Source organism: Erwinia sp. JUb26, assembly GCF_003751505.1.
Taxonomy (GTDB): Bacteria; Pseudomonadota; Gammaproteobacteria; order Enterobacterales; family Enterobacteriaceae; genus Erwinia.
Genome location: NZ_RJVB01000006.1, coordinates 230,687 through 346,029, shown reverse-complemented (window position 1 = coordinate 346,029; position 115,343 = coordinate 230,687). Strand labels below are relative to the sequence as shown.

Sequence of the window (115,343 nt, the reverse complement as noted above, 5' to 3'; positions counted from 1 at the left end):
AACTGCCGCCGGGCTTCCAGCGCAGTGAGTTCCTGATCGAAAAAGGCGCGATCGATATGATCGTTCGCCGTCCGGTTATGCGCTTCAAACTGGCCAGCCTGCTGGCTAAGATGATGAATCTGCCTGCCCCGCAGGAAGAAGAAGTCAAAGAGGCCGAAGCGACCGGCCCACAGAGCCAAGAGGCCTGACCGATGATGAGAAAGAGGTCTTCGGGCCTCTTTCACCAATGAACCGTAACTTTGTGAACGGGACACATGGATAATCTTCCTCAAGCCACGTCGCCTCTTGCCACGTGGCTTTATTATCTTGAGCATTTACACTCTCAGGCTATTGAACTCGGGCTGGATCGTATCCGCCGGGTGGCCACCTCACTCGATCTGTTAACACCCGCCCCGAAGGTCTTCACCGTTGCCGGTACGAACGGCAAAGGCACCACCTGCCGCACGCTGGAAACCGTGCTGATGGCCGCCGGTTATCGCGTTGGCGTGTACAGTTCACCCCATTTAATCCGCTACACTGAACGTGTACGCATTCAGGGCGAAGAGCTGGCCGAATCCGCGCATACCGCGTCGTTTGCCGCTATAGAAGCCGGGCGCGGCGAGACCTCGCTGACCTATTTCGAATACGGCACGCTGTCGGCGCTGTGGCTGTTTAAACAGGCGCAGCTTGACGTGGTGATCCTCGAAGTGGGGCTGGGTGGACGGCTGGATGCGACCAATATCGTTGATGCGGACGTTGCGGCGATCACTAGCATTGCGCTGGACCACGTTGACTGGCTGGGGCCGGACCGCGAAAGCATCGGCCGCGAAAAAGCCGGGGTGTTCCGCCAGGGTAAACCGGCGGTTGTCGGCGAGCCGGATATGCCGTCGACCATTGCTGACGTAGCGCGGGAGGTTGGCGCACAGCTGCACCAGCGCGATCGCGACTGGTCCTATCGCCTGACCGACGGCGGCTGGTCGTTCCGTGATGCCAGCGGCAGTATTGAAAATCTGCCGCTGCCGCAGGTGCCGCTGCCGAACGCGGCTACCGCGCTGGCGGCGCTGCGGGCGTCGGGGCTGCCGGTTGATGAGGCGACCATTCGTGCCAGTCTGCATCAGGCGATCCTCCCCGGTCGTTTCCAGACCGTGGCGCATTCGCCGCAGGTGATTCTGGATGTGGCACACAACCCGCACGCGGCCGCGTATCTTGCCGGTCGCCTGGCGGAACTTCCGCAGCGCGGTAAGGTTCATGCCGTAGTGGGAATGCTGCACGATAAAGATATCGCCGGAACGCTGGCCTGCCTCAGTCCGCAGGTAGATTACTGGTACTGCGCACCGCTGGAAGGCCCGCGCGGCGCTTCCGCCGAGCAGCTGGTCGCCCATCTTCATGGGGCGCAGGCGTTTGCTTCCGTGGCGGATGCCTGGCATCAGGCGATGCAGCAGGCGGCAGAACAGGACATTGTGCTGGTGTGTGGATCGTTCCACACCGTCGCACACGTAATGGAAACGATGGCAACGGAGAACGGCAGTGGCAAGTAAGTTTCAAAACCGTTTAGTCGGCACCGTTATTATTGTAGCGCTGGGCGTGATCGTGCTGCCCGGCCTGTTGGATGGTAAAAAGAAACACTATAAGGAAGAGTTCGCCGCCATTCCGCTGGTGCCGAAACCGGGCGACCAGCAGGAAACCGATCTGGTGCCGCCGGTCACGCAGTCGCTGCCGGCGCAGCCGCCGGAAGGGGCGGGCGAAGCGATAGGTCGCGCCGGTGGCGAGAACTCCTCGCAGGCCGACAGCGGTTCGACCGCACCGCAGTCGAACAATCAGCCCACGCTGGTTTCGCCGCCGCCGGTGCAGCAGCAGGTTCAGCAACCGGTGCAGCAGCCGCCAAAAGTGGTTGAGAAGCCGAAGCCGGTTGAGAAACCCAAACCGGTTGAAAAACCGAAACCGGTCGAGAAGCCTCCTGTTCAGCAGCAGCAGCAGCAGCAGCAGCAGCAGCAGCAGCAGCAGCAGCCTCAAACTCAGCCTAAGGTGGAAACACCGGCAGAGAAACCGGCACCGGCTGAAACGGCACCGACCGGCCAGGCCTGGGTGGTCCAGCTGGGTGCGCTGAAAAATGCGGCCAAGGTGAACGAAATCGTCGCGCAGCTGCGGCTTTCGGGCTATCGTGCTTTCACCGTGCCAGCCACGCCGGTTGCCGGGCAGATCACCCGCATCTACGTTGGGCCGGATGCGTCCAAAGCCAAAATGCAGGCGGCGGTCGGTGAGCTGCAGGGGATTTCCGGACTTGGCGGCGTTGTTAAAGCATGGGGTGCACGCTAGCCGTCTCCCGGCGGATTGAGCGGAAAGAGCGATTATTGTAACAGGTGCCACCCGATGAATAGCGGTGTGGCACCGGCCTGCGCCTGGCCGAAAGCAGCGTGATATAAAGCAAATCAACGAATTGCATTCTGGCGTCGTGAGCGGCAGGAATGTCGCCCTCCGCCGGTTTTTTCAGCGTTTTCGTTTATTTAAAACGACGCAGGAAAACCCTACGCAAACGTTTTCTTTTTCTGTTAGAATTCGCCCCGAACTGGATGCAGGGGCGTTTTCGCGATTACTGTCACTGGAAGAGTTCATGGTCTGGATAGATAACGTCATTATTGCGGTTATAGCTTTTTCGGCTCTGGTTAGCCTGATCCGTGGGTTTATACGAGAAGCACTTTCTCTCGTCACCTGGGGATGCGCATTCTTTGTCGCCAGTCATTACTTCTCCTACCTTGCCGTCTGGTTCACAGGATTTGAAGACGAGCTGATTCGGAATGGAATCGCCATTGCAGTGTTATTTGTTGCCACGCTTATCGTTGGCGCAATCGTTAACTATGTAATTGGTTCGCTGGTTGAGAAAACCGGCCTGTCGGGTACCGACAGAGTACTGGGCGTCTGTTTTGGGGCACTGCGTGGCGTACTGATTGTGGCCGCTATGCTGTTTTTCCTCGATACATTCACCGGCTTTTCCAAAAGCCTCGACTGGCAGCAGTCGAAGTTAATCCCTCAGTTCAGTTACATCATCGGGTGGTTTTTTGACTACCTGAAGAGCACGTCGAGTTTTTTGCCCCGGTAATTGCACCGGGGTTGCGGCTATGAGGAAATGTCAATATGTGCGGTATTGTCGGGATCGCCGGTTTTATGCCGGTCAACCAGTCGATTTATGACGCGTTAACGGTGCTTCAGCACCGTGGGCAGGATGCCGCAGGCATCGTGACCATCGATGCATTAAATTGCTTCCGCCTGCGTAAAGCAAACGGTCTGGTCAGCGATGTATTTGAAGCCCGCCACATGCAACGTATGCAGGGTAATATGGGTATCGGCCACGTGCGCTATCCAACGGCAGGAAGCTCCAGCGCTTCTGAAGCCCAGCCCTTCTATGTGAACTCTCCTTACGGGATTACACTGGCCCATAACGGCAACCTGACCAATGCGCACGAGCTGCGTAAAGAGCTGTTTGAAACCGGTCGCCGTCATGTTAACACCACGTCGGATTCTGAAATCCTGCTCAACATCTTTGCGCAGGAAGTGGATCGTTTCCAACAGGATCCGCTGGAAGCCGAAAATATCTTCTCCGCCGTTGCCGCTGTGCATCAGCGCGTACGCGGTGCTTATGCCTGTGTAGCGATGATCATCGGCCACGGTCTGGTTGCCTTCCGCGATCCCAACGGCATTCGTCCGCTGGTGATCGGCAAGCGCGCGCTGGTTGATGGCCGTACCGAGTATATGGTGGCCTCTGAAAGCGTGGCGCTGGATACGCTGGGCTTTGAATTCCTGCGCGATGTCGCCCCGGGCGAAGCGGTTTACGTGACTGAAAAAGGTCAGCTGTTTACCCGCCAGTGCGCTGAGAATCCAAAGGTTAACCCGTGCCTGTTCGAGTACGTGTACTTCGCGCGTCCGGACTCCTTCCTCGATAAAATTTCGGTGTACAGCGCTCGCGTGCGCATGGGCACCAAGCTGGGTGAGAAAATTGCCCGCGAGTGGGAAGATCTGGACATCGACGTGGTGATCCCCATCCCTGAAACCTCCTGCGATATCGCACTGGAGATGGCGCGTATTCTTGATAAGCCATACCGTCAGGGCTTCGTGAAAAACCGCTACGTTGGCCGTACCTTCATCATGCCGGGACAGCAGCTGCGCCGCAATGCGGTTCGGCGCAAGCTGAACGCTAACCGCGCTGAGTTCCGCGGCAAGAACGTGCTGCTGGTGGATGATTCCATCGTGCGCGGTACCACCTCCGAGCAGATTATCGAAATGGCCCGTGAAGCCGGTGCGAAAAAAGTGTACCTGGCATCGGCGGCCCCGGAAATTCGCTTCCCGAACGTGTATGGCATCGATATGCCAAGCGCGACTGAGCTGATCGCGCACGGCCGTGAAGTCGAAGAGATCCGCCAGCTGATCGGTGCGGATGCGCTGATTTTCCAGGACCTTGACGATCTGATTGCCGCGGTGAAGGAAGAGAACCCGGATATCGCTCAGTTTGAGTGTTCGGTATTCAACGGTATCTACGTGACCAAAGACGTCGATCTGCAATATCTTGAGTATCTACAGTCGCTGCGTAACGACGATGCCAAAGCGCTGGCCCGTCAGAACGAAGTTGAAAACCTGGAAATTCACAACGAAGGCTAAGCGTCTCGTGTGGTTAGCAGGTAAGATGGGCCGGAAGCAATTCCGGCCCGTTTTTTTTTAAGGATTTGGTATGAAAAGACTGATTATCGGCATCTCTGGTGCCAGTGGTGTGATCTATGGCATTCGCACGCTGCAGGTTTTACAGCAGGTCAGCGACGTGGAAACACATCTGATAATGAGTCAGGCCGCGCGGCAAACCCTGGCGCTGGAAAGTGACTACACGCTGCGTGAGGTGCAGGCGCTGGCCGATGTGGTTCATGACGTGCGCGACATTGCCGCCAGCATCTCCTCCGGTTCGTTCAAAACCGCCGGCATGGCAATCCTGCCGTGCTCGATGAAAACCCTGTCCGGGATCGTTCACAGCTACAGCGACGGGCTGCTGACCCGAGCTGCGGACGTGGTGCTGAAAGAGCGTCGGCGACTGGTGCTCTGCGTGCGTGAAACGCCGCTGCACCTGGGCCATCTGCGGATGATGACTTCTGCGGCAGAGCTGGGTGCCATTATTATGCCGCCGGTGCCTGCGTTTTATCACCGCCCGGAAAATGTGATGCAGATTGTTGACCAGACGGTGAACCGCGTGCTCGACCAGTTTGACATCACCCTCGATCAGGATCTGTTTACGCGCTGGCAGGGTGCATAGCGGATGGTGCACTGCACCAGCATGGTTCAAATGTTGGTGCTGAATCGCATTTCGTGCAGATGTTGCACCATTGTGAAACATTGTTGCCGCTAAGTCCCTTCAAACCTGCTATATATTCCCCAGCAAACCGGGCATTTACGCTGCCCTGCTTAACACGCTGAAAAAAGCGGAGATTGCCACAAAATGTGGCATGAAATCTGCAAAACAAACTGCGTGGACAAACATCACGAATCCTATAATAAGACGACTCGAGGGTAATCTATGAAAAAGCAGGTCCTGGCTCTTTCCCTGTTGCTGGCTATCACCTCAGCAGGCAGCGCATTCGCTGCCGGTCCAAAAACGCTGCGCATCGGCACCGATCCAACCTATGCACCGTTTGAAATGAAAAATGCCCAGGGGCAGCTGATTGGCTTTGATATCGATCTGGCCACCGAAATTTGTAAGCGTATGGAAACCAAATGTACCTTCGTTGAAAGCGACTTTGATGCGCTGATCCCGTCGCTGAAAGCGAAGAAAATTGACGCGATCATCTCTTCCCTGTCGATCACCGAAAAACGCCAGCAGGAGATCGCCTTCTCCGAAAAACTGTACGCGGCGGACTCCCGTCTGATCGCGCCAAAAGGCTCTAAAATCGAGCCAACGCTGGAATCGCTGAAAGGCAAAAACATCGGCCTGCTGCAGGGCACCACCCAGGAAACCTACGCCAACGATAACTGGCGTCCGAAGGGTGTGACCGTTACGCCATACGCTAACCAGGATCTGGTGTATCAGGATCTGACCGCGGGCCGTATCGATGCCGCATTCCAGGATGAAGTGGCCGCCAGCGAAGGCTTCCTCAAACAGCCGGCCGGTAAGGACTACGCGTTTGCCGGTCCGTCTGTGAAAGACGAAAAAATCTTCGGTATTGGTACCGGTATGGGCATGCGCAAAGACGATCCGGCGTTAAAAGCAGCGATCGATAAAGCTTTTGATGAAATTCGCAAAGATGGTACCTACGATAAGTTGGCAAAAAAATATTTCGACTTTAATGTATACGGCGATTAAGTAGTCCCTGTCTGCCAGCCTCACTGTGCTTGCGGTGAGGCTGCACTTTTGACCTTAACGACAGGATAATATTTATGCTGTATGGCTATTCTGAAGTCATTTTTAAAGGCGCCATCGTTACGCTGGAACTGGCGCTCAGCTCGGTGGTACTCGCCGTGGTGCTCGGATTAATCGGTGCCGGGGCAAAACTCTCCAATAACCGTCCGCTGGCAATGATCTTTGAAGGCTACACCACGCTGATCCGTGGCGTGCCCGACCTCGTTCTGATGCTGTTAATCTTCTACGGTCTGCAAATCATCCTGAACCACGTGACCGATTTTATCGGCGTCGGGCAGTTTGATATCGACCCGATGGTGGCAGGTATTATTACGCTCGGCTTTATCTACGGGGCCTACTTTACTGAAACCTTCCGTGGGGCCTATATGGCGGTGCCGAAGGGGCAGATCGAAGCCGCAACCGCTTACGGCTTTACGTCTTCACAAATCTTCCGCCGCGTGCTGTTCCCGGGCATGATGCGCTTTGCGCTGCCGGGCATCGGCAATAACTGGCAGGTGATTCTGAAAGCCACCGCGCTGGTTTCCCTCCTCGGGCTGGAAGACGTGGTCAAAGCGACGCAGCTGGCGGGTAAAACCACCTGGCAGCCGTTCTACTTTGCCATTGTGGCCGGGGTGATTTATCTGATCTTTACCACGCTGTCTAACGGCGTGCTGTGGTGGCTGGAACGTCGTTATACCGTGGGTGTGAAAAGGGCTGATTTATGATTGAGATTGTTCAGGAATACTGGAAAGCCCTGCTGTGGACCGACGGCTATCGCTTTACCGGCGTGGCGATGACCCTGTGGCTGCTGATTATTTCAGTGGTGATCGGCGGCTGTATGGCGGTGTTTTTATCCATTGCCCGCGTCTCGCAGCACAAAGCCGTGTGGTTCCCGGTGTGGCTGTTTACCTATGTGTTTCGCGGCACGCCGCTTTACGTGCAGCTGCTGGTGTTCTATTCGGGCATGTACACGCTGGAGATCGTCAAAGGCACCGAGATGCTGAATGCGTTCTTCCGTAGCGGGCTGAACTGTACGCTGCTGGCCTTTACGCTGAACACCTGTGCCTATACCACGGAGATTTTTGCCGGGGCGATCCGCTCGGTGCCGCACGGTGAGATTGAAGCCGCGCGCGCCTACGGTTTCTCCACCTTCAAACTTTACCGCTGCATTATCATGCCTTCGGCGCTGCGCACCGCGCTGCCCGCCTACAGTAATGAAGTGATCCTGATGCTGCACTCTACGGCGCTGGCGTTTACCGCGACCGTGCCGGACCTGCTGAAAGTGGCGCGCGATATTAACTCGGCAACCTATCAGCCGTTTATCGCCTTCGGACTGGCGGCGGCGCTGTATCTGATTATTTCCTATGTGCTGATTAGCCTGTTCCGCAAAGCGGAAAAACGCTGGCTGGCACACGTTAAACCTTCTTCGTCACACTGAGTAAAACTATGGCTGAAAATAAATTAAGCGTTACCGAACTGCACAAACGCTATGGTGAACATGAGGTGCTGAAGGGCGTATCGCTACAGGCGAATGCCGGCGATGTCATCAGTATTATCGGCTCTTCGGGTTCGGGTAAAAGTACCTTCCTGCGCTGCATTAACTTCCTGGAGAAGCCAAGCGAAGGCACCATCTCGGTGAATAATGAAAATATTCACCTGGTGCGTGATAAAGACGGCCAGCTGAAAGTCTCCAACAAAGAGCAGCTGCGCACCCTGCGTACCCGGCTGACCATGGTGTTCCAGCACTTCAACCTGTGGAGCCACATGACGGTGCTGGAGAACGTGATGGAAGCGCCGATTCAGGTGCTGGGGCTGGGCAAAAGCGAAGCGCGCGAGCGGGCCATCCGCTATCTGGACAAAGTGGGTATCGACGAGCGGGCGCGGGCTAAATATCCTGTGCACCTTTCCGGCGGCCAGCAGCAGCGCGTGTCGATTGCACGCGCGCTGGCGATGGAGCCGGAAGTGCTGCTGTTTGATGAGCCGACTTCGGCGCTGGATCCTGAACTGGTGGGCGAAGTGCTGCGCATTATGCAAAAGCTGGCGGAAGAGGGCAAAACCATGGTGGTTGTGACCCATGAGATGGAGTTTGCCCGCCATGTCTCCAGCCACGTGATTTTCCTGCATCAGGGGAAAATTGAAGAGGAAGGCGCGCCGAACGAGCTGTTTAACAACCCGAAAAGCGCCCGTCTGCAGCAGTTTTTATCCGGTGCACTGAAGTAACGGCCCGTAAGGGGAAAGCCACGTGCGCTTTCCCCTGCTAATGCTTACCCATCACGTCGGCTAACGCGTCATCTAACTCATACCAGCGGAAACGAAAACCGGACGCCTCCAGGCGCTGCGGTAATACGTGCTGCCCGCCGAGCACCAGCACCGCGGATTCGCCCATCAGCAGGCGGATTGCGCTGGCCGGGGTGCGGACGATAGCAGGGCGGTGCATCGCTTCGCCCAGCGCGGCGGCAAACTGCTGATTGCGCACCGCATAGGGTGCGACCAGATTAAACGGCCCGTGCAGCGTCGGATGCTCCAGCAGCCAGAGAATGCCGTTCAGCATGTCATCGATATGGATCCACGGCAAAAACTGTTTGCCGCTGCCGAGCGGCCCACCGACGCCCAGTTTAAACGGCAGCTTCATCTTTTCCAGCGCGCCGCCGGAACGGCTCAGCACCACGCCGGTCCGCAGCAGGCAGACGCGGGTGTGCTCGCCTGCCGCCAGCATCGCCAGCTTCTCCCAGGTATCACACAGGCGATGCGTAAACTCATCGTGGCCGGGATCGTCCTCGGTCACCACCAGCTCGCCGGTATTGCCATAAAAGCCGGTGGCGGAACCCGATATCAGCACCGCAGGCGGCGTGCTACTGGCGGCAATCAGTGCGGCCAGCCGCTCGGTGATCTGCCAGCGGCTGCTGCACAGCAACTGTTTCTGCGTCTCGCTCCAGCGCTTCGCGGCGATCGGCTCTCCGGCCAGATTAATCACCGCATCAATGCCGTTGAGATCGCGCTGCTTCTCCAGCCCGGACCACAGCCGGACTTTCTCGCCAAGTTTTTCTCTGGCGCCAGCCACATTGCGGGTCACCACGCTGACCTCGTGACCCTTCTCAAGCAGACGGGCAACGAGCGGCTGGCCGATCAGCCCGGTACCGCCGGTGAGCAGAATATGCATGCTGTTGATCCTTTTCGCTGAGTCGCTGTTACGGTCACTTTCAGCATAGGTGAAGATAGCAGCTCTACCTGTGACAATGCGCACGGTGGCTGATAACAATGGATTTTTAGTGCGTTACGGGCAGATAAACCGTAGCGAAAATTGCTGCCATTCTGATTTGCCATCCGGCTTACACGAGATGTTTGCCTTCGGCCGAAAAACCAGCTAAACAGGTGTTTCAATCCGTAACCGTCGAAGGACGCCCGATGAGTCACCCGAATATCATTCTGTGGTCAGATGCTAACTTTTTCAGTCCGTATGTGATGTCAGTTTATGTTGCGCTCAGTGAGAAAGGGCTGCCTTTTACGCTAAAACGCATTGATCTTGCCCGTGACGAACATCACGAACGGGCCTACGGGGAGATATCGCTGACGCGCCGCGTTCCGACGCTGCAGGTTGATGATTTCCTGCTCTCGGAATCGTCGGCGATTGCCGAGTATCTGGAAGACAGCTTCCCGGCACCGGAGTATGAGCGCCTTTATCCCCGCGATCGTCAAAAACGCGCCAGAGCGCGCGAACTGCAGGCCTGGCTGCGCAGCGATTTTATGCCCCTTCGCCAACAGCGTCCGACGGACGTGCTGTTCGCCGGCGCTCGCCTGGCTCCGCTGGATGACGCCGGAAAGGCCTCGGCCCAGGCGCTGATTGCCGCCGCCGAGCGGCTGCTGCCCGCAGGCCAGCAGAATCTCTTTGGTGAATGGACGATTGCCGATACTGACTTTGCCGTGATGCTGAATCGCCTGGTGCTGCACGGCGATGCCGTACCGCAGCGGATTGCCGATTACGCGCACTTCCAGTGGCAGCGCGCGTCCGTTCAGCTGTGGCTGGCGGAATCGGCCAGGCTGGCCTGAACCGAATGCGCACAAATTGATGATTGCGTCGCGGGGCGTTAATCATTAATTTAGGCGGATCGCGCTGCGCCGCGAATCATAATGACCACACGGCGCACAGCGCCAGAACAAAAAGGGATACGGATGGTGGAGCAAGAGCCAGGCACTGAGTGGGTCGATATCGTTAACGAAGAGAACGAGGTCATCGCCCAATCCAGCCGAGCACAGATGCGAGCTCAGTGTTTACGACACCGGGCGACCTATATCGTGGTTCACGATGGTATGGGGAAAATTCTGGTTCAGCGTCGTACCGAGATCAAAGATTTCATGCCGGGCATGCTGGACGCAACGGCGGGCGGCGTGGTGCAGAGCGGTGAAGAGATGCTGGAATCCGCACGTCGCGAAGCGGAAGAGGAGCTGGGCATTGCGGCCGTCCCGTTTGCTGAGCACGGTCTGTTTTATTACGAAGATGAGCACTGCCGCGTGTGGGGTGGATTGTTCAGCTGCGTTTCTCACGGCCCGTTCGCCATGCAAGAAGAGGAAGTGGATGAAATCATCTGGATGACGCCGGAAGAGATCACCGCCCGTTGCGATGAATTTACCGACGACTCGCTGAAGGCCCTGTCGCTGTGGCTGACCCGCAACGGCGAAGGTGAGTAAAGCAACGGTGAATCATCTCCGCTAAATAAACCGGGGCTCAGCGCCCCGTTTTTACCTCCGTGCTCGACGCAATGTCACCGGCTAGTGAGCCGGGCTGTGGCGCATTTTCTCCCCGCGACGTCGCAGCACCTCCATCACGATCAGCAGAATAAGCGATGCCCCGATCATCAGCGTGGCGGCGGCAGCAATTGTTGGGTCGAGATTTTCGCGAATACCGGCAAACATCTGGATCGGCAGCGTACGCTGGCGCGGGCTGGCAAGGAACAACGTCACCACCACTTCATCAAACGAAGTGGCAAAGGCGAACAGCGCACCCGAAAAAACGCCGGGCGCAATCAGCGGCAGCGTGACCTTACGAAAGGTGAGCAGCGGCGATGCGCCAAGGCTGGCCGCCGCCCGCGACAGTGAGGTGTCATAGTTTTTTAATACCGCCATCACCGTGATCACCACAAACGGCACGCCCAGCAGCGCATGAGCCAGCACCAGCCCGATGTAGCTGTTCAGCAGCGACAGTTTGGCGAAGAAGAAGAACATCCCCACGGCAATAATCACCACCGGTGCCACCATCGGTGAGATCAGAATGGCCATCACCAGCCCCTTACCCCGGAACTCGCCGCGCACCAGGCCCATCGCGGCCAGAACGCCCAGAACCGTGGCCAGCAGCGTTGCCAGCGGAGCAATCAGCAGGCTGTTGCCCAGCGCGCCAATCCACTCCTGCGAATTGAAAAAGGTCTGATACCAGCGCAGTGAAAAGCCGCTGAGCGGATAGCTGAGAAATGAGCTGCTGTTAAACGACAGCGGCACGATCACCAGAATCGGCACGATAAGAAACAGCAGTACGGCGGCGCTGTAGAAATTGAATGCGCTGTTCCACAGGCGCAGGATCAGGGTTCCCTGTTGTCTCATGGCGGTCTCCTTAATGGGCTGCCGCTTCGGCAGCGGTGCGGGTTACGCGAACATAAACGATGTACAGCAGCAGAACGATCACCAGCAGCTGGCTGCCCAGTGCGGCCGCCATCCCCCAGTTCATGGTGCTGTTGGTGAAGAAAGCCACAAAATAGCTGACCATCTGGTCGTCAGGGCCGCCGAGCAGGGCAGGCGTCACGTAGTAGCCAATCGCCATCATAAACACCAGCAGCGCACCGGCGGCGATACCGGCCCAGGTCTGCGGAACGTAAACGCGCCAGAAGGCGAGAAACGGATGGGCGCCGAGCGAAATGGCTGCGCGCACATAGGCCGGAGAGATACCCTTCATCACCGCGTACAGCGGCAGCACGATAAACGGTAGCAGGATATGCGTCATGGCGATAAACACCCCGATGCGGTTAAACACCAGCGTCAGCGGGTGATCGATGATGCCGGTGGCCATCAGCGCGCGGTTGATTAGGCCACCGGACTGCAGCAGCACGATCCAGCTGGCGGTGCGCACGATCAGCGAGGTCCAGAACGGCAGCAGCACCAGAATCATCAGCAGGTTGGCGCGGTTGGTCGGCTGTTTCGCCAGCCAGTAGGCCAGCGGATAGCCAATCCCGACGCAGAGCAGGGTGACCACCAGCGCCATCCACAGCGTGCGCAGCAAAACGTTGACGTACAGCGCTTTGTCGGCGGGGATCGCCTGTACCTTGCCGCTTTTCACATCCACCTGACGATCGAACACCGACAGCAGATAGTAGCCGGTCAGCGGTGCCGAGACGCGCTTCAGCGTCTGCCAGGTGCTGAGTTCGCCCCACAGCGGCTGGCCGGCAATCAGCGCGGCTTTAACCTGCTGGCCGTCTGCCGGAACCAGTCGTGGCGCGGTGACGATCATCCTGCGAAAGGCGCTGTCTTCATAGCTCATGCGCTTGGCAACGGCGGCGATCTGCCCACCGTCGCGGGCGGCAACCAGTTCCTTGCCCAGCGTGGCGAACAGCGCCTCGTCGGGCAGGCTGTTACCGGACCAGCGGCTCAGAGCGGCGCTGGTCTGCGGCAGGCCGTCATGGACTTCCGGGTTCTCCACGCTTTTGCTGAGAATGGAGAGAATAGGGAACAGAAAGCAGACCACGATAAAGATCAGCAATGGCGCAATCAGCAGCAGCGACCGACGGGTTTTGCCGCCGTCCGTCTTGCGCAGGCCCTGGCTGAAAGAGGCCGCAGGCTGCGCGGGTGGGCGGGGGGATTCCATTACCGGGTTTTGACTCATTGCTGGCTCCTTTATAACCTGCCGGGCCGGACGGGCTGTAGCGGCGGAACGAGCCACCGGCTACAGCATTAAACGGGGGAAGCGAACTATTTAGCAGCCCAGGCGTTGAAGCGCTGTTCCAGATCTTCGCCGTGCTCCAGCCAGAAATCGCTGTCGACCTGAACGGACACCGCCAGGTTATCCGGCGCGGTAGGCAGCTTCGCCAGGCGGGCTGGGTCCAGCAGCGGGCTGGTTTTGATATTGACCGGGCCGTAAGGGATATTTTCGGCGTAGACCTTCTGGTTTTCCGGCTGGTTGGCGAAGGCAATAAACTGTTCGGCCAGCGCTTTATGTTTGGAGCCTTTGACGATGGCCCAGTTGTCCAGATCGTACAGGGCGTTATCCCAGACGATTTTGAAATCATGCCCTTCGTCCTGTGCGGCACCGATGCGGCCGTTATAGGCCGAGCTCATCACCACGTCGCCGGAAACCAGCCACTGCAGCGGCTGTGCGCCGGATTCCCACCACTGTACGTAAGGTTTCAGCTGGTCGAGCTTTTTAAAGGCACGATCGACACCCTGCGGCGTGGCCAGCACGTTATACACGTCCTCACGCTTCACGCCGTCTGCCATCAGGGCGATTTCAAGGGTGTATTTGGCGCTCTTACGCAGCGCGCGCTTTCCGGGGAAGGTTTTCACATCCCAGAAATCCGCCCAGCTGGTGGGGCCCTTCTTCAGCTTCTGCGCGTCATAGGTCAGCACCGTGGACCAGACGAAAATCCCGGCACCGCACTCGCTGACCGCCGCCGGGATCAGATCGGTTTTCCCGCCCAGTTTGCTCCAGTCGAGGGTTTCAAACAGGCCTTCTTCACAGCCGCGCTTCAGCTCCGGCGTTTCCAGTTCGACTACATCCCAGCCGATCTGGCCGGTTTCGACCATTGCACGAATTCGTGCCATTTCACCATTGTATTCACCGGCCTCAATGTTGCCTTTACCTGCGGCGATAAACGGTTTGTAAAAGGCTTTGTCCTGCGCATCCTTGTTGGTTCCGCCAAATGAAATGACCGTCAGGCTTTCCGCCTGAGCCTGCATTGCCACGGCGGCAATAATCAGTACCGCTAACTTCTTCACCATGCCAGTATCCTCTGAGGGGCTGTTAATTGTTGATTGGCTTATTGTTGTGTTGCGACTTACCTGCACTATCTGTGCCACTTCCCTGTGGCCGGGCCGGTCAGGCCCGTAATAAAGAGGTCAGCAGCGTCAGCGCCTGGCGGAACTGGGCATCCGGAATGGTGAGCGGATAGAGGAAGCGGATGACGTTGCCGTGCACGCCGCAGGTCAGCAGGATCAGTCCCTGCGCCAGGGCTCGCTGCTGGATGTCGCGGGCGATTTCCGGCGACGGTTTTCCGCTGGTGGGATCGTTGAATTCGGCCGCCACCATGGAGCCGCGGGCGCGTACTTCAACCAGTGCCGGATTGCCGCTGGCGTTCAGCGTTTCCACCAGCTCCGCACCGAGCTTCAGCGCACGGGCGCACAGCTGTTCTTCATCAATCACCTTCAGCACCGCCAGCGACGCGGCGATGGCCAGCGGGTTACCGGCATAGGTGCCGCCCAGCCCGCCCGGCAGCGGTGCGTCCATCAGTTCGGCTTTCCCGCCCACCGCCGAAATCGGCAGGCCGCCGCCCAGGCTTTTGGCCATGGTGATCAGGTCCGGTTTCGCCTCCGGGTAATATTCGCTGGCGAACAGCCTGCCGGTGCGGGCGAAGCCGGTCTGAATTTCATCGGCAATCATCACAATGCCGTGGCGATCGCAGAGGGCGCGCAGAGCCTGAACGAACTCCGGTGGCGCGATATTAAAACCGCCTTCGCCCTGGATAGGTTCATAGATGATTGCCGCCACCTGCTGCGGGCTGATATCGCAGCGGAACAGCATTTCCAGGCTTTCCAACGCGTCGTCAACGCTGAAGCCGTGCAGGGCGTTGGGATAGCGAGCGTGGAACACCGAACCGGGGAATGGGCCGAAGGCGGTTTTATACGGGGTGACTTTTCCGGTCAGGGTCATGGTCATCAGCGTGCGGCCGTGGAAGGCCCCGCTGAAGGCGATGACGCCGGGGCGTCCGGTGGCCGCGCGGGCAATTTTCACCGCATTTTCCACTGCCTCTGCGCCGCTGGAGAAGAAGGTCGTTTTGCTCTGTCCCTCAATGGGAACGCGCTGGTTAAGCTGCTCGGCCAGCTCGATGTAGTTTTCATACGGGATAACCTGGAACGCAGTGTGGGTGAAGCTGCCGAGCTGCTCGCTGACCGCGGCCATCACTTTCGGGTGGCGATGCCCGGTATTCAGCACCGCGATCCCGGCGGTAAAGTCGATATATTCGCGTCCCTCGTGGTCCCACAGCGTGGCGTTTTCAGCTTTGACCGCATAAAAATCACACATCACACCCACGCCGCGCGGTGTGGCATTCAGGCGACGCTGCTGTATTTCACTGTTGCTCATGGTATTCCCTCGTGTTTGGCGAATCGTGGCCGCTGCCACGTAGTTTCAGGCTCTCCTTGCTTTTTAACGTTTTCGGGGTTTTATAATCCAGAGCCAGTTTTTTTTATTTCAAGGAACCAATTTTGCGAACACTGCTCGGTGACCTGCTTGCCTCCCGTCTGAGCCAGACCCCGTCGGGGACGCTGAACAAGCGTCTGTATGATGTTTTGCAGTGTGCCATTCAGGATGGATCCATTGCCCCCGGCAGCCGACTGCCTGCCAGCCGCGATCTGGCGAAAGATTTATCCGTCTCCCGCAATACCGTGCTGGCGGCCTATGAGCAGCTGCAGTCCGAGGGCTATCTGCAAACCCGTGCCGGAAGCGGAACGTTCGTCTGTGAGGTGCTTCCTGAGAGCGTGCCGGATGCGGAAGTGGCTCCGGCTACCGCCCTGCGACCGTTTAACTTCGTTCGGCTGTCCACCCGCGGCTCGCGCCTTCTGATGCGCAGCGGGGCAGGACCGCACCAGTGGGGCGCGTTTATGCCCGGCGTGCCGGATGTCAGCCATATGCCGCATGATATCTGGCGAAAAATTCACTTGAAGCTCAGCCGCCGTATGCCGGTCGAGGCATTAAGCTACTCCAGCCACGGCGGCTGCCTCCAGCTGCAGCAGGCGCTGGCGGAGTATCTGCGGGTGATCCGATCGGTCAACTGTACCCCGGAACAAATCCTGGTTACCGCAGGGACCCATCAGGCGCTGGATCTGCTGGCGAAAATGCTCTGCGATCCCGGCGATCGGGCGTGGATTGAGGAGCCGGGTTACTGGGGGATCCGCAACGTGCTGGCGGTGAACGGTATCGAGCTGCAGCCCCTACCGGTGGACGACGAAGGTCTGATGCTGGCGGATTTTAACGCTGATGCACGGCCACCACGGCTTATTTGCGTTACGCCTTCGCACCAGTACCCACTGGGTTCGGTGATGAGCCTGCAGCGGCGGCATCAGCTGCTGGACCTGGCCCGCCAGGCGGGAAGCTGGGTGATTGAGGATGATTACGACGGCGAGTTCCGCTTTGCCGATTCGCCGATCCCGGCGCTGCAGGGACTGGCCCCGGATGCCCCGGTGATCTATCTCGGCACCTTCAGCAAAACTCTCTATCCGGGGCTGCGGCTGAGCTACATGGTGGTGCCGAAGCCGCTGGCGGCGCGGATGAAAATGGCCCACTCCGAACTGTATCGCGGCGGCAACGGTCTGGTGCAGCTGACGCTGGCGGAGTTTATCCGTGAGGGGCACTACGCCGCCCACGTGCGTAAAATGCGCCAGCTGTACAGCCGACGCCGCGCCGAACTGGTGCGGGTGATCCGCGACACGTTGGGGGAGGGATTTATTGCCCAGCAGAGCAATGCGGGCCTGCATCTGGTGCTTTCGCTGCCGGCTGACATTGACGATGTGGCGCTCAGCGCCGAGCTGGAGCAGAACGGCGTGCTGACCCGCCCGCTGTCGGCCTACTACCTGCTGGGCAATGCCAGGCGCGGTCTGCTGCTAGGCTATGCCTGTGTTGAAGAGCACGAGATGGCGGAGAAGTTTGCACCGGTTCTGGCCTGTCTGAGGCGACGCCTGCCGGGATGAGCGGCAAAGGGCAGGGGCTGTGCACCTGCGTGGTGCGGGCCGATCGTTAGCCTGTTTCTGCGGGAAGAGAACGGGGCTGAGTCTGGTTTAATTTAAAAAATACAATAGAAAACAATAGCCTGAAGAATTATCTCTCAGGCTTGTTTTTTTCGTTTTTTGTCAAATTCTGCTTGTCGAAGCGAAATTTGTTGTGGTAGAGCTAAAAAAGAGCCACCCAGAGGATGCGCCCGGTGTGAGTAATGCATAAAGCGTGCCTGGGATAAATTTCCCGCTTCGACGAGACAAAAATGATGAGATCGCTGGTGAGTTTTAAGAACATCAAAAAGAGCTACGATGGCGAAAAGCTGGTCGTTCGCAACCTGAATCTGGACGTGCATGAGGGGGAATTTCTCACCCTCCTTGGGCCTTCCGGTTCGGGGAAAACCACCAGTCTGATGATGCTGGCCGGATTTGAAACCCCGAGCGACGGGGAGATTTATCTGCGTGAAAAACCGCTGCATACGCTGCCGCCGCACCAGCGTGATATCGGTATGGTTTTTCAGAATTATGCGCTGTTTCCGCATATGACCGTGGCGGAAAACCTGGCTTTCCCGCTGTCGATTCGCCGGCTCAGCAAGGCGGATATTAAAGAGCGGGTTAGTCGCATTCTGGATATGATTAAGCTCACTTCGCTGGCGGATCGCTATCCGGCACAGATGTCGGGCGGGCAGCAGCAGCGCGTGGCGCTGGCCAGGGCGCTGGTATTTGAGCCGAAGCTGGTGCTGATGGATGAACCGCTGGGTGCGCTGGATAAGCAGCTGCGCGAACATATGCAGCTGGAAATTAAGCAGCTGCATCAGATGCTTGGCCTGACTATCGTTTACGTAACCCACGATCAGAGCGAGGCGATGACCATGTCGGATCGGGTGGCGGTGTTTAACGACGGTATGATCCAGCAGATGGACAGCCCGGGTAAGCTTTATGAGCAGCCCGATAACGCCTTCGTGGCCGGATTTATCGGCGAAAACAACAGCCTGCTGGCTACCCAGCTGCGCGCTGAAGGGGAGTATTATCGCGTTCAGCTCGATGACGGCTGTCAGCTCAGCGCGCTGAAAGTGCGGCCCAGTTCGCCGGGTAAAAAAATCCAGCTCAGCATCCGGCCGGAACGCATTAACGTTAACGCCCCGGCGGCGGGCGATCAGCAGGTTAAGGCGAAAATTCAGCAGTTTATCTACCTTGGCGACCATGTGCGTATGCTGACCGAGGTGGCCGGTCAGGGGGGCTTTATGGTGAAGCTGTCGCCGGCAAAAATGGACAGCCGCTGGCAGCCGGGCAGCGAGGTGATGCTTTCCTGGCAGCCTGAGCACCTGCGGGCGCTGGACGTGATGTTACAGTAGCGGGTTAGCTGCTGCCGTGGTGCCTGCGCTGACGGGTGGTTGCCCCGTCTGGCGGTCCTCGCGCCACGCGTTGCGTGGTGCCCTCACTACGTTCGTCAGCGCCGCGAGTGTCGAGCGGTCATCAGGTAAAAAGATATCCCTGATATTTCCTGGCGATAGCAGATGCCAGCCGATGATGTGCGGCGTGGTGCGGTGCCGACCGAGTTTCTCTTTTTTATTCAGAACTCGGATTTTCAGACATGAAGGCTGGCCTGTTCGGTGATCTTTAAAAGCGACGAAGAAAGACTGAAGGTGGCACAGCCCTGGCGGCGGCTGAAGGACAATCCGCAGCGCTGAGGTGGAAGCTGATGGCCAGGAGATGCCAGCAGGGAGGCTGGCGTCAGGCGGGGTCGATACATGGATGTATCGTCTCCGCCGGTCCGGGCGGCCAGCAGCTGTAACCGAAGGCACCACGCAGCGCGTGGCGCGAGGACCGCCCGGCAGCCGCCGCCAGGGCTGGGCACCTATCCCCAGAAACCGCAGCAAAAACATCCAAACCGCAGCGACAATATCCAAACCGCAGCGAAAACATCCAGATAATAAGCCCTGTCATCCAAACACCAGCCATAAAAAAAGCCGCTATCCCAAAGGATAACGGCTTTAATCGAACTGCATCACGCCCTAAGACCCGCTACAGCATCACGCCCTGAATCAGCCTTCAGCCTGCTTTGACTGAATCGCCGTCAGTGCGATGGTGTAGACAATATCATCCACCAGCGCACCGCGAGACAGGTCGTTCACCGGCTTACGCATACCCTGCAGCATTGGACCGATGGAAATCAGGTCCGCAGAACGCTGTACCGCTTTGTACGTGGTGTTACCGGTGTTCAGATCCGGGAAGATAAACACGGTAGCACGGCCGGCAACCGGGGAGTTTGGTGCCTTAGACTTGGCAACATCGTCCATGATCGCGGCGTCATACTGCAGCGGGCCATCGATTACCAGATCCGGGCGTTTTTCCTGTGCGATACGAGTCGCTTCGCGCACTTTCTCAACGTCGCTACCGGCACCGGAGTTCCCGGTGGAGTAGGAGATCATTGCAACGCGCGGCTCTATGCCGAAGGCCATCGCAGAATCCGCTGACTGAATGGCGATCTCGGCCAGCTGCTCCGGGTTTGGATCCGGGTTGATGGCGCAGTCGCCGTAAACCAGCACCTGCTCAGGCAGCAGCATGAAGAATACGGACGAAACCAGCGAACTGTTTGGTGCCGTTTTGATCAGCTGCAGCGGTGGACGAATGGTGTTCGCCGTGGTGTGAACCGCACCGGAAACCAGACCGTCAACTTCACTCGCTTCCAGCATCATGGTGCCGAGCATCACGTTGTCTTCCAGCTGCTCCTGCGCAACCACTTCGGTCATGCCCTTGCTCTTACGCAGCTCAACCAGACGAGCAACGTAGTTTTCACGCACCACTTCCGGGTCAACAATCTCAATACCTTTGCCCAGCTCAACGCCCTGCGCTGCCGCTACACGCTGGATCTCTTCCGGGTTACCCAGAAGAATACAGGTGGCGATGCCGCGCTCGGCACAGATAGCTGCCGCTTTCACGGTACGCGGCTCGTCGCCTTCCGGCAGAACGATACGCTTACCGGCTTTACGCGCCAGCTCGGTCAGCTGGTAACGGAAGGCTGGCGGAGACAGGCGACGGCTGCGCTCGGACGCGGCAGTCAGCGACTCGACCCACTCGGCGTCGATGTGGCTGGCAACGTATTCCTGCACGCGCTCAATACGCTGGGTATCGTCAGTTGGCACTTCCAGGTTGAAGCTCTGCAGGCTCAGAGAGGTCTGCCAGGTGTTGGTATCGACCATAAATACCGGCAGGCCGGTCTGGAAGGCGCGCTCGCACAGCTTCTGGATTGGCGCGTCAATGGCATAGCCACCGGTAAGCAGAATCGCACCGATATCAATACCGTTCATTGCGGCCAGACAGGCGGCAACCAGCACGTCCGGACGGTCTGCGGAGGTCACCAGCAGCGAGCCAGGGCGGAAATGCTCCAGCATATGCGGCAGGCTGCGCGCGCAGAAGGTCACCGACTTGATGCGGCGGGTCTGGATATCGCCTTCGTTAACGATACGCGCGTTCAGGTGACGGCACATATCGATAGCGCGAGTGGCGATCAGCTCGAAGCTCCACGGCACGCAGCCCAGAACCGGCAGCGGGCTGTTGGCAAACAGCTGCTTTGGATCGATGTTGGCGACGCTGGCTTTGTTCGAGTCATCGAAGATTTCGGACAGATCCGGGCGAGTACGGCCCTGTTCGTCCACCGGGGCGTTCAGCTTGTTGATGATCACGCCGGTAATGTTTTTATTCTTGCTGCCGCCGAAGCTGCTTTGGGTCAGCTCGATGCGCTCTTTCAGCTGCGCCGGGGAGTCGTTGCCCAGCGACATCACGAAGACGATTTCAGCGTTCAACGTTTTCGCGATTTCATAGTTCAGCGACTGCGCGAACTGATGCTTGCGCGTTGGCACCAGACCTTCCACCAGCACCACTTCCGCATCGCGGGTGTTTTCGTGGTAGCGGGCGATGATCTCTTCCATCAGCACGTCCTGCTGGTTGGAGCCCAGCAGAGATTCCACGCGGCTCATTGCCAGCGGCTCGGCGGCCGGGATGCTGGAGTTTTTGCGGATGATGGTGGTGGTTTGATCGGGGGCATTGCCGCCGGTACGCGGCTGGGCGATCGGTTTGAACACGCTCAGGCGAACGCCTTTACGTTCCATAGCACGGATAACGCCCAGGCTGACGCTGGTCAGGCCGACGCTGGTGCCGGTAGGGATCAACATAATAGTACGAGACACGATAACCTCTCTTATAGCCTGCGTTTATCTGTCTGCATCTTTGCTGAAGGCATGTTTGCAGCGTAAAGCAGGGCTATAGCGTAACTTCTGCTGTCTGAAAACAACTCCGTCAGCCTGAGCTGACGGAGATTGGTAAATTAAGCGGTCAGGCGGGCTGCGTCCTGCGCGATAACCAACTCTTCATTGGTTGGGATCACGATGGCCGGACGGGTACCTTCTTTGTTGATGAAGCCCGATTTGCCGAAGCGGGCGGCCAGGTTGCGTTCGTGGTCAACCTCGAAGCCCAGCAGCGCCAGTTTACCCAGCGACAGCTCGCGCACCATTGCGGCGTTTTCACCGATACCGCCGGTGAAGATAACCGCATCCAGGCGGCCATCCATCAGTGCGGTGTAGGCACCGATATATTTGGCCAGACGGTGGCAGTAAACGTCCATCGCACGTTTGGCATCGGCTTTGGTTTCGTAGTTATCTTCCACGTAGCGGCAGTCGCTGGTGACTTCGGTCAGACCCAGCAGGCCAGACTCTTTGGTCAGCAGCTTGTTAATGGCGTCAACGTTCATGCCCATAGTGTCGTGCAGGAAGAACACCACGGCCGGATCGATATCGCCGCTGCGGGTGCCCATGACCAGGCCTTCCAGCGGGGTCAGACCCATTGAGGTGTCAACGCACACGCCGTTGCGGATAGCGGAAACGGAACCGCCGTTGCCCAGGTGGCAGGTGATGATGTTAACATCTTCAACCGGCTTGTTCAGAACCTTCGCCGCTTCCTGAGTCACATAGTAGTGGCTGGTGCCGTGCGCGCCGTAGCGACGTACGCCGTGTTCTTTATACAGTTTGTACGGCAGGGCGTAGAGGTAAGACTCTTCCGGCATGGTCTGATGGAATGCGGTGTCAAAAACGGCCACGTTTTTATCAGCCAGGTGCGGGAAGTTTTTCAGCGCTTCATCAATCCCGATCAGGTGTGCCGGGTTGTGCAGCGGTGCGAAATCAGAGGCGTCTTTGATGCCCTGGATAACGGAATCGTCGATCAGCACGGACTGGGTCAGCTTCTCACCGCCGTGAACGATACGGTGGCCGATTGCCGCGATTTGTGCTGACAGTTCTGGTTTTTGTGCCAGAATAGTTTTAACCATGAAGTTTAGTGCTTCACTGTGCGCCGCGCCGGCACCCAGAGCCGCTTCCTGTTTAGCGCCGTCCAGTTTCCATTTGATACGGGCTTCCGGCAGGTGGAAGCATTCAGCTAAACCTGACAGGAATTCGTCACCGTTTGCCGGATCGATGATGGCAAACTTAAGGGAAGAACTACCGCAGTTCAGAACCAGTACTAACTTACTCGACATGGAAGGTCCTATTTATTTAAAAGTGGCGAAATAAAACTCAAACAGACTATCAGCGTAGCGCATGAAAGCTGGTACATTAATGACACATGTCATACTGAAGATAACTTTACAGTGACCGGCAGTAAAAAAATTTTGGGTATTTTACGGGATTTTTTGAAATCCTGTTCGATCTTTCTGGGACCGACCCTTCTTGATTGCAGTTGCCTGCTGTTCAGAGTCGAAAACGCGCTCAGGATAACCAGAGTGGCCCACAAAGACAAAATATTTTGAATAATGTCATGTAAAGTTGGTGTATTGCGGTTTTTTTTTAATTTTTATCTCTGAAGTTGAGGTCCGCTATGGCGAATGAATCTGGCTCCGTTGGTTGGTTCAAGCTGTTCCAAAATGGGCAGCACTATATGAAAACCTGGCCCGTCGATAAACGTCTTGCGCCCGTGTTTCCTGAAAACCGGGTGGCGCGCGCCACCCGCTTCTCGATTGCCTTTATGCCGCCGCTGGCGGTGTTCACCCTGACCTGGCAAATCGCGCTGGGCGGCCAGCTGGGTCCGGCAGTGGCCACGGCGCTGTTTGCCTGTAGCCTGCCGATGCAGGGGCTGTGGTGGCTGGGCAAGCGTTCGGTGACCCCGCTGCCGCCGACCTTATTATCCTGGTTCCACGACGTGCGTGAAAAATTGCAGGCGGCGGGTCAGGCGATTGCGCCCGTAGAGGGTAAGCCGACCTATCAGTCGCTGGCAGACGTGCTGAAGCGCGCGTTTAAGCAGCTGGATAAAACCTTCCTCGACGATCTTTGATCCTCAAGATTGATCATCGATTAACGTGTTAAGTTATCCCTTTACGGGTTTTCATCTGGAAACCCGTTTTGCATCAAAGAAGCTCCCCGCGCGGCTGTGAGATCCTTATCCACAATATAATTTCCGCAACCAGGGAGCCTCCCGATGGATATGACCTCAGCCCAACGTTTAATTCTTTCCAATCAATACCAGATCATGGCCATGCTTGATGCCGAAAATGCCGCGCACTATCAGCGCTGCCAGACCATTATCAAGCGCGGCTATGGTTTGCAGATGCGCGAACTGGACAGCGAACTGAGCCAGCTACCCGAGGCGGAATGCCGCACGCTGCTGGCGATGATGGAGATGCATCACGCGCTGCATATATCCTGGAGTAATCTGAAAGATTCGCAGGATATCGATCCGCGCAGGCTGCAGTTTCTCGGTTTCGATGGCAGCACGGAAGGGCGCTACCTTGGCTATACGCGCTTTATGGTCGAGCATGAAGGGCGCTACACGCACTTCCCGGCCGGCAGCCACCGCTTTGATGCACAGGTTCCGATGTGGGAAAAGTATCAACGGATGCTTACGGTATGGCACAATTGTCCGCGACAGTATCATTTGAGTGCGAATGAAATCGCACAAGTCATTAACGCCTGATGAGGAAGTCGCAGTGAAGTGTAAAGGTTTTCTGTTCGATCTGGATGGCACGCTGGTAGATTCCCTTGCGGTTGTTGAACGCGCCTGGAGTAACTGGGGCCGTCGTCGGGGGATTGAGACCGAAGAGATCCTGGCTTTTATCCACGGCAAGCAGGCTATCACCTCACTGCGTCACTTTATGCAGGGTGCCTCGGCTGAAGAGGTTCAGCAGGAGTTTCTGGCCCTTGAGCGGCTGGAAGCTGAGGACACGGACGGTATCGTGGCGTTACCGGGGGCGCTTTCCCTGCTGGCAACGCTCGATGAGCTGCAAATTCCCTGGGCTATCGTAACCTCCGGCTCTGTGCCAGTTGCCAGCGCCCGTCATGGCGCTACCGGGCTGCCGGAACCGCAGGCTTTCGTTACCGCCGAGCGCGTTGAACGCGGAAAGCCGGAGCCCGATGCCTATCTGCTGGGGGCGCATCTGCTGGGCCTGGAGCCGGAAGAGTGCGTGGTGGTGGAAGATGCCGCTGCGGGCATTCTTTCCGGCCTTGCCGCAGGCTGCCACGTGGTGGCCGTCAACGCGCCTGCCGATTCGCCACGCCTGAACGAGGTGGATATGGCTCTGACCTCGCTGGAAGAGCTAATCGTTCACCGCGATCCTGACGGGACGGTGAATGTCCATCGTAAGCACTAATCCCTTGATTTAACCCCGCTATTGCGGGGTTTTTTTATGTCATGCTGTTGGCAATTGTGGCCGTATGACGGGAATCCGCCGTGAACAATCAACTGCTCTGGGTACTTTGCCTGCTGGCAATGGTGGTGATGCTTTTTATTACCGGCAGGCTGCGCATGGAAGTTGTTGCGCTGCTGGTGATTATTGCCTTTGTGTTGAGCGGCACGCTGACGCTGCAGGAGGCGACGCTCGGCTTCAGCGATCCGAACGTGATCCTGATCGCCGCGCTGTTTGTCGTTGGTGAAGGGCTGGTGCGCACCGGCGTGGCGCTTCAGCTAGGGGAGTGGCTGATTAAAGTCGCGGGCAACAGTGAAAGCCGCGTGGTGGTGCTGCTGATGCTGACCGTCGCCGGGCTGGGGGCGATCATGAGTTCGACCGGCGTGGTAGCGATTTTTATTCCGGTGGTGCTGAGCGTGGCCGCCAAAATAAACAGTTCCCCCGGCCGCCTGATGATGCCGCTGAGCTTCGCCGGGTTGATCAGCGGGATGATGACGCTGGTTGCCACGCCGCCTAACCTGGTGGTTAACAGCGAGCTGGTGCGTGAGGGGCTGAACGGTTTCGGCTTTTTCGCGGTCACGCCGATTGGGCTGGTGGTTCTGCTGCTGGGCATTGGCTATATGCTGCTGGCGCGTTTCTGGCTGGTGACGCCGGCCGCCGCCGAGCGTCCCGGGCAGGCCCGGCGCACCTTCCGCGAACTCATCCATCAGTACCGGTTAAGCGGCCGCGCTCGTCGACTGGCGATCCGCCCGGACTCGCCGCTGATTGGGCATCGACTGGATGATTTACAGCTGCGCGAGCGCTTCGGTGCCAGCGTGGTGGGTCTTGAGCGCTGGCGAAAGTTTCGTCGGGTGATGGTGCCGGTGACCGGAACCACCGAGTTTCGTAGCGGCGACGTGCTGCTGATCGATATGTCCGCCGCCGAGATCGATCTGCGGGAGTTTTGCGCCAGCCAGCAGCTGGAACCGATGGTACTGCGTGGTGAGTATTTTTCCGATCGCGCCCGCGACGTCGGCATGGCCGAAGTATCACTGCTGGCCGACTCACCGCTGCAGGGAAAAAGCCTGCGCGAAATCGCGTTTCGCTCGCGATACGGCATCAGCGTGGTGGGAATGCGGCGCGGCAGTGAGGTGCTGGAGAACGCCTTCACCGATGAGCCGCTGGCACTGGGCGATATTCTGCTGGTAATGGGCGACTGGAAAAAGATTGCCCAGATCCAGCAGCAGACCCAGCGTGATTTTATGGTGCTGAATCTGCCTGCCGAGGTCGATGAGGTTGCTCCTGCCAGCAGTCAGGCACCGCATGCGCTGTTCTGCCTGGCGCTGATGGTGGCGATGATGCTGACCGAGGAGATTCCCAATCCGATTGCCGCTATTATTGCCTGTCTGTTAATGGGCAAGTTCCGCTGTATTGATGCGGAAAGCGCGTGGCGGTCAATCCACTGGCCGGGGCTGATTCTGATTATCGGGATGATGCCTTTCGCGCTGGCGCTACAGAAGACCGGCGGCGTGACGCTGATCGTTGACGGGCTGATGCAGCTGGCGGGAGGCCACAGTCCGCAGGTGATGCTGGTGTGTTTGTTTGTGCTTTGTGCGACGATCGGGCTTTTTATTTCCAATACCGCTACGGCGGTGCTGATGGCACCGATTGGCGTGGCGGCTGCACATCAGATGGGCGTATCGCCTTATCCCTTTACGATGGTGGTGGCCGTGGCGGCATCGGCAGCGTTTATGACGCCGGTGTCATCGCCGGTGAATACGCTGGTTTGTGCGCCGGGCGGATATCGGTTCTTTGATTTTGTGAAGGTGGGTGTGCCGTTTACGCTGATTGTGATGGTGGTCAGCGTGCTGTTGATTCCGCGTTTGTTTCCGTTTTGAAGATTCGTCGCTGCAAGGTTCCTTCTGCTCCAGCATCGGGACTGTGTGCTCTTCGCTGCTGGCTATGTGCTTTGGGGCCAGTCTCTGCGGCTGTCGGGCGGTCCTCGCGCCGCTATGTGGTCTCTTCAGCTCCAGCATCGGGACTGTGGGCTCTTCGCTGTTGGTATGATGCTTTGGGGCCAGTCTCTGCGGCTGTCGGGCGGTCCTCGCGCCGCTATGCGGTCTCTTCAGCTCCAGCATCCGGCCTTTCGGATCGGCGCAGAGCGGGCGTCCTGCCCGCGCCGCGCCTGATCCAGGCATCCATGCCTGGCTCTCCGGCCCCGCTGCTTACGCTTCAGCGCTGCGGATTGCCCAACAGCCGCAGAGACTGGCCCCTTTTCCACATAGTGCTCGCTGGTTGTGACGTTAAGTTTTAATGGCTTCAAAGTCCGATCGTGTTTTCTTAAAAGTCGACACCAGAATTCAACATCAGACGTGTGGCCTGTCCGCCATGGGAATCTGTAATTCAGAACTCAATATGAAAGCCCCAATTCGGCTGCAGGGACGCGGACGAACGCAGTGAAAGCATCGCAAATGGGGCTAGGATCTGCCTGAGCAGGGGCATGGACAGCTTAAGCCAACTCCCAGGTTTGCAATCAATCTGGATTCAGATTGTGAAGAAGAAACTCACCGTTAAATCCTTAGATTTTTCAGGCAACACGAAAGTCAAAAGCAGGCTGGCAGTGCCTCCGTTCGGGCAATCCGCAGCGCTGAACGTAGAGAGGAAGCCAGGATTCGGCCGCATGGACGCGGACGAAAGTCACAGTCGGGCCAGGACGACCCGTCTGTGGCGGTCCGATCGGCTGACGAGCGAAGTGAAGGGACCGCAACGCGGCGCGAGGACGCCCGACCGGGGGCACTGCCAGCCAGCGCAACCACTTATCTCTGTATTACCCCTGAAATCAGTACGTAAATAACTGAGACCTGTACAGAATTTATAAAATAAAAACGCATTTATTTTCATAAACACAAAAAAAATCCCGTTCTCATTCGTTGTAGTAACCAGACAGACATCGATGGACTAAAAATCGATGCATAACATCGTGCTTACTATCAGGGGACTGGGATCTAATGAGTTCGTCAGTGAAAATGAATGTGGGGCGCCGTGTCGGAACACGACTGTTTAGCGTCACGCTGCTCGGCAGTATCACGCTGCCGCTGGCTGCGCTGCCGTTTTCCGTGCAGGCGGAAGAGGCAAAACAGGTTAACTTCCGTATTCCCGGCGGTTCGCTCTCGTCGGCGCTGGCCGACTTCGGCCGCCAGTCCGGCATGCAGGTCAGCTATCTACCGGAATATGCAGCAGGGCAGCGTTCTGCCGGCGTTACGGCGACCACCACACCGGCTGACGCGCTCTCCCGACTGTTACAGGGAACCGGGCTCAGCTACAGCTTTACCGGCAGCAACACGGTCACGCTGAGCCAGTCGGCAACCACCGCTGCGGCAGGCGATGATTCACTGATGCTCGGCACCATTACCGTTAATGCTAAAGCGGGCGGTACCCCCGCCGATGCGCCTTATGAATCCGCAGGATCCAGCGCTTACCTGTCAGGTGAGCAGGTGGATCGCTTCCGTGGTACTTCGGTGGGTGACTTCCTTTCCGGCGTGCCGGGCGTACTGAACGGCGATGGCCGCAACTCCGGTGCGCTGGACGTGAATATTCGCGGCATGCAGGGCCAGGGTCGCGTACCGGTGATCGTCGATGGATCCAGTCAGGAAACGACCATCTATCAGGGCTATAACGGTTCTAACTCGCGCAGCTATATTGACCCGGACTTTATCGGCTCAGTTTCGATTGAGAAGGGCGCGAGTATGGGTGCAGATGCCGTCGGTGCTACCGGTGGCGTGGTTCGTGTTAACACCATCAGTGCGAAAGATATTTTGCTGCCGGGCGAGAGCATCGGCGTGCGGCTGAAGGGCGGATTCAACGGCAACAGCGGCAGCGTGCCGCGTGAGGGCACCCGAGCGGGGATGAAGAAAACGCTGGGCTACGTCTGGGATGGTCCGCCGACCGATATGTATTATGAAAACGATACTAACCGCCCCGGGCTGTTTGAGGCCACCGGGGGATCCGGCAGTATCGCCATCGCCGGAACCAGTGAATATTTTGAAGGCGTAGCGGCCTACGCCCAACGCTACAACGGTAACTATTACGCCGGTAAGCACGGCGGCAACCAGCCTCATCCCGCTTTTGATGTTGATAATTATGGTAATGAACGCTGGATAAACGGTGGCGTCAGCCCCTATCGCGCTGGCGAACAGGTACTTAACACCTCGCTGAACAATGAGTCATGGCTGCTGAAAGGCAAGCTGAAGATGGTGGATAATCAGACGCTGGAAGTGGGATACAGTAAGTACATCAGCGACTATGGTTACCAGCTGGGATCGACCTACTATATCACTCAGGGGCTTTATCAGGGGCGGCTCAGCAATATCACTCTGGATACCTGGACCGCACGCTATAACTGGCAGCCTGAAGAAACCGACCTCATCAACCTGAAGATCAACACCTTCTACAATAAGGTGGATAACCGGGCGAACGCTACTAACTATAGCAACACGCAGTACGTGTTGAACGATGCGGGAATGCTGGTGGGGTCAGAGCGCTGGGGCGGTACGCTGTCGAATACCTCATTGCTGAACACCCCGGCAGGCGACGTCAGCGTGGAATACGGCGGTGGCTACACGCGTGAAGATGTAGGCAGCCCGGATGGCATCGTTTATACCCCGAGCACATTCCTTTCCATTCCGCAGCCGCGCGAAGGCAATCGCCGCGAGAGTAACGCGTTTACCACCGTAGAGTGGAAACCACAGGACTGGCTGACGCTGAACGGGAACCTGCGCTATCAGCATTACAAAACACTGGATAATGCCCCCACGTTGGCGGAGCCGTACGAGCGCACGGACAAAGGCTGGTCGCGGATCGCCAGTGTGACCGTGGAACCCTGGGAAGGCGTTAAGCCGTATGTGAAATACAGCAACGTGATGCGCAACCCAAGCATCTTTGAATCCTTGACCAGCCCGTCCTTCGGCATGCCGGTTTCTGATAACCCGGTGAAGCCGGAGCAGGCACGCAGCTACGAGCTGGGGATTAACTTCCTGCGCGACGGCGTGTTCCTGCCTGAAGATAAACTTCGCCTGCACGCGGCGTACTTTGATAACAACGTTGATAACTACATTACCCGTTCCAATATTCCGATGGAAACCCCATGGTTTACCTGGTACGCACTGGGTCGTGTGAATCTTAAGTCGGCTGAGATGCGCGGTTATGAAGTGACCGCCGAGTACGATACGGGGAAAGTGTTCGGTAGCATCGGCTGGAACCATTACACCCACGTGATGTTCTGCGCCGTCCCGGGCAGCATTAACCCGGAATACACCGAATGCGCGGCGGGCGGGATCTACAACAGCTTCGCCCTGCAGCAGGTGCCGCCGAAGGATACCGTAACGGTGAACCTCGGCAGCCGCTTCCTTGACGACAAGCTGACCGTGGGCACGCGGTTTAACTGGATCGGTAGCCGCTATACTGAAGGGATTGGTGACGGCAGCGAAAAAACGATTCAGTCACTGGGGGTAGGTTCAATCCAGGCCTCTAAATGGAATCCGTACGCGCTTATCGACCTGTATGCCAGCTATCAGCTGAACAAAAATGCCAGCTTCGATCTGAATATCGATAACCTCACGGATCGCTACTATGTTGAAGCGATGAGCATCATGCCGCAGCCGGGCCCTGGCCGGACGCTGCGCGGAAGCGTCACGCTGAAGTTCTGATAATCCAGGGCGGGGCATCCGCCTTGCCCTGAATCCGCCATTCGCCTCTTCTGCCCGTACTGATTTCTTGCCAATTCCGCCCCGACGTAAAAAAACTGCCGATTTAACAGAAAATTTATCCTCCGTATTCGTTTTATTAACCAGAGACCCGAATTCCCGGGGATGCCGTAGGGATTTATGCAATGAGGTTGGTTAGACATGGCAACGCCAGTGACGTTTGATGATGTGCAGCGCGCCGGTAAAACGAGCTGGCTGACGGGCAGCCTGCTGGCGTTAGGCCTGCATATTGGTGCCGCGGTGTGGCTAATGTGGATGCCGCCAATTACCGCCGCCGATAATACCCCGCCTGCGGCGATTATGATCGAGATGGCGGATACCGCCCAGGCGGTGCTGACCGAACGTAATGACATCTCACCGGAAAGCCAGAATTCGCAGGCAAGCGAAGAGAAAGTGAAGGAAGAGACGCAGAGCGATGCCGCCGCTGCACCGGCCGTCGATCCTCAGAAGCAGCCGGAAAAAGAGCCGGAGAAAGCGGCACCGAAGGCGGAAAACCCGGATGTCGTCCAGCGCACCGCTGCGGGGGCGAAAACGAAAAAAGACCAGAAGGGCAAATCACAGCAGGAAAAACAGAAAAAACAGAAGCAGCAGCAGGCGCAGCATCAGGAGCAGGTGTCGGCAAAGCAGGCGGTTCAGGCTCAGGTGCAGACGCAGCAGGCCGAGCGCACCGCCGCGCAGAAAACCAACGCCAGCAGTTCGGTTTCCACTCCTCAAGAGGCAAGCTGGGCAGGACGAGTGATGGCACACCTGGAGAAGCGTAAGCGCTATCCGGAAGCGGCGCAGGAGCGTGGCGACACCGGCACCGTGCTGGTGCGTTTCACCATTGATGATGACGGTAATGTGCTGAGCGTTTCGCTGGCGAGAAGTTCGGGCGTCGCCGAGCTGGATCGTGAGGCGCTGTCGCTGGTTAAACGCGCCTCGCCAGTGCCCGCTCCGCCACCCGGCGCGCAGAAAACCCTGACCGCGCCGGTGGCGTTTTTCCCTAAGCGCGGTTGAGATAGCTGAAAGGTAGCCCCGAAATGGCAGCGATGCTGCCTCGCCGGGCGCTGCTGCACCCGCTACAGGGATTCCTGGCTTATCTCATCCAGCGATAGACTGAAGCTGGGGATAAAGACCTCAACGAAATAGTCCATCTCCGGGCTGTGACGCTGGGCGAGGGTTTTCTCCAGTCGGGCTTTCGCCAGCAGGAATTCGTTATTGCCCGCCGACAATTCCTCCAGGCATTTCAGGTAGGCACAAAGCGCATCTGCCTGCTTAACGATCGCCGTTTCCGCTTCGCTGTGCTGATGTTCGTCGATCAGCGGTGCCCAGGCCGAGCGCAGCTCTTCCGGCAGCATTTCAATCAGCTTCTTCTGCGCAATCTTCTCGATTTTTTTGTACTCATGGGCAATCTGCGCATTGTAGTACTTCACCGGGGTCGGAAGATCCCCGGTCAGCACCTCACTGGCATCATGATACATCGCCATCAGGGCGATGCGACCCGGGTCGAGATTGCCGTTAAATTTTTTGTTTTTAATCACCGCCAGCGCATGAGCAACCATCGCCACCTGCAGGCTGTGCTCCGACACGTTTTCAGTGCGCACATTGCGCATTAACGGCCAGCGGTTGATCAGTTTCAGACGGGAGAGGTGGGCAAAAAAGTGGCTTTGATTCATCAGGTGTTTCCGCTTGCCCGGATAGCCGCGCTGCCGCTATCCGGGACTGATATCTGAAGAGAGGAGACTTACTGGTGGTAGCCGCCGAGGAAACGGCCAAACTTGGTGATGGCCATTTCCAGATCGTCTACGCGCGGCAGCGTAACGATGCGCACATGGTCCGGCCACGGCCAGTTAAAGGCGCTACCCTGCACCAGCAGGACTTTTTCCTGCAGCAGGAAGTCGAGAACCATTTTCTGGTCATCGTGGATGTTGAATTTTTTCGCGTCGATTTTCGGGAACATATACAGCGCGCCGTCCGGCTTCACGCAGCTGACACCCGGAATATCGTTGATCAGCTCCCAGGCACGGTTACGTTGCTCGTACAGTCGTCCACCCGGCTGGATGAATTCGCTGATGCTCTGATAGCCGCCCAGCGCGGTCTGAATTGCGTGCTGCGCCGGAACGTTCGCGCACAGGCGCATCGACGCCAGCATTTCCAGCCCTTCAATATAGCCTTTCGCGTGCTTCTTCGGCCCGTTCAGCACCATCCAGCCCTGACGGAAACCGGCAACGCGGTAGGTTTTTGACAGACCGTTAAAGGTAATGGTCAGCAGATCCGGTGCCAGCGCGGCGATCGAATGATGGCGGGCGGCATCGTAAAGAATTTTGTCGTAGATTTCGTCAGCAAAAATAATCAGATTATGCTGGCGGGCGATCTCGACCACTTCAAGCAGCAGCTCTTTGCTGTATACCGCACCCGTTGGGTTGTTCGGGTTGATGATCACAATGCCGCGAGTGCGTGGGGTGATTTTGCTGCGAATATCGTCAAGGTCCGGGAACCAGCCTGCTGACTCGTCGCAGAGATAATGCACGGCCTTGCCGCTGGAGAGGGACACGGCAGCGGTCCACAGAGGGTAATCCGGTGCCGGAACCAGCATTTCGTCGCCGCTGTTCAACAACGCCTGCATCGACTGAACGATCAGCTCGGATACGCCGTTACCGATATAGATGTCTTCAACGGTGGTATCGCGAACACCCAGCGCCTGATAGTGCTGCATGATGGCTTTACGCGCGGAGTACAGGCCTTTTGAGTCGCAGTAGCCCTGAGCGCTGGGCAGATTACGAATCACATCGACCAGAATTTCGTCCGGGGCTTCAAAACCGAAAGGGGCAGGGTTACCGATATTGAGTTTAAGAACCTTGTTACCTTCTTCTTCGAGGCGCTTCGCTTCTTTCAGCACCGGGCCGCGAATGTCATAACACACATTATCCAGTTTGCTGGACTTATCAATTTGGGTCATCTCGGTCACCTTGACTTGCAGGAGGGTTTTCCTGCCGTGGAAAACTAAACGTTACACAATGTACTCCTCTCCTTAATGCTTTTGAAGGGTGGCCACGGGGTTTGGCGCGTTAAACGCGCTTTTTTCATGCGGCTCACACGACTGCACGGAGTCGGTACGCTTTGTGGAATTAAATACTGAAAAACGATGAACATTCACCACTAAAAACAGGTCTGAAACGAGCTAAGTTGAGTGCAAATTTCTCTTATGCGGACAAAAGGTTGGGAGATATTGCACAATTCATTAACGAAAAGTGGATTGATGATTGCTGAAACAGTCAAAATAAACTTATTATTTGGTCGCTTTTTGCACCCGTAAGGTTGCCCTGGAGCGCTCAATCGTTTGCCAGTGCGCTGTACCAGTCAGAAGATTGAATGCGTCCAATTCTTATACGGAATTTCGATTTTAGTACATGCTGGTCTCACAGGAGTGCCGCTGCTGATAAAATCTTACTTTAGAGATAAGAATAATCGTATTTAGGCTTAAAAAGTAGGCGGCAGTATGTCAGGATAACTTTCAGGAGTCTTTCCGCCAGTTTGCAGGGCGCTTCTGGTAATAAAAAAATGGTTTTTATACCCTAAAAAGGTAAGGAGATCTTACTATTCCTTCTGCTTTTAGGGCGTGTAGCGATTGCAGATTCTCCCGCGTGATTCTGTACTGCTGATCCGAATTTGAGCGCTTTTACCGATGAGGTTTGCCGGATTCCGCGGTCATCTGTGAGCCAGCTGTCGCTTATGGGTTAGTACAGTTTGTAATCGTGATTAATCAGAGTAAGACACCTTTCTCACTTTCCGTGCTGGTCGTACTGTTTACCTGGCCGGAAGTCGTGCAGGGCCTTACATTGAGAGTTCAAGTAATGCATCAGGTGAGCGTAGTGCATTCATACTGATGAAATTACGTATTGATTATCGACTTATCTTTTTGATAAGAAAGTAATAACACCAGGGTAGCTGTTCGTAAAAAACTTATAAAGTGAATAAAAACATGACTAGTGCAAATCGTCCGATACTTAATCTCGACCTCGATCTGCTGAGAACTTTTGTGGCCGTCGCCGATCTGAACACGTTTGCTGCCGCTGCGGCGGCCGTATGCAGAACCCAGTCAGCCGTCAGCCAGCAGATGCAGCGTCTTGAGCAACTGGTTGGCAAAGAGCTGTTTGCCAGACATGGACGCAACAAATTATTGACGGAACATGGTATTCAGCTGCTGGGCTATGCGCGAAAAATTCTGCGCTTCAACGATGAAGCCTGCACCTCTCTGATGTACAGCAACGTTCAGGGTGTGCTGACGATCGGCGCATCGGATGACACTTCCGATACCATTTTACCGTTCCTGCTGAACCGTGTGACCTCTGTTTATCCGAAGCTGGCCATCGACGTGCGGGTGAAGCGTAACCCGTTCATGATGGAGATGCTGAATCAGGGCGAAGTTGACCTGGTTGTGACAACCTCCAGCCCGATGAACTTCGCCTGGCAGGTACTGCGTACGTCGCCAACGCTGTGGTACTGCGCGGCGGATTATATCTTTCAGCGCGGAGAGGCGATTCCTCTGGTGCTGTTGGATGAGCCAAGCCCTTACCGTGATATGGCCATCGACCATCTCAACGAAGCCAGTATCCCGTGGCGCATCTCCTATGTTGCCTCTACTTTGGCTGCGGTACGCGCAGCGGTGAAGGCCGGTCTTGGCGTTACCGCGCGTCCGGTTGAGATGATGAGCCCCGAACTGCGCGTGATGGGCGCGGCGGAAGGCTTACCGGTTCTGCCGGATACCGAATATCTGCTGTGCCGTAATCCGGATAGTGACAACGAACTGGCGCTGGCTATCTTTAACGCAATGGAGTCCAGCAACGATCCTTATGCGCTGGTCAATGCGAGCCCTGATAGTGCCGCGCTGCTCGATGAGGATGAGTGATCTGCAATGCTAAATGCGGATGACTCTCATTCGTAAAGGTAATTTGCATTAAATATCAAAATAAGAGCCTTTCAGTGTTTATTTAACCTGAAAGGCTTTTTTTTGCCATTTTTTTGTCATCTAAATACGGTTTCTTCATCAATAAAAAGTGTTCCTGCCTCCCTTGTCCATAACGTCATAGAAACGCCAGCTGCGCTGCTGTAGACGCCAGTATCAATCTTGCGATGAATTGATTTTGCACAATCTCTGCCGGCCAAATTTTGGCCATAAAACACAGAAGTGTGTCCTCGATCAAAAAAATAACCCTATTAAGGGGCAGGAAAATATGATTATTCCTGCCAAAATAGAGATTGTTAAATACGCGATCCGAACAGGGTTTTAGCTGCTACATTATTATCAGGTCCTACCACTGACTCGATTTAGCTTAGTTTTTGAGCATTAATTGTTAATATAATGTTGCGTCTGTAAATTAGTGTGCGGATACTTTTGTCAAAGTTGACAAAAGGTTATTGAAAGGAGTAAAAAACCCCATAAAATAGCTGCCTAATTAAAAAAGGCAGTAAAATTTATAAGGTTTTTTATTTTTCCCTTGAATCGATGTGGTGTGTTAACTGCCAGAGATTAGAGCAGGACGCGAAACACCACTTTTGGTGAGTAAGCAAGAGTATGTCAACAACCACAGAAGTCGTCGCCCATCACTGGGCATTCGCTGTTTTCCTGATCGTCTCAGTCGGTTTGTGTTGCCTGATGTTGGCCGGAGCGTGGTTCCTGGGCGGAAAAGGCCGGGGAAGGTATAAAAACACGCCTTTTGAGTCGGGAGCTCCTTCCGTTGGAAGCGCAAAACTGCGCCTGTCTGCCAAATTCTATCTGGTAGCCATGTTCTTCGTTATCTTCGACGTTGAAGCCCTCTATCTCTACGCATGGTCGACAGCGATTCGCGAAAGCGGATGGGTCGGTTTTGTGGAAGCCGCCATTTTCATCTTGGTATTGCTTGCTGGTCTGGTTTATCTGGTTCGCATTGGCGCACTGGACTGGGCGCCTGCCCGCCGTCGCTTTGACGTGAAACCAACCACCATCTCGCACTCCAACCGTAATACGCAGTAACAGCGAGGCAAAAAGATATGGACTATACGCTCACCCGCATAGACCCCAACGGTGAGAATGACCGTTACCCCCTGCAAAAACAGGAGATCGTTGCCGATCCCCTGGAAAAGCACGTTCATCAAAACGTCTACATGGGCAAGCTGGAACACGCCATGCACGACCTGGTGAACTGGGGACGCAAGAACTCCCTCTGGCCGTTTAACTTCGGTCTTTCCTGTTGTTATGTCGAAATGACCACGTCGTTTACTTCGGTACACGACGTTGCGCGTTTTGGCTCGGAAGTTATTCGTGCTTCGCCTCGCCAGGCCGACTTCATGGTGGTTGCAGGAACCTGCTTTACCAAAATGGCACCCGTCATCCAGCGCCTGTACGACCAGATGCTGGAGCCTAAGTGGGTGATTTGTATGGGCGCCTGCGCTAACTCGGGCGGTATGTACGACATCTACTCCGTGGTTCAGGGCGTTGATAAGTTCCTGCCGGTTGATGTGTATATTCCAGGCTGCCCGCCGCGTCCTGAAGCCTATATGCAGGCGCTGTTATTGCTGCAGGAATCGATTGGTAAAGAGCGTCGCCCGCTGTCGTGGGTGGTCGGCGATCAGGGTGTCTATCGCGCCAATATGCAATCCGAGCGCGAGCGTAAACATGCGGAGCGCATCGCGGTGACTAACCTGCGCAGCCCTGACGAGATTTAAGCCAGGCAGTTTATGGATGAGGTCAGCAACAGCACAACAAGACGACAAAACAACGTGCGCCGACCCGCCTTACGCCAACACTGAGTGCCTGTTTGACAGGCCAGAATGGTGAACAACTTATGACAGATTTAACCACGCAAGATCTCGCACAGCCTCTATGGCAAACCCGCGACCACCAGGATGACCCGGTGATCGGCGAGCTGCGTAACCGCTTTGGGCCTGATGCCTTTACCGTACAACCCACACGTACCGGGATCCCGGTTGTCTGGGTGAAGCGTGAGCAATTGTTGGAAGTTATTGAGTACCTGCGCAAGCTGCCAAAACCCTACGTCATGCTGTATGACCTGCATGGCATGGATGAACGCCTGCGTACCCACCGTGCCGGTTTACCGGCGGCGGATTTTTCCGTTTTCTATCACTTCATCTCCATTGAACGTAATCGCGACATTATGCTCAAGGTGGCGTTGTCTGAAAACGATCTGAATGTGCCGACCATCACCAAAATTTTTGCCAATGCCAACTGGTATGAGCGCGAAACCTGGGAGATGTTTGGGATTAATATCGTGGGCCACCCGCACCTGACGCGCATCATGATGCCGCAGAGTTGGGAAGGACACCCGCTGCGTAAAGACTATCCGGCACGTGCGACCGAATTCGATCCCTTTGAGCTGACCAAGCAAAAAGAAGATCTGGAAATGGAAAACATGACCTTCAAGCCGGAAGACTGGGGCATGAAGCGTGGGACCAACAATGAGGACTACATGTTCCTCAACCTCGGTCCTAACCACCCGTCAGCGCACGGTGCGTTCCGTATTATCCTGCAGCTGGACGGCGAAGAGATCGTCGACTGCGTGCCGGATATCGGCTATCACCACCGCGGTGCGGAAAAGATGGGCGAGCGTCAGTCATGGCACAGCTACATTCCCTATACCGACCGTATCGAATACCTCGGCGGCTGCGTTAACGAAATGCCGTACGTGCTGGCAGTAGAAAAACTGGCCGGAATAAAAGTGCCAGAGCGCGTGGAAGTGATTCGCGTCATGCTGTCAGAACTGTTCCGTATCAACAGTCACCTACTGTACATCTCTACTTTTATTCAGGACGTCGGCGCTATGTCTCCGGTGTTCTTTGCCTTTACCGACCGCCAGAAAATTTATGACGTAGTGGAAGCGATTACCGGCTTCCGTATGCACCCGGCCTGGTTCCGCATCGGCGGCGTGGCGCATGACCTGCCTAACGGCTGGGAACGCCTGCTGCGTGAGTTCCTCGACTGGATGCCAAAACGTCTGAAGGCCTACGAACAGACCGCGCTGAAAAATAGTGTTCTGATTGCCCGTGCCAAAGGTGTTTCTGCCTACAACATGGAAGAAGCACTGACCTGGGGCACCACCGGTGCCGGCCTGCGCGGAACCGGTCTGGACTTTGACGTGCGTAAATGGCGCCCGTACTCCGGTTACGAAAACTTCGATTTCGAAGTGCCAATCGGGGGAGGGGTGAGCTGTGCTTACACCCGCGTGATGCTCAAAATGGAAGAGATGCGCCAGAGTATGCGTATCCTGGAACAGTGCCTGAAAAACATGCCTGCCGGTCCATTTAAAGCCGATCATCCGCTGACGACGCCACCGCCTAAAGAGCGCACGCTGCAGCATATCGAAACCCTGATCACGCACTTCCTGCAGGTTTCATGGGGGCCAATTATGCCTGCCAACGAATCCTTCCAGATGATTGAGGCGACGAAGGGGATTAACAGTTACTACCTGACCAGCGACGGCAGCACGATGAGCTACCGCACACGCGTGCGCACGCCGAGCTTCCCGCACCTGCAGCAGATCCCTTCGGTGATCAACGGCAGCCTGGTATCCGACCTGATCGTATACCTCGGTAGTATCGATTTTGTTATGTCAGACGTGGACCGCTAATTATGCACGATCAAAGAATTGCGATCGAAACGATCGATGAATCCGGGGCTTTCATGCTGAGTGCGGCAGAGCGCGATGCCATCGAGCACGAAAAGCACCACTACGAAGATGCCCGCGCAGCGTCAATTGAAGCGTTGAAAATCGTTCAGAAACAGCGCGGCTGGGTGCCGGACGGCGCAATCCATGCGATTGCCGACGTACTGGGCATTCCTGCCAGCGATGTGGAAGGCGTGGCAACGTTCTACAGCCAGATTTACCGCACGCCGGTGGGACGCCATGTGATCCGCTACTGCGACAGCGTGGTGTGCCATATCACCGGTTTCCAGGGCATTCAGGCCGAGCTGGAAAACAAGCTCAATATCAAGCCTGGCCAGACGACTGCGGACGGACGCTTTACGCTGCTGCCAACCTGCTGCCTCGGCAACTGCGACAAGGGACCGGTAATGATGGTGGATGAAGATACCCACGTTCATTTGACGCCGGAAGGTCTCGCCAACTTACTGGAGCAGTATCAATGAAAACGATTATTCGTACTGCCGAAACGCATCCGCTGACGTGGCGCATGCGTGACGATAAGCAGCCGGTATTCTTCGACGAATACCGCAGTAAGAATGGCTATGCCGGTGCTGAAAAAGCGCTGAAATCCATGTCGCCGGAAGAGATCGTAGGTCAGGTAAAAGACTCCGGTTTGAAAGGCCGCGGCGGTGCGGGCTTCTCCACCGGTCTCAAGTGGAGCCTGATGCCGAAAGATGAATCCATGAACATCCGTTACCTTCTGTGTAACGCCGATGAAATGGAACCGGGCACCTATAAAGACCGCCTGCTGATGGAGCAGATGCCGCACCAACTGGTGGAAGGCATGCTGATCGGTGCTTTTGCGCTTAAAGCCTACCGTGGCTACATCTTCCTGCGCGGTGAATACATTGAGGCGGCGGCGAACCTGCGCCGCGCGATTGCCGAAGCGACCGAAGCGGGCCTGTTGGGTAAAAACATTCTTGGTACCGGTTTTGACTTCGAACTGATCGTTCATACCGGTGCGGGCCGCTACATCTGCGGTGAAGAAACGGCGCTGATCAACTCGCTGGAAGGCCGCCGCGCTAACCCGCGCTCCAAGCCGCCGTTCCCGGCCTCTGCCGGTGCATGGGGCAAGCCGACCTGCGTTAACAACGTGGAAACCATCTCGAACGTCCCGGCGATTATTGCCAACGGCGTTGACTGGTACAAAAACATCTCCACCAGTGAAGATGCCGGTACCAAGATGATGGGCTTCTCCGGCCGCGTTAAGAATCCGGGCGTGTGGGAGCTGCCGTTTGGTACGACCGCGCGTGAGATCCTGGAAGAATATGCCGGTGGCATGCGTGACGGCCTGAAATTCAAAGCCTGGCAGCCGGGTGGGGCAGGGACGGACTTCCTGACCGATCAGCACCTCGACCTGCCGATGGAGTTTGCCAGCATTGGTAAAGCCGGCAGCCGTCTGGGCACTGCGCTGGCTATGGCCGTCGACCATGAGATCAATATGGTGTCGCTGGTACGCAATCTGGAAGAGTTCTTTGCCCGCGAATCCTGCGGCTGGTGTACGCCGTGCCGCGATGGCCTGCCGTGGAGTGTGAAAATTCTGCGTGCGCTGGAACGTAAACAGGGGCAGCCGGGGGATATCGAAACCCTGCTGCAGCTCTGCCGCCAGCTTGGCCCGGGTAAAACCTTCTGTGCGCATGCGCCTGGTGCAGTAGAGCCACTGCAAAGTGCCATCAAATATTTCCGCGAAGAGTTCGAAGCGGGTATGGCGCCTCAGGTATACAGCAACGCGCACGCGATCAGCGGCATCCAGCCGAACCTGTTAAAGGCTCGCTGGTAAGCAAAGTTTAACGCCCGTTTTTTATCGGGCCTTATGGAAGCATGTTCACTATGGCTACTATTCATGTAGACGGTAAAGAATATGATGTTGATGGCGCAAACAACCTGCTGCAGGCCTGTTTGTCCCTCGGCTTAGATATTCCTTATTTCTGCTGGCACCCTGCGCTCGGTAGCGTCGGTGCCTGCCGCCAGTGTGCGGTGAAGCAGTTCCAAAATGCCGAAGATACCCGTGGTCGTCTGGTGATGTCCTGTATGACGCCAGCCTCCGACGGTACCTTCATCTCAATTGATGACGGTGAAGCAAAAGAATTCCGCGAAAGCGTGGTGGAGTGGCTGATGACCAACCACCCGCACGATTGTCCGGTCTGTGAAGAGGGCGGTAACTGCCATCTTCAGGACATGACGGTGATGACCGGCCACAGCTTCCGCCGCTACCGTTTCACCAAGCGTACCCACCGCAATCAGGACCTCGGCCCGTTCATCTCCCATGAAATGAACCGCTGTATCGCCTGCTATCGCTGCGTGCGTTACTACAAAGATTACGCGGACGGCACCGACCTCGGCGTTTACGGTGCGCACGACAACGTTTACTTCGGTCGCCCGGAAGACGGCGTGCTGGAAAGTGAATTCTCCGGCAACCTGGTTGAAATCTGCCCGACCGGCGTGTTCACCGATAAAACCCACTCCGAGCGTTACAACCGTAAGTGGGATATGCAGTACGCGCCAAGCATCTGCCAGCAGTGCAGTATCGGCTGTAACACCAGCCCGGGTGAGCGCTATGGCGAACTGCGCCGTATCGAAAACCGCTATAACGGCACCGTTAACAGCTACTTCCTCTGTGACCGTGGCCGCTTTGGTTATGGCTACGTGAATCTGAAAGATCGTCCGCGCCAGCCTGTGCAGCGTCGTGGCGATGACTGGATCACCCTGAACGCCGAGCAGGCAATGCAGGGGGCGGCCGACGTGCTGCGCCAGGCGAACAAAGTGATCGGTATCGGCTCTCCGCGTGCCAGCGTAGAAAGCAACTTTGCGCTGCGCGAACTGGTTGGTGCGCAAAACTTCTCTACCGGCATCCCTGCAGGGGAGCAGGCGCGTCTGGATCTGATGCTGGAAATTCTGCGCGACGGCGGCATTCATACCCCATCCCTGCACGACATCGAAAGCTACGATGCGGTGCTGGTGCTCGGTGAAGATCTGACTCAGACCGGTGCGCGCGTTGCGCTGGCCGTCCGTCAGGCGGTGAAAGGCAAATCTCGTGATATGGCAGCGGCGCAGAAAGTGGCCGACTGGCAGATAGCGGCGATCCTGAATATCGGTCAGAACGCCAAACACCCGCTGTTTGTGACCAACGTTGACCAGACCCGTCTCGATGATATCGCCGCGTGGAGCTATCGTGCACCGGTGGAAGATCAGGCGCGTTTGGGCTTCGCAATTGCCCATGAGCTGGACGCCAGCGCACCGGCGGTCAGCGATCTGGATAAATCCCTGAACGGTAAAATCGACGTCATCGTGCAGGCGCTGGCCGGTGCGAAGAAGCCGTTAATTATTTCCGGCACCAATGCCGGCAGTGAAGCGGTGATTCAGGCGGCAGCCAACGTGGCGAAAGCGCTGAAAGGCCGCGGGCAGGATGTCGGTATCACCCTGCTGGCCACCGCCAGTAACAGCATTGGCCTCGGCATGATCGGCGGTAACACACTGGATGCCGCGCTGCTGGAGCTGGAAAGCGGTTCTGCGGATGCGGTCATCGTGCTGGAAAACGATCTCTATCGTCAGCTGCCGAAAGCCCGGGTCGATGCCGCGCTGAAAAATACGCCAAACGTGATTGTTATCGATCACCAGCGTACGGCAACCACGGAAAAAGCCGGCCTGGTTCTCTCCACCGCCAGCTTCGCGGAAAGTGACGGTACGGTCGTTAACCAGGAAGGCCGCGCTCAGCGCTTCTTCCAGGTTTATGACCCGGCCTATTACGACAACAAGGTTGAGATGCTGGAAAGCTGGCGCTGGCTGCATGCGCTGCAAAGCACCATTAACAGCCGCGAGCCGGACTGGACGCAGCTGGACCACGTGATTGATTCCTGCATCGTTGCGCTGCCGCAGCTGGCCGCGATCAAAGATGCGGCACCGGATGCCAGCTTCCGTATTCGCGGCCAAAAACTGTCGCGTTCACCGATTCGCTCCAGTGGCCGTACCGCGATGCGTGCCAACATCAGCGTGCATGAACCGCGTCAGCCGCAGGATAAAGACACGATGTTTGCCTTCTCTATGGAAGGGAACAACCAGCCGGGCGCAGCCCGCTCGCAGATCCCATTCGCATGGGCTCCGGGCTGGAACTCACCGCAGGCGTGGAACAAATTCCAGGCCGAAGTGGGTGGTCATTTGCGTAACGGCGATCCGGGCGTGCGCCTGTTCGAAGCCGGTCCGTCGCAGCTGGGATGGTTTGAAAAAATCCCTGCCGCCTTTGTGGGCAGCGATAACCGCTGGCGCGTTGCACCTTACTTCCATCTCTTTGGCAGTGAAGAAATGACCCAGCGTTCGCCGGTGATGCAGAAGCGTATGCCGGAAGTGTATGTGATGGTTAACCCGGACGATGCGGCGAAACTTGGCGTTAACGCCAACAGCGCCGTTCAGTTCAATTGCCAGGGTGAAACCCTGCGCCTGCCGGTGCGCTTCTCCAGCACGCTGCAGGCAGGGCAGGTCGGTCTGCCGCTGGGCTTACCGGGTATCCCTCCGTTCCTGTCGGGTGCTGAAATCGACAATCTGCAGGAGGCGGCACAATGAGCTGGTTGACACCGGAAGTTATCGACATTTTGATTGCCGTCGGCAAAGCGCTGGTCATCCTGATGGTGGTGGTGGCCTGCGGCGCGCTGATGAGCTTCGGCGAACGCCGAATTCTCGGCCTGTTCCAGAACCGCTATGGTCCTAACCGCGTTGGCTGGGGCGGATCGCTGCAGCTGGTGGCGGATATGATCAAAATGTTCTTCAAAGAGGACTGGATCCCACCGTTTACCGACCGGGTGATCTTCACCCTTGCGCCAATGATTGCTTTTACCTCGCTGCTGCTGGCGATGGCGATTGTGCCGGTGACCTCCACCTGGATGGGGGCGGACCTGAACATCGGTCTGCTGTTCTTCCTGATGATGGCGGGTCTGGCGGTGTATGCCGTGCTGTTCGCGGGCTGGTCGAGTAATAACAAATACTCGCTGCTGGGTGCTATGCGTGCCTCGGCCCAGACCCTGAGCTACGAAGTGTTCCTCGGCCTGTCGCTGATGGGCGTCGTGGCGCAGGCGGGCTCGTTCAACATGCTGGATATCGTCAACAGCCAGGAACATATGTGGAACGTGATTCCGCAGTTCTTCGGCTTCCTGACCTTCTGCATCGGCGGCGTGGCGGTGTGTCACCGTCACCCGTTTGACCAGCCGGAAGCGGAGCAGGAACTGTCGGACGGCTATCACATTGAATACGCCGGTATGAAATTCGGCCTGTTCTTCGTCGGTGAGTACATCGGTATCGTTACCGTGTCTTCACTGATCGTGACGCTGTTCTTCGGTGGATGGAACGGTCCGTGGCTGCCGCCAATCTTCTGGTTTGCCATCAAAACGGCCTTCTTCATGATGATGTTCATTTTGATCCGTGCTGCGTTACCGCGTCCGCGCTATGACCAGATGATGTCGTTCGGCTGGAAAGTTTGTCTGCCGTTGACGCTGTTGAACCTGCTGGCGACTGCCGCAGTGATTCTGTACACGGCGCAGTAAGGGGTTAAGAACATGACATTAAAAGACATTGCCGTTGGTTTCGGTACGACAGTACGCAGTATCTGGCTGATTGGTCTGAACGCCTTCGCCAAGCGCGAAACCATGATGTACCCGGAAGAGCCGGTGTATCTGCCGCCGCGCTTCCGTGGGCGCATTGTGCTGACACGTGACCCGGACGGGCAGGAGCGCTGCGTTGCCTGTAACCTGTGTGCGGTTGCCTGTCCGGTTGGCTGTATCTCGCTGCAAAAGGCCGAGATGCAGGATGGCCGCTGGTACCCGGAATTCTTCCGTATTAACTTCTCGCGCTGCATTTTCTGTGGCCTGTGTGAAGAGGCTTGCCCGACCACTGCGATTCAGCTTACCCCGGACTTCGAACTGGGCGAGTTTAAGCGTCAGGATCTGGTGTATGAAAAAGACGACCTGCTGATTTCCGGTCCGGGTAAATATCCGGAATATAACTTCTACCGGATGGCGGGTATGGCGATTGATGGTAAAGACAAGGGCTTTGCTGAAAACGAAGCTAAACCTATCGACGTCAAGGGCTTGTTACCTTAAGGAGCCAGGCATGGAATTTGCGTTTTATCTTTGCGGACTGGTGGCGGTGCTGGCGACGTTGCGCGTTATCACCCATACCAACCCGGTACATGCGTTGCTGTACCTGATCGTCTCATTACTGGCGGTGTCCGGTGTATTTTTCTCGCTCGGGGCTTATTTTGCCGGTGCGCTGGAGATCATCGTTTATGCCGGCGCGATCATGGTGCTGTTTGTCTTCGTGGTCATGATGCTGAACCTCGGCGGTGCGGAAGTGCAGCAGGAGCGTGAATGGCTGAAACCGGGTGCCTGGGTGGGGCCGGGCCTGCTGTCGCTGGTGCTGCTGGTGGTATTGGTTTACGCCATCCGCACCGTGAATGACCAGGGAATTGACGGCACGATGATTGATGCCAAGCAGGTCGGTATCAGCCTGTTCGGGCCTTACGTACTGGCGGTTGAGCTGGCCTCAATGCTGCTGCTGGCCGGTCTGGTCGTGGCGTTCCATATCGGTCGCGAGCAGCGTGCAGGTGAACTGCTGAGCAACCGTCCGGACGACGCGTTAAAAAGTAAGAAGGAGGAGAGAGTATGATCCCTCTGCAACATGGACTGATTCTGGCGGCCGTGCTGTTTGTACTTGGGCTGACCGCTGTAACCATCCGTCGCAATATGCTGTTTATGTTGATCGGCCTCGAAATCATGATTAACGCCGCGGCACTGGCGTTTGTGGTTGCGGGGAGCTACTGGGGTCAGGCCGATGGTCAGGTGATGTTTATCCTGGCGATCAGCCTGGCGGCTGCCGAGGCCAGTATTGGCCTGGCGCTGCTGCTGCAGTTACATCGCCGCAGCCAGAACCTCAACATTGACAAAGTGAGCGAGATGCGCGGATGAACCTTCTCTATTTAACAATCCTGTTTCCGCTGATCGGCTTCCTTCTGCTGGCGTTCTCTCGTGGCCGCTGGTCGGAAAACCTGTCGGCTACCGTGGGAATGGGTTCCGTCGGACTGGCGGCGCTGGTCACGGCCTATGCCGGGATCGACTTTTTCAATAATGGACAGCAGGTGTTTAACCAGGCGCTGTGGACCTGGATGCACGTTGGCAACTTCAAAATCGACGTAAACCTGACGCTGGACGGCCTGTCGCTGACCATGCTGTCGGTGGTGACCGGCGTTGGCTTCTTCATCCACATGTTTGCCTCCTGGTACATGCGTGGGGAAGAGGGCTACTCGCGCTTCTTCGCCTACACCAACCTGTTTATCGCCAGCATGGTGGTTCTGGTGCTGGCCGACAACCTGATGCTGATGTATCTGGGTTGGGAAGGCGTGGGCCTGTGCTCCTACCTGCTGATCGGCTTCTACTACACCGAGTCGAAAAACGGCGCCGCGGCAATGAAGGCGTTCATCATTACCCGCGTCGGTGACGTGTTCCTGGCATTCGCGTTGTTTATTCTCTACAACGAGCTGGGTACGCTGAACTTCCGTGAAATGGTCGAGCTGGCACCGGCACACTTTGCGGCTGACAACCATATGCTGCAGTGGGCCACGCTGATGCTGTTAGGCGGTGCGGTCGGTAAATCCGCGCAGCTGCCGTTGCAGACCTGGCTGGCCGATGCGATGGCGGGTCCAACCCCGGTATCCGCACTGATCCACGCCGCGACAATGGTGACCGCCGGTGTTTACCTGATTGCGCGTACCCACGGCCTGTTCCTGCTGACGCCTGAAGTGCTGCATCTGGTGGGCATTATCGGGGCGATTACGCTGGTTCTGGCGGGCTTCGCCGCGCTGGTGCAGACCGATATCAAACGCGTGCTGGCTTATTCAACGATGAGTCAGATTGGCTATATGTTCCTGGCGCTGGGCGTTCAGGCGTGGGATGCGGCTATTTTCCACCTGATGACCCACGCGTTCTTTAAAGCGCTGCTGTTCCTCTCGTCCGGCTCGGTGATCCTTGCCTGCCACCACGAGCAGAACATCTTCAAAATGGGTGGCCTGCGTAAGAGCATTCCGCTGGTATACGTCTGCTTCCTGGTGGGCGGTGCGGCGCTGTCGGCGCTGCCGCTGATTACCGCAGGCTTCTTCAGTAAGGATGAAATCCTTGCGGGTGCGCTGGCGAACGGCCATATCAATCTGATGGTTGCGGGTCTGGCGGGCGCCTTTATGACGTCTCTCTATACCTTCCGCATGATCTTTATCACCTTCCACGGTAAAGAGAAGATTCATGCGCACGCCGGGAAAGGGATTACTCACCATCTGCCGCTGATCGTGCTGTTAGTTCTCTCAACCTTTATTGGCGCAATGATCGTACCACCGCTGAAAGGCGTACTGCCGGAGACCACCGAGCTGGCTCACGGCAGCGTGATGATGCTGGAAATTGCCTCCGGCGTGGTGGCGATTGTCGGTATTCTGCTGGCCGCCGCACTGTGGCTGGGCAAACGCACGCTGGTGACTGCGATTGCCAACAGCGCACCGGGCCGTTTCTTCTCCACCTGGTGGTTTGCCGCCTGGGGCTTCGACTGGCTGTATGACAAAGTCTTCGTTAAGCCTTATCTCGGCATTGCCCGCCTGCTGCAGCGCGACCCGCTTAATTCAGTGATGAATTTACCGGCAATCCTTGCGCGTGTGGGTAACAAAGGCCTGGTGATTAGCGAAAACGGCTATCTGCGTTGGTATCTTGCCGCGACGAGCATCGGTGCCGTTGTGGTCCTGTATCTGCTGATGGTGCTGTAAAGGTTAGTGAGTTGGGGTGGAGCTGAGCTTCACCCCAGTAGAAAAATTCGAAATAAAGGGAACAAACCGCCATGTTATTACCTTGGCTTATACTCCTCCCCTTCGTCGGTGGTCTGTTGTGCTGGCAGCTCGAACGCTTTGGTCCCAAAGTGCCGCGCTGGATTGCATTGATCGCGATGGGGCTGACGCTGGTGCTGTCACTGCAGCTGTGGCTGCAGGGTGGCTACTCACTGACCCAGGCTTCCGGGCTGCCGCAGTGGCAATCTGAATTCAACGTGCCATGGATCCCGCGCTTTGGTATCAACTTCCACCTGGCGCTGGACGGTCTGTCGCTGCTGATGGTGGTGCTGACCGGTCTGCTCGGTCTGATGGCCATTCTCTGTTCATGGAATGAAATCGAGAAGTGGCAGGGCTTCTTCCACCTGAATCTGCTGTGGATCCTGGGTGGCGTTATCGGCGTGTTCCTTGCCGTCGACCTGTTCCTGTTCTTCTTCTTCTGGGAAATGATGCTGGTGCCGATGTACTTCCTGATCGCGCTCTGGGGCCATAAAGCCTCCGACGGGAAGACGCGTATCACCGCAGCAACCAAGTTCTTCATTTATACCCAGGCAAGCGGTTTGATCATGCTGATCGCCATTCTGGCGCTGGTATTTGTTCACTACAACGCTACCGGCGTGTGGACCTTCAACTACGAAGATCTGCTGAAAACGCCAATGTCGCATACGGTAGAATATGTCCTGATGCTTGGCTTCTTTATTGCCTTCGCGGTAAAAATGCCGGTGGTACCGCTGCACGGCTGGCTGCCGGATGCGCACAGTCAGGCACCGACTGCGGGTTCTGTTGACCTGGCGGGTATCCTGCTGAAAACCGCAGCCTACGGCCTGCTGCGTTTTGCTCTGCCGCTGTTCCCGAATGCGTCAGCGGAGTTTGCGCCAATTGCCATGTGGCTGGGGATTATCGGCATCTTCTATGGCGCATGGATGGCGTTCTCTCAGTACGATATCAAACGTCTGATTGCTTACACCTCGATCTCTCATATGGGCTTTGTCCTGATTGCCATCTACACCGGCAGCCAGCTGGCTTACCAGGGCGCGGTGATCCAGATGATTGCACACGGTCTGTCTGCTGCGGCGCTGTTTATCCTCTGTGGTCAACTGTATGAGCGCCTGCACACGCGTGATATGCGTCAGATGGGTGGTCTGTGGTCGCGTATCAAATGGCTGCCGGGCCTGTCGCTGTTCTTCGCGGTGGCAAACCTGGGGATGCCGGGTACCGGTAACTTCGTCGGCGAGTTTATGATCCTGACCGGCAGCTTCCAGAGCGTGCCGACGATCATTCTGATCGCAACGTTTGGACTGGTGTTTGCGTCGGTTTACTCACTGATCATGATGCAGCGCGCTTACTATGGTGCGCCGAAGTCAGATACGCCACTGCGCGGCATGTCAGCGCGTGAGTTCCTGATGATCATGGTGCTGGTTGTCCTGCTGGTGCTGCTGGGCGTTTATCCGCAGCCGATTCTGGATACCTCCCACGCTGCGATGAGTAACATCCAGCAGTGGTTTACCGCTTCAATTTCAACTACAAGGCCGTAATTCGCCATGACAATAACTCCTCAACAACTGATCGCACTTCTGCCGCTGCTGATCGTCGGATTGACGGTGGTAGTTGTGATGCTGTCCATTGCGTGGCGACGCAACCATTTCGTCAATGCAACACTGGCGGTGATTGGCCTGAACCTGGCGCTGGTTTCTCTTTACTTTGTCGGCCAGGCAGGGCCAATGGATGTCACCCCGCTACTGCGGGTGGACGGCTATGCCATTCTCTATACCGGTCTGGTGATCCTGGCCAGCCTTGCTACCTGTACCTTTGCCTATCCGTGGCTGGCTACCTACCCGGATAACCGTGAAGAGTTCTATCTGCTGGTGCTGATTGCCGCACTGGGCGGCATCGTGCTGGCCAGTGCCAACCACCTGGCGTCGCTGTTTATTGGTATTGAGCTGATCTCCCTGCCGCTGTTTGGCCTGGTGGGCTACGCCTTCCAGCAGAAACGTTCGCTGGAAGCGGCCATCAAGTACACCATCCTCTCTGCCGCAGCGTCGTCATTCCTGCTGTTCGGTATGGCGCTGGTGTATGCCGATTCCGGTAACCTTGGCTTTGTGGCACTGGGCAAGAGCCTGACCGATGGTCTGATCCACCAGCCGCTGCTGCTGGCCGGTCTTGGCATGATGATCGTAGGCTTTGGCTTCAAGCTGTCGCTGGTTCCGTTCCACCTGTGGACGCCGGACGTTTATCAGGGCGCACCGGCTCCGGTAACCACGTTCCTTGCTACCGCCAGTAAAATCGCTATCTTCGCCGTGCTGATGCGCCTGTTTATGTATGCGCCGATGACCGACAGCGAAGGCGTGCGCACGGTACTGGGCATTATCGCCGTGGCCTCGATGCTGTTCGGTAACCTGATGGCGATTTCGCAGAGCAACATCAAGCGTATGCTGGGTTACTCCTCCATCGCGCATATGGGGTATCTGCTGGTGGCGCTGGTTGCCGTGCAGACCCATCAGCTGTCGCTGGAAGTGGTGGGCGTTTACCTGGCGGGCTATCTGTTCAGCAGCCTGGGCGCTTTCGGTGTGGTCAGCATGATGTCCAGCCCTTACAGCGGGCCGGATGCGGATTCACTTTACTCATACCGTGGTCTGTTCTGGCATCGTCCGGTGCTGTCTGCGGTGATGACGGTGGTGATGCTGTCGCTGGCAGGTATTCCGATGACGCTGGGCTTTATCGGTAAATTCTATGTGCTGGCAGTCGGCGTGAGCGCCGACCTGTGGTGGCTGACCGGTGCGGTGGTGCTCGGTAGCGCCATCGGTCTGTACTACTATCTGCGCGTCACCGTCAGTCTGTATCTGACGCCGCCGGAACTGGCCATGCGTGATGCGCCGTCTAACTGGGCGTTTACCGCTGGCGGTATTGTGGTGTTGATCTCTGCGATTCTGGTGCTGCTGCTGGGTATCTATCCACAGCCGCTGATTTCACTGGTCAATCTGGCACAGCCGCTAATGTAAGTTACGGCAATCCAGGTAATAATCGGGCCCTTGTGGCCCGATTTTTTTTGCTCAGAGGAATGATATGGATCTGAACTGGCATGATTTACACCACAGTGAACTCACTACCGGCCAGCTTTACCAGCTGCTGGCACTGCGTAACGCGGTCTTTATTGTTGAACAGCAGTGCCCGTATCTGGATATCGACGGCAGCGATCTGACCGGGGACAATCGCCATCTTCTCGGACTTATTGACGATCGCCTGGTGGCCTACGCGAGAATTCTGGTGCCACAGGAAGCCGACCAGCCGGTGAAGATCGGGCGGGTGATTATTTCCGGTGAAGCGCGGGGTCTGAACCTGGGCAGCCGGTTAATGGAGCAGGCTATCGACAGCAGCGAACGCCACTGGCCGCAGCGGGCGCTTTTCCTGTCTGCGCAGGCGCATCTGCAACGATTCTACGGCCGTCTGGGATTTGTGGCGGTTAGCGATGAATATCTTGAGGATGATATTCCGCATGTCGATATGCTGCGCGCAGGCTAATCCGCGCAACTTCATTGCAAGGCGGCCCGTGAAAGGCCGCCTTTTAACATCTCCCTGGTTGCCGGGAAACGCCAGCGAAGTTAACCGGCGGTCATAATCCGGTCGTCGACGTATTTTCGCTTATCCGGCGGCGGCGGGAAGTACTGATACAGCCAGGTTTCACTCAGCGTGTCGTCTTTGGTACGCAGGAACATACGCATATTCACCGGCGCGGTAGAGTCGCTGTTCGGGTACCAGTCAAACAGAATACGATAGCCGTTGATCGGTTCAACGAAGAGGATCTCGACCTGTTTGAGCGTGCCGGAGCTGACTTCGATCACCGGCTCAATGCCCTTCGGTGCGGCGGCTTTCAGATCGCCACCGACAAAGTCCACGGCGAAACGGCGTGACCAGACGTCCGGATAATGCTCACCCGGTGCCCAACCTTCAGGGAAACCGCCCATACCGGTGCGGGTGGCGTTAACCCGCGCCAGACCACTGCGAACCGGCGGCAGGCCGCTCCAGTAAAGTTTGTACTGGAAGCTGTGCTCGCTCCCGGCCTTGATCGGTTCGGCAGGCTGCCAGAAGCAGACGATATTATCCAGCGTCTCGCCGGTGGTCGGGATCTCCATCAGATTCACCGCACCTTTGCCCCATTTCCCGACCGGCTCCACCCACAGACTTGGGCGCTTGTTGTACCAGCCGATCACGTCCTGATAGTCCTGGAAATCATGATTGAGCTGTAACATGCCGAAGCCGCGCGGGTTTTCATCCTGGTAGGCGTTAAAGGTCAGACGCTGCGGGTTGTTCAGCGGGCGACAAATCCACTCTCCGGCTCCGGTCCACATAGCCAGACGATCGGAGTCGTGGATCTGCGGATGGATGGTGTCGCACATGCGGCGTTCGTTGTTGCCGCAGCTGAACATGGTGGTCATCGGAGCGATACCTAACTGCCAGATATCCTTGCGCGCATAGATGTGGTTTTCCACTTCCATCACTACGCGTTTATCCTCGCAGTGGATGATGAACTTAAACGCGCCGGTGCAGCTTGCACCATCCATCAGGGTATAGACGGTGAAAGTGGTATCATCGGCCTTTGGCGTTTCAAACCAGAAGGCGGTGAAGTCCGGGAACTCTTCTTTCCCGTTGCTGAATGTATCAATCGCTACGCCGCGTGCAGACAGCCCGTACTGGAAAGTTTCATCGACCGCGCGGAAGTAGCTGGCCCCCAGGAAGGAGACGATGTCGCGGCGTGCCAGTTCGGGTTTCTTAAAGGCGCGGAAACCGGCGAAGCCGAGGTCGGTTTTACCTTCCAGCTGTGCGGTATCAACGTGCGCATTGTTGTAGTTGAACAGCTCGGGGCGGAAATGGATCTCGCGCGCTTCGCGGCTGCCGCTGTCTACGGAGAACATGCGGATGCGGCGTTTGAATCCCATCCCCACGTGGAAGAACTGAACGTCAAGCTGACGGTTGTCGATGCCGTTCCACAGCGAGTGGTTGGCGTCATACTGGATTTCGTTATAGGCCTGTGGCGTTAAGGTGGCCAGGGTTTGCGGCAGCGGTGCAGGAGCGCCACCGTAGGGTTTTTTCGCCAGATCGGCGGCTAATTTTTTGAGCACGTCAAAATCAAATCGCACGGCGGTGCCGTCGGCAATCTCGCTGTCTGCCCAGGCGGCCTGAGAGAACAGGGTGGAGATACCAGACATTCCACTTAAGGTGGCGAATGCCATTGACGCTTTCATAAACATTCTTCGATTCATGCCAGAAATCATATCCTTTGCTGAACGGAGCTTGTGTTGACTGTCGCGCGTACTTCACGCATTCGCGTCGCCGGATTTGGCCCGACTACAGGGAGTTACGACAGCTTGCCTGGTGAGTAATTCAGTTCAGGCAAAATTTATCAGATAATTCCAAAAACCGCAGTGATTTCCACTGCGGAGATGCGCGGAAGGCGCAATAAACAGCCTCTTTGCCAACGGGTGGCAGAGCCCGGCATCCGGGTTGTGGAAGTGTACGGGCCCTTTTTGCCATGCAGCGCGAAAAATAGGGTCTATAGTTACTCAGCAAGCAATATGTAATTCGCCCACGGAGGATGACAATGGCTACACAGACTGAACCGCATGAGACTCGACTGGATGACGATCTGGCTTTGCTGACCAAAACGCTGGAAGAAGTGTTGAAGTCATCGGGCGATCCGGCTGACCAGAAGTATGTTGAACTGAAGGCGAGAGCGGAAAACTCACTTCATGAAGTGAAATCGCGCATCAGCAATGCGTCTGATACCTATTACTACCGTGCTCGTCAGGCCGTTTCCCGCGCCGATGACTACGTGCACGATAAGCCGTGGCAGGGTATTGGTGTGGGTGCCACGCTGGGTCTGGTGATCGGACTGCTGCTGGCCCGCCGCTAACCCCATTCACCCGGGTGCCCGCCCAAGGGCACCTGATTTCTCCGCATTATCCCTCTCGAAAATCTCCTGCTTTTACTCCGACTAAAACCGGCGAAATACGGGTTCAAATCAAGAAGATCGCAAAAGTGCCTGCTTATAATGACTTCAGTCAATTTGATCTGGAGTGGCAATGTCGCACGCAACGTTCAATCGCCGCTGGGCAACGGTTCTGACAGAAGCACTAACGCGGCACGATATCCGGCACATTTGTATTGCCCCCGGATCGCGCTCCGCGCCGCTGGCGCTGGCCGCCGCCGCCAATGAAAAGCTGGTCTGCCATACCCACTTCGACGAGCGCGGCCTCGGCTTTTTAGCGCTGGGGCTGGCAAAAAGCAGCGGGCAGCGGGTCGCTATTGTGGTGACTTCTGGAACGGCCGTTGCGAATCTCCATCCGGCGCTGGTGGAAGCCGGTCAGGGTGGCGAAAAGCTGGTGGCGATTACCGCCGATCGGCCGACTGAACTGATTGGCTGCGGTGCTAATCAGGCCATCAAACAGCCGGGCATTTTTGCCAGCCACGTTACTGCCACTCTGAATCTTCCCCGACCGACTCCCGAAATTCCTGCGCGCTGGCTGGTGTCTGCGCTGGATACGCTGCTGGCAGGGCAGAAAAACGGTGCCGTGCATATCAACTGCCCGTTTGCCGAGCCGCTGTATGGTGATGATGAAGGGGAATATCTGGCGTGGGCTAATGAGCTGGGCGAGTGGTGGCACAGCCCGGATCCCTGGCTCCGCTATCCTGCTGTGCCGGGCGTTCCGCTGATGCCGGACTGGTTCTTTGCCCGTCAGTTACGGGGCGTGGCGATCGTAGGCAGAGTCAGTGCCGCCGAGGGGCAGAAGATTGCCGAATGGGCTGAACAGCTTGGCTGGCCGCTTCTTGGCGACGTTCTGTCACAGAGCGGCCAGCCGCTGCCGTTTTCTGCACTCTGGCTGGGGCATCCTGAGGCCCGTAAAGCCCTGAATGAAGCACAGCTGGTGATACAGTTCGGCAGCAGCCTGACCGGCCGTAACCTCTTACAGTTCCAGCAGCAGTGCAGGTCGGCGAAATGGTGGTTGATCGATCCGTTACCCGGCCCGCGCGATCCCGCTTTTCATCAGGGCATTCGGGTTCAGGCCCGTGCGGGGGAATGGCTGGACAGCCATCCGGCGATGCCGCGACAGCCCTGGTGCCCGCAGCTTCAGGTACTGGCAGATCGGACCGGCCGCTACCTTACACAGCATCTGACCGCTTTTGGCGAGGCGCAGCTGGCGCAGCGGCTGCCAGAACTGCTGACGGAGAAGGGCGTACTGTTTCTCGGCAACAGCCTGGCTATCCGGCTGGTGGATGCGCTGGCCCGCCTGCCTGCAGGCTACCCGGTTTACAGCAACCGCGGTGCCAGCGGTATCGACGGGCTGATTGCTTCGGCCGCAGGCGTTCAGCGTGGACTCGGGCAGCCGCTATTGCTGCTGCTGGGGGATCTCTCCGCGCTGTATGATTTAAACAGTCTGGCACTCCTTCAGCAGGCTTCCGCCCCGGTTGTGGTGCTGGTGATTAACAACCAGGGCGGGCAGATTTTCTCACTGCTGCCGACGCCACAGCGCGAACGCGAGCGCTTCTTCGCTATGCCGCCACGGATTGATTTCAGCCACGCAGCGGCGGCGTTTGGCCTGAACTACCGGCGCGCGGAAAACTGGCAGGTGCTCGAAGAGGCGGTCGCTGAGGGATTCACGCGCGGCGTCACGCTGGTGGAAGTGGTTTGCGACGGCGATGCGGGGGCGCAGACCCTGGCAAGCCTGCTCAGAGAGGTGATGACGCTGTGATTTTACATGCGCGCTGGCAGGGGCATCATCATAGCATCAGGCCGGTACTGGTCTGGCTGCATGGTTTCCTGGGCAGCGCAGATGACTGGCTGCCGGTGCAGCACTATTTCAGGCACTGGCCGCTGCTCAGCATTGACCTGCCGGGCCACGGCGGTTCACAGGGGCAAACCGTCAGCGGCTTCGACGAACTCTCGCAGCGGCTGACCGCGACGCTCAACCACCATCAGGTCGACAGTTACTGGCTGATTGGTTACTCCCTTGGCGCACGTCTGGCGTTTTATCACGCCTGCCGCCACGATGACGGCAGGCTGTGCGGGCTGCTGGCCGAAGCCGGTCATTTTGGCCTCGCTCGTCAAAGCGAGCGTGAAACACGCCGCGAGCACGATTTTGGCTGGGCGCAGCGCTTCCGCCAGCAGCCCTTGCCGCTGGTGCTCAGCCAGTGGTATCAACAGCCGGTGTTTGCCGAATTCACCAATCCGCAGCGGCAGGCAATGATTGCCCGTCGGCTGAACAATCGCGCGGAGGGGCTGGCGAGCATGCTGGAAGCCACCTCGCTCTCTGTTCAGCCCGATCTTCTGCCTGAACTGCGGAAAAAAACGATGCCCTTCCATTACCTGTGCGGTGAATGGGACCTCAAATTCTTACAGCTGGCGCGGCAGTCGGGCCTGGCTCCGGTGGTCATCCGCGATGCCGGACACAACACTCACCTGGCAAATCCGATGGTGTTTGCCCACCAGCTTTCGCTGTTGCTGAATCACAATTAACAGGAGCTCCTATGATTTATCCCGACGAATCCATGCTGACTGCCCCGGCGCAGTGGCTGCCGGCACCGCTGGAGTTCAGCGACATCCGCTATCACAAAACGGCGGATGGCATCGCTAAAATCACCATTAATCGTCCGCAGGTGCGGAATGCCTTTCGCCCGCTGACGATAACGGAAATACAGCAGGCGCTGGACGATGCCCGCCGCGATCCGGCGGTTGGCGTGATTATCTTGACCGGGGAAGGCGATCTGGCTTTTTGCTCCGGGGGCGATCAGAAAGTTCGCGGCGATTACGGCGGCTATCAGGACGACGCCGGGGTACATCACCTTAACGTGCTGGATCTCCAGCGCCAGATCCGCACCTGTCCCAAACCCGTTGTGGCGATGGTAGCGGGCTATGCGGTCGGCGGTGGCCACGTGCTGCATATGATGTGCGATCTGACCATCGCGGCGGATAACGCGCAGTTTGGTCAGACCGGGCCGAAGGTTGGTTCGTTTGACGGCGGCTGGGGTGCGGCCTACATGGCGCGTATTGTCGGGCAGAAAAAGGCGCGTGAGATCTGGTTCCTCTGCCGGATGTACAGCGCGCAGCAGGCACTGGATATGGGGTTGGTCAACACGGTGGTACCCCTGGCGCAGCTTGAGCCGGAAACGGTGCGCTGGTGCCGCGAGATGCTGCAAAACAGCCCGATGGCGCTGCGCTGCCTGAAGGCAGCACTGAACGCCGACTGTGACGGACAGGCCGGATTGCAGGAGCTGGCCGGTAACGCCACCATGCTGTTTTACATGACTGAAGAGGGGCAGGAGGGGCGCAACGCTTTTAACCAGAAGCGCCAGCCAGATTTCTCTTCTTTCAGGCGTAATCCATGATGCGCAGCGCAACGCTGTTTGGCTATCAGATCGCGCTGGACGCGGGCGTCATCCTGCGCGACAGGCGGGTGAAAAGCCGCGAGGGAATGCTGGTGAGGCTGGTCAGTGAACGGGGTGAAGGATGGGGGGAGATCGCCCCTCTGCCGCATTTCAGCACGGAGACGAACGGGCAGTCGCAGCAGCAGGCCGTAAAGTGGCTGGATCGCTGGTGTGCCGGGGAACAGCCGCCCGAAAGCCCGCTGCCTTCAGTGGCTTTCGGTATCAGCTGTGCGCTGGCCGAGCTGGAAGGGCAACTGCCCGCTGAAGGGAACTGGCAGAGCGCGCTGCTGTGCAGCGGCGATCCGGATGAGTTGTTTAACCGCTTACAGAGTCAGCCTGCCCCGCTGGCAAAAATAAAAGTGGGGCTGTATGAGGCGGTGCGTGACGGAATGCAGGTGAATCTGCTGCTGGAGGCGTTGCCGAATCTGACCCTGCGCCTGGATGCAAACCGCAGCTGGACGCTGGAAAAAGCCTTACAGTTTGCCCGCTATGTATCCACCGAGCTGCGCGGGCGCATCGCTTTCCTGGAAGAGCCGTGCCGCACGGTAGTGGAGAGCAAGGCCTTTGCGCGGCAGACCGGTATTGCGATTGCCTGGGATGAAAGCCTGCGTGAGGATGCCTCGCTGCTGAGCGCGCAGCCGGGCGTCAGGGCGGTGGTGATCAAGCCCACGCTGACCGGCAGCATTCACAAGGTGCAGCAGAAGGTCGCAGCGGCGCAGCGGCTGGGGTTAATCCCGGTAATCAGCTCCGCGCTGGAGTCCAGCCTTGGCCTGACGCAGATGGCGCGGCTGGCGCAGTGGCTGACGCCGGGAACCGTACCCGGGCTGGATACGCTGTCGTTGATGCAGCAACAGCTGCTGCGTCAGTGGCCGGGCTGCACATTACCGCTTTCAGGGATGGAGGAACTGCAATGTCTGTGGCAGCAATAAACGACTGGCCCTGGATGCACTGGCAGCAGCGTTACCCGCAGGCGACGGCCATTGACAGCGGTGATGAAACGCTCAACTGGCACCAACTGGTCGAGCGCATTGCCGGGTACGCTAATGGCTTCCATCTGCAGGGCGTGAAGCCCGAAATGGTGGTGGCTCTGCGCAGCCGCAACGGCCTGCAGGCACTACTGGCGTGGCTGAGCCTGCTGGCGTGCGGCGCAAGAGTGCTGGTGCTCAATCCGCAATTGCCCGATTTGCAGCTGAATCAGCTGTTACCGGGGCTGGGCGTATCGTTTGCCCTCAGCATCGATGCACCTGCGGTTCCTCAGACGGCACCGCTGTACCTGGAAACGTCCTGCGGGCGTGTTCATCACCCCTGGCAGCGGGATGCGCTGGCGACGCTGACGCTGACCTCAGGAACGACCGGACGGGCGAAAGCGGCGGTACACACTTTTGACGCTCACCTGCACAGCGCGGCGGCGGTTATCGGCCTGATGGATTTCACCCCACGGGATCGCTGGCTGCTGTCGTTGCCTCTGTTTCACGTTTCCGGGATGGGCATCGTCTGGCGGTGGCTGTCCGCCGGGGCAACGCTGGTCGTTGAGGAGTCACGTGATATGACGGCGGGGCTGGCGCGCAGCAGCTTTGCCTCGCTGGTGCCAACTCAGCTGTGGCGTTTACTCAATCAGCCTACGCTGCCCTCCGGTCTGCGTGCCGTGCTGCTCGGCGGGGCGGCCATTCCAGCAGAGCTGACCCGTCGGGCGGAGGCCGCCGGGATCCGCTGCTGGTGCGGCTATGGCCTGACGGAAAGCGCGTCGACGGTGTGTGCCGGTCGCGCGGACGGCTCCGGCAGTACCGGTGCGCCGCTGCCGGGGCAGGAACTGCATCTGGTGGCGGATGAAATCTGGCTGCGCTCACCGACGCTGGCGCAGGGCTACTGGCTTGATGGCGTGTTGCAGCCGTTAACCGACGACGATGGCTGGCTGCACACGGGCGATCTGGGCCACTGGCATCAGGGCAAACTGTGGATTGACGGGCGACGCGATAACCTGTTTTTTTGCGGCGGCGAGGCGGTGCAGCCCGAGGTGATTGAGCGGGTGCTGCTGGCGCACCCGGCCGTTACGCAGGCCGTCGTCGTGCCGCAGACGGATAGCGAATACGGCCAGCGCCCGGTCGCGCTGGTGGCGGGCGACATCGCTTTAAATCAGCTTGCGGGCTGGGCGGCCCCTCAACTGGCGAACTATCAGCATCCGGTCGCCTGGTATCCACTGCCAGAGCTGGCAGGAGAGGGCATTAAGCCGTCGCGTCACCGGCTGCAGGCCTGGCTCCGCGATCGGAAATAGAGGGGAAAATCGCATTGTTTTTATCGGGCGGGCTTCTTACAGTGTAAAGACCTGAGAAACCCGGAGATAAAAATGATAAGAGTGGAAATGCTTGCCACTGGTGATGAAGTGCTGCACGGTCAGATCGTGGATACCAACGCCGCATGGCTGGCGGGGGTGCTGTTCGAAAACGGTTTACCGATGACCAGCCGCCAGACGGTGGGTGACAGCCTCCCGGAGCTGGTCAGCGTGCTGACCGAGCGCAGTAAAATCGCCGATGTGCTGATTGTTAACGGTGGCCTTGGCCCGACCAGCGACGATCTCAGCTCGCTGGCTGCGGCAACGGCGGCCGGCGTCGGCCTTCAGATCCACCCGGAGTGGCTGGCCAAAATGGAAGCGTTCTTCGCCAGCCGCGGCAAACCGATGGCCCCCAGCAACCGCAAGCAGGCCGAAATCCCGGTCGGCGCTGAAATGCTGGATAACCCGGTGGGCACCGCCTGTGGTTTTGCGATTCAGCTGAACCGTTGCTGGATTTTCTTCACGCCCGGCGTGCCGTCAGAGTTTAAAACGATGGTTACCGGCGAAATCCTGCCACGCCTCAAATCCCGTTATCAGTTACCCGAACCGCCGCTGTGCCTGCGAATGACCACTTTTGGCCGTGGTGAAAGCGATCTGGCTTCGGCTATAGAACCGCTGCCGCTGCCGGAAGGCGTGGTGGTGGGCTATCGCGCTTCGATGCCGATTATTGAACTGAAGCTGAACGGTCCGGCGGACAAGCTGGCCGAGATGGAGCAGTTCTGGCAGCAGGTGCGTGAAATCGCCGGTGACAGCGTGATTTTCGAAGGTCTGGAGGGGCTGCCGGAGCAGCTGGCGCGTCGGCTGGGCGAACGCGAGCTGTCGCTCTGCGTTAGCGAACAGTTCACCGCAGGGCTGCTGCAGTGGCAGCTGGTTTCAGCCGGGGCCGCACTCAACGCGGGTAACGTGCTGCCCAATCGTCCGGAGTCCCTGAAGCAGCTGGCGGATCGCAGCCGCGTGCTGGCACAGGAAAACGATGCGCAGGTGGTGCTGATTGTTGGCGGGATCGAAGACGATAAGCTGGGTTTTGCGCTGAATACGCCGGACGGCGTTTTTGCTCAGCGCGTGAAATTTAACGTCAGCCGCCACGGTCTGAAAGCCCGGCAGGATATGGTCGCCATGCTGGCGCTGAACATGCTCCGCCGCTGGCTGAATGGTCAGACGGTCACCACCGGCCACGGCTGGATTGACGTGGTGGAAACACTGTAACGGCAGGCAGACAGGACGGGCAGCGACGCGGCGGTTGCCAGGATAGGAACGGGATTTTTTCTCCGGTGGGAAACCGCCGAATTACAGTTCGATCTCGATATCGCCCTTTGCCTGGCAGCAGCAGGGCAGGATCTCGCCCTGCTGAATAAACGCCAGCGGCTTGCTGGCGTAGCTGACTTCGCCTTTCAGCAGGCGGGTACGGCACGAACCGCAGTAGCCTTCCCGGCACTGATACTCTATGCAGACTTTATTCGCCTCAAGCGCGGCGAGCAGGGAGGGATGATGCTCCCTGCACTCCAGCTGCGTGCCGGAAGCACGCAGGGTAATAATCGAACGCGTCATTTACAGTTCGAAGTCGCTGAGATCGTCGGTATTCACTTCCGCATCAATCTGGCCGACCAGGTAGGAGCTGACCTCAACTTCCTGCGGTGCCACCTGCACGTTGTCCGACACCAGCCAGGAGTTAATCCATGGGATTGGGTTGGAGCGGGTTTTAAACGGCAAATCCAGACCCACGGCGTTCATACGAATATTAGTAATATATTCAATGTACTGCCACAGGATATCCTTGTTCATACCGATCATTGAGCCGCCGCTGAACAGGTATTCCGCCCACTCTTTTTCCTGCTCGGCTGCCAGCACGAACAGATCGTAGCACTCCTGGCGGCACTCTTCGGCAATCTCGGCCATTTCCGGATCGTCTTCACCGCTGCGCAGCAGGTTCAGCATGTGCTGGGTGCCTGTCAGGTGCAGGGCTTCATCACGAGCGATCAGCTTGATGATTTTGGCGTTGCCTTCCATCAGTTCGCGTTCTGCAAAGGCAAATGAACAGGCGAAGCTGACGTAGAAACGAATGGCTTCCAGCGCGTTGACGCTCATCAGGCAGATATACAGCTGCTTTTTCAGCGAACGCAGATTGACGGTGACGGTTTTGCCGGCCACCTCGTGGGTACCTTCACCCAGCAGATGCCAGTAGCTGGTCATCTCGATCAGATCGTCGTAGTAACCGGAGATATCCTTCGCGCGGGAGAGGATCTGCTCGTTAGCCACGATGTCGTCAAAGACCACGGCCGGATCGTTAACGATATTGCGGATGATATGGGTGTAAGAACGCGAGTGGATCGTTTCTGAGAACGCCCAGGTTTCTATCCAGGTTTCCAGCTCTGGGATCGAAATCAGCGGCAGCAGCGCCACGTTAGGGCTGCGCCCCTGAATCGAGTCCAGCAGCGTCTGGTACTTCAGGTTACTGATGAAAATGTGCTTTTCGTGATCCGGCAGCGCCTGATAGTCGATACGATCGCGTGAAACATCCACCTCTTCCGGACGCCAGAAGAAGGAGAGCTGCTTTTCAATCAGCTTTTCAAAGATATCGTATTTTTGCTGATCGTAGCGGGCAACGTTGACCGACTGACCAAAAAACATCGGCTCCAGCAGCTGGTCATTTTTGTTCTGTGAAAACGTGGTGTAAGCCATAAACAATTATCCGTCGTGGTAGCTGAATCGTGCTACAGGAAATCAGGGAGGGGGCCAGCGATGGCCCCCTGAAGATTAGATTTTGCAGGCGCCGCTTTCGCAGCCGTCATCCTGAACTGAAGGCACCAGATCATCCTGTGCATCTTCCGCACCATCACGGGTGTTCTGGTAGTACAGCGTTTTCACGCCGAACTTATAGGCGGTCAGCAGATCTTTCAGCAGCTGTTTCATCGGCACTTTACCGTTGGCGAAGCGCGTTGGGTCGTAGTTGGTGTTAGATGAAATTGCCTGATCGATAAACTTCTGCATCAGACCCACCAGCTGCAGATAGCCGTCGTTGTTCGGCATTTCCCACAGCAGTTCGTAGTTGTCCTTCAGACGCTCATACTCCGGCACCACCTGGCGCAGAATACCGTCTTTAGACGCTTTGATGCTGATATGGCCGCGCGGCGGTTCGATGCCGTTGGTGGCGTTAGAAATCTGCGAAGAGGTTTCCGACGGCATCAGGGCTGAAAGCGTGGAGTTACGCAGGCCGTGAGTTTTGATCGACTCGCGCAGCGCTTCCCAGTCCAGATGCAGCGGCTCGTTGCTGATCGCATCCAGATCTTTCTTGTAGGTATCAATCGGCAGAATACCCTGCGCATAGGTGGTTTCGTTAAACCACGGACACGCACCCTGTTCGATAGCCAGGTCGTTAGAGGCCTTCAGCAGCCAGTACTGAATCGCTTCGAAGGTTTTGTGCGTCAGGTTGTTGGCGCTGCCGTCGGAATAGCGCACGCCGTTTTTCGCCAGGTAGTAGGCGAAGTTGATCACGCCAATACCGAGGGTACGACGACCCATAGCACCGCGTTTAGCGGCTGGGATTGGATAATCCTGATAATCCAGCAGGGCATCCAGTGCGCGGACCGCCAGCGTGGCCAGCTCGCGCAGATCGTCAAGGCTTTCAATCGCACCCAGGTTAAACGCGGAAAGCGTACACAGGGCGATCTCACCGTTTTCGTCATTCACGTCCAGCAGCGGCTTGGTCGGCAGCGCGATTTCCAGGCACAGGTTAGACTGGCGAACGGGCGCGATAGCCGGATCGAACGGGCTGTGGGTGTTGCAGTGGTCCACGTTCTGAATGTAGATACGGCCGGTAGAGGCGCGTTCCTGCATCATCAGCGAGAACAAATCGACCGCTTTCACGCGCTGCTTACGGATGCTGTCGTCTTTCTCATATTTGGTGTACAGACGCTCAAATTCTGGCTGATCCGCGAAGAAGGCATCGTACAGACCCGGGACGTCGGACGGGCTGAACAGGGTGATCTCTTCCCCCTTCAGCAGGCGCTGATACATCAGCTTGTTCAGCTGCACGCCGTAGTCCATATGACGCACGCGGTTACCTTCGACGCCGCGGTTGTTTTTCAACACCAGCAGGCTTTCCACTTCCAGGTGCCACATCGGGTAGAACAGCGTTGCCGCACCGCCGCGTACGCCGCCCTGGGAACAGGATTTCACGGCGGTCTGGAAGTGCTTGTAGAACGGAATACAGCCGGTGTGGAACGCTTCACCGCCGCGAATCGGGCTGCCCAGCGCGCGGATGCGACCCGCGTTGATGCCGATACCGGCACGCTGTGAAACGTATTTCACGATTGCGCTGGAGGTGGCGTTAATCGAATCCAGGCTGTCGCCGCACTCGATCAGCACGCAGGAGCTGAACTGGCGGGTTGGGGTACGTACGCCGGACATAATTGGCGTCGGCAGAGAGATCTTAAACGTGGAGATCGCATCGTAGAAACGCTTAACGAAGTCCAGGCGCGTTTCGCGCGGGTAGCCGGAGAACAGGCAGGCGGCGACCAGAATGTAGAGGAACTGGGCGCTTTCATAAATTTCGCCGCTTACGCGGTTCTGCACCAGATACTTCCCTTCCAGCTGCTTAACCGCCGCGTAGGAGAAGTTCATATCACGCCAGTGGTCGATGAAACCGTCCATCTGCTCGAACTCTTCGCGGCTGTAGTCTTCCAGCAGGTGACGGTCATACTTGCCCATCTCCACCATGCGCGAAACCTGGTCGAACAGCTTCGGCGGCTCGAACTGGCCGTAGGCTTTTTTACGCAGGTGGAAAATCGCCAGGCGGGCGGCCATATACTGGTAATCAGGCGCATCGCGTGAGATCAGGTCGGCCGCAGACTTGATAATCGTCTCATGGATATCAGAAGTACGGATACCTTCGTAGAACTGGATATGCGAACGCAGTTCAACCTGAGAGACGGAGACATTTTGCAGCCCTTCGGCAGCCCAATCGAGCACACGGTGGATTTTATCTAGATCGATGCGTTCGGTACGGCCATCGCGCTTAGTGACAAGCAGACTCTGATTCATGTCGCGTTTTACCTGTTTTAAACAAATAATCCCCACGTTTATGCACAGCTTGCTCGTTGTGAGTAACTCTGTGGATAAACACTATATATAGGGGCTGAGAGAAGAATGGATAACAATATGGTGAGTATTCTAGTAACTTTCGTGGGGTTAACAAGCCTTGATTTTCACTGAAAATTGCTGTCGGCGCAGGGGCATTTTGGCTAAGTCCGCGTTTCTCAAGGCCCAAGGTCGATGTCAATGGGAAAAGATTTTTTTTCTAAATATGATCGAGCGCGGAAATATTGCGCAGCGTTGAAATTTACAGATTTTTCTGGCTCTAATGCGATTGCGATCGGGCGGAATTTTGTAGCAAAGGGCAGGCTGCGAAAAAAAGCCCCGGCCGGGTGACCGGGGCTGAAATTTTACTCAACGCGGTGCGTATGCACCATATAGTTGACGTCGACACCGGGTGCCAGCTTGAAGTGGTTGGTCAGCGGGTTGTAGTGCAGGCCAATCATATGGCGTTCGCGCAGCGTGGTTTCATCCACCCAGTTCAGCAGCTCGGCCGGGCGAATAAACTTCTTAATGTCGTGCGTACCGCGCGGCACCATGCGCAGAACGTATTCCGCACCGACGATCGCCATCAGCCAGGCCTTGCTGTTGCGGTTAATCGTGGAGAAGAACACCTCGCCGCCGGGCTTCACCAGCTTAGCGCAGGCGTGAACCACCGAGCACGGGTCCGGGACGTGTTCCAGCATTTCCATGCAGGTCACCACGTCGTACTGGCCGGCAAACTGCTCGGCGTGCTCTTCAACCAGCTGCTGGACGTAATCAATTTTGACACCGCTTTCCAGCGCGTGCAGGCGGGCAACCTGCAGCGGCTCCGCGCCCATATCAAGCCCGGTCACGATCGCACCTTCACGCGCCATGCTTTCCGCCAGGATCCCGCCGCCGCAGCCAACGTCGAGGATTTTCTTACCGAACAGCCCACCGGCATGCTGCGCAATATAGCCAAGGCGCAGCGGGTTAATGCGATGCAGCGGTTTGAACTCGCCTTCCAGATCCCACCAGCGCGAAGCAACGGCTTCAAATTTAGCAATTTCACCGCTATCAACGTTCTGTGCGGCCCCGTTTTGTTCTTTATTCATTGGGTTATTACTCCAGCCAAAGTTTGCTGCAGTATACATGTTTCGCGATGCCTGTGGGCAACGCTGCGGGCCACCGCAGCGTCAGAATGCAATAAAGCGGCCAAACTAACGCTTTCCATTCACCACCTGGGCGCAGTGTGATATACTTTCGCACCTTTGAATCCGGGAATAATCTAGAGGGATAGCGGCTCCATGAGCGACCTAGCCAGAGAAATCACACCGGTTAATATCGAGGAAGAGTTAAAGAACTCTTACCTGGATTATGCCATGTCGGTCATCGTTGGCCGCGCATTACCAGACGTTCGTGATGGTCTAAAGCCGGTTCACCGCCGTGTGCTTTACGCCATGAACGTTCTCGGTAACGACTGGAACAAACCGTATAAAAAATCCGCCCGTGTTGTCGGCGACGTTATCGGTAAATATCACCCGCATGGCGATACTGCCGTGTATGACACCATTGTGCGTATGGCACAGCCGTTCTCCCTGCGTTACATGCTGGTGGATGGCCAGGGTAACTTCGGTTCCGTCGACGGCGACTCCGCTGCAGCGATGCGTTACACCGAAGTGCGCATGTCTAAAATCGCCCACGAACTGCTGGCGGATCTGGAAAAAGAGACCGTCGATTTTGTGCCAAACTATGATGGCACCGAGCAGATCCCGGAAGTGATGCCAACGCGGGTGCCTAACCTGCTGGTGAACGGCTCTTCCGGTATTGCCGTGGGGATGGCGACCAACATTCCTCCGCATAACCTGACCGAAGTGATCAACGCCTGTCTGGCCTTTATCGAAGATGAGAACATCACCGTTGAAGGACTGATGGAGCACATCCCGGGGCCGGACTTCCCGACGGCGGCAATCATCAATGGCCGTCGTGGCATTGAAGAGGCCTACCGCACCGGCCGTGGCAAGATCTACATTCGCGCGCGCGCTGAAGTTGAAGCCGATGCTAAAACCGGTCGCGAAACCATTATCGTGCACGAAATTCCATATCAGGTGAACAAAGCGCGCCTGATTGAGAAAATGGCCGAACTGGTTAAAGAAAAACGTCTTGAAGGCATCAGCGCACTGCGCGATGAGTCCGATAAAGACGGCATGCGCATCGTGATTGAAGTGAAGCGCGATGCGGTCGGTGAAGTGGTTCTTAACAACCTCTACTCGCTGACGCAGCTGCAAACCTCCTTCGGTATTAACATGGTGGCGCTGCATCAGGGCCAGCCTAAAATTATGCCGCTGAAGGATATTCTTGAAGCCTTCGTGCGTCACCGCCGTGAAGTGATTACCCGCCGTACCATCTTCGAGCTGCGCAAGGCACGCGATCGTGCGCACATCCTTGAAGCGCTGGCCGTGGCGCTGGCCAACATCGACCCGATCATTGAGCTGATCCGTCGTGCGGCATCGCCTGCTGAAGCAAAAGCGGGGCTGATTGCGCGTTCGTGGGAGCTGGGCAACGTTTCTGCGATGCTGGAACGTGCCGGTGACAACGCCGCGCGTCCGGAATGGCTGGAAGAGCAGTACGGTATTCGCGACGGTCAGTACTACCTCACCGAGCAGCAGGCTCAGGCGATTCTGGATCTGCGCCTGCAGAAACTGACCGGCCTTGAGCATGAGAAGCTGCTGGACGAGTACAAAGAACTGCTGATGCAGATCGCTGAACTGCTGCGCATTCTGGAAAGCGCCGACCGCCTGATGGAAGTGATCCGCGAAGAGCTGGAGCTGATCCGCGATCAGTTCGGCGATAAGCGCCGCACCGAAATCACCGCGAACAGCGCCGACATCAACATCGAAGACCTGATCACTCAGGAAGATGTTGTGGTTACGCTTTCGCATCAGGGTTATGTTAAGTACCAGCCGCTGAGCGACTACGAAGCTCAGCGCCGTGGTGGTAAAGGTAAATCGGCAGCGCGCATCAAAGAAGAAGACTTCATTGACCGCCTGCTGGTTGCCAACACGCACGATACTATTCTGTGCTTCTCAAGCCGTGGCCGTCTCTACTGGATGAAGGTTTATCAGCTGCCGGAAGCCAGCCGTGGTGCGCGTGGACGTCCAATCGTCAACCTGCTGCCGCTTGAGGCCAACGAGCGTATCACCGCGATTCTGCCGGTGCGTGAATACGCCGAGGGCTGGAACATCTTTATGGCGACCGCCAGCGGTACCGTGAAGAAAACCGCTCTGACCGAGTTCAGCCGTCCGCGCAGCGCCGGTATCATTGCCGTCAACCTGCGTGACGACGACGAACTGATCGGCGTGTCGCTGACCAACGGCAGCGATGAGGCGATGCTGTTCTCCGCCGCGGGTAAAGTGGTGCGCTTTGCGGAAAGCGCCGTACGTGCCATGGGCCGTACCGCTTCCGGCGTGCGCGGCATCAAGCTGGCCGAAGGCGATCGCGTGGTGTCACTGATTGTGCCACGTGATGACGGCGCGATCCTGACGGTGACCCAGAACGGTTACGGTAAGCGTACGGCTAATACGGAATACCCAACCAAATCGCGTGCAACGCAGGGCGTTATCTCGATCAAGGTCACCGATCGCAACGGACCGGTTATCGGTGCGGTACAGGTGGTCGACAGCGATCAGATCATGATGATTACCGATGCCGGTACGCTGGTGCGTACGCGCGTTTCGGAAGTCAGCGTGGTTGGCCGTAACACCCAGGGCGTTATTCTGATCCGTACTGCGGAAGAAGAAAACGTGGTGGGCCTGCAGCGCGTAGCCGAACCGGTTGCGGAAGAAGAGCTGGATGCCATCGACGGTAGCGTCGCGGAAGGGGATGACGAGATCGCCCCGGAAGTGGACACCGATGATGATGCCCCCGAGGCAGATGACGAGTAATCGTTGATGCTTGCCAGTGAGAAAAGCCGGTTCAGATGAACCGGCTTTTTTATTGCCAAAAATTGAAGACTGGAAGAGGTTACGCAGAAATATCCCCTCTGTCTGACGGCGGTGACCAAAGCTGATAAAGATGCACAGCACACAAAAGGAAAGGTGGCTATGCATATTACCGTCAGAAAGTTTTCAACTCCCATGCTGAGTGATGCGGTGAGTTATCTGGTGAGCGTGGATAAGCGTGATGGAAAGAATAATGAATACGTTGTGGAAATCGCCCGACTGAATGAGTCGATGTATTGTGTATTTGATGAAGTCTGGTCAGAAGAGTATTTACGAAATTGCTGCTGGATGGTTAGTTTTTATACTCTTGATGCGTTATTCTCTCTTGAGTTGTGTGGCCGGTTTGAGCCGGATAAACGGATGGCGTTTACTCGCCGTGAGCTGGAACATTTACGATAACCTTTTACAGCGCTATGCGGTGAAAAAAGGTTTTTATTACCATCGGACATGGGTGCAGGAGGCTGTTTATGTCATCGAAAAAAAAGGGAAGAAATCAGGCGAAAAGCCAGATAACAGGTCGCCCCAGCCGGGACGACATTGTGAACAAAGCGAAAGCGATTATGCAATCGAATGCGAGCAGGATGCATGACATTCTGATGAAGCATGGCTCGCTGGGAGAGCTGGGGCCTGAACTCTCAGCCGAACCTCCCTCTGCGTTTAGCGGCTAAGGATTTTTTGCGGTACTTTCAATTCCCAGGTGCTGGAGAAACACTGTAATTGCGGTGATCGTCTGCTGGTGAATCAACTCCCGCTGCGACGCGGGAGTATCGCAGATAAATGCTTCCCCTTCTTCAGCCAGAATCTTCTCTGCCGTCGGCTGACAGACCGGCAGGAAATCAAAGTGCCCGGCCTGCTGAATGACGATCCTCGGAGTGGGTATTTTCTCCGTTCCCAGCGTCATTTTTCCCGTTGGCCGGCTGTAATAGCCTGCGGCAATCGTCAACACCGGAATGGAAATGGCCTTCAGGCTTTCCGGCGTCAGGACATAGCTCATCCCCGGATCGAGCGCGATGGCAAATTTAATGCGCGGATCGCGATAGTTAGCCGCGAGGCGGGCATCATCGGTTTTCTCCAACTGTACGCCGTTCTGCTTGTAGAAGCGGCAGTCCGGCATCTGCGGCATAGCCTCACAGTAATGATCTAAGCGCTGGCGGTTAATCAATCCGCCCGCCAGCGCCAGCACGCTGTAACCGCCTTTGGAGTGGCCTGCCGCGCCGATTTTCGTTGCATCAATGGCGTTCTTCCATGCGGAGTCAGTAAGATAGTGATCCAGTATCAGCGACAGGTCACGGGTTTGCAGCGTAAGATCCGTTTCGGGCCGTGAATCCCCGGTGGTACTTCCGGGATGGCTGGCCGCCACCACGATAGCGCCGCGTTCTGCCAGTGCCGTCGCCAGCCAGGCAAGATTCGTATTATTCCCTCCGCTACCGTGGCTTAATAAAATCAGCGGGAAGTGGCCGCTGGCGAGCGGGGCATCGGGGATCGCTCTGTATCCGGTAAATACACTATTGTTGCCCATCAGCTGCGGTTCGCCTCTGCCAGAGGTGGGATAAAACAGCCGCACCTTGAGATCTCGTCCCGAGGAGATGTTTTCCAGCGTTTCCAGTCGGCTTCCCACGCTATAGCTCCAGCCGCTGACGGGAATGAGTAAAAGGACCAGGTAAATAAACAGGCGCATTAATTTCTCTCCTTGTGTATAAAGAGCCCATTATCAGTTTGTTAGCGCCGCCTGGCGTCCTCGATCGCGATAGAGTCCTATGTTGATACCGATTAATTTTTTGCTGAGCCTGATTTGCCTGCTGCTGCTGATTAAACGCTGGCAGGCGGGATGGGTGTGGCGCATTCTGCTGCTGCTCTGCCTGGTCCACAGCCTGAATGCAGGAATCAGTACGCTGTTGAACAGCGGCGTCTGGCATAAGCTGCAGCCGATCACCGGTGCCATGCTGCCGATCGCCTGCCTGCTGGCGCTGATGGAGCAGCAGGGAAAGCCGCTGCGCTACGGTGTTAGCGCACTGCCGGTATTGCTGATGGTGGCGGTCGTCATCGGGCTGCCACAGGCTATAGATGTGCTGATGCCGGTTATCTGGTTGACCTGCGCGGGTCTGATGCTGTTTTCGCTCAAGGCAGGCAGCGATGCGCTGCCAATGGTGATGCTGGAGCGCAGCACGCTCACCGTTAAAACCTGGCGTTGGCTGGCGATCGTGCTGATTTCGGTGGCGCTACTGGATGTGATCGTGTCGCTGCTGGTTAACGTTGCCGGTGGGGCAGGTGTTGAGCTGCTGCTGTTTTGTGGGAATCTGCTGGTCTGTGCGGTTTTATCGCTGCCGCTGGTGCTGGCACCATCGCATCACGCCGTGCCGGAATGTGAGTCTGAGTCTAAACCCGTTGTGCCAGGACAGCCCGAAACCGGGGATCTCGATATTCTGCTGTGCATCGAGCGTCTGATGCAGGATGGCCTGTACCGGCGGGCAGACTTAAATCTGGCGCTACTGGCGCGTAAAGCCGGGATCCCGGCGCGGCGTGTTTCAGCGGCGATTAATGCGCTGCGGCAGCAAAGTGTGTCGCAATATGTTAACGGCTGGCGGATTACAGAGGCCTGCGAGCGCCTGCGGGGAGAAGACAGTACCATTATTGAGATTATGGAGGAGGTCGGATTCCAGACGAAATCCAACTTCAATCGCGAATTTCGCCGGGTTTGCGGTACAACTCCGACGGAGTGGCGGAAATCCCCTTCAGAACAGACTGAATTAACGCGCTGAGTCTGTGGTGCAAACTGGCTTTTTTAGCAAGCTGGCGCTACTGTATCGGCACGTTTTCTACCATCAGCCTGTTTCGGACGCCAGTGGGTTCCATTTGAAATATCTCGTCTCTTTCCGCACCACGTTAAGAATTTCCCGCTATCTGTTCCGCGCGCTGGCGTTGATGTTGTGGACGCTGGGTGCGCTGCTGACCGCGTTTTACATTATCAATGTATTGCATGAAAGAGAATCGCAGGTCCGTCAGGAGTTTAACACCAGCTACGACCAAACGCAGTGGTATGTCCGGCACTCGGCGGATGTCACCCGCGAGCTGAAGTTTATTGCCGAGAACCGGCTGAATGCCGCCAGCAACGGGCTCGATCTGTTAAGCGGCGTCTTCCCGGGTAAAACCGCCACGCCGCAGTTTTATCCGCTGTATGCCGATTCCGACTGTAGCGCGATGAGCAATACGTGGCGCAGCTCTCTCGAATCCCTCAGCTACTTCCTGCACTACTGGAAGGATAACTTTGCCACGGCCTACGATCTGAACCGGGTCTTCTTTGTGGGCGGCGAAAGCCAGTGCCTGGCCGACTTTGGCGTCGGCAACGCCTCGGTGGACCGTGAAAGGGCATTAAAACTGTTGAATGAGCGTATCCTCAAGTACCGCAACGGCAATGAGGATGAGCGTAAAAGTAGTCTCTTCTGGGTGGCTCCGGCGGCGCAGCCCGGCGTCGGCTACTACTACATGATTACCCCGGTTTACATCGCGAATAAAGTGGCGGCGCTGCTTGGCATCGAGCAGACCATTCGCATGGAAGATTTTATTACTCCGGGAAGCCTGCCGGTAACGGTGACGCTGGTCGATGAAGATAATCAGCGAGTGCTGTCCTCAGCGCGCGGCGGTCCGGCGTTTTCATCCGATGATTTACCGGATGACGACGGCTGGTTTGGCTATGTGCAGGGCTATAAACAGTTGATTATGAAGAAGAGCCTGCCGCCTTCTTCCCTTAGCGTGGTGTATTCCGTGCCGACCGATGTGATGGTGGAACAGCTGAAGATCCTCATCGTCAATGCGGTGCTGCTGAACCTGATAAGCGCACTGCTGCTGTTTACCCTGGCATGGCTGCTGGAGCGGCGGATGTTTTTACCGGCGGAGGATAACGCGCACCGCCTGGAAGAACACGAGCAGTTTAACCGTAAAATCGTCGCTTCCGCCCCGGTGGGGATCTGTATCCTGCGAACCAGCGACGGCACGAATATCCTCAGTAACGAGCTGGCGCACAACTATCTCACTATCCTGACGCAGGAAGATCGCCAGCGGTTGACCGAAATTATCTGTGGCCAGCAGGCTAATCTGGTGGATGTACTGACCGGCAGTAATACCAACCTGCAAATCAGCTTTGTTCACTCCCGCTATCGCAACGAAAACGTCGCTATCTGCGTGCTGGTGGACGTTAGTGCGCGCGTGAAGATGGAAGAGTCGCTGCAGGAGATGGCGCAGGCGGCGGAGCAGGCCAGTCAGTCCAAGTCGATGTTCCTGGCCACCGTGAGCCACGAACTGCGTACGCCGCTGTACGGCATTATCGGTAACCTCGATCTGCTGCAAACCAAAAGCCTGCCCCAGGGCGTTGAGTCGCTGGTCACCGCGATGAACAACTCCTCCAGCCTGCTGTTGAAGATCATCAGCGATATCCTCGACTTCTCCAAAATCGAATCGGAGCAGCTGAAAATCGAACCGCGCGAGTTCTCCCCGCGCGAAGTGGTCACACATATCACCTCGAACTATCTGGCGATGGTGATTAAGAAACGCCTGACGCTGTGGTGCTTTATCGACAGCGAGGTGCCGGTGACGCTGAACGGCGACCCGATGCGCCTGCAGCAGGTGCTTTCTAACCTGCTGAATAACGCCATTAAATTCACCCATACCGGCGGCATTATCCTGCATGTCTACGTGCGCGATGGCTATCTGGCGTTTCGCGTGCGCGACACGGGCGTGGGGATCCCGGCCAAAGAGGTGATCAAGCTGTTCGATCCGTTCTTCCAGGTCGGCAGCGGCGTACAACGCAATTTCCAGGGAACCGGGCTGGGGCTGGCAATCTGTGAAAAGCTGATCAACATGATGGACGGCGATATTGAAGTGGACTCCGAGCCGGGAATGGGCAGCCAGTTTATTATCCGCATTCCCCTTTATAACAGCCAGGTCGTGGCGCCGGTGCTGAATGCAGGGCTACAGGACAAACACTGCTGGCTGGCGCTTCGTAACGATACACTGGCGGATTTCCTCTGCCGCTCGCTGCCGCAGCAGGGCATTCAGGTTCATCGCTATGAGGGGGAATATGGCGCGGATGATGTAGTGATCACCGACCATGATTTCCAGCCGGACAGCGACGTACGTGCGGTGATCCGCTTCGACGGCAGCCATAACGGCGCGCCGCAGGAGCTGATTGCCGGGCGCTGGATCTACAGCACGATTGCGCCTCACGAACTGGTGGCGCTGCTGGGGCGGATCTACCGCGTTGAAGTCGAACTACCGGACGGGCTGCCGCAGGCGGTTGCCGCCGAACCGCGAGCGGTCAGCAACGACGATATTCTGATTCTGGTGGTGGACGATCATCCGATAAACCGTATGCTGCTGTCCGATCAGCTGGGTTCGCTGGGTTACAGGGTGAAAACCGCGCAGGATGGCGTTGACGCACTGAACGTCATCAGCCGCAGTGAGATCGATATTGTGCTGACCGACGTGAATATGCCGAATATGGACGGCTATCGCCTGACTCAGCGTCTGCGCCAGCTGGGGCAAACCTTCCCGGTGGTCGGCGTTACTGCCAACGCGCTGGCAGAAGAGAAGCAGCGTTGCATGGAGGCGGGGATGGATAACTGTCTGTCGAAGCCGGTGACGATGGATGTTCTGCAGCAGGCGCTGGCGTTTTATGCAGAGCGGGTAAGAAAGGGCAGGGCGGATTAATACGCACGGGGCGGCCCGAAAGCGCCGCCCCGTTGCGGATCAGTCTTTATCGACCGATGACATGCTGACGGATGAAAGGTAGTTCAGCAGGGCAATGTCGTTTTCCACGCCCAGCTTCATCATCGCCGACTTCTTCTGGCTACTGATGGTTTTGATGCTGCGGTTCAGTTTCTTGGCAATTTCAGTCACCAGGAAGCCTTCCGCAAACAGGCGCAGTACTTCGCTCTCTTTCGGTGACAGGCGTTTGTCGCCGTAACCGCCCGCGCTGATTTTCTCCAGCAGTTTCGCCACGCTCTCTGGCGTATATTTTTTGCCTTTCTGCAGTGCAGCCAGCGCCTTCGGCAGGTCGGTTGGCGCACCTTGTTTTAGCACGATGCCTTCGATATCCAGATCCAGCACGGCGCTGAGAATTGCCGGGTTATTGTTCATGGTCAGAACGATAATGGACAGGTCAGGATAGTGGCGCTTGATGTATTTGATCAGTGTAATGCCATCACCGTATTTATCGCCTGGCATAGACAGGTCGGTGATCAGCACGTTGGCCTCAAGTTTTGACAGGCTGTTGATCAGGCTCGTTGAGTCTTCAAATTCCCCAACGACGTTGACCCATTCAATTTGCTCGAGGGATTTACGAATACCAAACAGGACAATAGGATGGTCGTCGGCAATGATTACATTCAGGTTATTCATATTATGGGTTACCTTGCTGCAGCAGGTCGTTGACGTAGTGGTCAATTTCACTGGTGGTATTTTTAATGTTTGAATCGTTACATTCGCGGATGTGCTGCTCTAGCATTTCGCAGAGCTGCTTGCCGGGGAGCAAGTTGAGCATGGCAAACACACCTTTCAGCCGGTGTGCTGTCTGAGCAAGCGCACTGTATTCCCTGTTTGCTGCCTCATTATACAACCTCCTGACATCATCCGGAACTGTGTCCACAAATAGCTGGAAATAACCGCTGGCAAAAAGCTGTGCCAAATCCTGCGGTTCCATGCTGTCATCAACCGACTCCTCCTGAGCCAGCTGTTGTTCTATCAGCTGCAGCAGTGCGTCCTGCATTGCGCTGCTGATATTGAAATTAACCCGATACTGGCCGTGTGCCAGTAACGTAAAGCCCGGTTCGTCATCGGCCAGCAGAAGCGACCACGGCGTCAGTTTCGCCGGATCGTCAGTAACCAGCACATCGTGCTGCTGGCCGGAGAAGCGTTCATCCGGCGTGATGCAGTTCGCGCCCCAGTCTTCAAGCTGACGCACCACAATTCTGCGTACGTCATCAACGGTGATATCAATCAGGGCATTAACGCCGTCCAGCAGCTTCTCTTCCTGATCCTGCTGAGGCTCCAGCGACATGGGCAGCTGGATGCTGTAGCGTGAGCCGATCTCCGCCGCCGCGTGGATCTCCATCTGGCCGCCGAGCTGTTTGCACAGCTGCTTACAGAGGAAGAACGCCATACCGGACGCCTGACCAAAGCGATCTTTATGCGTTTCACCAAGGAACGGGAAGTCGTTGTTGGCCATTTCATCAGCGGAAAGGCCGGATCCGGTATCGACAATATCAATCACCAGCCGATCCGGGTTTTCCGGCAGCGTGTCAACGGTAACGCTGACCCGCCCCCACGTGGTGGTGGTGATGGCATAGTACAGCAGCGTGGAGAGAATTTTTGCCACCGCGCGCCGATCGCCCAGCCGCAGCTCATCGCTGCTCAGGTGGTTGGCGATCATCAGCGTCAGGCCTTTTCGCCGCATTGCCGGCAGAACGTCCTGAGCCAGTTCGTCCAGCAGGCCCTGCAGGCTAAACGGGCTGACCTCGGGTGCCCAGTCCAGCGTTTCAAGCTGGTTAAGCAGTACGATATCGTCAATCAGCCGCTCCAGGGACTGCGCGGATTCCAGAGACTGATGCAGTGATTCAACATCGTAATCACTGCCCAGGGTCAGCAGTCGCTGGATCACGTCGTTCAGCGGGCGCTGGAGAGCATGACCCAGATTTTGCAGCAGCTGCTGCCGAGACTGGTGGTTTTTATCGAGCACCTGCTGCGCCTTCTGCAGCTTTTTGTTCACCAGCAGCTCACGATCCTGGTCGCGCATCATAAACAGCTGCGTATGCGGTGAAATCGCGCTGCGCGCGTGGCGGATCTCATAAACTTCGTTGTTCACCGTTGCCTGCAGGACGCCCTGATGCTGATCGGACATGTTAATGATTTTCTGCAGGTTTAAATGCGGCAGCAGGTGCTCGGCAATCTTGTTGCTGAGCAGGGTGCGGTTGTTGGCGAAGTCGTAGACCAGCAGACCCACCGGCAGCGTGGCGATAATCTCTTCATTCAGCTGGCGCAGGGATTCCAGCTCGGCGCTCTGATTCTCACTGGGGCGCAGCGACTGCTGGCGTAGCAGGAACAAACCGGCCAGCGACAGCAGTAGCAGGCTGAGATTCGCCAGTAGCGGCCAGAGCAAATTGTGCAGTGTATCCAGCGCCAGCTCGGTCACCGGCACGCGATAAACCAGCTGGAGTGGGGTGCCGGAAAGCGAGGTGGCGATTTCGATATTCGGGTTCACCCAGTTGATGCGCGCTTTATTACTGTTATTCTCGCTATCGCTGCCTTCCGCTACCGGCGAAGTATCCTGCCGCAGCTGGAAGTTTTCCAGCGGCATGGCTTCAGGAATGATGTCGTTGACCGGTAGATCGAACGCCACCACCGTCGCCAGATGGCCGGGCTGATTAAAGGTGGTGCGCATGGTGAAATAGTGGTCGTTCTGCCAGCTCAGACGGCGCAGCGGGGAGAAACTTTCACGCTCATCCAGCGCATTCGCCTGCTGCAGCATCTCCGCGCGCCGCGCCTCAACGATGGTGCTGATGGCGCTGTCTTTATAGCGGGATGCCATATCTTTCAGCGGCAGCGTCGATACCAAAATCAGGCTGTTATCCTGGCCGTTGAGAAAATACATCGACCACGTGCTGTTTTCTGCGCCCCACAGGGTGTCCAGATAGTTGGACATGCGCAGTGACATGTCCAGCGTACCGCTGTCGTGCGAACCAAAAATCAGCGCTTCCGTTTTACGCCTGCTCTTTTCCAGCGCGTAGACATCAGGGCGCAAACGCGTTTCCTGCAGGCTTTCGGACGGAGAGGTACCCGCCGCGCTGGCGGCAAGGTTTTCATAAATCTGCCAGGTAGCAAAACGATACGTATCAATGCGCTTTTGCATGACATGAGTGATGTCGTTCATCACATAGTGCCGGGCCGTGAGCCAGGCGCTGACGGCGTTCTGGATCATAAAGCCGGATGCCAACAGTAGCAGCAGAATAAACAGCACGAAAAATCGCGTAACGTTAGCGGAGGTCAGCGGAAATTTATAGGTCGTCATACGCTGGCACCGATCATCGGGTAATCGCTCGCGCACTGGCGGCAACGACGAGCAGCAGTGCGGCCACGGCGGTAAACGCGATGGAAAGGCTCGACAGCTGGGCGATAAAGCCGATCAGCGCCGGTCCGGCGAGAATACCCGCATAGCCAATGGTGGTCATCGCCGAAATGGCCAGATTGACCGGCATGGTTTTTTGACTGCCTGCCGCGCTGAACATAATCGGTACGGTATTTGATGCGCCAAACCCCACCAGCAGGAAGCCGAGTAGCGTCATTGTCGAGTCGTCGATGGTCACCGCCAGCCCTAATCCTGCGGCGGCGCACAGTGAACCAAAGAACAGCGTTGCCGTTCGGCCTGCTTTTAACACAACCCAGTCGCCGCATAATCTGCCAATGGTCATGGCGACGGAAAAGACCGCATAGCCCATCCCGGCCTGCGCGGCGGGCATATCACGGTTATGAGTTAAAAACAGCGCGCCCCAGTCAAGAATGGCGCCTTCGGCCAGAAACAGGATAAAGCACAATACGCCGAGGAACAGCACCCAACCGCGCGGCACCACAAACACGGGCGTATCCGGCTGATGCAGGCGTTCATTAAGGATATGGCTCTGGCAGAACAGATAAAGTGCAATCAGCAGTAGATTAATCACCAGCACCGCATGGACCGGCGTCATGCCCAGCGCCAGAATCAGGCTCATTAGCCCGGCTCCGATGATACCACCCATGCTGAAGAAGCCGTGGAAACCGGACATCATCGCTTTGCCCGAACTTTTTTCGACTTCTACCGCCTGAATATTCATCGCCACGTCGATCGTGCCGATCGACGCCCCAAAGGCAATCAGCGCGAGCGCGAGCGAGAAGGGGGAGGAGAGCACGGCCAGCAGAGGAAGCAGCATCAGTAACAGGATACTGCCGCAGGTTATGATTCGCTTACAGCCATAACGACCCACCAGAATACCGGTCAACGGCATCGCAACCAGCGAGCCCAGCCCGAGAAACAGCAGCAGCGTGCCGAAGGAGGCATCGCTTAACACGGCACGATCTTTCGCGTAGGGGACCAGCGGAGCCCAGGCGGACATGCCAATCCCGGCAATCAAAAAGACCACGCGAGTGGCCCGCTGATTTAGCCGCGCTTCAGTTGCTGAGATTTGCGTTTCCAGTGTTGTCATTTTATCCATTCAGCCTGTGCAAAGTTAACCCCGTTTTTTACCATAATTGCCGGTGGTAAAGAAGCGCAACGCTGCGTTGGGGCGCTATCTTTGCCGATCGTCAGGGCTATCTCATCCGTCAGGCAGAGTTAATAGCCCGAAAGGAAAATGCTGTGAATCGGAATCGTCGGGAAGTGGTTATTTCCCAGAGGAGTCCTGGCTCCGGCAGGTGCTGACAACGACACCCGTAAGCAGGAAGGGATCATCAACCGCTGCGATGCGCGCGTTGCGATAGTCACGGAAGGGGATGAGTTATCGGCTGGGGATTCCGCGCTAATCAACGCGATTACGCGTGAATTGGAAGATTAATCGGAGTCGATAATTTTTCCTTTGCGCAGGAATGATGGAGAAAAGGTATTTAATTTCTGTGGGAAATTAATTTTCCAGTTTCTGAAAGGTGAATTTCGGGAAAAAAAACCGGACCATAAAGTCCGGTGGAAATATTTGGGGTGACACAAATCATTCGGGGGAATGAAGGTAATAATGAAATTAAATGATGATAGCGTAATTATTATAGCTTCCGCTGAATGGAAATATTTATCATTCAGTGCGCACGGATTTTGGTTTAAATTATTGATTTTTAGTAATTAAATTAATTTTTGATTATTGGTGCTATATAAGTTATCAATAAGTGCCGTATAAAAGTTCCCTGAAATTCATACTTTGAAATATATGGAATATGTTCTGAAACATATTCTTGTATTTGGTATCATTTTCTTCATGGATTATTGCTCATAGTCCATTAATATGATTTTCAACGCTGAATTAATACATTCAGTACTCAGTGGTAAAGCAGTGGCAAATAAGACAAATATAATGAGAGGGTACTAACATGAAGCTTCGCGTTCTTTCGCTGATGATTCCAGCTCTGCTGGTAGCCGGTACCGCTGGCGCAGCTGAAATCTATAACAAAGACGGCAACAAACTGGATCTTTTCGGCAAAGTTGACGGCCTGCACTACTTCTCCGATGACAACGGCACAGATGGCGACCAGTCCTATCTGCGCTTCGGTTTCAAAGGTGAAACTCAGGTTACCGACCAACTGACCGGCTACGGCGAGTGGGAATATCAGGTTGCACTGAACAATGCGGAATCCCAGGGTACCGATAACAACTATACCCGTGTTGGTTTCGCCGGTCTGAAATTTGGCGATGCGGGTTCACTCGACTACGGCCGTAACTACGGTGTGATGTACGATATCGGCGCATGGACTGACGTTCTGCCTGAGTTCGGTGGTGATACCTACGGTGCGGATAACTTCCTGTTCCAGCGCTCAAGCGGCCTGGCAACCTATCGTAATAACGACTTCTTTGGTCTGGTGGATGGCCTGAACTTCGCCATTCAGTACCAGGGCAAAAACGGCAACGCTGAAGAAACGAACAACGGTCGCGATGTTCTGGGCCAGAACGGCGATGGCTGGGGTCTGTCAACCACCTATGACATCGGTGAGGGCTTCGGTATCGGTGCCGCGATGTTCTCTTCCGATCGTACCGACGATCAGAACAACAGTGCCGTACTGGGCCACGGCGATCGCGCAACCGCTTACTCAGGCGGTCTGAAATACGACGCGAACAACATCTACCTGGCGGCAATGTACAGCCGTTCTTATAACGCCACCCGTTTCGGCAGCCTTGATTCGACCGCTTACGGCTACGCTAACCAGGCGGATAACTGGGAACTGGTTGCACAGTACCAGTTCGACTTTGGTCTGCGCCCATCGCTGGCGTTTGTTAGCTCACGCGGCAAACAAATCGAAGGTTACGGTTCTCAGAACCTGAAACGCTACATTGATGTGGGTACGACTTACTACTTCAACAAAAACATGTCCACCTACGTTGATTACCAGATCAACCTGCTGGATGACAGCGCATTCACTAACGCAGCGGGTATCAACACCGACGACGTAGTTGCAGTTGGTCTGGTTTACCAGTTCTAAGAGCTGTTGCTGTTGGCGGGCTGAAGAATATCCTGAAGCCTGTGAGTTGAAAGTAACTGAGCCGCTATCTTTTCAAGATGGCGGCTTTTTTATCACCTGCGGCTGGGTAACCCTCACTTCAATTCACCTCACATCATCCTTTCCGAAACGTGCCTGCATTAAACCGCCATGCGTTTTTCACTCATTGCGCATTGCTTATCGCTGCGGTATGGCGAGCCCGGCCCGACCTCTGCGGCGGCTGGACGGTCCTCGCGTCATGCTGCGCATGATGCCTTCGTTTCCGGCTTCTGGTCTTGCGGACCGGCACGGAGTGGGCGTCCTGCCCACGCCGTACCTGAAACCCGCGTCCATGCGGGTCTCTCCGGCCCAGAAGCCTGCACCTCAGCGCTGCGGATTGCCCGGCCGCCGCAGAGCTCGGGCCTTCTTAACCTTGGCATAGCTTCCATCCACATTCACCTGTGCCTTTGTAAGCAGCCGACACAACGTTGCTTAGCGAAAAGGTTGATCCCGTCGTGGAGCCATCTCCAGCGCACAACGCGAAGAGGAATCCTGGATTCACTTTCAGGCAACGCCGAAGCCAGAAAGCAGGCGGGTTGTGCCCCCGGTCGAGCAATCCACAGTGCTTAACGCAGAGAGGAAGCCAGGATTCGCCTGCATGGACGCAGGCGAAAGGTACAGCCGCGCAGGACGCGCGTCTGTGCCGGTCCGTCCGGCTGACGAGCGAAGTGAAGGAACCGCAAAGCGGCGCGAGGACCGCCCGCCCGGGGGCACAACCCGCCAGCGCCAGCTCCTGACAGCCATCGCCGCCATCGAAGTCCCTACAATCACTCCCGTGAACTTGCCCTATTTCTAAACCGCCCCTGAATCACCACACCTGCTACCCTTGTCATTCCAGCCCTTGGCAAAGATAATCATCGCCAGCAATTTTCTAGAGCATTTAAAAACGGCGCAGTCCGAAGCTTTGGCGCCGTCCGCATTAGCAGCAAAAAGGTTAGAAAAAAATGAAAGCAAACTGGCGACACCTCATCAGCCTGGCGGCCGCATTTCTGCTGGTCGCCTGCGACAACCCGCAAACTCCCGCACAGCGTGACGGAATGGTGCTGGAAGGGAAAACGATGGGCACCGGGTGGCGCGTCAGCCTGGCCGGCGTGGATAGCGCACGCCGCGAGGCGTTGCAAAACGCCATCCAGCAGCAGCTCAATAACGATGACCACGAGCTTTCAACCTGGAAAAACGACTCGGTGCTCTCGCGTTTTAATCAATATCGCGGCAGCGACCCACAGCCGGTTAGCGACAACATGGCCGATATTATCACCCTGGCGCTGCGTATCGGCCATCAGACAGGCGGCGCGATGGATATCACCATTGGCCCACTGGTCAATCTGTGGGGATTCGGCCCCGACAAACAGCCCGCCAGCACCCCGAGCATCCAGCAGATAGATGCCGCCCGCGCGCTGACCGGATTGCAGCATCTGCAGGTCATTAATCGCGCCGGGCAGGCGTATCTGCAAAAAGATCTTCCCGAGCTGTACGTTGACCTGTCTACCGTGGGCGAAGGTTTCGCGACCGATCATCTGGCCCGGCTGATGGAAAAAGAGGGCATCAACAACTATCTGGTGTCGGTGGGCGGTGCGGTGCTGACGCGTGGGCAAAATGCGCAGGGCAAAGCCTGGCAGGTGGCGATTCAGAAACCGACCGATCGCGAAAATGCCGTGCAGGCGATTGTTGATCTGCAGGGGTACGGCATCAGCACCTCCGGCAGCTATCGCAACTATTATGAGCTGGACGGCAAACGGATCTCTCACGTTATCGATCCGGTCACCGGTCAGCCGATCCAGCATCGTCTGGTTTCCGCCACGGTGATTGCCACCACGGCGCTGGAGGCAGACGGCTGGGATACCGGGCTGATGGTGCTGGGTGAAGAGAAAGCCAAAGCGCTGGCGCTGCGTGATAAGCTGGCGGTCTATCTGATCTATAAACAGGGCGATGGCTTTACCAGCTGGATGTCGCCACAGTTTAAGGCCTTTATACAGACTGATACCGGCAGTGATAAACCCTGAGGAGAGGCTATGCTCGATCTGTTTGCGGAAGAGGACCCCTGGAGCGAACCGCTGGCCGACGGCGCGGTGATCCTGCGCCGACGCGCACTGAGAGACGCCGATGCGCTGCTTGAATTGGTGGCGCAGATAGCGGTACAGAATCCGTTTCATCACCGCATCACGCCCGGCGGTCACCGTATGTCGGTGGCGATGACCAACTGCGGGGATCTGGGCTGGACCACCGACTCGCGCGGCTATCAGTACAGCGAGCAGGATAATGCCATGGGAACCCGCTGGCCGCCGATGCCGCCACTGTTTCGCCAGCTTGCCGTCAGCTGCGCCGCCGAAGCCGGTTTTCTCAATTTCAATCCCGACGCCTGCCTGCTTAACCGCTATGAGCCGGGAGCGAAGCTGACCCTGCATCAGGATAAGGACGAGCGCGACCTGCGTCAGCCGATCGTCTCGGTCTCGCTGGGGTTGCCTGCGGTTTTCCAGTTTGGCGGATTCGAGCGCAGCGACGCCACCACGCGGGTGCTGCTGGAGCACGGTGATGTGGTGGTGTGGGGCGGCCCGTCGCGGCTGCGCTATCACGGCATTCTGCCGCTGAAACCCGGCGTTCATCCTCAGGCCGGAGCCTTCCGCTTTAATCTGACCTTTCGCCGCGCGCACTGATCCCGGATTAAACCGCAGCCAAAGCTGTGATAATGAGAATTAGTATTGATCTCGCCGGTCAGCTCATTACACTGCTAGCTGCTTTTTTACCTGCCGGGATGTTTTCATGGAGTTGCTTCACGTCGTCTATAAGCAGTATCGCTGGCCGTTTATCGGCGTGATAGTGCTTAGCCTGCTCAGCGCGGTGCTGGGTATTGGCCTGATCGCCTTTATCAACCGCGAACTGATCGTTACCCTCAACTCTTCACTGATGGTGCTGCCGCAGTTTCTCGGCCTGCTTCTGCTGCTGATGGCGGTGACGCTGGGTTCTCAACTGGCGCTGACCCTGTTGGGTCACCACTTTGTTTATCGCCTGCGCGGCGAATTTATCCGCCGTATCCTCGATACCCGCGTTGAGCGCATCGAGCAGATTGGCAACGCCCAGTTGCTGGCGGCGCTGACCAGCGACGTGCGCAATATCACCATCGCCTTTGTACGTCTGCCGGAGCTAATCCAGGGGATTATTTTAACCGTGGGATCGGCGGCCTATCTGGGCTGGCTGTCACCTAAAATGCTGGTGGTCACCGCGGTGTGGGTTGCCATCACCATCGTGGGTGGCTGGCTGCTGGTGTCGCGCGTTTATCGCCATTTGGAAGTGCTGCGTAATACCGAAGAACGCCTGTATGCCGACTTCCAGACCATTATCGAAGGCCGCAAAGAGCTGGCGCTGAACCGTCAGCGCGCGCAGCAGATTTTTGACCACGTCTACGGTGAGGATGCCCGCACCTATCGCCATCACATTGTGCGTGCCGATACCTACCATCTCAGCGCCGTTAACTGGTCGAACATTATGATGCTCGGCGCAATCGGGCTGGCATTCTATCTGGCAAACAGCCTGGGCTGGGCGGATACCGCCGTGGCCGCCACCTATTCACTGACGCTGCTGTTCCTGCGTACGCCAATGCTCTCTGCCGTTGGCGCACTGCCGACGCTGCTGACCGCGCAGGTAGCGTTTAACAAGCTCAACACCTTCAAGCTGGCCGACTATCAGGCCGAATTCCCGGCGCAGCAAGGCAAAAAGGCGTGGCAGACGCTGGAGCTGCGTAACCTGGTGTTCCACTACGGGGATAACGGATTCAGCGTCGGGCCGATCAACATGGTCCTCAACCGTGGCGAACTGGTCTTTCTGATCGGCGGCAACGGCAGCGGAAAATCCACGCTGGCGATGCTGCTGACCGGGCTGTACCAGCCGGTTTCCGGCGAGATCCTGCTCGACGGCAAAGTGATCCAGCCCGAGTCGATGGACGATTACCGGCAGCTGTTCTCGGCGGTATTCACCGATGTGCATCTGTTTGACCGCCTGATCGATGACAGCGGCCAGCCGGCCGATCCCGAGCGGGTTCAGGCGTGGCTGGAGCGGTTACAGATGCAGGATAAGATCCAGCTCGACGGCAACCGCATTCTGAATCTGAAGCTGTCGAAAGGGCAGAGCAAGCGCCTGGCGCTGTTGCTGGCGACCGCCGAGCAGCGCGACATCCTGCTGCTCGATGAGTGGGCGGCGGATCAGGATCCGCACTTCCGTCGTATCTTCTACCGCGAGCTGCTGCCTTGGCTGCAGGGCATGGGCAAAACCGTCTTTGCTATCAGCCATGACGATCACTATTTCCTGCATGCGGACCGCCTGCTGGAAATGCGTCAGGGGCATCTCAGTGAACTGACCGGTGCCGAGCGGGATATGGCCACGCTGGATGCGGTTAAACGCACCGATACCGCGAACTGAACGTCAAAATGACTTTGCATAACTTCAGCTACTTTTGTTATTAGTCAACGGCTTAGTAGAGGGGTAAGCTGACTGTGACGGTTGAGTACCGCCGTTAACTTCCCTGAACTTTCTCGTCGTCTTACCAAATGGTTGCAACGGCTTATCATCATGATAAGCCGTTTTTTTATGCGTCAGAGAGGAGAGGGTGTTACAGAACTTTGGCGAGGAAGCGGCTGGTGCGCGGATGCTGCGGATTATTCAGCACCTGCTGCGCGCTGCCCTGTTCAACGATTTTACCGTCCACCATAAACACCACATTATCAGCCACTTCACGGGCGAAGCCGATCTCATGGGTGACCACCACCAGCGTGGTGCCGGAACGGGCCAGCTTTTTAATGGTGTCCAGCACTTCACCGACCAGCTCCGGATCCAGTGCAGAGGTCGGTTCATCAAACAGGATCACGCGCGGGTCGAGCGCCAGTGCGCGGGCGATGGCGATACGCTGCTGCTGCCCACCGGAAAGATGGCGCGGCCACGCATCCGCCTTGTGGCGCAGCCCCACCGCATCCAGCAGTTCACCGGCGCGGGCAATCGCCTGCTGCCGGGTTAAGCGTTTATGCACAATCGGCGCTTCTATGATGTTTTCCAGCACCGTCAGATGCGGGAACAGATTGAAGTTCTGAAAGACATAACCCACTTCGGTACGCTGCTTGAGGATCGCCTTCTCCTTCAGTTCGTACAGCTTGTCACCCTTACGGCGATAGCCAATGTAGTCACCGTCGATACGGATAAAGCCTTCGTCGACGCGCTCCAGGTGGTTTATCGCCCGCAGCAGGGTGGATTTACCGGATCCGGAAGGGCCGAGGATCACCGTCACCGAACCCGGCGGCAGCTCCAGCGACACGTTATCCAGCGCCTTGAAGCGGCCAAAGCTTTTGCTGACCTGAGTAATCGAAATATGGCCGCGCACCGCGTGGCTGTGCAGATCGAGGGCTTCTGACATCGTTAGCTCCTTAGCGGGGTGATCGCCGCAGTCTGACGGCGTAAGCGCCAACGTGGACGCGGACTAGAAGATTCACGGGTTGCACTGCGGGCCAGCCAGCGCTCAACGTAATGCTGCAGAATCGACAGTACGGTAGTGATCAGCAGATACCACACGGCGGCCACCATCAGTAGCGGGATAACCTGCTGCGTGCGGTTGTAGACCATCTGAATGGTGTAGAACAGTTCCGGCATCGCCAGCACGTACACCATCGCGGTGCCTTTGGCGAGGCTGATAATTTCGTTAAAGCCGGTCGGGATAATCGAGCGCAGCGCCTGCGGCAGGATAATGCGCAGCGTGCGGCGCGAGCCCGGCAGGCCCAGCGCGGCGGCGGCTTCAAACTGCCCCTGATCGACGCCGAGGATACCTCCGCGAATAATTTCGGCGGTGTAGGCCGATTGCACCAGCGTCAGGCCAATCACGGCGGTGCTGAACTGGCCAAGCACGTCAATGGTCTGGTATTCGGCGAAGGTCAGCGGGGTAAACGGAATACCAATCGACAGCGTGTCGTAGAGGTAGGAGAAGTTGTAGAGAATAATCAGCACCACAATCAGCGGCAGCGAGCGGAACAGCCAGATATAGCCGAAGGCCAGTCCCGAAAGCAGCCACGAGGGCGAAAGGCGTGCCAGCGCCAGCAGGCCGCCGAAGACAATGCTGAGCACCGTGGCAATCAGCGTCAGCAGCAGTGTCTGGCCCAGGCCGCTGAGGATCGCCGGGTGGAAGAACCAGTGGGTGAAGACCTTCCACTCCCAGCGCGGATTAAAAGCGACCGACTGAATCACGACCGCCAGTACAAACAGGGCGATAAACCCGCCCAGTACTCTGAGCGGGTAGCGCGCGGGGACGACGCGCAGGGTTTCCGTTTCATTCAGTTTCATGCGCGGCCCCTGCGGTAACATGTTGATTCAGCGGCTTACGGAAGCGCAGGCGGCCATCGTGCGGCGGCAGGCTGTACTCTTCCGGATTGCGGGTAATGTCAAACTGCGGCTGATAGCCGTGGGAGAGATAGAGCCTCACCGCTTCCGGCTGGCGGAAACCGGTGGTGAGAAACACCCCCTGATAACCCGCCAGCGCGGCGCGTCGCTCCAGTTCCACCAGCACCTGCAGTGCCAGCCCCTGGCGGCGCAGATCGCTGCGCGTCCAGATGCGTTTCAGCTCGGCGGTTTCCGAATCGAGCGCCTTGTAGGCGCCCATCGCAATAATTTCGCCGTCGCGCTCCAGCACCACAAACGTACCGCGCGGCGGCAGATACCATTCGGTCAGCTCGACTTCCGCGTCGCGGGCAAAAAAGTCACCGTAGCGGGCGCTGTATTCGCCGAACAGACCGTCGATAATCGGTGCCAGCTCCGGGGCTTCCGGTGACAGCTGGCGGAACTGTGCTTGACTCATCACGAACTCCTTAGTCGCCCAGACCCGGCGGATTGATCTCGGAGCGATCCAGGCGTTCAATGCCTTCACCCCAGCGGTTCAGCACTTTGTCGTACTCGCCGCTTTTAATTACGCCGTTCAGCGCAGTGTTCACCGGCGTGACCAGGCCATTGCCTTTCTTCAGCGTGACCGCGATGTGTGCGGCCTTTGGCCAGCCGCCGTCAACGCTGCCCACCAGTTTGGTCTGGCCGGTCAGCGCCGCTTTCCATGCGCCAATCACGTTAGGACCGAAGTAGGCATCCGCACGGCCGGACTGCAGGGACAGCGTCTGCGCGGCGTCATCCTTAACGTAGATTGGGGTAAACGGCTTCAGGCCTTTTTTCTGGTTGGCTTCATCCCAGGCCAGCAGGATCGCTTCCTGGTTGGTACCGGAGCCGACGATAATGCGCAGGCCGGCAATATCTTCCGCTTTTTTCAGCGAGGTGATTTTGCTGGTGGACTTGACGTAAAAGCCCAGTGAATCCTGACGGTAGGTGGCGAAGTCGAACTTCTCTTTACGCTCTTTGGTGACGGTCACGTTGGTGATCGCCGCGTCGTATTTGCCGGAGCTGACGCCCAGCGGCCAGTCTTCCCAGGAGGTTGGCACCACGTTCAGTTCAAGGCCCAGGCTGTCGGCCACCAGGCGGGCGATATCCACTTCGCTGCCCTGCAGGGTTTTGTTGTCGTCAGAGAACAGCGTTAGCGGCGGTGAGTTCAGTGCAGCCACGGCAACGGTAAATTTACCCGGTACGGCGAAGCGGTGATCTTTGGGGATCTGCGCCACGGCTTCAGGGTTCACCGGCGCATGGATCGGCGCGGCGTTGGCTTCCACGCTGATACCGGTGCCGTTCACGGTGACGGTTTCAGCCCAGGCTCCGCTGGTTAACAGGGCAGTAGCAACGAACAGTCCTGACAGTAATGAGGTTTTAATCATGATGTTTACTCTTATTATTTGAATGTGCAGGTGGAAACGCAGTTTGCTGTGGTTAACTAATTTCACGCAGCGCGGCTTCTGCCAGCTGGCTGAAATAACGGGCGGCCGGTTCGATCAGGCTTTCATCCGGCTTAAATCCGGGATGATGCAGGCCGAATTCGCTGGCGCTGCCGATACTGACGAAGGTGCCGGGGGTGTTGTGCAGGTAGAAAGCGAAATCCTCCCCGCCCATTTGCAGGTCGGCGTGCTGCACGTGGTAGCCAGCTTCGGCCGCGACCCCTTTACTGAATTCAGCCCAGCGCTCGGTGTTGACCAGCGCCGGGGGACCCGCATGCCAGTTCAGCTTCGCGGTTGCGCCGAAGCCTTCGGCAATGCTGCTAATCAGCTGCTGGAAGCGCTGTGGTAATGACGCGCGAATGGCGTCGTTGTGGGTGCGCACCGTGCCTTCCAGCACTACGGTCTGCGGCAGCACGTTCCAGGTATTGCCGCCCTCAATGCGGGTCACGCTGACTACCACTGATTCCAGCGGGCTGTAGCTGCGGCTGACCAGCGTTTGCAGCGCGGTAACGATCTGGCTGGCAATCACAATCGCATCAATACCCTCCTGAGGACGGGCGGCGTGGGCACCTTTACCGGTGACCTCGAAGTCAAAGCGGTCGACGTTGGCGTAGAACGGCCCGCCGCGTGTGGCGAAGGTGCCAACCGGCAGTTCCGGCGCGTTGTGCATGCCGAAAATGGCGCTGACGTTGTCCAGCGCACCGGCCTTAATCAGCGTTTTCGCGCCGCCAAAGCGTTCTTCCGCAGGCTGGAACAGCAGGCGCACCCGGCCCGGCAGCGTTTTCTCCCTTGCTTTCAGCAGCAGGGCGGCACCGAGGATCACCGAGGTATGCACATCGTGGCCGCAGGCGTGCATCACGCCCGGATTCTGGGAGCGAAATTCAACCGGTACAACCTCTTCGATCGGCAGGGCGTCGATATCGGCACGCAGCGCGATCAGCGCGTCACCCTGACCGATTTCGGCCACCACGCCGGTATTCAGTCCGTAAGGCTGCGGCTCAATGCCCGCACTGCGCAGCCAGCCCTGGATACGTTCGGTGGTGGCAAATTCCTCGTTGGACAGCTCGGGGAACTGATGCAGCTCACGTCGCCATGCGATTAACTGTTGTCCAAGATTCTGACTCATTGTGCTGTGCTCCTCAGGCGGCGACCAGGCGATGGCTGGCCAGTAATTCCAGCGATTTCACCCGCGCCGCGCCGCTGCTGACCGGCGTATCAATAACAAACTCTTCAATGCCGTACTGCTGATGCAGCGCGTCCAGCTCGTCGTGAACCTGTGCGGCCGTGCCTTTAATCACCGCCGCTTCACGCGGTTCGATGCGGTAGTTCGTGGCGTTGGCCTGGCGAATAAAGGCTTCGGCCTGGGCAATCGTACCGACGGTCACGCTCTGGCCGTTCTCCACATGCACACGGTAGTGCTGCAAATCGGCCGCCAGCAGATCGGCATCCGCCGCCGACTCAGCGACAATCACCTGTACCGCCACCAGCGCCGACTGCCCGCCGCTCAGGCGACGATAGGTTGCCAGCGTCTGTTCCAGCTCCTGGCGGTTACCGTTGAGGTGCGCGGCGAAAACAAACTGCCAGTTCAGCTCGGCGGCCAGCTGCGCGCTGCCTTCGCTGGCACCCAGCAGAAAACGCTGAGCCGGGCGAACCGGGACGGGCGTTGCCAGCAGTTGGTCTTCGATCTGGCTGTCGCTGGCGGTGGGGCTCAGCCAGCCATCCAGCGCGCGCAGCTGGCTGGCAAAGTCACCTTTCGCCTCGGCGTTAATGCCGTGCTGCAATGCGCGGGTGGACAGCGGCAGGCCGCCCGGTGCTTTACCGACGCCGAGGTCGACGCGGCCCGGGGCCAGAGAGGCCAGCAGGTTAAAGTTTTCCGCCACTTTATAAGGGCTGTAGTGCTGCAGCATCACGCCGCCGGAACCGACGCGCAGATGGCGGGTATGGGCCAGGATCCAGGCAATCAGCACTTCCGGAGACGGGCTGGCCAGCGCCTGCGTATTGTGGTGTTCGGCCAGCCAGAAGCGGTGAAAACCCCACTCTTCGGCTTTTTGCGCCAGCAATAATGTCCGTGCCAGCGCCTGGGAAGGGGTTTCACCTTCTGCTACCGGACTTTTGTCCAGCAGGCTCAATTGATAAGCCATAATTAATCCTTAATGTGCTTCAGTTGCTGGCAATTATTGAAGGGAGGCGCGAGGGGAGTAAAACAACAAATCCGGCATATATCATTCATCAGATGGGATAAGCGGCTATTACCAGCGGCTGGCAAAGGCTGTGCGAAATGGATATTTTGCGGAGGCGATAAAATAAGGTTTACTCACCTTTCACAACATAGAGGAGCAACGTATGAAAGGTTTATGGCTGCATTTTACCCGTTTCTTCCAGGTGCCTGCCGGCATGGCAACGCTGGACAGCTGCCGGGTGGTTGAGGCGATGATTCCGATGGTGGAACTGTACGGCGTGGACCTGCACGATCTCCAGCTGCAGGACCGCACACCGCGCGACGGTAAGTAAGCTATGCAGACGACGCCTGCAGCCCGATAACCCAGGTTAAAACCGTATCGGGCTGTAACTCTACTTCTACCGTAAACGCTCTTCCGGCATAAAATTCACCCGAAAACGTCTCGGTCAGCCGCAGCGTAATCTGCTTATTCAGCGAATCCCAGCCGACGACCTCCGCCGCACTGAAATCCATAAAACGCCGCAGTTCGGGCCAGATCGCCTTATACAGGCTCTCTTTCGCCGAAAAAACCACCGTCAGCGCACAGGCAAACGACAGCTCAAGCCGTTCTAACAGCCTGTTTTCCGCAGGATTAACGATCATCTGCGCCATCTCTAACGCCGGTTCCTCTGCCATCATCTGCTCGCAGTCGATGCCCGGCAGCACGTCGCGGCGGCGGGTCAGCAGCGCGCAGATGCGCTGGTGGGTGTGGGAGAGCGAGCCGCGAATTCCCGCAGGCCACAGCGGGGCGCGATCCTCATCGTTGTGCAAAACAAACTTTTCGATGCCCAGCGTTGCCAGCGCCTGTTGCAGGCCGTAGCGGCTGGCGAGATATTCCGCCCGGCGCTTGTTGACCGCTTTATGCAGCCTGGCGGGAAGCAGGATGTTCAGCGTATCGAACAGATCAGGGGCGAAATGTGCTTCGTCAAAATGGATATCCAGCAGCAGGACATCGGGATAAGCGGCGAGTGGGCTGAGAACCGAACGGCGAATAAACGGGGGTACTACAGGCAGCTTTACGGAAGACATAGCCACTAACCGGTTGAAAGATGATGCCTAATTTAAACAGGTTAGTGGCCAGATATCAAAACCGAGTGGACAGACTCAGTGATTGGGTGGGATCGCGAGATTTTTAATCGACACCACAAAATGCTCGTTGCCTTTGGAGATCTTGGCGCCGCGGGTGCACCAGTGGCTGGCGAGACGGAAAAAATCATCGCTACCGATGTCGTAGGCCAGTTCTACTTTGTGGATCCCCGAATGAAGCAGTTCTTCTGCATCTTTAAAATTTGTCGCTTTTACTGTCGGCATGTTAGTCATCCTGTTGTACACAGTGCGATGAAAAGTGTATCCACAGCGTATGATATTTGTGTGACAGTTTTGTTTCACCGCAGGGGGTTGCTGACAATATGAGATGTCAGCTGCAAAATTTTGCAACGTGCTGTAATGCAACTGGCTGCTACAGCAGCGCCTGAATCCCGGCAATCAATTTTTCCACCCCCGCCTCAACCTTCGACCTCGGGCAGCCGACATTCAGCCGCAGGAAGCCGTTGCCTTCTTCTCCGTAGGTGTAGCCCGGCATAATCGCGACCTTTTGATGTTCGATCAGTTCGTTTTGCAGCAGGCGATCGTCGATGCCCAACGGGCGAAGGTCGATCCACGCCAGATAGGTTGACTGCGGCGGCTGCCAGTTCAGCTGTGGGAAGGCGTGATTCAGCCGGTCGGCCACGTGGTGCAGATTACCCTGCAGGTAGTCGCGCAGGGCATCAAGCCAAGGTTCACCGGCACGATACGCCGCCACGTGGGCATGAATGGCCATCACCGCCGGGGAAGACAGGCCATCGCAGGCTTTCAACTGGTGCAGGTAGGCGTCACGAGATGTTTTGTTGCCAATTAGCCCGTAAGCCCCGGTCAGCGCGGGAATATTAAAACTCTTGGAGCCGGAGGTGACCAGCGCCCAGTCGCTACGCGCCACGTCAGTCCACGGCGTATGCCGATTGTCACCCCAGACCATATCCATATGGATCTCATCGCTGATGATCCGCACGCCGTGGCGTTCGCACAGCTCAGCCATCAGCTCAAGCTCCGACCTGGTCCAGACTTTCCCGGTCGGATTGTGAGGGCTGCACAGCAGCAGTACCTTGCAGGCGGGCTGCTGCAGCAGGCTTTCCAGCAGTGGTTCATCCATGATCCAGTCGTTGCCCTGTCCGATCAGCGGGCAGGGCAGCAGGCGGCGCTGATTGCCGTCTATCACCTTAAAAAATGCGTCATAGGCCGGAGTGAAGGTCACCACACCATCGCCCGGCTGGCTCCACTGGCGGATCAGCTGCGCCACCATATAAATGACTGAAGGACCGTAGACCACCGTTTCGGTTTCAATGCGGCTGTTAAAGCGCTGCTGGAACCAGTGGGCAATCGCGCCGAGAAAATCGTCGTGCTGCCAGCGGCTGTAGCCCAGCACGCCGTGCGCAAGGCGATGCTGCAGCGCTTCAAGAATGCACGGCGCGGTGGGGAAATCCATATCCGAGATGGTGAACGGCAGCAGATCGGCGCTGCCGAAGCGATCGGCGACGTAATCCCACTGGGTACACCAGGTTCCATGACGGTCGGTGACGGTGGAGAAATCAAAAGACATGCGCTTCACTCCCTGAACAAAGCTGAAAAGGGCGGCCTGAGCCGCCCGCGTGGGGATTTTAGACGGTGAGCGGTTCCGCTGTCGCAGGGCGGGGAGCCGAGCGGATCAGGGCATCAAGCTCGTCTTTGACCGACTGCACCTGCGGGCCAATTACCACCTGCAGGTTATGTTCATTAAGATGCACCACGCCAATCGCCCGGTTAGCCTTCAGCGTGGCATCGTCCACCAGCGTCATATCTGCCACCGACAGGCGCAGGCGGGTGATGCAGTTATCCAGTGACACGATGTTACCCGCTCCGCCCAGCGCGGTAAGAATAGCCGGGACGTTATAGCCCGATTTACTGGAAGACGGAACGGCGGCAGCGGCAGGCAGGCTGTCCGATTCGCGGCCCGGCGTTTTGATGTTAAAGCGGGTGATCGAGAAGCGGAAGATCGCGTAGTAACCCGCGAACCAGATGGCCGAGACAACCGGCACCAGATACCACTTGGTAGCGGTGCCGTGCAGAATACCGAACACCACGAAGTCGATGATGTTGCCGTCCGTATTGCCGATGGTTACACCCAGTACCGACATCACGGTGAAGCCCAGGCCGGTCAGGAATGCGTGGATCACGTACAGCGCAGGTGCCACGAACAGGAACAGGAATTCGATCGGTTCGGTGGTGCCACCCACCACGCAGGCCACCACACCGGAAATCAGCAGACCTTTAATTTTATGACGGTTTTCCGGTTTCGCACAGTGGTACATCGCCAGCGCCGCACCCGGCAGTCCTCCGAGGAAGGCCGGCATCTTGCCCTGCGACAGGAACTGTGTGGCGCTTTCCGAGAAGCCGTGGGTGGTCGGGCAGGAAAGCTGCGCCTGGAAGATAGTCAGCGCGCCGCTGACTTCACGGCCGCAGACATCCAGCGTTCCACCCGCTTCGGTAAAGCGGATCAGCGCCACCAGAATGTGCTGCAGGCCGAAAGGCAGCAGGAAGCGCTCGCCGGAACCGAAAATCATCGGGCCAAAGACACCGGCACCCTGAATCAGACGGCCAAGGCCGGTAATTCCGGCGGCGAAGAACGGCCAGATCAGCGGGATCAGTAAACCGACCAGGCCCAGCACCACGGTGGTGACAATCGGCACGAAGCGGGTACCGCCGAAGAACGCCAGCGCATCCGGCAGGCGAATGGTGTTAAAGCGTTCGTGCAGTCGATAGACGATAATACCGACGATTACCGCGCCAAGAATGCCGGTATCGATAGACTGAATGCCCAAAATCATCTGGATGTTATTGGCCTTCAGCACCGCCGGATCGGTGGTGGGCAGCGTGCCGTTAGCGGTCAGATAGAAGTTAACGGCGAGATTCAGCACGGCGAAACCCACGAAGCCGGAGAAGGCGGCAACGCCTTTATTCTCACGCGCCATGCCCAGCGGGATAGCAATGGCAAACATCACCGGCAGGAAGCTGAAGGCGAAAGATCCAACCTTACTCATCCAGACGAAAATCAGCTGAAGGATCGGGTTGCCCAGTACGGGCAGCAGGGTGATCACATCGCGGCTGCTTAACGAGCTGCCGATGCCCAGCATAATGCCGCAAAACGACAGCAGCGCGACCGGCAGCATGAAAGTTTTACCCAGGCTCTGGAAGAACTCCCAGAGTGTGAAACGTTGTTTTTTATGTGCAGGCATACCCGCTCCCCAATGGTGTTGTTAGGCTCTGTGTAGCTGGCGGCTAAGATAAAACGTTTTACCTAAATATTACGTGTTCGAGCTCACACAATCCGATCATTTGAGTATTTATGCGGTTTAAAACAGGTTTAACGTTTTACTCAAAGTCATTAGTCAGATATAACTCTCTGACCACGCTAATTATTTGTCTCTGAGACCGTATAATGGCGGCCGGGAGTGATGCCGTTTCGTGGAGTCCGGTATGAACGAAAGAGTCCGATGAGCCAAAAAAAGATCACCATTATTGATGTAGCCCGCCACGCTGGCGTGTCGGTCACCACCGTATCGCTGGTGCTGGGCGGCAAAGGGCGGATTTCTCAGGCAACGGCTGAGCGGGTTAACCGTGCCGTCGATGAGCTGGGCTTTGTGCGTAACCGCCAGGCCAGTACGCTGCGCGGTGGGGAATCCGGCGTGGTCGGGCTGATTGTTCGCGACATCTGCGAGCCGTTTTACGCCGAAATGACCGCGGGCCTGAGCGAAATGTTTGAAGCGCAGGGCAAGGTTTTATTCCTGCTGCAAAGCGGGGCGTCGGGGAAAGGCCTGATGCGCTGCTTCGACACGCTGCTCACGCACGGCGTGGACGGCATTGTCATTGCCGGCGGCGAAGGTTCGATGAACGGTCTGAAGGAAAAAGCGGAAGAGCAGGGTGTGCCGCTGATTTGCGCCACCCGCTCCGGCGGCATTGACGGGGTTGACGTGGTGCGGCCTGACAATATGCAGGCGGCGAAAATGGCCACCGAATATCTTATCAGGCAGGGGCACAAGCAGATCGCCTATCTTGGTGGGCTCAGCAATTCACTGACCCGCGCTGAGCGCCTCGGTGGTTTCTGCGCCACGCTGTTGCAGTACGGTCTGCCGTTTCGCACGGAGTGGATTATCGAATGCGATTACCAGCAAAAGTGTGCGGCGGATGCCACCGAGGCGCTACTTACCCACTATCCGAAGATCAGCGCCATCGTGTGCCATAAGTCTTCCGTTGCGCTGGGGGCATATTTTGGCGTGTTGCGCACCGGCGCGGAAGTCGGTGGCGGGGCGGTGGACAGTTTCTTCCAGCAAAAAATTGCCCTGATTGGGATGGAAGACGCCCCCGAATCCGAGCTAACCGAGCCGCCGCTGACCTCAATAGCCAACTCCGCGCGCGAGATCGGCCACGCCACGGCACGGCGTCTGCTGCTGCGCATCGGCGGGCAGAATCTGGAAGCGCAGAACATTATCGTGCCGCCCGCGCTGGTGGAGAGGGAATCGGCGTGATGGCGCTGATAAAATTCAGGCACAAAAAAACCAGCCGTAAGAGGCTGGTTTTTCTAAGGTATTTGGTCGGCACGAGAGGATTTGAACCTCCGACCCCGGACACCCCATGACCGTGCGCTACCAAGCTGCGCTACGTGCCGATAATTGCAGCATAGTTTACTGAACTGGCCTTCGAATGCAAGTAGCTAACATCTTGACTGCGTTATATTTATACAGCTAGTTAGCGATGAATCGTTTTTCGTCGGTCAGCACCTGAAGCAGCAGCGCCAGCTGCGGCTTGTGGTTTTTCAGCTCCTCGCCCTGCGAATTCCACGCCGTATAGCCACCGTTGTTATCCAGCAGCAGGGTTTCATCGGCGGTGGTAATCACCAGGCGGTGATGACTGATACTGCTTGCCACCCAGTCATGGCGACGCTTCGATGAGAACAGATCTTCCCCCTGCGAATAGTCAGCCAGCGGCGTACTCACGTGCAGAAGCCGCTGCATCAGGGTCGCCATAATGTCCTGATGGTCGGTGAGCTTATTGACCGTTTGTGCGGGAGTTTCCGGCCAGTGGACGATCATGGGCACCTGCAGCGCCGCGCGATTGCCCGGATTGTCGTCGCCTTCCAGCACCACGCCGTGCTGGGCGGTGATCACCACTACGGTGTTATTCAGCAGCCCTTTCTGCTCCAGCGTGGTCAGCACGGTCTGGATCTGCCGATCGACATCGGTAGCGGCGCGGCTGTAGCGGCGCAGGCGCTGCTTATCGGAACTCTCCCCGTCGCTGTTGTTCGCCGTGGTTAACGACAAATAAGAGAACCACGGACTGCGATCGTCCTTGTGCCCGTTCAGCCAGTTTTGCCACTGGCCGGTGGTCTGATCGTTGCTCTGCTCGCGGGCTTCCGGCAGCGAGAAATCAGACAGCAGCGCCTGGCGATACAGCGGCGAGTTAAAGCCGTCGCTGGCGAACAGGCCGAACTGATAGCCCTGCTGGCCCAGCGTGCCAATCAGAGTAGAGGCGATGCGCGATGAGAGCACGCCGTCCATATAGCTCGGTGAAATCCCGTAAAACAGCCCAAACAGCCCGGTATCATCGGTTCCGCCGGAGCTGAAGTGCTGGCTGAAGCGCACGTTGCTTTCCGCGAAGCGCGTCAGGTTCGGCAGCATTTTCGGCATGGTGGCTTCATTCAGCCCGTCCACGGTGATCACCAGCAGGTTATTGCGCGTCCCGCGATCGCTGACGGTAATGTCGCTTAGCGGGTAGGCGACCGACAGGGCTTCAGGGTTACCCTGCTGCACCAGACGGCGCTGATACTCCTGCGCATCCAGCAGGCCGTATTTCTCCAGGAAGCGTCGTGCCGTCATCGGATAGGAGAGCGGCAGATTCGAACGCTGCATGGTAATCGGACGGTAGAAGTTAGCATCCGCCCAGATATACATCAGGTGGCTGGCAAAGAAGGCGCTGATAAACAGCGCCGCCAGCGGTTTGCCGAAGCTGCGACGGTTAAGGCTGCGCAGCTTCTGCCAGCTCCAGGTGGCAAACAGCATCTCCACGAGGAAAATAACCGGCACGCTGATAAACATCAGCTGCCAGTCGCGCGCCAGTTCGCTCTGATCGGGGTTAATCACCAGTTCCCAGACGACCGGGTTCAGGTGCAGGTGGAAGCGGTCAAAAACCGCACCGTCGACCAGAATCAGCGTCAGTCCCGCCGTGGCTATAATGGCCGACAGGAAGCGCAATAGCCGCTGCGACATCACCACGAAGGTCAGCGGGAAAATAATCAGCAGATAGGCGGCAAAAACGATAAAGCTGAAGTGACCGATCCAGCTGCTAAAAGCATAAATCCGACCGGCCAGCGAGGTTGGCCAGTCAGAAACAAACAGGTAGCGGCTACCCAGAATGAACGCGAAAACGATGTTAAACAGGGCGAACCAGTGCCCCCAGCTTATCATCTGGGAGACTTTTTCACGGTAGCGCTGCCGATTTGTTACCATAACGGGATCAGAGTCGTCTCATCAGTGGGCTTTGTCATCGCGTACCGACGCCTGAAGCGCTTCGGCAAACGAACGAGCCATGGTCTGGCGCTGCGCAGGGGCAACGCTGGTATTGAGCAGGTTGGTCACCATATTGCCCAAAACCATCAGGGAAAGATCGGTAGGAGTCTGGTTTTTTTCCAGTACCTGAACCAGTTCTGCGAGGATTTTCTCCACGCGTTCGTTAGTGTAACGGGATGATTGTGCCATAGCATCTATTTTACTGAGATTTAAAAGGCGTCATTTTAGCGTAACAGCAGGTTTTTTTCTGCATTTTTATCGTCAGCAACGGGTTAATGTTGTTGCTGTTTAGTTGATCGCAAGCGCACTCGGTGATTGAATACGCGCCCGTGCCCAAAGGAGAGTTTACCATGAGTCTGGATATCGACCAGATTGCCCTTCATCAGCTGATCAAGCGTGATGAACAGACGCTGGATCTGGTTCTGCGCGATTCACTGCTGCCGTCCACCCCGGCGGTCACCGCCATGATGGAAGAGCTGCATCGCGTTTACAGCGCCAAAAGTAAAGCCTACGGCCTGTTCAATGAAGGAAGTGAACTGGCCGATGCGCTGCGCAACTGCCGCAAGGGCGAAGATGATTTTCTGGCCTTCAGCCGCGCCGCCACCGGCCGCCTGCGCGATGAACTGGGTAAATATCCCTTCGCGGAAAGCGGCGTGGTGCTGTTTGGTCAGTACCGCTACCTGGCGGTGAACTACCTGCTGATTGCGGTGCTGAGCAGCCAGAACAGCATGCGCGTGAACGAAGAGCTGGATATCAGCAGCACGCAGTTCTTGGATATCAATCATGCCGATATCGTGGCGCGCGTTGATTTGACCGAGTGGGAAGCCAACCCGGAATCAACCCGCTATCTGACCTTCCTGCGCGGGCGGGTAGGGCGTAAAGTCGCCGATTTCTTTATGGATTTCCTCGGTGCCAGCGTCGGTCTGGATACCAAAGCGCAAAACCGTGGGCTGCTGCAGGCGGTGGATGATTACTGCGCGGAGGCCAGCCTCGATAAAAACGAGCGCCAGAACTACCGTCAGCAGGTGTACAGCTATTGCAACGAGCAGCTGCAGGCGGGCGAGGAGATTGAACTGCAGGGGCTGTCGGAAGAACTGGCGCCGCTGGGTGAAAAAACCTTCCAGGCGTTTACCGCCGAGCAGGGTTACGAGCTGGAAGAGAGCTTCCCGGCCGATCGCAGCACCCTGCGTCAGCTGACCAAGTTTGCCGGCAGCGGCGGTGGCTTAACCATTAACTTTGACGCCATGCTATTGGGCGAACGTATTTTCTGGGATCCCACCACCGATACGCTGACCATCAAGGGCACGCCGCCCAACCTGCGCGATCAGCTGCAGCGCCGCACCAGCGGCAAGTAACCGGCGAGGCGGGCCTGATTCTGGCCTGCCCAAATTCAGCATAAAAAAAACGCCGCAAATGCGGCGTTTCTTTATACATCAATGACGAACGAGCGATTAAGCGCGAACGAAGTCGATGTGGTGCAGTTTTGGCTTGAACGGGTGACGCTGAACAGCCTGCACTTTAACTTTGATTTCTTTGCCATCTGCAACCAGAGTCAGCACTTCTTCGTAAAAACCAGGCTTAGCCTGCAGGTTCATTACGGAGTCGTGGTCCAGTTCGATAGCGATAGCTTCTTCTTTGCCACCGTAAACGATAGCTGGGAATTTGTTAGCTACACGCAGGCGGCGGCTCGCACCCTTACCCTGCTCTTTACGTACATCTACATTGATAGTGAACATTTAAAAGTCTCTTCAGTTTTAGTTCCTGCTACAGGCGACCCAGCAGCAGGCGGATTGTTCAGCCTTTGCAGAGCAAAAGCGGGCGGCATTATAGCCCTGTTTGCCGCTGCGGGCAATGTAATAAACTCAGCGCAGCTCATTAGCGCGGCGAAAACGTCCCTGGTAATCAAAGACTTTTTCCCGAACCTGCCAGAAATGGCGCTGTTTACGGGCGACAACAAAATCGGGATGACGCAGCAGCGGCTGGAGGGTAACGATATCCTGAGCGGTTTTCCAGCCCAGCGGCACGCCCGGCGCCCGCTGATGCGGGCGTAAAAACAGCTGCTCAAAGGCCGTGCGCTGCGCCGGGCTTTTCAGCCGGAAACGCTCGCTCACCTCGGTAGCCTCTTCATCAAAATAGCGCGCCTTCAGCCATTCTCCATGCTCATCGCTTCCGGCTTCCAGCACCATCGCCGCACAGCGCAGTACCAGCGCATCCTTCAGTTTCAGCGCGGCTTTCAGCATGTCGTCGGGATCGACCAGAATCGTGTCGCACTCCCGGCAGCGGCGGGCGGCAATATCATTTTCGGCGTTGCACTGCGGGCAGTTCTTGAAGCGGAAGCGGTAGTCGCACTGCTCGCGATTGCCTTCATCATCCTCCAGCACGCCCTGGCAGCGGCGGCCAAAGTGCTCAATAATCGTGCCGTCGGCGGTGGTTTTCCCCCAGAAGGTGTTGGCGAAGCCGCAGCCGGGACAAAATACCTGCACCGGCTTGTTGTCGCTTTTTCCTTTGGGTGCCCCCACTTCTGGCGTAAACAAATCGTGGGGATTGCCGGCATAGTCGAGGATCAGACAGTCGCTTTTTCCCGGACTGAGGCGCAGCCCGCGGCCGACAATCTGCTGGTAAAGGCTGACCGATTCGGTCGGGCGCAGAATGGCAATCAGATCGACGTGGGGCGCGTCAAAGCCGGTGGTCAGTACCGCAACATTGACCATATACAGCAGCTCGCGGGCCTTAAAGGCGGTAATCAACGCGTCGCGTTCGGCGGCGGGCGTTCCGGCGCTGATTAACGCTTTGCTGTCCGGCAGCAGGCCGAGAACCTCCCGGGCGTGCTCGACGGTGGCGGCGAAGATCATCACTCCCTGACGGTCGCGGGCAAACTCGACGATCTGCTGAATAATATGCGGCGTAATGCGATGCTGCTGTTTCAGCTCGCGGTTGAGATCGGCCTCGCTGAACAGGCCGTTTTCCTGCGCCTGCAGGCGGCTGAAATCATACTGCACCACCGGCATATCCAGCCGCTCGGGGGGCACCAGAAAGCCATGTTTGATCATATAGCGCAGCGGCAGCTCATAGATGCAGTCGCGAAACAGCGCCTGCTCGCTGCCGCGCACCATACCGTGATAGTGGAACTGATAGATCCAGCCTTTACCCAGCCGGTAGGGCGTGGCGGTGAGGCCAAGCAGCCGCAGCTGCGGATTGAGCTGGCGCAACTGATTGATGATTTGCTGATACTGGCTGTCGTCGGCATCGCTTATACGATGGCACTCATCGACGATCAGCAGTGAAAAGCGATCGTCAAACTGTGCCAGATTGCGCGCCACCGACTGCACGCTGCCAAACACCACTTTTGCCTGGCTCTCTTTGCGTTGCAGCCCGGCGGCAAAGATATCCGCCTGCAGTCCATACGCCTGATATTTCCCGTGATTCTGCGCCACCAGCTCTTTCACGTGAGCTAGCACCAGCACCCGGCCACGCGCCACGCGGGCCAGTTCGGCAATCACCAGACTTTTACCCGCGCCGGTCGGCAGCACGATGACCGCAGGCTCGGCGGAGCGGCGAAAATAGCTGACGGTGGCATCCACCGCCTCCTGTTGATAGGGGCGCAGGGTAAAAGACATGAACACTCACAGCGTAAAAAAATATTTGGCTATTATGCCATGAAAGGGGGTAATGAGGACTATTCCCCCTGTGCCGCAGGGACATCTGCCGCTATACTGTGCTTTCCATTCTGGATGAGCGCTCCGCGCCACATCACAAGACGTTAATCGTCAGTTTTCATTCCAAAATACAGGCAGTGCAGAGTTAATGCGACTTGATAAGTTTTTATCCCAGCAGCTGGAAGTCAGCCGCGCCATCGCCGCGCGTGAGCTGCGAGCAAAAAGAGTGACCGTTGACGGCGAAGTCGTGCGCGATGGCTCATTTAAACTGACCCCGGAAAACACCGTGGAGTTTGACGGTAATCCGCTGCAGCAGCAGCTGGGTCCGCGCTACTTCATGCTGAATAAGCCGGTGGGTTATGTCTGTTCCACCGACGATCCCGATCATCCTACCGTGCTGTATTTCCTCGCCGAGCCGACCGCCTATAAGCTGCATGCTGCCGGACGCCTGGATATTGATACCACCGGCCTGGTGCTGATGACCGATGACGGGCAGTGGTCGCACCGGATTACCTCTCCGCGTCACCACTGCGAGAAAACCTATCTGGTCACCCTGGAGCATCCGCTGAGCGACGACACCGCGCAGCAGTTTGCCGATGGCGTGCAGCTGCACAATGAGAAAACCCTGACCAAGCCGGCGGTGCTGAAAGCGCTTGACGAACATCACGTGCGGCTGACCATCAGCGAAGGTCGCTACCACCAGGTGAAACGTATGTTTGCCGCGGTGGGGAATCGCGTGGTGGAACTGCATCGTGAACGCATTGGCGATATCAGCCTGGATGCCGATCTGGAGCCGGGTGAGTATCGTGCGCTGACCGAGGAAGAAGTGGCCAGCGTCGGGCTGACGCGCTAGCGGACAATCGGGCTGACGCGCTAGCGGACAATAACGTTTTCAAAGGGGCAGTGAGTGTCAAAGGATAAGAATTCTTCCGTCGGATTGGTGGTGATCCTCGGTTTGCTGGCGATGCTGATGCCGCTGTCGATCGATATGTATCTGCCCGCGCTGCCGCAGATTGCCCGCGAGTTCGGCGTGTCGGCGGGCAGCGTGCAGATGACGCTCAACGCCTATATTCTTGGCTTTGCGCTCGGCCAGCTGATTTACGGGCCGCTGGCGGACAGCTTTGGTCGCAAGCCGGTGATTGCGGCAGGCACGCTGATCTTTGCGGTTGCGGCTGCCGCCTGTGCGCTTTCGCAGAGTATTGAGCAGCTGATTAACATGCGCTTTCTGCACGGCCTGTCGGCCGCGGCGGGTAGCGTGGTGATCAGCGCCCTGATGCGCGACAGCTACTCGAAAGAGGAGTTCTCGCGCATGATGTCGTTCGTCATGCTGGTGACCACCGTTGCGCCGCTGCTGGCACCGATCGTCGGCGGCTGGCTGCTGCTGATCTGGAGCTGGCACGCGATTTTCTGGACCATCTCCGTGGCGGCGATTATTACCACGCTGCTGGTGGTCACGCAGATAAAGGAGACCCTGCCAAAGGAAAAGCGGCAGCGGTTTAACCTGCGCACCACGCTGGGTAATTTCCTCTCCCTGTTTCGCCATAAGCGGGTGTTCAGCTATATGCTGGCCAGCGGCTGCTCGTTTGCCGGGCTGTTTTCGTTCCTCAACGCCGGGCCGTTCGTTTACATCGAGCTGAACCATATTTCGCCGCAGGACTTTGGCTACTACTTTGCCCTGAACGTGGTGTTCCTGTTCCTGATGACCCTGCTGAACAGCCGCTGCGTGCGTCGCTTTGGCCCGCTGGCGATGTTCCGCTTTGGTCTGCTGGTTCAGTTTACGATGGCGGTCTGGCTGCTGCTGGTCAGCGCGCTGGATCTTGGCTTCCTGCCGCTGGTGTTTGGCGTGGCGATGTTTATCGGCTGTGTAGCAATGGTGTCGTCGAATGCGATGGCGGTGATTCTGGATGAGTTCCCCCATATGGCAGGAACCGCCTCGTCACTGGCAGGCACGCTGCGCTTTGGCGTCGGTGCGCTGGCCGGGGCGCTGTTGTCTACCATGACGTTTAACAGCGCGTGGCCGATGGTCACGGCCATCTTTATCTGCGCCACCCTGTCGGTTGCTCTGTTCCTCTATGCGGCACGCCCGCGTCACGCTCAGTCCGCGTAAACCTGCTGCCGGGCCGCTTTTGGCCCGGCAGCTATAGTCCTCGCCCGGCACCGCTCTGTTGATTATTTGTGAAAAGCCAGCCTTGAAAAAGTAACAACTTTGCTACGAAAACGGTTGTTATCCCACGAGTAACGCGGTAAACATATCCCATAAATGAGAGTTACCTCTCAAAAAAAGACTATAAAAAATGTGGATAAGTCAGACGATTAAACCGGTCTAAGATAAATAATATTTTTTATCAAGGTCTTAGGTTTATTTCCACAATTGATGATTTACCTTGTAAAATAATTGTGAAAAAATTGTTTAAAAGTCACTCTGGGGGGGACTATGTTGAATACGTTACAACATTCAGTGGTGCATCGTTTACCGGCCAGCTATCGCCGCTGTAGCGGTCCCGTCGGTGTGACCGTGGAACCACAGGCTGCCAACGTGCTGAACAGCGATGACGACCTGATCGGCCTGCGGCTGCTAAGCCATAACGGTGACTCTGCGTGGGAAATCATGCAGAACATCAAACTGGCGCTGGCGGATATGCAGCTGGAGTGCTCCGTACTGGAGCTGGAAGGCGAGCCCTGCCTGTTTGTTCACCGCCAGGATGAATGCACTACCACCTGTCGCCTGAAGAATTTCGGCGTGGGCATTGCCGAAACCTTTGCCGGTGAACGCCGCGATTAAGCCAGCATCAGCAGCTGGCGGGTGTATTCCTGCTGCGGCGCATTAAAAATGCGCTCACATTCCCCCTGTTCGACCACTTCTCCCTGCTGTAACACCACCACCTGATGACAGAGCGATCGCACCACCTGCAGATCGTGGCTGATAAAGATATAGGCCAGCCGGTGCTGCTGCTGAAGTTTCTTCAGCAGGGCGAGGATCTGTTTCTGCACCGAACGGTCCAGGGACGAGGTCGGTTCATCGAGAATAATCAGCTGCGGCTGCAGGATCAGCGCGCGGGCGATGGCGATGCGCTGGCGCTGGCCACCGGAAAACTCTGCCGGGTAGCGCTGGCGCGTTTCAGGATCCAGCCCCACTTCCTGCATGGCGGTAATAACCTTCGCTTCCCGCTGCTCGGCGTTAAGCTCGGGATGATGCACCTGTAACCCTTCGGCGATAATCTGCAGCACGTTCAGCCGTGGATTCAGCGCCGAATTCGGGTCCTGAAACACCACCTGAATCTGACGCCGTACCGGCAGCATCTGTTTGCGGTTCCACTGGTGCAGCGGCTGGTTGTTGAACCAGATTTCGCCGCCGGAGGCGATAAGCCGCAGCAGCGCCAGCCCGGTAGTGCTTTTGCCGGAGCCGGATTCCCCGACCAGGCCCAGCGTTTCACCGGGATGCAGGGTAAAACTCAGCGACTTCAGTGCGTGGTTGAAGTCCACCGTGCGCCGCATCAGTCCTTTTTTAATCGGGAACGCCACCCGTAAATTCTCAACTTTCAGCAGCGGTGGGCTGTCAACATCAGCGGCATCGGGGTGGCCTTCCGGTTCGGAGTCCAGCAGCTGGCGGGTATAAGGGTGCTGCGGTGCGCTAAACAGCTGCTGCGTGCTGTTGTGTTCCACCGCCTGACCGTTGCGCATCACGGTGACGTTGTCGGCCAGCTGACGCACGATATTCAGGTTATGGGTGATAAACAGCAGGCCCATGTTCAGCTCCTGCTTCAGTTCTTTCAGCAGGACGAGGATCTGCGCCTGGACCGTCACGTCGAGCGCGGTCGTCGGTTCGTCGGCAATCAACAGCTCCGGCTGAGTCAGCAGCGCCATGGCAATCATTACGCGCTGGCGCTCGCCGCCGGAAAGCTGGTGAGGGAAATCATTTAATCGCCGGGCGGCATTGCGGATGCCGACGCGATCCAGACAGCTGAGCATCTCGGCGCGTGCGGCTTCACGGCGCATGCCGCGATGCAGCGACAGCACTTCATACAGCTGTTTTTCAATGTTGTGCAGCGGATTCAGCGAGACCATCGGTTCCTGAAAGATCATCGCCATGCGGTTACCGCGCAGGCCGCGCAGGGTGCGCTCGTCGGCGTGCAGCACGCTCTGGCCGGCAAACTGAATATCGCCCTGTTGATACACCACCGGCGGGGTCGGCAGCAGCCGCATCACCGACAGCGCCGTGACGCTTTTACCGGAGCCGGACTCGCCGACCAGCGCCACGGTTTCGCCCGCATCTACCGACAGCGAAAGCCCGTCCACCACGCGCCGCTCCACGCCGCCCTGGCGGAAAGCAATGCTCAGATCCTGAATCGAAAGTAGCGCCATATCAGTGCACCTTGCTCGGGTCGAAGGCGTCGCGCACGGCTTCACCAATAAAGATTAACAGCGACAGCAGGATCGCCAGCGAGAAGAAGGCGGTCAGCCCCAGCCACGGAGCCTGCAGGTTATTTTTCCCCTGCAGCAGCAGTTCACCCAGCGACGGCGAACCCAGCGGCAGGCCAAAGCCGAGGAAGTCCAGTGAGGTCAGCGTGGTAATCGATCCGCAGAGAATAAACGGCAGGTAGGTCAGCGTGGCGACCATCGCATTGGGCAGCATGTGGCGCGACATGATGCGCCAGTCGCTGACGCCCATCGCCTGCGCGGCACGGATATAGTCAAAGTTGCGCGTGCGCAGAAACTCCGCGCGCACCACGCCGACCAGGCTCATCCAGCCGAAAATCACGGTAATCGCCAGCAGCCACCAGAAGCCGGGCTGCACCACGCTGGAAAGCAGGATAATAAGGAACAGCGTCGGCATGCCCGACCACACCTCAATAATGCGCTGGCCCCACAGGTCGACTTTACCGCCGAAATAACCCTGCGTTGCCCCGACAATAATGCCAATCACGCTGGAAAACAGCGTCAGCATCAGTCCGAACAGCAGGGAAATCCGCGTGCCGTAGAGAATGCGTGCCAGCACATCGCCGCCGTTGGCATCGGTCCCCAGCCAGTTCTCCAGCGAAGGTGGTGATGGGAAGGGGCGGGTGCTGGCGAAGTTGATGGTGCTGTCGCCGAAGCGGATGGGTGCCCAGATAGCCCAACCCGCACTCTCCAGCCGCTGCTTCAGCCACGGATCCTGATAGTCCGCAGGCGTCGCCAGCGGCCCGCCAAAATCACTTTCGGTGTAGTTCACCACCAGCGGGAAGTAGGTGCGATCCTGATAGTGCGCCACCAACGGCTTATCGTTAGCCAGCAGCTCGGAGCCGAGGCAAAGCACGAAAAACACCAGGAAGATCCACAGCGACCAGTATCCGCGGCGGTTGTTTTTAAAGCGCGCCCAGCGAGCCTGATTAATCGGATTTAAATGGCTCATCAGCGCCCCTCGAAATCAATACGCGGATCGACCAGCGTGTAGGTGATATCGCTGATGATATTCAGCAGCAGCCCGATCAGCGTGAAAATATACAGCGTGCCGAACATCACCGGATAATCGCGCTGAATGGTGGCGTCGTAGCCCAGCAGCCCGAGGCCGTTAAGCGAGAACATCACCTCGATCAGCAGCGAACCGGTAAAGAACATGCTGATAAAGGTGGCCGGGAAACCGGCAATCACCAGCAGCATGGCGTTACGGAACACGTGGCGATAAAGGATCTTTTCTTCATCCAGCCCTTTCGCGCGCGCGGTCACTACATACTGCTTGCGGATCTCATCAAGAAACGAGTTTTTAGTCAGCATGGTCAGGGTGGCAAAGCCGCCAATCACCGTCGCCAGCACCGGCAGGGTAATATGCCAGAGATAGTCGGTGACTTTGCTGTACCACGGCAGGCTGTCGAACTGCGGCGATACCAGCCCGCGCAGCGGGAACCAGTCCAGGTAGCTGCCGCCGGCAAACAGCACAATCAGCATGATCCCGAACAGGAAAGAGGGGATGGCATAGCCAATGATAATCGCCGTGCTGCTCCAGATATCAAACGCGCTGCCGTTGCGCACCGCCTTTTTAATGCCCAGCGGAATAGAGACCAGGTAGATAATCAACGTGCTCCACAGCCCCAGCGTTACCGACACCGGCAGGCTCTCTTTGATCAACTGAATCACCGAGCTACTGCGGAACAGACTGTCGCCGAAATCGAAGCGCAGGTAGTTCCACAGCATGGTGAAATAGCGTTCGTGCAGCGGCTTATCGAAGCCGTAACGTTTGGTGATTTCCGCAATGACCTCCGGGTCCAGGCCGCGGGATCCGCGATACTGGCCGTCGGCGGGGGAAGCATTCAGCGAGCTGCGCGCGTGGGAAGCGCCTTCTCCGGCGGCCCCCGGCAGGCCGGTGGTCTGGCCGAATTCGATATTGGCAATCGCCTGATCGACCGGGCCACCCGGCGCAATCTGCACGATGAAAAAGTTAATGGTGATAATCGCCCACAGAGTGGGAATGATCAGCAGTAAGCGACGAAGAATATACGCACCCACAGTCTGGCTCCTTAACGACGCTGCGCCGGCAGCTGTGCGGCTTTATTGACATCGTACCACCAGCTGTCAAAGCCCAGCGAATAGGTTGGGCGGGTGGTCGGCATCGAGAATTTATTCCAGTACGCATAGCGATCGCTGGCGCTGTACCACATCGGGATCATGTAATAGTTCCACAGCAGCACCCGGTCCAGCACGCGACCCAGCGTAATCAGCGCCGGTTTATCGCCCTGATGCTGGTTGATTTGTTCAATCAGATGATCGATCAGCGGACTGTTGACACCCGGCCTGTTGTAGCTGGAATCGATGTAGCTGCTGGCCCAGTAAAACTGTAGGCCGGTATCGGGGGTGGCAAAAGCCGCATAGGGCGAGGGCAGCATATCGAAATCGCGGCTGCGCAGGCGGGACAGATACTGCGAACTGTCCACCTGGCGCACATCCATGGTAATCCCGATCCGCGTCAGATTATGCTGGAACGGCAGTACCCACTGGTCGTTGCCGCCGCTGCGCAGCAGCAGCTCAAAGCGCATCGGCTTACCGCTTTTCACGTTGACCAGCTGACGATTTTTCAGCTCCCATCCGGCCTGTTTTAACAGGTCGAGCGCCTGCAGCAGTTTGCCACGATCGTAGCCGCTGCCGTCGGAGGTCGGCGGCTGATAAATTTTATCAATCACCTCGGCGGGATACTGGCCCTTCAGCGGGCCGAGGATTTCCAGCTCGCTGGCGTCGGGATAATTGCGGGCGGCGTATTCCGTGTTCTGGAAATAGCTGTCGACCCGTTTATAGGCGTTATAGAACAGCGCTTTGTTCATCCAGTCGAAATCAAACACCAGCGACAGCGCTTCACGCACTTTCGGATCGCTAAACTGCGGACGCTGAATATTAAAGGCCAGCCAGTTGGTGTCGGTGGCCACGGTGTTCGGCACCGGATCTTTAATGATGTAGCCGCGCTCAAAGTTATTGCCGCTGTACTGGGTGGCCCATTTTTTAGCCGACCCTTCCGCGCGGAAATCAAACGCCCCGGCCTTAAAGGCCTCGAAGGCCACGTTATCATCCAGATAATAGTCGTAGCGGATTTTATCGAAGTTATTGCGGCCCTTATTCACCGGCAGGTTCGCCGCCCAGTAATCTTTGACCCGTGAGTAGGTAATTGACTGGCCGACTTTGTAGGCGGTAATACGATAAGGTCCGCTGGACGGCGGTGGATAGGGCAGGGGCTCACCCAGATTGCGACTTTTCCAGAATTTCTCTGGGAACACCGGCGATGACAGCAGCGACAGCATTTTGTCGCGATCCGGCTGCGGTTGTTCGAAGCGCACCGTCAGGCGGGAAATCGCCTTTGCCGTTACGCCTTTATAATAGACGCGATACTGCGGTACGCCCTGGGTCATAAACATATTGAAGGTAAAGGCAACGTCGGCGGCGGTAATCGGCGAGCCGTCCTGGAAACGGGCTTGCGGATTGATGTTCACTTCCACCCAGCGGTAATTGTCAGGGTAGCGCGCGAACTCCGCGATCAGTGGGTAAAGACTGCCCACTTCATCTTCGGAAGAGGCAAACAGGCTGTCATACAGCGTTTCCGTGCGGGCGCCGGGGCTGCCGCGCAGGGCATAGCGGTTGAAGTTGTCATAGGTGCCGATAGCCGAAAGCGTAATACTGCCGCCTTTTGGCGCGGCGGGATTGGCGTAATCAAAATGCGTAAAGCCGGTGGCGTATTTGGCGGTACCAAGCTGGGCAAAACTGTAGCTCTCATTAATCTTATCAGCCTGCGCGCAGGCGGCAGTGAGGCTGAATAAAGCAAGGGCAACAAGGCGCACAATCATGGTTAAACCGACTCCCGGAGGTGAAAAATAGTGACAGGCAAATCAGACTGACAGTAAAGCTTACCGGGCGCAATGATAGTTAAGGCTTTTTACCCGTTTTGACAGTTGATGCTAACCGGCCAGTATCAGATGATCGTTGGGGGCTGGATGGTCATTGAAATAATCCACCAGCTGCGGCACCGTGCGGGGACGGCTGAATAAATAACCCTGTAGGTGGCTGATGCCGCCGTTGATGAGCCACAGCGCCTGCTCGGCGGTTTCCACGCCCTCAGCCACGGTATTCAGATTCAGTTTCTGCGCCAGCGTCAGCACCGCATCCAGCACCGGGGAATTAACGGTTTCAGTCCCAATGCTGAGTACAAATCCGCGATCGATCTTCAGATAATCAAACTTAAACTTTTCCAGATAGATTAGCGCACTGTGGCCGGTGCCAAAATCATCAATAGCGATTTTAATATTCTGCTGACGGATCCAGTGGAAAATATCATCCGCACTGCGGTCATCCACCATCGCGCGTTCGGTAATTTCGAAAATATATTCGAAATGATTTTGCGGCATGGCTTCCAGCCAGTCGAGCACATCCTGACGGAAAGTCGGATAGCTTAAATGCAGTGGGGAAATATTAATGCCAAGCCGTGTTCCGGCGGGGATCGTCTGGCAAAGCTGATGTGCATCCCGTGCCACCAGCTGAAATAAGTGCCGGGTAAGCGGCACGATCAGGTTCTGTCCTTCGGCATAACCGATAAACGCATCCGGTGGAATTCGTCCTTCGGTCGGGTGCGTCCAGCGCAGCAGGGCTTCAAGTCCGTAGGTTCGGCCCGAACTGGCTTCTATCACCGGCTGGTACTCCACGTGAAACTCGCCGCGCTTCATACCCTGCTGGATCTCTTTGCCCTGGCGCTGGCGCAGCAGAAGTACCAGGAAGCAGGCAAAGGCGGCGATGATGCTGAGCAGCAGTCCGGCCAGCAGAATGACATGTACATCGCGAGCGGGGAGGGTCTCCCCATAGAAATAGAGCGTCAGGGGATAGCCGGAAAGGGTGATTGTGCGCAGCGGGCGCTTCGGTAAATCCGCAAGATTTATCACCCCGTCAGTCCAGGTGGTCAGCGCGTTATCTTTCGTGGCAATCGCCATGCCGGCGATCTCCAGATGGCGTGAAGTCAGCAGCAGGTACGGGGTCAGGTTCACGTTCAGCGTGACGAATACGCCGTAAGACGGGTGATTGGCGTCGGAAAGCCATATCGCAATAGCTGGTTTACCTGGCACCATTGGCGTATCGGGTATCAGGCGAATATCCAGGGGTCTGGCGATATCGGTTAAGGGGGAAATGCTTTTCACCGCCAGCGACATCGGCCCGGTGGCGGAGGAACAGAAGGCCACGCCGTTCTTGACCAGCAGGATGGCGCGAATATTCGGTGCGAATGCGGCGCGCTGGATCAGGTCATTGCGTATCTGGTCGCAGTTGGCAATGCTGGCGGCGGCCTGCAGAGGCTGAAGCGTTTGCTGAAGTTCACCGAACATATTGATGACGTAGCTTTGCGTATAGCCAGCCAGCCGATCGTGGCTTTCGGAATGGCGGTTCCAGGCAATGCTCAGGGTAATGGTAATAAACAACAGAAAAAAAATAAAACCAGTGGCGGCACTCAGACAGACTGTCCTGCGCGGCTGGGGAACCCGTCGCGTGACGTTTGTTGGCAGTGGCATAGGGTTATATCTCCCGTTATAGCCGGTTTTTTATTATTTATTAGTCACAAACTGCTTCTCTGGTGTAAGCAATGCAGGATATAACGGCAGCGGGTTTCTGTCTTCATATTCTTTTGATTATCAATAGTTTTTTTGCCGAAAAACGGGCGAAAAAAAACGCTGCCGGGGCAGCGTCTTTTTATCTCGTGTTTCGCAGACTTCAAGGGATGAAATCAGCTTTGCGTTCGGCTCAGAACCCGGCGCGCATCGCGGTAGCGATTCTTCCAGTACGACTCGTTGAGATTAGAAATCCTCACGCCGCTACTGGTGGATGCATGCACAAAGTTGTCATTACCGATATAGATACCGACATGACGACCCGTAGAACCTGCGCGGAACAGAACTAAATCACCCGGGCGCAGCTTCGTGCGCTGGATACTCTTTCCGCTGTCTTCCTGCTCGTAAGTCGAGCGAGGAAGGTCTAAACCAAACTGTTCACGAAACGTTGTCTGAACAAAGGCCGAGCAGTCAATGCCACGTTTGCTGGTACCGCCTAAACGGTAACGCACGCCTTTCCAGTCTGCGTATTGATCCATCAAACGGGATTTAATATCCACGTTCTGAACCATCTGTTCGAATTCATCCTGAGACGCTTGAAGTAAAAAACCGTTCTGATCTTTAACTGCATGAGTATCAGTTTGTACATTGTGCCCGCTGTTCGAACTACATGCTGACAACAGTGCCGCTAACGCGACGGCGGGTATAGCCCGCAGGATATATCTCAGAATAGGTTGAGACTTGACCATTATGTTTGTAATCCCTTGAAGTCCTTAACGACAGAGCCGTTAGTTAAAATGCGAAACGAGACGAGATTAATTAGCGCATCACAAGATGACAATTTCGGAATCTTTAAAATGTGTTAGCGAGCACGTTTTAAAATGTAACAGACCGAAATATTTTACCCATTTTGCCTAACCGAAAACGAGATTACCCCATTACAAGGCCCATAGCGAGGGGTTTTAAGTACTTTTTTATAGGTTTTTTTGATGTGAAATAACCAGATACGCATTTGGTCAGAGAATCGGCAATAAAGCGGGTTTTAACGTAGAAAAGTGCGCGGCTTTGTGACAGAAGGAGGTGTCCGGCAGGAATTAGGAATTATCTCAAAGGATCACAGGCGGTTACGCTCCCGGCCCCGTAGAGGCAGGTATAACAAAAGGCTCTGAGTGATTTATTCGCTAGCCTGCTAATTAATTTTTAATCCGCACCAAAGATAAGAAAATTATTTATCCTTAATGCGGATTTTACAGCTGGTTTAATAGAGGGATCACTTTGCCGGTTTATATTTTCCAGGCAGATGACGATAAAGCCAGTTCACCAGATAATCGCTGGCCGGTGTCATTAACCACCAGCTCATACCCACCAGCACCACCGAGAGTGACCCTACGGCAACGTCGGTAAACCAGTGGGCGCCAATCATCACGCGCGGCATCGCAAACACCAGCACGATCAGCACCGCCAGGGCAAACGCGCGGCGGCTGAAGTACCGCAGCATAAAGCAGGCGAAAATCATCAGCATCATGCCGTGGTCGCCGGGGAAACTGTCCGCCGACGCATCTTTAGCGGGAATCCCGGTCAGCTCAGAGACGTGATGCACGCCCGGGAAGAATTTAGTCGGGCTGGCATGCGAAACCGGGATCAGGTGTCCGAGCTGGTTCAGGCCCACGGCGCTAACCAGCATGGTGATGCCGATCGCCAGCATTCTGCGGCGCCCCTGCGGCGTTTCGCGACGCCAGAAGTGCAGATAAAGCCCGCCCATTGCCAGCAGGGAAACGCCGTCAAAGGCGCGGAAGTTGGTGATGGCTAGCAGCCACAGCAGCGGTTTACTGGTCACGATGCGGTCGTTAAACCAGTAGAAAATCCCTTTATCGATGGCAAACCACGTGCCGTGGCCTGCGGGCAGATACCAGGAGAAAAAGAGGATTAACCCCAGCGCATTCAGTAAAAGGATGGTCAGTAAGCGTTTAGTCGTCATAAATACCAGAAAGTCATAAGCCAGGTCGCGGCGTAGATTATCCCTGATAGTGTAAACGAAGTTTCAACAAAGAGGTTTGCAAACTGTTCCAGTCCGCTCGCGCATCGTCGATCAGTTCAATCCGACTGTCCGGCGGTTCGGCGGAGCGGGTCTCAATATGGAAGTCTGCGCCCTGACGGTTAATGCTGACCAGGCCTTCCGCAATGCGCATCACGCCTTTCACGCGTGATACCGGTGCCAGCCGCGCCCACTCCAGCAGGCCGATGGTATCAAACACCGTCTCGCCGTTAAAAACCCAGCCGCAGGCATAGTAGCCCTGGCCCTCATTCAGCGCCCGGCGCCACGGCATATTCTCGTCGGGTTTGAGTGCCGCCAGCCGCGAGGGTGCGGTGCTGTGGTGATGATGAGCCGGATGCGGCAGCTCGCGCAGATTGCGGCGCGGCGTATCCAGCAGCGATGAATCAATCTGGCCGTGCTCGGTGGTGACCAGCGTGCGCCCGGAGGCCGACTGCTGCTGGAAGCTCTGCAGCGCCTGGCGGCTGGCATCGTCCCAGCGATCCTGCTTGTTGGCAATAATGATATCGGCAGCGGCCAGCTGGTCGCGGAAGTTCTCATTATCCACCACCCGCGCGTCCAGCAGCTGGCGCGGATCGAGCAGAGTAAGCGTGGCGCGCAGATCGATCC

96 protein-coding genes, 1 tRNA gene and 1 pseudogene (2 of these 98 running past the window's edge) are annotated in these 115,343 nt (G+C 56.9%); 57 read left to right on the top strand and 41 right to left on the bottom strand.

What is annotated here, in order from left to right; all coding sequences use genetic code 11:
- The 10 genes from accD to hisP all read left to right on the top strand — a co-directional run.
- Nucleotides 1-188, top strand: partial view of an acetyl-CoA carboxylase, carboxyltransferase subunit beta gene (accD, locus tag EC836_RS17085; RefSeq protein ID WP_123335252.1) — the 3' portion only. The gene continues 724 nt to the left of window position 1, outside the view; 188 of the gene's 912 nt are visible here — the last part of the coding sequence; its start codon lies beyond the left edge, outside the window; its stop codon occupies nucleotides 186-188.
- Nucleotides 189-254: 66 nt separating this feature from the next.
- A complete protein-coding gene (gene folC, locus EC836_RS17080; protein WP_123335250.1) occupies nucleotides 255-1,517 on the top strand; it encodes a bifunctional tetrahydrofolate synthase/dihydrofolate synthase in 1,263 nt (420 codons plus the stop codon).
- Complete coding sequence (gene dedD, locus EC836_RS17075) at nucleotides 1,507-2,295, top strand: cell division protein DedD (RefSeq protein ID WP_123335248.1); 789 nt, start codon at nucleotides 1,507-1,509, stop codon at nucleotides 2,293-2,295. The genes folC and dedD overlap by 11 nt, the downstream gene beginning before the upstream one ends.
- Before the next feature lie 295 nt (nucleotides 2,296-2,590).
- Nucleotides 2,591-3,076, top strand: coding sequence for a colicin V production protein (gene cvpA / locus EC836_RS17070; RefSeq protein ID WP_105591244.1), 486 nt, complete (start codon nucleotides 2,591-2,593; stop codon nucleotides 3,074-3,076).
- A gap of 35 nt (nucleotides 3,077-3,111) precedes the next feature.
- Nucleotides 3,112-4,629, top strand: coding sequence for an amidophosphoribosyltransferase (gene purF / locus EC836_RS17065; protein WP_123335246.1), 1,518 nt, complete (start codon nucleotides 3,112-3,114; stop codon nucleotides 4,627-4,629).
- Between the two features lie 70 nt (nucleotides 4,630-4,699).
- Nucleotides 4,700-5,269, top strand: a complete 570-nt coding sequence (locus EC836_RS17060) for a UbiX family flavin prenyltransferase (protein ID WP_123335245.1) — start codon at nucleotides 4,700-4,702, stop codon at nucleotides 5,267-5,269.
- A 261-nt stretch (nucleotides 5,270-5,530) separates the two neighbouring features.
- Nucleotides 5,531-6,313: a lysine/arginine/ornithine ABC transporter substrate-binding protein ArgT gene (gene argT, locus EC836_RS17055; protein ID WP_123335243.1), complete on the top strand. Its 783-nt coding sequence runs from the start codon at nucleotides 5,531-5,533 to the stop codon at nucleotides 6,311-6,313.
- 74 nt (nucleotides 6,314-6,387) lie between these two features.
- Nucleotides 6,388-7,074, top strand: coding sequence for a histidine ABC transporter permease HisQ (locus EC836_RS17050; RefSeq protein WP_123335241.1), 687 nt, complete (start codon nucleotides 6,388-6,390; stop codon nucleotides 7,072-7,074).
- Entirely contained in the window at nucleotides 7,071-7,787 is a 717-nt protein-coding gene (locus EC836_RS17045; RefSeq protein ID WP_123335239.1) for an ABC transporter permease, read from the top strand. The genes EC836_RS17050 and EC836_RS17045 overlap by 4 nt, the downstream gene beginning before the upstream one ends.
- 8 nt (nucleotides 7,788-7,795) lie before the next feature.
- Nucleotides 7,796-8,569, top strand: a complete 774-nt coding sequence (gene hisP, locus EC836_RS17040) for a histidine ABC transporter ATP-binding protein HisP (protein ID WP_123335237.1) — start codon at nucleotides 7,796-7,798, stop codon at nucleotides 8,567-8,569.
- Between the two features lie 37 nt (nucleotides 8,570-8,606).
- Here the strand turns inward: hisP and EC836_RS17035 are convergent, their stop codons facing one another.
- A complete protein-coding gene (locus EC836_RS17035; RefSeq protein WP_123335235.1) occupies nucleotides 8,607-9,509 on the bottom strand; it encodes a TIGR01777 family oxidoreductase in 903 nt (300 codons plus the stop codon).
- A gap of 245 nt (nucleotides 9,510-9,754) precedes the next feature.
- Here EC836_RS17035 and yfcF point away from each other — a divergent pair, with 245 nt between their 5' ends.
- Complete coding sequence (gene yfcF, locus EC836_RS17030) at nucleotides 9,755-10,396, top strand: glutathione transferase (protein ID WP_123335233.1); 642 nt, start codon at nucleotides 9,755-9,757, stop codon at nucleotides 10,394-10,396.
- 123 nt (nucleotides 10,397-10,519) lie between these two features.
- Nucleotides 10,520-11,035 carry an NUDIX hydrolase YfcD gene (yfcD, locus tag EC836_RS17025; protein ID WP_123335231.1) on the top strand — a complete coding sequence of 172 codons (516 nt, stop codon included), beginning with the start codon at nucleotides 10,520-10,522 and terminating at the stop codon, nucleotides 11,033-11,035.
- Between the two features lie 81 nt (nucleotides 11,036-11,116).
- Here the strand turns inward: yfcD and EC836_RS17020 are convergent, their stop codons facing one another.
- The 4 genes from EC836_RS17020 to EC836_RS17005 all read right to left on the bottom strand — a co-directional run bounded on the left by EC836_RS17020 (nucleotide 11,117) and on the right by EC836_RS17005 (nucleotide 15,686).
- Entirely contained in the window at nucleotides 11,117-11,941 is an 825-nt protein-coding gene (locus EC836_RS17020) for an ABC transporter permease (RefSeq protein WP_123335230.1), read from the bottom strand.
- Nucleotides 11,942-11,951: 10 nt separating this feature from the next.
- Nucleotides 11,952-13,214 (bottom strand): ABC transporter permease, encoded by a 1,263-nt coding sequence (locus EC836_RS17015; RefSeq protein ID WP_123335228.1) that lies wholly within the window; start codon nucleotides 13,212-13,214, stop codon nucleotides 11,952-11,954.
- 86 nt (nucleotides 13,215-13,300) lie between these two features.
- Nucleotides 13,301-14,326 carry an ABC transporter substrate-binding protein gene (locus EC836_RS17010; protein ID WP_123335226.1) on the bottom strand — a complete coding sequence of 342 codons (1,026 nt, stop codon included), beginning with the start codon at nucleotides 14,324-14,326 and terminating at the stop codon, nucleotides 13,301-13,303.
- A 97-nt stretch (nucleotides 14,327-14,423) separates the two neighbouring features.
- Complete coding sequence (locus tag EC836_RS17005) at nucleotides 14,424-15,686, bottom strand: 4-aminobutyrate--2-oxoglutarate transaminase (RefSeq protein WP_123335224.1); 1,263 nt, start codon at nucleotides 15,684-15,686, stop codon at nucleotides 14,424-14,426.
- Nucleotides 15,687-15,808: 122 nt separating this feature from the next.
- Between EC836_RS17005 and EC836_RS17000 the strand changes: the two genes are divergently transcribed.
- Both EC836_RS17000 and EC836_RS16995 read left to right on the top strand, forming a co-directional pair.
- On the top strand, nucleotides 15,809-17,290 hold the full coding sequence (locus tag EC836_RS17000; RefSeq protein ID WP_123335222.1) for a PLP-dependent aminotransferase family protein: 1,482 nt from the start codon (nucleotides 15,809-15,811) through the stop codon (nucleotides 17,288-17,290).
- Nucleotides 17,291-17,580: 290 nt separating this feature from the next.
- Nucleotides 17,581-18,666, top strand: coding sequence for an ABC transporter ATP-binding protein (locus EC836_RS16995; protein ID WP_123335220.1), 1,086 nt, complete (start codon nucleotides 17,581-17,583; stop codon nucleotides 18,664-18,666).
- 690 nt (nucleotides 18,667-19,356) lie between these two features.
- On the opposite strand, the gene pta is transcribed toward EC836_RS16995, so the two are convergent.
- Nucleotides 19,357-21,501, bottom strand: coding sequence for a phosphate acetyltransferase (gene pta, locus EC836_RS16990; protein WP_123335218.1), 2,145 nt, complete (start codon nucleotides 21,499-21,501; stop codon nucleotides 19,357-19,359).
- 137 nt (nucleotides 21,502-21,638) lie between these two features.
- A complete protein-coding gene (ackA, locus tag EC836_RS16985) occupies nucleotides 21,639-22,841 on the bottom strand; it encodes an acetate kinase (protein WP_123335216.1) in 1,203 nt (400 codons plus the stop codon).
- 338 nt (nucleotides 22,842-23,179) lie between these two features.
- On the opposite strand from ackA, the gene yfbV reads away from it, so the two are divergent.
- The 6 genes from yfbV to EC836_RS16950 all read left to right on the top strand — a co-directional run bounded on the left by yfbV (nucleotide 23,180) and on the right by EC836_RS16950 (nucleotide 31,717).
- Entirely contained in the window at nucleotides 23,180-23,632 is a 453-nt protein-coding gene (gene yfbV / locus EC836_RS16980) for a terminus macrodomain insulation protein YfbV (RefSeq protein WP_123335214.1), read from the top strand.
- Nucleotides 23,633-23,776: 144 nt separating this feature from the next.
- Nucleotides 23,777-24,271, top strand: a complete 495-nt coding sequence (locus EC836_RS16975; protein WP_123335212.1) for a YfbU family protein — start codon at nucleotides 23,777-23,779, stop codon at nucleotides 24,269-24,271.
- Nucleotides 24,272-24,284: 13 nt separating this feature from the next.
- Nucleotides 24,285-24,944: a sugar phosphatase gene (locus EC836_RS16970; protein WP_123335210.1), complete on the top strand. Its 660-nt coding sequence runs from the start codon at nucleotides 24,285-24,287 to the stop codon at nucleotides 24,942-24,944.
- An 80-nt stretch (nucleotides 24,945-25,024) separates the two neighbouring features.
- A complete protein-coding gene (locus EC836_RS16965; protein ID WP_199735216.1) occupies nucleotides 25,025-26,857 on the top strand; it encodes an SLC13 family permease in 1,833 nt (610 codons plus the stop codon).
- A gap of 1,110 nt (nucleotides 26,858-27,967) precedes the next feature.
- The gene (locus EC836_RS16955; RefSeq protein WP_123335207.1) at nucleotides 27,968-30,664 is read left to right on the top strand and encodes a TonB-dependent receptor; all 2,697 of its coding nucleotides are present in this window, start codon (nucleotides 27,968-27,970) and stop codon (nucleotides 30,662-30,664) included.
- A 198-nt stretch (nucleotides 30,665-30,862) separates the two neighbouring features.
- Entirely contained in the window at nucleotides 30,863-31,717 is an 855-nt protein-coding gene (locus EC836_RS16950; RefSeq protein ID WP_123335205.1) for an energy transducer TonB, read from the top strand.
- 62 nt (nucleotides 31,718-31,779) lie between these two features.
- Here the strand turns inward: EC836_RS16950 and yfbR are convergent, their stop codons facing one another.
- Both yfbR and EC836_RS16940 read right to left on the bottom strand, forming a co-directional pair.
- A complete protein-coding gene (gene yfbR, locus EC836_RS16945; RefSeq protein WP_123335203.1) occupies nucleotides 31,780-32,376 on the bottom strand; it encodes a 5'-deoxynucleotidase in 597 nt (198 codons plus the stop codon).
- A 68-nt stretch (nucleotides 32,377-32,444) separates the two neighbouring features.
- On the bottom strand, nucleotides 32,445-33,659 hold the full coding sequence (locus tag EC836_RS16940) for a pyridoxal phosphate-dependent aminotransferase (RefSeq protein ID WP_123335202.1): 1,215 nt from the start codon (nucleotides 33,657-33,659) through the stop codon (nucleotides 32,445-32,447).
- A 1,023-nt stretch (nucleotides 33,660-34,682) separates the two neighbouring features.
- Here EC836_RS16940 and lrhA point away from each other — a divergent pair.
- The 15 genes and pseudogenes from lrhA to EC836_RS16860 all read left to right on the top strand — a co-directional run bounded on the left by lrhA (nucleotide 34,683) and on the right by EC836_RS16860 (nucleotide 51,760).
- Nucleotides 34,683-35,609, top strand: a complete 927-nt coding sequence (lrhA, locus tag EC836_RS16935) for a transcriptional regulator LrhA (protein ID WP_123335410.1) — start codon at nucleotides 34,683-34,685, stop codon at nucleotides 35,607-35,609.
- 666 nt (nucleotides 35,610-36,275) lie between these two features.
- Nucleotides 36,276-36,713, top strand: a complete 438-nt coding sequence (locus EC836_RS16925; RefSeq protein WP_105591270.1) for an NADH-quinone oxidoreductase subunit A — start codon at nucleotides 36,276-36,278, stop codon at nucleotides 36,711-36,713.
- Nucleotides 36,714-36,730: 17 nt separating this feature from the next.
- Nucleotides 36,731-37,405, top strand: coding sequence for an NADH-quinone oxidoreductase subunit B family protein (locus EC836_RS16920; RefSeq protein ID WP_123335200.1), 675 nt, complete (start codon nucleotides 36,731-36,733; stop codon nucleotides 37,403-37,405).
- Between the two features lie 105 nt (nucleotides 37,406-37,510).
- A pseudogene (nuoC, locus tag EC836_RS16915) lies at nucleotides 37,511-39,324 on the top strand (NADH-quinone oxidoreductase subunit C/D).
- Between the two features lie 2 nt (nucleotides 39,325-39,326).
- Nucleotides 39,327-39,842, top strand: a complete 516-nt coding sequence (nuoE, locus tag EC836_RS16910) for an NADH-quinone oxidoreductase subunit NuoE (RefSeq protein ID WP_105591273.1) — start codon at nucleotides 39,327-39,329, stop codon at nucleotides 39,840-39,842.
- Complete coding sequence (nuoF, locus tag EC836_RS16905) at nucleotides 39,839-41,179, top strand: NADH-quinone oxidoreductase subunit NuoF (RefSeq protein WP_123335196.1); 1,341 nt, start codon at nucleotides 39,839-39,841, stop codon at nucleotides 41,177-41,179. Before nuoE ends, nuoF begins: the two co-directional genes overlap by 4 nt.
- 50 nt (nucleotides 41,180-41,229) lie before the next feature.
- Nucleotides 41,230-43,956, top strand: a complete 2,727-nt coding sequence (nuoG, locus tag EC836_RS16900; protein WP_123335194.1) for an NADH-quinone oxidoreductase subunit NuoG — start codon at nucleotides 41,230-41,232, stop codon at nucleotides 43,954-43,956.
- Entirely contained in the window at nucleotides 43,953-44,930 is a 978-nt protein-coding gene (gene nuoH / locus EC836_RS16895) for an NADH-quinone oxidoreductase subunit NuoH (protein ID WP_123335192.1), read from the top strand. Before nuoG ends, nuoH begins: the two co-directional genes overlap by 4 nt.
- Nucleotides 44,931-44,942: 12 nt before the next feature.
- Nucleotides 44,943-45,485 (top strand): NADH-quinone oxidoreductase subunit NuoI, encoded by a 543-nt coding sequence (gene nuoI / locus EC836_RS16890; RefSeq protein WP_105591277.1) that lies wholly within the window; start codon nucleotides 44,943-44,945, stop codon nucleotides 45,483-45,485.
- Between the two features lie 10 nt (nucleotides 45,486-45,495).
- A complete protein-coding gene (gene nuoJ, locus EC836_RS16885) occupies nucleotides 45,496-46,050 on the top strand; it encodes an NADH-quinone oxidoreductase subunit J (protein ID WP_105591278.1) in 555 nt (184 codons plus the stop codon).
- Nucleotides 46,047-46,349 carry an NADH-quinone oxidoreductase subunit NuoK gene (nuoK, locus tag EC836_RS16880; protein ID WP_105591279.1) on the top strand — a complete coding sequence of 101 codons (303 nt, stop codon included), beginning with the start codon at nucleotides 46,047-46,049 and terminating at the stop codon, nucleotides 46,347-46,349. The genes nuoJ and nuoK overlap by 4 nt, the downstream gene beginning before the upstream one ends.
- Complete coding sequence (nuoL, locus tag EC836_RS16875) at nucleotides 46,346-48,184, top strand: NADH-quinone oxidoreductase subunit L (RefSeq protein WP_123335190.1); 1,839 nt, start codon at nucleotides 46,346-46,348, stop codon at nucleotides 48,182-48,184. Before nuoK ends, nuoL begins: the two co-directional genes overlap by 4 nt.
- Nucleotides 48,185-48,255: 71 nt before the next feature.
- A complete protein-coding gene (gene nuoM, locus EC836_RS16870) occupies nucleotides 48,256-49,776 on the top strand; it encodes an NADH-quinone oxidoreductase subunit M (protein ID WP_123335188.1) in 1,521 nt (506 codons plus the stop codon).
- Between the two features lie 6 nt (nucleotides 49,777-49,782).
- Nucleotides 49,783-51,240: an NADH-quinone oxidoreductase subunit NuoN gene (gene nuoN, locus EC836_RS16865; protein WP_123335186.1), complete on the top strand. Its 1,458-nt coding sequence runs from the start codon at nucleotides 49,783-49,785 to the stop codon at nucleotides 51,238-51,240.
- Nucleotides 51,241-51,304: 64 nt separating this feature from the next.
- Complete coding sequence (locus EC836_RS16860; RefSeq protein WP_123335184.1) at nucleotides 51,305-51,760, top strand: GNAT family N-acetyltransferase; 456 nt, start codon at nucleotides 51,305-51,307, stop codon at nucleotides 51,758-51,760.
- An 80-nt stretch (nucleotides 51,761-51,840) separates the two neighbouring features.
- Here the strand turns inward: EC836_RS16860 and EC836_RS16855 are convergent, their stop codons facing one another.
- The gene (locus tag EC836_RS16855) at nucleotides 51,841-53,499 is read right to left on the bottom strand and encodes a glucan biosynthesis protein D (protein ID WP_123335408.1); all 1,659 of its coding nucleotides are present in this window, start codon (nucleotides 53,497-53,499) and stop codon (nucleotides 51,841-51,843) included.
- A 338-nt stretch (nucleotides 53,500-53,837) separates the two neighbouring features.
- Here EC836_RS16855 and elaB point away from each other — a divergent pair, with 338 nt between their 5' ends.
- The 7 genes from elaB to EC836_RS16820 all read left to right on the top strand — a co-directional run bounded on the left by elaB (nucleotide 53,838) and on the right by EC836_RS16820 (nucleotide 61,193).
- Nucleotides 53,838-54,149, top strand: coding sequence for a stress response protein ElaB (gene elaB / locus EC836_RS16850; protein ID WP_123335182.1), 312 nt, complete (start codon nucleotides 53,838-53,840; stop codon nucleotides 54,147-54,149).
- A 169-nt stretch (nucleotides 54,150-54,318) separates the two neighbouring features.
- Nucleotides 54,319-55,986, top strand: coding sequence for a 2-succinyl-5-enolpyruvyl-6-hydroxy-3-cyclohexene-1-carboxylic-acid synthase (menD, locus tag EC836_RS16845; RefSeq protein ID WP_123335180.1), 1,668 nt, complete (start codon nucleotides 54,319-54,321; stop codon nucleotides 55,984-55,986).
- Nucleotides 55,983-56,750, top strand: a complete 768-nt coding sequence (gene menH, locus EC836_RS16840; RefSeq protein WP_123335178.1) for a 2-succinyl-6-hydroxy-2,4-cyclohexadiene-1-carboxylate synthase — start codon at nucleotides 55,983-55,985, stop codon at nucleotides 56,748-56,750. Before menD ends, menH begins: the two co-directional genes overlap by 4 nt.
- An 11-nt stretch (nucleotides 56,751-56,761) precedes the next feature.
- Nucleotides 56,762-57,619: a 1,4-dihydroxy-2-naphthoyl-CoA synthase gene (gene menB, locus EC836_RS16835; RefSeq protein WP_123335176.1), complete on the top strand. Its 858-nt coding sequence runs from the start codon at nucleotides 56,762-56,764 to the stop codon at nucleotides 57,617-57,619.
- Nucleotides 57,619-58,587, top strand: a complete 969-nt coding sequence (menC, locus tag EC836_RS16830; protein WP_123335404.1) for an o-succinylbenzoate synthase — start codon at nucleotides 57,619-57,621, stop codon at nucleotides 58,585-58,587. The genes menB and menC overlap by 1 nt, the downstream gene beginning before the upstream one ends.
- Nucleotides 58,575-59,930 (top strand): o-succinylbenzoate--CoA ligase, encoded by a 1,356-nt coding sequence (gene menE / locus EC836_RS16825; protein ID WP_123335406.1) that lies wholly within the window; start codon nucleotides 58,575-58,577, stop codon nucleotides 59,928-59,930. Before menC ends, menE begins: the two co-directional genes overlap by 13 nt.
- Nucleotides 59,931-60,002: 72 nt before the next feature.
- Nucleotides 60,003-61,193 carry a nicotinamide mononucleotide deamidase-related protein YfaY gene (locus tag EC836_RS16820; protein ID WP_123335174.1) on the top strand — a complete coding sequence of 397 codons (1,191 nt, stop codon included), beginning with the start codon at nucleotides 60,003-60,005 and terminating at the stop codon, nucleotides 61,191-61,193.
- Nucleotides 61,194-61,274: 81 nt separating this feature from the next.
- Here the strand turns inward: EC836_RS16820 and yfaE are convergent, their stop codons facing one another.
- From yfaE to ubiG, 4 genes are all read right to left on the bottom strand, one after another.
- Nucleotides 61,275-61,535, bottom strand: a complete 261-nt coding sequence (yfaE, locus tag EC836_RS16815) for a class I ribonucleotide reductase maintenance protein YfaE (RefSeq protein WP_123335172.1) — start codon at nucleotides 61,533-61,535, stop codon at nucleotides 61,275-61,277.
- A complete protein-coding gene (gene nrdB / locus EC836_RS16810) occupies nucleotides 61,536-62,666 on the bottom strand; it encodes a class Ia ribonucleoside-diphosphate reductase subunit beta (protein WP_123335170.1) in 1,131 nt (376 codons plus the stop codon).
- Between the two features lie 75 nt (nucleotides 62,667-62,741).
- Nucleotides 62,742-65,027 carry a class 1a ribonucleoside-diphosphate reductase subunit alpha gene (gene nrdA / locus EC836_RS16805; RefSeq protein WP_123335168.1) on the bottom strand — a complete coding sequence of 762 codons (2,286 nt, stop codon included), beginning with the start codon at nucleotides 65,025-65,027 and terminating at the stop codon, nucleotides 62,742-62,744.
- 401 nt (nucleotides 65,028-65,428) lie between these two features.
- A complete protein-coding gene (gene ubiG / locus EC836_RS16800) occupies nucleotides 65,429-66,154 on the bottom strand; it encodes a bifunctional 2-polyprenyl-6-hydroxyphenol methylase/3-demethylubiquinol 3-O-methyltransferase UbiG (RefSeq protein ID WP_123335166.1) in 726 nt (241 codons plus the stop codon).
- 192 nt (nucleotides 66,155-66,346) lie between these two features.
- Between ubiG and gyrA the strand changes: the two genes are divergently transcribed.
- From gyrA to EC836_RS16785, 3 genes are all read left to right on the top strand, one after another.
- Complete coding sequence (gene gyrA / locus EC836_RS16795) at nucleotides 66,347-68,983, top strand: DNA topoisomerase (ATP-hydrolyzing) subunit A (protein WP_123335163.1); 2,637 nt, start codon at nucleotides 66,347-66,349, stop codon at nucleotides 68,981-68,983.
- Between the two features lie 159 nt (nucleotides 68,984-69,142).
- Entirely contained in the window at nucleotides 69,143-69,439 is a 297-nt protein-coding gene (locus EC836_RS16790; protein ID WP_123335161.1) for a hypothetical protein, read from the top strand.
- A 68-nt stretch (nucleotides 69,440-69,507) separates the two neighbouring features.
- Nucleotides 69,508-69,708 carry a hypothetical protein gene (locus EC836_RS16785; protein WP_123335159.1) on the top strand — a complete coding sequence of 67 codons (201 nt, stop codon included), beginning with the start codon at nucleotides 69,508-69,510 and terminating at the stop codon, nucleotides 69,706-69,708.
- On the opposite strand, the gene EC836_RS16780 is transcribed toward EC836_RS16785, so the two are convergent.
- Complete coding sequence (locus EC836_RS16780) at nucleotides 69,705-70,718, bottom strand: hypothetical protein (protein ID WP_123335157.1); 1,014 nt, start codon at nucleotides 70,716-70,718, stop codon at nucleotides 69,705-69,707. The two genes, EC836_RS16785 and EC836_RS16780, sit on opposite strands and share 4 nt — an antisense overlap.
- A 79-nt stretch (nucleotides 70,719-70,797) precedes the next feature.
- Here EC836_RS16780 and EC836_RS16775 point away from each other — a divergent pair, with 79 nt between their 5' ends.
- Complete coding sequence (locus EC836_RS16775) at nucleotides 70,798-71,799, top strand: AraC family transcriptional regulator (protein WP_123335155.1); 1,002 nt, start codon at nucleotides 70,798-70,800, stop codon at nucleotides 71,797-71,799.
- A 94-nt stretch (nucleotides 71,800-71,893) separates the two neighbouring features.
- A complete protein-coding gene (gene rcsC / locus EC836_RS16770) occupies nucleotides 71,894-74,743 on the top strand; it encodes a two-component system sensor histidine kinase RcsC (protein WP_199735214.1) in 2,850 nt (949 codons plus the stop codon).
- Between the two features lie 39 nt (nucleotides 74,744-74,782).
- Here rcsC and rcsB read toward each other — a convergent pair whose 3' ends face one another.
- The 3 genes from rcsB to EC836_RS16755 are packed head-to-tail and all read right to left on the bottom strand — an operon-like array spanning nucleotide 74,783 to nucleotide 79,266.
- On the bottom strand, nucleotides 74,783-75,433 hold the full coding sequence (rcsB, locus tag EC836_RS16765) for a response regulator transcription factor RcsB (RefSeq protein WP_123335150.1): 651 nt from the start codon (nucleotides 75,431-75,433) through the stop codon (nucleotides 74,783-74,785).
- 1 nt (nucleotide 75,434) lies between these two features.
- Nucleotides 75,435-78,098, bottom strand: coding sequence for a phosphotransferase RcsD (rcsD, locus tag EC836_RS16760; RefSeq protein WP_123335148.1), 2,664 nt, complete (start codon nucleotides 78,096-78,098; stop codon nucleotides 75,435-75,437).
- Nucleotides 78,099-78,111: 13 nt separating this feature from the next.
- The gene (locus EC836_RS16755) at nucleotides 78,112-79,266 is read right to left on the bottom strand and encodes an MFS transporter (protein WP_123335402.1); all 1,155 of its coding nucleotides are present in this window, start codon (nucleotides 79,264-79,266) and stop codon (nucleotides 78,112-78,114) included.
- An 871-nt stretch (nucleotides 79,267-80,137) separates the two neighbouring features.
- On the opposite strand from EC836_RS16755, the gene ompC reads away from it, so the two are divergent.
- From ompC to EC836_RS16730, 4 genes are all read left to right on the top strand, one after another.
- Complete coding sequence (gene ompC, locus EC836_RS16750) at nucleotides 80,138-81,241, top strand: porin OmpC (RefSeq protein WP_123335146.1); 1,104 nt, start codon at nucleotides 80,138-80,140, stop codon at nucleotides 81,239-81,241.
- Between the two features lie 1,001 nt (nucleotides 81,242-82,242).
- Complete coding sequence (gene apbE, locus EC836_RS16740; protein ID WP_123335142.1) at nucleotides 82,243-83,301, top strand: FAD:protein FMN transferase ApbE; 1,059 nt, start codon at nucleotides 82,243-82,245, stop codon at nucleotides 83,299-83,301.
- Nucleotides 83,302-83,310: 9 nt separating this feature from the next.
- The gene (gene alkB / locus EC836_RS16735; RefSeq protein WP_123335140.1) at nucleotides 83,311-83,952 is read left to right on the top strand and encodes a DNA oxidative demethylase AlkB; all 642 of its coding nucleotides are present in this window, start codon (nucleotides 83,311-83,313) and stop codon (nucleotides 83,950-83,952) included.
- 106 nt (nucleotides 83,953-84,058) lie between these two features.
- Nucleotides 84,059-85,711, top strand: a complete 1,653-nt coding sequence (locus tag EC836_RS16730) for a multidrug ABC transporter permease/ATP-binding protein (protein ID WP_123335139.1) — start codon at nucleotides 84,059-84,061, stop codon at nucleotides 85,709-85,711.
- A 190-nt stretch (nucleotides 85,712-85,901) separates the two neighbouring features.
- Here the strand turns inward: EC836_RS16730 and EC836_RS16725 are convergent, their stop codons facing one another.
- The 6 genes from EC836_RS16725 to EC836_RS16700 are packed head-to-tail and all read right to left on the bottom strand — an operon-like array spanning nucleotide 85,902 to nucleotide 91,274.
- Nucleotides 85,902-86,696, bottom strand: coding sequence for an amino acid ABC transporter ATP-binding protein (locus EC836_RS16725; protein ID WP_123335137.1), 795 nt, complete (start codon nucleotides 86,694-86,696; stop codon nucleotides 85,902-85,904).
- 2 nt (nucleotides 86,697-86,698) lie between these two features.
- On the bottom strand, nucleotides 86,699-87,613 hold the full coding sequence (locus tag EC836_RS16720; RefSeq protein WP_370348040.1) for an amino acid ABC transporter permease: 915 nt from the start codon (nucleotides 87,611-87,613) through the stop codon (nucleotides 86,699-86,701).
- Nucleotides 87,600-88,124, bottom strand: a complete 525-nt coding sequence (locus EC836_RS16715) for a GNAT family N-acetyltransferase (RefSeq protein ID WP_123335135.1) — start codon at nucleotides 88,122-88,124, stop codon at nucleotides 87,600-87,602. Before EC836_RS16715 ends, EC836_RS16720 begins: the two co-directional genes overlap by 14 nt.
- Before the next feature lie 10 nt (nucleotides 88,125-88,134).
- On the bottom strand, nucleotides 88,135-89,076 hold the full coding sequence (locus tag EC836_RS16710; RefSeq protein WP_123335133.1) for an ABC transporter substrate-binding protein: 942 nt from the start codon (nucleotides 89,074-89,076) through the stop codon (nucleotides 88,135-88,137).
- A gap of 52 nt (nucleotides 89,077-89,128) precedes the next feature.
- Nucleotides 89,129-90,259 carry an amidohydrolase gene (locus tag EC836_RS16705; RefSeq protein WP_123335132.1) on the bottom strand — a complete coding sequence of 377 codons (1,131 nt, stop codon included), beginning with the start codon at nucleotides 90,257-90,259 and terminating at the stop codon, nucleotides 89,129-89,131.
- Nucleotides 90,260-90,272: 13 nt separating this feature from the next.
- Nucleotides 90,273-91,274: an LLM class flavin-dependent oxidoreductase gene (locus EC836_RS16700; protein WP_123335130.1), complete on the bottom strand. Its 1,002-nt coding sequence runs from the start codon at nucleotides 91,272-91,274 to the stop codon at nucleotides 90,273-90,275.
- 202 nt (nucleotides 91,275-91,476) lie between these two features.
- On the opposite strand from EC836_RS16700, the gene EC836_RS24865 reads away from it, so the two are divergent.
- The gene (locus tag EC836_RS24865) at nucleotides 91,477-91,644 is read left to right on the top strand and encodes a hypothetical protein (RefSeq protein ID WP_199735212.1); all 168 of its coding nucleotides are present in this window, start codon (nucleotides 91,477-91,479) and stop codon (nucleotides 91,642-91,644) included.
- Between the two features lies 1 nt (nucleotide 91,645).
- Here EC836_RS24865 and EC836_RS16695 read toward each other — a convergent pair whose 3' ends face one another.
- The 4 genes from EC836_RS16695 to malX form a co-directional block, all read right to left on the bottom strand.
- On the bottom strand, nucleotides 91,646-92,380 hold the full coding sequence (locus tag EC836_RS16695; protein ID WP_123335128.1) for a 4'-phosphopantetheinyl transferase: 735 nt from the start codon (nucleotides 92,378-92,380) through the stop codon (nucleotides 91,646-91,648).
- Between the two features lie 75 nt (nucleotides 92,381-92,455).
- Nucleotides 92,456-92,662, bottom strand: coding sequence for a hypothetical protein (locus EC836_RS16690; RefSeq protein WP_105591312.1), 207 nt, complete (start codon nucleotides 92,660-92,662; stop codon nucleotides 92,456-92,458).
- Between the two features lie 148 nt (nucleotides 92,663-92,810).
- Nucleotides 92,811-93,986 carry a MalY/PatB family protein gene (locus EC836_RS16685; RefSeq protein WP_123335126.1) on the bottom strand — a complete coding sequence of 392 codons (1,176 nt, stop codon included), beginning with the start codon at nucleotides 93,984-93,986 and terminating at the stop codon, nucleotides 92,811-92,813.
- Nucleotides 93,987-94,044: 58 nt separating this feature from the next.
- Nucleotides 94,045-95,658, bottom strand: a complete 1,614-nt coding sequence (gene malX, locus EC836_RS16680; protein WP_123335124.1) for a maltose/glucose-specific PTS transporter subunit IIBC — start codon at nucleotides 95,656-95,658, stop codon at nucleotides 94,045-94,047.
- A gap of 258 nt (nucleotides 95,659-95,916) precedes the next feature.
- Here malX and malI point away from each other — a divergent pair, with 258 nt between their 5' ends.
- Nucleotides 95,917-96,948 carry a Mal regulon transcriptional regulator MalI gene (gene malI, locus EC836_RS16675; protein ID WP_123335122.1) on the top strand — a complete coding sequence of 344 codons (1,032 nt, stop codon included), beginning with the start codon at nucleotides 95,917-95,919 and terminating at the stop codon, nucleotides 96,946-96,948.
- Nucleotides 96,949-97,011: 63 nt separating this feature from the next.
- On the opposite strand, the gene EC836_RS16670 is transcribed toward malI, so the two are convergent.
- The 3 genes from EC836_RS16670 to EC836_RS16660 form a co-directional block, all read right to left on the bottom strand.
- Nucleotides 97,012-97,088 (bottom strand) — tRNA-Pro (locus EC836_RS16670).
- Nucleotides 97,089-97,164: 76 nt separating this feature from the next.
- The gene (gene yejM, locus EC836_RS16665; protein WP_123335120.1) at nucleotides 97,165-98,925 is read right to left on the bottom strand and encodes an LPS biosynthesis-modulating metalloenzyme YejM; all 1,761 of its coding nucleotides are present in this window, start codon (nucleotides 98,923-98,925) and stop codon (nucleotides 97,165-97,167) included.
- Nucleotides 98,926-98,946: 21 nt separating this feature from the next.
- Complete coding sequence (locus tag EC836_RS16660) at nucleotides 98,947-99,174, bottom strand: YejL family protein (RefSeq protein ID WP_123335118.1); 228 nt, start codon at nucleotides 99,172-99,174, stop codon at nucleotides 98,947-98,949.
- Nucleotides 99,175-99,335: 161 nt separating this feature from the next.
- On the opposite strand from EC836_RS16660, the gene yejK reads away from it, so the two are divergent.
- Nucleotides 99,336-100,340: a nucleoid-associated protein YejK gene (gene yejK / locus EC836_RS16655; RefSeq protein WP_123335116.1), complete on the top strand. Its 1,005-nt coding sequence runs from the start codon at nucleotides 99,336-99,338 to the stop codon at nucleotides 100,338-100,340.
- 96 nt (nucleotides 100,341-100,436) lie between these two features.
- On the opposite strand, the gene rplY is transcribed toward yejK, so the two are convergent.
- Both rplY and EC836_RS16645 read right to left on the bottom strand, forming a co-directional pair.
- A complete protein-coding gene (gene rplY / locus EC836_RS16650; RefSeq protein ID WP_123335114.1) occupies nucleotides 100,437-100,721 on the bottom strand; it encodes a 50S ribosomal protein L25 in 285 nt (94 codons plus the stop codon).
- Between the two features lie 126 nt (nucleotides 100,722-100,847).
- Nucleotides 100,848-102,602 carry a DEAD/DEAH box helicase gene (locus tag EC836_RS16645; RefSeq protein ID WP_123335111.1) on the bottom strand — a complete coding sequence of 585 codons (1,755 nt, stop codon included), beginning with the start codon at nucleotides 102,600-102,602 and terminating at the stop codon, nucleotides 100,848-100,850.
- Nucleotides 102,603-102,789: 187 nt separating this feature from the next.
- On the opposite strand from EC836_RS16645, the gene rsuA reads away from it, so the two are divergent.
- The 3 genes from rsuA (at nucleotide 102,790) to EC836_RS16630 (ending at nucleotide 105,423) form a co-directional block, all read left to right on the top strand.
- Entirely contained in the window at nucleotides 102,790-103,494 is a 705-nt protein-coding gene (rsuA, locus tag EC836_RS16640) for a 16S rRNA pseudouridine(516) synthase RsuA (RefSeq protein WP_123335109.1), read from the top strand.
- 54 nt (nucleotides 103,495-103,548) lie between these two features.
- Nucleotides 103,549-104,748 (top strand): Bcr/CflA family multidrug efflux MFS transporter, encoded by a 1,200-nt coding sequence (locus EC836_RS16635; RefSeq protein ID WP_123335107.1) that lies wholly within the window; start codon nucleotides 103,549-103,551, stop codon nucleotides 104,746-104,748.
- 327 nt (nucleotides 104,749-105,075) lie between these two features.
- Nucleotides 105,076-105,423 (top strand): YejG family protein, encoded by a 348-nt coding sequence (locus EC836_RS16630; protein WP_123335104.1) that lies wholly within the window; start codon nucleotides 105,076-105,078, stop codon nucleotides 105,421-105,423.
- Here EC836_RS16630 and yejF read toward each other — a convergent pair.
- The 8 genes from yejF to EC836_RS16590 form a co-directional block, all read right to left on the bottom strand.
- Nucleotides 105,420-107,003: a microcin C ABC transporter ATP-binding protein YejF gene (gene yejF, locus EC836_RS16625; RefSeq protein WP_123335102.1), complete on the bottom strand. Its 1,584-nt coding sequence runs from the start codon at nucleotides 107,001-107,003 to the stop codon at nucleotides 105,420-105,422. The genes EC836_RS16630 and yejF overlap by 4 nt on opposite strands.
- A 1-nt stretch (nucleotide 107,004) precedes the next feature.
- Nucleotides 107,005-108,030 carry a microcin C ABC transporter permease gene (locus EC836_RS16620; RefSeq protein ID WP_123335100.1) on the bottom strand — a complete coding sequence of 342 codons (1,026 nt, stop codon included), beginning with the start codon at nucleotides 108,028-108,030 and terminating at the stop codon, nucleotides 107,005-107,007.
- Nucleotides 108,030-109,121, bottom strand: coding sequence for a microcin C ABC transporter permease YejB (locus EC836_RS16615; RefSeq protein WP_123335098.1), 1,092 nt, complete (start codon nucleotides 109,119-109,121; stop codon nucleotides 108,030-108,032). The genes EC836_RS16620 and EC836_RS16615 overlap by 1 nt, the downstream gene beginning before the upstream one ends.
- 11 nt (nucleotides 109,122-109,132) lie before the next feature.
- On the bottom strand, nucleotides 109,133-110,941 hold the full coding sequence (locus EC836_RS16610) for an extracellular solute-binding protein (RefSeq protein WP_123335096.1): 1,809 nt from the start codon (nucleotides 110,939-110,941) through the stop codon (nucleotides 109,133-109,135).
- Nucleotides 110,942-111,052: 111 nt separating this feature from the next.
- Nucleotides 111,053-112,645, bottom strand: a complete 1,593-nt coding sequence (locus EC836_RS16605; protein ID WP_123335093.1) for a cyclic di-GMP phosphodiesterase — start codon at nucleotides 112,643-112,645, stop codon at nucleotides 111,053-111,055.
- A 212-nt stretch (nucleotides 112,646-112,857) separates the two neighbouring features.
- Nucleotides 112,858-113,430 carry a bifunctional murein DD-endopeptidase/murein LD-carboxypeptidase gene (mepS, locus tag EC836_RS16600; protein ID WP_123335091.1) on the bottom strand — a complete coding sequence of 191 codons (573 nt, stop codon included), beginning with the start codon at nucleotides 113,428-113,430 and terminating at the stop codon, nucleotides 112,858-112,860.
- 521 nt (nucleotides 113,431-113,951) lie between these two features.
- Nucleotides 113,952-114,659, bottom strand: coding sequence for a phosphatase PAP2 family protein (locus EC836_RS16595; RefSeq protein WP_123335089.1), 708 nt, complete (start codon nucleotides 114,657-114,659; stop codon nucleotides 113,952-113,954).
- Between the two features lie 37 nt (nucleotides 114,660-114,696).
- Nucleotides 114,697-115,343 carry the 3' portion of a GTP-binding protein gene (locus EC836_RS16590; RefSeq protein WP_123335087.1) on the bottom strand. 337 nt of this gene lie beyond the right edge of the window, so 647 of the gene's 984 nt are visible here — the last part of the coding sequence; its start codon lies beyond the right edge, outside the window; its stop codon occupies nucleotides 114,697-114,699.

Excerpts from the sequence above, each read along its gene's own strand:
- folC (WP_123335250.1), top strand. The coding sequence starts at position 255 with ATGGATAATCTTCCTCAAGCCACGTCGCCTCTTGCCACGTGGCTTTAT.
- cvpA (WP_105591244.1), top strand. The coding sequence starts at position 2,591 with ATGGTCTGGATAGATAACGTCATTATTGCGGTTATAGCTTTTTCGGCT.
- purF (WP_123335246.1), top strand. The coding sequence starts at position 3,112 with ATGTGCGGTATTGTCGGGATCGCCGGTTTTATGCCGGTCAACCAGTCG.
- EC836_RS17060 (WP_123335245.1), top strand. The coding sequence starts at position 4,700 with ATGAAAAGACTGATTATCGGCATCTCTGGTGCCAGTGGTGTGATCTAT.
- argT (WP_123335243.1), top strand. The coding sequence starts at position 5,531 with ATGAAAAAGCAGGTCCTGGCTCTTTCCCTGTTGCTGGCTATCACCTCA.
- EC836_RS17050 (WP_123335241.1), top strand. The coding sequence starts at position 6,388 with ATGCTGTATGGCTATTCTGAAGTCATTTTTAAAGGCGCCATCGTTACG.
- EC836_RS17045 (WP_123335239.1), top strand. The coding sequence starts at position 7,071 with ATGATTGAGATTGTTCAGGAATACTGGAAAGCCCTGCTGTGGACCGAC.
- hisP (WP_123335237.1), top strand. The coding sequence starts at position 7,796 with ATGGCTGAAAATAAATTAAGCGTTACCGAACTGCACAAACGCTATGGT.
- EC836_RS17035 (WP_123335235.1), bottom strand. The coding sequence starts at position 9,509 with ATGCATATTCTGCTCACCGGCGGTACCGGGCTGATCGGCCAGCCGCTC.
- yfcF (WP_123335233.1), top strand. The coding sequence starts at position 9,755 with ATGAGTCACCCGAATATCATTCTGTGGTCAGATGCTAACTTTTTCAGT.
- yfcD (WP_123335231.1), top strand. The coding sequence starts at position 10,520 with ATGGTGGAGCAAGAGCCAGGCACTGAGTGGGTCGATATCGTTAACGAA.
- EC836_RS17020 (WP_123335230.1), bottom strand. The coding sequence starts at position 11,941 with ATGAGACAACAGGGAACCCTGATCCTGCGCCTGTGGAACAGCGCATTC.
- EC836_RS17015 (WP_123335228.1), bottom strand. The coding sequence starts at position 13,214 with ATGAGTCAAAACCCGGTAATGGAATCCCCCCGCCCACCCGCGCAGCCT.
- EC836_RS17010 (WP_123335226.1), bottom strand. The coding sequence starts at position 14,326 with ATGGTGAAGAAGTTAGCGGTACTGATTATTGCCGCCGTGGCAATGCAG.
- EC836_RS17005 (WP_123335224.1), bottom strand. The coding sequence starts at position 15,686 with ATGAGCAACAGTGAAATACAGCAGCGTCGCCTGAATGCCACACCGCGC.
- EC836_RS16995 (WP_123335220.1), top strand. The coding sequence starts at position 17,581 with ATGAGATCGCTGGTGAGTTTTAAGAACATCAAAAAGAGCTACGATGGC.
- ackA (WP_123335216.1), bottom strand. The coding sequence starts at position 22,841 with ATGTCGAGTAAGTTAGTACTGGTTCTGAACTGCGGTAGTTCTTCCCTT.
- yfbV (WP_123335214.1), top strand. The coding sequence starts at position 23,180 with ATGGCGAATGAATCTGGCTCCGTTGGTTGGTTCAAGCTGTTCCAAAAT.
- EC836_RS16975 (WP_123335212.1), top strand. The coding sequence starts at position 23,777 with ATGGATATGACCTCAGCCCAACGTTTAATTCTTTCCAATCAATACCAG.
- EC836_RS16955 (WP_123335207.1), top strand. The coding sequence starts at position 27,968 with ATGAGTTCGTCAGTGAAAATGAATGTGGGGCGCCGTGTCGGAACACGA.
- EC836_RS16950 (WP_123335205.1), top strand. The coding sequence starts at position 30,863 with ATGGCAACGCCAGTGACGTTTGATGATGTGCAGCGCGCCGGTAAAACG.
- yfbR (WP_123335203.1), bottom strand. The coding sequence starts at position 32,376 with ATGAATCAAAGCCACTTTTTTGCCCACCTCTCCCGTCTGAAACTGATC.
- EC836_RS16940 (WP_123335202.1), bottom strand. The coding sequence starts at position 33,659 with ATGACCCAAATTGATAAGTCCAGCAAACTGGATAATGTGTGTTATGAC.
- lrhA (WP_123335410.1), top strand. The coding sequence starts at position 34,683 with ATGACTAGTGCAAATCGTCCGATACTTAATCTCGACCTCGATCTGCTG.
- EC836_RS16925 (WP_105591270.1), top strand. The coding sequence starts at position 36,276 with ATGTCAACAACCACAGAAGTCGTCGCCCATCACTGGGCATTCGCTGTT.
- EC836_RS16920 (WP_123335200.1), top strand. The coding sequence starts at position 36,731 with ATGGACTATACGCTCACCCGCATAGACCCCAACGGTGAGAATGACCGT.
- nuoE (WP_105591273.1), top strand. The coding sequence starts at position 39,327 with ATGCACGATCAAAGAATTGCGATCGAAACGATCGATGAATCCGGGGCT.
- nuoF (WP_123335196.1), top strand. The coding sequence starts at position 39,839 with ATGAAAACGATTATTCGTACTGCCGAAACGCATCCGCTGACGTGGCGC.
- nuoG (WP_123335194.1), top strand. The coding sequence starts at position 41,230 with ATGGCTACTATTCATGTAGACGGTAAAGAATATGATGTTGATGGCGCA.
- nuoH (WP_123335192.1), top strand. The coding sequence starts at position 43,953 with ATGAGCTGGTTGACACCGGAAGTTATCGACATTTTGATTGCCGTCGGC.
- nuoI (WP_105591277.1), top strand. The coding sequence starts at position 44,943 with ATGACATTAAAAGACATTGCCGTTGGTTTCGGTACGACAGTACGCAGT.
- nuoJ (WP_105591278.1), top strand. The coding sequence starts at position 45,496 with ATGGAATTTGCGTTTTATCTTTGCGGACTGGTGGCGGTGCTGGCGACG.
- nuoK (WP_105591279.1), top strand. The coding sequence starts at position 46,047 with ATGATCCCTCTGCAACATGGACTGATTCTGGCGGCCGTGCTGTTTGTA.
- nuoL (WP_123335190.1), top strand. The coding sequence starts at position 46,346 with ATGAACCTTCTCTATTTAACAATCCTGTTTCCGCTGATCGGCTTCCTT.
- nuoM (WP_123335188.1), top strand. The coding sequence starts at position 48,256 with ATGTTATTACCTTGGCTTATACTCCTCCCCTTCGTCGGTGGTCTGTTG.
- nuoN (WP_123335186.1), top strand. The coding sequence starts at position 49,783 with ATGACAATAACTCCTCAACAACTGATCGCACTTCTGCCGCTGCTGATC.
- EC836_RS16860 (WP_123335184.1), top strand. The coding sequence starts at position 51,305 with ATGGATCTGAACTGGCATGATTTACACCACAGTGAACTCACTACCGGC.
- EC836_RS16855 (WP_123335408.1), bottom strand. The coding sequence starts at position 53,499 with ATGAATCGAAGAATGTTTATGAAAGCGTCAATGGCATTCGCCACCTTA.
- elaB (WP_123335182.1), top strand. The coding sequence starts at position 53,838 with ATGGCTACACAGACTGAACCGCATGAGACTCGACTGGATGACGATCTG.
- menD (WP_123335180.1), top strand. The coding sequence starts at position 54,319 with ATGTCGCACGCAACGTTCAATCGCCGCTGGGCAACGGTTCTGACAGAA.
- menB (WP_123335176.1), top strand. The coding sequence starts at position 56,762 with ATGATTTATCCCGACGAATCCATGCTGACTGCCCCGGCGCAGTGGCTG.
- menC (WP_123335404.1), top strand. The coding sequence starts at position 57,619 with ATGCGCAGCGCAACGCTGTTTGGCTATCAGATCGCGCTGGACGCGGGC.
- EC836_RS16820 (WP_123335174.1), top strand. The coding sequence starts at position 60,003 with ATGATAAGAGTGGAAATGCTTGCCACTGGTGATGAAGTGCTGCACGGT.
- yfaE (WP_123335172.1), bottom strand. The coding sequence starts at position 61,535 with ATGACGCGTTCGATTATTACCCTGCGTGCTTCCGGCACGCAGCTGGAG.
- nrdB (WP_123335170.1), bottom strand. The coding sequence starts at position 62,666 with ATGGCTTACACCACGTTTTCACAGAACAAAAATGACCAGCTGCTGGAG.
- nrdA (WP_123335168.1), bottom strand. The coding sequence starts at position 65,027 with ATGAATCAGAGTCTGCTTGTCACTAAGCGCGATGGCCGTACCGAACGC.
- ubiG (WP_123335166.1), bottom strand. The coding sequence starts at position 66,154 with ATGAATAAAGAACAAAACGGGGCCGCACAGAACGTTGATAGCGGTGAA.
- gyrA (WP_123335163.1), top strand. The coding sequence starts at position 66,347 with ATGAGCGACCTAGCCAGAGAAATCACACCGGTTAATATCGAGGAAGAG.
- EC836_RS16790 (WP_123335161.1), top strand. The coding sequence starts at position 69,143 with ATGCATATTACCGTCAGAAAGTTTTCAACTCCCATGCTGAGTGATGCG.
- EC836_RS16785 (WP_123335159.1), top strand. The coding sequence starts at position 69,508 with ATGTCATCGAAAAAAAAGGGAAGAAATCAGGCGAAAAGCCAGATAACA.
- EC836_RS16780 (WP_123335157.1), bottom strand. The coding sequence starts at position 70,718 with ATGCGCCTGTTTATTTACCTGGTCCTTTTACTCATTCCCGTCAGCGGC.
- EC836_RS16775 (WP_123335155.1), top strand. The coding sequence starts at position 70,798 with ATGTTGATACCGATTAATTTTTTGCTGAGCCTGATTTGCCTGCTGCTG.
- rcsB (WP_123335150.1), bottom strand. The coding sequence starts at position 75,433 with ATGAATAACCTGAATGTAATCATTGCCGACGACCATCCTATTGTCCTG.
- rcsD (WP_123335148.1), bottom strand. The coding sequence starts at position 78,098 with ATGACGACCTATAAATTTCCGCTGACCTCCGCTAACGTTACGCGATTT.
- EC836_RS16755 (WP_123335402.1), bottom strand. The coding sequence starts at position 79,266 with ATGACAACACTGGAAACGCAAATCTCAGCAACTGAAGCGCGGCTAAAT.
- ompC (WP_123335146.1), top strand. The coding sequence starts at position 80,138 with ATGAAGCTTCGCGTTCTTTCGCTGATGATTCCAGCTCTGCTGGTAGCC.
- apbE (WP_123335142.1), top strand. The coding sequence starts at position 82,243 with ATGAAAGCAAACTGGCGACACCTCATCAGCCTGGCGGCCGCATTTCTG.
- alkB (WP_123335140.1), top strand. The coding sequence starts at position 83,311 with ATGCTCGATCTGTTTGCGGAAGAGGACCCCTGGAGCGAACCGCTGGCC.
- EC836_RS16730 (WP_123335139.1), top strand. The coding sequence starts at position 84,059 with ATGGAGTTGCTTCACGTCGTCTATAAGCAGTATCGCTGGCCGTTTATC.
- EC836_RS16725 (WP_123335137.1), bottom strand. The coding sequence starts at position 86,696 with ATGTCAGAAGCCCTCGATCTGCACAGCCACGCGGTGCGCGGCCATATT.
- EC836_RS16720 (WP_370348040.1), bottom strand. The coding sequence starts at position 87,613 with ATGAAACTGAATGAAACGGAAACCCTGCGCGTCGTCCCCGCGCGCTAC.
- EC836_RS16715 (WP_123335135.1), bottom strand. The coding sequence starts at position 88,124 with ATGAGTCAAGCACAGTTCCGCCAGCTGTCACCGGAAGCCCCGGAGCTG.
- EC836_RS16710 (WP_123335133.1), bottom strand. The coding sequence starts at position 89,076 with ATGATTAAAACCTCATTACTGTCAGGACTGTTCGTTGCTACTGCCCTG.
- EC836_RS16705 (WP_123335132.1), bottom strand. The coding sequence starts at position 90,259 with ATGAGTCAGAATCTTGGACAACAGTTAATCGCATGGCGACGTGAGCTG.
- EC836_RS16700 (WP_123335130.1), bottom strand. The coding sequence starts at position 91,274 with ATGGCTTATCAATTGAGCCTGCTGGACAAAAGTCCGGTAGCAGAAGGT.
- EC836_RS24865 (WP_199735212.1), top strand. The coding sequence starts at position 91,477 with ATGAAAGGTTTATGGCTGCATTTTACCCGTTTCTTCCAGGTGCCTGCC.
- EC836_RS16695 (WP_123335128.1), bottom strand. The coding sequence starts at position 92,380 with ATGTCTTCCGTAAAGCTGCCTGTAGTACCCCCGTTTATTCGCCGTTCG.
- EC836_RS16690 (WP_105591312.1), bottom strand. The coding sequence starts at position 92,662 with ATGCCGACAGTAAAAGCGACAAATTTTAAAGATGCAGAAGAACTGCTT.
- EC836_RS16685 (WP_123335126.1), bottom strand. The coding sequence starts at position 93,986 with ATGTCTTTTGATTTCTCCACCGTCACCGACCGTCATGGAACCTGGTGT.
- malX (WP_123335124.1), bottom strand. The coding sequence starts at position 95,658 with ATGCCTGCACATAAAAAACAACGTTTCACACTCTGGGAGTTCTTCCAG.
- malI (WP_123335122.1), top strand. The coding sequence starts at position 95,917 with ATGAGCCAAAAAAAGATCACCATTATTGATGTAGCCCGCCACGCTGGC.
- yejM (WP_123335120.1), bottom strand. The coding sequence starts at position 98,925 with ATGGTAACAAATCGGCAGCGCTACCGTGAAAAAGTCTCCCAGATGATA.
- EC836_RS16660 (WP_123335118.1), bottom strand. The coding sequence starts at position 99,174 with ATGGCACAATCATCCCGTTACACTAACGAACGCGTGGAGAAAATCCTC.
- yejK (WP_123335116.1), top strand. The coding sequence starts at position 99,336 with ATGAGTCTGGATATCGACCAGATTGCCCTTCATCAGCTGATCAAGCGT.
- rplY (WP_123335114.1), bottom strand. The coding sequence starts at position 100,721 with ATGTTCACTATCAATGTAGATGTACGTAAAGAGCAGGGTAAGGGTGCG.
- EC836_RS16645 (WP_123335111.1), bottom strand. The coding sequence starts at position 102,602 with ATGTCTTTTACCCTGCGCCCCTATCAACAGGAGGCGGTGGATGCCACC.
- rsuA (WP_123335109.1), top strand. The coding sequence starts at position 102,790 with ATGCGACTTGATAAGTTTTTATCCCAGCAGCTGGAAGTCAGCCGCGCC.
- EC836_RS16630 (WP_123335104.1), top strand. The coding sequence starts at position 105,076 with ATGTTGAATACGTTACAACATTCAGTGGTGCATCGTTTACCGGCCAGC.
- yejF (WP_123335102.1), bottom strand. The coding sequence starts at position 107,003 with ATGGCGCTACTTTCGATTCAGGATCTGAGCATTGCTTTCCGCCAGGGC.
- EC836_RS16620 (WP_123335100.1), bottom strand. The coding sequence starts at position 108,030 with ATGAGCCATTTAAATCCGATTAATCAGGCTCGCTGGGCGCGCTTTAAA.
- EC836_RS16610 (WP_123335096.1), bottom strand. The coding sequence starts at position 110,941 with ATGATTGTGCGCCTTGTTGCCCTTGCTTTATTCAGCCTCACTGCCGCC.
- EC836_RS16605 (WP_123335093.1), bottom strand. The coding sequence starts at position 112,645 with ATGCCACTGCCAACAAACGTCACGCGACGGGTTCCCCAGCCGCGCAGG.
- mepS (WP_123335091.1), bottom strand. The coding sequence starts at position 113,430 with ATGGTCAAGTCTCAACCTATTCTGAGATATATCCTGCGGGCTATACCC.
- EC836_RS16595 (WP_123335089.1), bottom strand. The coding sequence starts at position 114,659 with ATGACGACTAAACGCTTACTGACCATCCTTTTACTGAATGCGCTGGGG.